The organism is Bradyrhizobium sp. SZCCHNRI3052 (assembly GCF_032484895.1).
Lineage (GTDB): Bacteria > Pseudomonadota > Alphaproteobacteria > Rhizobiales > Xanthobacteraceae > Bradyrhizobium.
Genome location: NZ_JAUETW010000001.1, coordinates 1 through 113,474, shown reverse-complemented (window position 1 = coordinate 113,474; position 113,474 = coordinate 1). Strand labels below are relative to the sequence as shown.

Annotated in this window: 107 protein-coding genes, 1 tRNA gene and 1 pseudogene; 26 read left to right on the top strand and 83 right to left on the bottom strand. The window is 64.7% G+C overall.

Translation table 11 applies throughout. From position 1 onward, the window contains the following. Window positions 1–58: 58 nt before the first annotated feature. On the bottom strand, window positions 59–355 hold the full coding sequence (locus tag QW887_RS00545) for a hypothetical protein (protein ID WP_315714548.1): 297 nt from the start codon (window positions 353–355) through the stop codon (window positions 59–61). Window positions 356–705: 350 nt separating this feature from the next. Here QW887_RS00545 and QW887_RS00540 point away from each other — a divergent pair, with 350 nt between their 5' ends. After that, on the top strand, window positions 706–2,169 hold the full coding sequence (locus QW887_RS00540) for a hypothetical protein (RefSeq protein ID WP_315714549.1): 1,464 nt from the start codon (window positions 706–708) through the stop codon (window positions 2,167–2,169). Between the two features lie 143 nt (window positions 2,170–2,312). Here the strand turns inward: QW887_RS00540 and QW887_RS00535 are convergent, their stop codons facing one another. From QW887_RS00535 to rpsL, 35 genes are all read right to left on the bottom strand, one after another. After that, a complete protein-coding gene (locus tag QW887_RS00535; protein WP_315714550.1) occupies window positions 2,313–3,650 on the bottom strand; it encodes a chloride channel protein in 1,338 nt (445 codons plus the stop codon). A gap of 21 nt (window positions 3,651–3,671) precedes the next feature. After that, window positions 3,672–3,968 (bottom strand): DUF1330 domain-containing protein, encoded by a 297-nt coding sequence (locus QW887_RS00530; protein WP_315714551.1) that lies wholly within the window; start codon window positions 3,966–3,968, stop codon window positions 3,672–3,674. An 8-nt stretch (window positions 3,969–3,976) separates the two neighbouring features. Continuing rightward, window positions 3,977–4,771 (bottom strand): SDR family oxidoreductase, encoded by a 795-nt coding sequence (locus tag QW887_RS00525; protein ID WP_316194052.1) that lies wholly within the window; start codon window positions 4,769–4,771, stop codon window positions 3,977–3,979. Window positions 4,772–4,887: 116 nt separating this feature from the next. Beyond that, window positions 4,888–5,334 (bottom strand): hypothetical protein, encoded by a 447-nt coding sequence (locus QW887_RS00520; RefSeq protein ID WP_316194051.1) that lies wholly within the window; start codon window positions 5,332–5,334, stop codon window positions 4,888–4,890. A gap of 143 nt (window positions 5,335–5,477) precedes the next feature. After that, on the bottom strand, window positions 5,478–5,891 hold the full coding sequence (gene rplQ / locus QW887_RS00515; RefSeq protein WP_315754213.1) for a 50S ribosomal protein L17: 414 nt from the start codon (window positions 5,889–5,891) through the stop codon (window positions 5,478–5,480). A gap of 162 nt (window positions 5,892–6,053) precedes the next feature. Further along, window positions 6,054–7,085 (bottom strand): DNA-directed RNA polymerase subunit alpha, encoded by a 1,032-nt coding sequence (locus tag QW887_RS00510; protein WP_315714554.1) that lies wholly within the window; start codon window positions 7,083–7,085, stop codon window positions 6,054–6,056. A gap of 112 nt (window positions 7,086–7,197) precedes the next feature. Continuing rightward, window positions 7,198–7,587 carry a 30S ribosomal protein S11 gene (gene rpsK / locus QW887_RS00505; protein WP_006611861.1) on the bottom strand — a complete coding sequence of 130 codons (390 nt, stop codon included), beginning with the start codon at window positions 7,585–7,587 and terminating at the stop codon, window positions 7,198–7,200. Between the two features lie 129 nt (window positions 7,588–7,716). Beyond that, window positions 7,717–8,085 carry a 30S ribosomal protein S13 gene (rpsM, locus tag QW887_RS00500; RefSeq protein ID WP_315714555.1) on the bottom strand — a complete coding sequence of 123 codons (369 nt, stop codon included), beginning with the start codon at window positions 8,083–8,085 and terminating at the stop codon, window positions 7,717–7,719. Between the two features lie 195 nt (window positions 8,086–8,280). After that, window positions 8,281–9,159 (bottom strand): adenylate kinase, encoded by an 879-nt coding sequence (locus tag QW887_RS00495; RefSeq protein WP_315714556.1) that lies wholly within the window; start codon window positions 9,157–9,159, stop codon window positions 8,281–8,283. 84 nt (window positions 9,160–9,243) lie between these two features. Further along, on the bottom strand, window positions 9,244–10,578 hold the full coding sequence (gene secY, locus QW887_RS00490; protein WP_315714557.1) for a preprotein translocase subunit SecY: 1,335 nt from the start codon (window positions 10,576–10,578) through the stop codon (window positions 9,244–9,246). A 156-nt stretch (window positions 10,579–10,734) separates the two neighbouring features. Next, window positions 10,735–11,220 carry a 50S ribosomal protein L15 gene (gene rplO, locus QW887_RS00485; RefSeq protein ID WP_009031841.1) on the bottom strand — a complete coding sequence of 162 codons (486 nt, stop codon included), beginning with the start codon at window positions 11,218–11,220 and terminating at the stop codon, window positions 10,735–10,737. An 11-nt stretch (window positions 11,221–11,231) separates the two neighbouring features. Further along, window positions 11,232–11,423, bottom strand: coding sequence for a 50S ribosomal protein L30 (rpmD, locus tag QW887_RS00480; protein ID WP_006611856.1), 192 nt, complete (start codon window positions 11,421–11,423; stop codon window positions 11,232–11,234). Between the two features lie 60 nt (window positions 11,424–11,483). After that, the gene (gene rpsE / locus QW887_RS00475; RefSeq protein ID WP_006611855.1) at window positions 11,484–12,056 is read right to left on the bottom strand and encodes a 30S ribosomal protein S5; all 573 of its coding nucleotides are present in this window, start codon (window positions 12,054–12,056) and stop codon (window positions 11,484–11,486) included. A gap of 48 nt (window positions 12,057–12,104) precedes the next feature. After that, window positions 12,105–12,467, bottom strand: a complete 363-nt coding sequence (gene rplR / locus QW887_RS00470; RefSeq protein WP_316194050.1) for a 50S ribosomal protein L18 — start codon at window positions 12,465–12,467, stop codon at window positions 12,105–12,107. A gap of 11 nt (window positions 12,468–12,478) precedes the next feature. Then, entirely contained in the window at window positions 12,479–13,012 is a 534-nt protein-coding gene (rplF, locus tag QW887_RS00465) for a 50S ribosomal protein L6 (protein WP_315714558.1), read from the bottom strand. 13 nt (window positions 13,013–13,025) lie between these two features. Further along, window positions 13,026–13,424 carry a 30S ribosomal protein S8 gene (gene rpsH, locus QW887_RS00460; protein WP_315714559.1) on the bottom strand — a complete coding sequence of 133 codons (399 nt, stop codon included), beginning with the start codon at window positions 13,422–13,424 and terminating at the stop codon, window positions 13,026–13,028. A 13-nt stretch (window positions 13,425–13,437) separates the two neighbouring features. Beyond that, entirely contained in the window at window positions 13,438–13,743 is a 306-nt protein-coding gene (rpsN, locus tag QW887_RS00455; RefSeq protein ID WP_315714560.1) for a 30S ribosomal protein S14, read from the bottom strand. Between the two features lie 46 nt (window positions 13,744–13,789). Beyond that, complete coding sequence (gene rplE / locus QW887_RS00450) at window positions 13,790–14,347, bottom strand: 50S ribosomal protein L5 (protein WP_172108070.1); 558 nt, start codon at window positions 14,345–14,347, stop codon at window positions 13,790–13,792. After that, window positions 14,340–14,654, bottom strand: a complete 315-nt coding sequence (gene rplX / locus QW887_RS00445) for a 50S ribosomal protein L24 (protein WP_315714561.1) — start codon at window positions 14,652–14,654, stop codon at window positions 14,340–14,342. Before rplX ends, rplE begins: the two co-directional genes overlap by 8 nt. Beyond that, window positions 14,654–15,022 (bottom strand): 50S ribosomal protein L14, encoded by a 369-nt coding sequence (gene rplN / locus QW887_RS00440; protein WP_011473865.1) that lies wholly within the window; start codon window positions 15,020–15,022, stop codon window positions 14,654–14,656. Before rplN ends, rplX begins: the two co-directional genes overlap by 1 nt. A gap of 101 nt (window positions 15,023–15,123) precedes the next feature. Further along, window positions 15,124–15,372 carry a 30S ribosomal protein S17 gene (rpsQ, locus tag QW887_RS00435; protein ID WP_212358258.1) on the bottom strand — a complete coding sequence of 83 codons (249 nt, stop codon included), beginning with the start codon at window positions 15,370–15,372 and terminating at the stop codon, window positions 15,124–15,126. A gap of 10 nt (window positions 15,373–15,382) precedes the next feature. Then, complete coding sequence (gene rpmC / locus QW887_RS00430) at window positions 15,383–15,589, bottom strand: 50S ribosomal protein L29 (protein ID WP_006611846.1); 207 nt, start codon at window positions 15,587–15,589, stop codon at window positions 15,383–15,385. 5 nt (window positions 15,590–15,594) lie between these two features. Next, on the bottom strand, window positions 15,595–16,008 hold the full coding sequence (gene rplP / locus QW887_RS00425) for a 50S ribosomal protein L16 (protein WP_008963467.1): 414 nt from the start codon (window positions 16,006–16,008) through the stop codon (window positions 15,595–15,597). 40 nt (window positions 16,009–16,048) lie between these two features. Further along, a complete protein-coding gene (gene rpsC / locus QW887_RS00420; protein WP_012045041.1) occupies window positions 16,049–16,759 on the bottom strand; it encodes a 30S ribosomal protein S3 in 711 nt (236 codons plus the stop codon). Between the two features lie 21 nt (window positions 16,760–16,780). After that, a complete protein-coding gene (gene rplV, locus QW887_RS00415) occupies window positions 16,781–17,161 on the bottom strand; it encodes a 50S ribosomal protein L22 (RefSeq protein WP_315714562.1) in 381 nt (126 codons plus the stop codon). 10 nt (window positions 17,162–17,171) lie between these two features. Further along, window positions 17,172–17,450 (bottom strand): 30S ribosomal protein S19, encoded by a 279-nt coding sequence (gene rpsS / locus QW887_RS00410; protein WP_006611842.1) that lies wholly within the window; start codon window positions 17,448–17,450, stop codon window positions 17,172–17,174. A 12-nt stretch (window positions 17,451–17,462) separates the two neighbouring features. Then, window positions 17,463–18,296: a 50S ribosomal protein L2 gene (gene rplB / locus QW887_RS00405; protein ID WP_006611841.1), complete on the bottom strand. Its 834-nt coding sequence runs from the start codon at window positions 18,294–18,296 to the stop codon at window positions 17,463–17,465. A gap of 12 nt (window positions 18,297–18,308) precedes the next feature. Further along, window positions 18,309–18,608 (bottom strand): 50S ribosomal protein L23, encoded by a 300-nt coding sequence (locus QW887_RS00400; protein WP_172108066.1) that lies wholly within the window; start codon window positions 18,606–18,608, stop codon window positions 18,309–18,311. After that, on the bottom strand, window positions 18,605–19,225 hold the full coding sequence (gene rplD, locus QW887_RS00395; RefSeq protein ID WP_315714563.1) for a 50S ribosomal protein L4: 621 nt from the start codon (window positions 19,223–19,225) through the stop codon (window positions 18,605–18,607). The genes QW887_RS00400 and rplD overlap by 4 nt, the downstream gene beginning before the upstream one ends. Continuing rightward, window positions 19,226–19,945 (bottom strand): 50S ribosomal protein L3, encoded by a 720-nt coding sequence (gene rplC / locus QW887_RS00390; RefSeq protein ID WP_006611838.1) that lies wholly within the window; start codon window positions 19,943–19,945, stop codon window positions 19,226–19,228. Between the two features lie 58 nt (window positions 19,946–20,003). After that, a complete protein-coding gene (rpsJ, locus tag QW887_RS00385) occupies window positions 20,004–20,312 on the bottom strand; it encodes a 30S ribosomal protein S10 (RefSeq protein ID WP_002712302.1) in 309 nt (102 codons plus the stop codon). 91 nt (window positions 20,313–20,403) lie between these two features. Further along, on the bottom strand, window positions 20,404–21,594 hold the full coding sequence (gene tuf, locus QW887_RS00380) for an elongation factor Tu (protein ID WP_006611837.1): 1,191 nt from the start codon (window positions 21,592–21,594) through the stop codon (window positions 20,404–20,406). 39 nt (window positions 21,595–21,633) lie between these two features. Next, complete coding sequence (gene fusA, locus QW887_RS00375; protein ID WP_315714564.1) at window positions 21,634–23,706, bottom strand: elongation factor G; 2,073 nt, start codon at window positions 23,704–23,706, stop codon at window positions 21,634–21,636. Between the two features lie 33 nt (window positions 23,707–23,739). Next, entirely contained in the window at window positions 23,740–24,210 is a 471-nt protein-coding gene (gene rpsG, locus QW887_RS00370) for a 30S ribosomal protein S7 (RefSeq protein WP_006611835.1), read from the bottom strand. Between the two features lie 30 nt (window positions 24,211–24,240). Continuing rightward, entirely contained in the window at window positions 24,241–24,612 is a 372-nt protein-coding gene (gene rpsL, locus QW887_RS00365) for a 30S ribosomal protein S12 (protein ID WP_006611834.1), read from the bottom strand. 643 nt (window positions 24,613–25,255) lie between these two features. On the opposite strand from rpsL, the gene QW887_RS00360 reads away from it, so the two are divergent. Then, the gene (locus QW887_RS00360) at window positions 25,256–26,479 is read left to right on the top strand and encodes an NAD(P)/FAD-dependent oxidoreductase (protein ID WP_316194049.1); all 1,224 of its coding nucleotides are present in this window, start codon (window positions 25,256–25,258) and stop codon (window positions 26,477–26,479) included. On the opposite strand, the gene QW887_RS00355 is transcribed toward QW887_RS00360, so the two are convergent. The 12 genes from QW887_RS00355 to QW887_RS00300 all read right to left on the bottom strand — a co-directional run bounded on the left by QW887_RS00355 (window position 26,416) and on the right by QW887_RS00300 (window position 49,250). After that, entirely contained in the window at window positions 26,416–28,488 is a 2,073-nt protein-coding gene (locus tag QW887_RS00355; protein ID WP_315714566.1) for an ABC transporter ATP-binding protein, read from the bottom strand. The genes QW887_RS00360 and QW887_RS00355 overlap by 64 nt on opposite strands. 238 nt (window positions 28,489–28,726) lie before the next feature. Continuing rightward, window positions 28,727–30,790: an FAD-dependent oxidoreductase gene (locus tag QW887_RS00350; RefSeq protein ID WP_315714567.1), complete on the bottom strand. Its 2,064-nt coding sequence runs from the start codon at window positions 30,788–30,790 to the stop codon at window positions 28,727–28,729. A gap of 338 nt (window positions 30,791–31,128) precedes the next feature. Further along, window positions 31,129–35,328 (bottom strand): DNA-directed RNA polymerase subunit beta', encoded by a 4,200-nt coding sequence (gene rpoC, locus QW887_RS00345; protein ID WP_315714568.1) that lies wholly within the window; start codon window positions 35,326–35,328, stop codon window positions 31,129–31,131. A 131-nt stretch (window positions 35,329–35,459) separates the two neighbouring features. Further along, entirely contained in the window at window positions 35,460–39,578 is a 4,119-nt protein-coding gene (rpoB, locus tag QW887_RS00340; RefSeq protein WP_315714569.1) for a DNA-directed RNA polymerase subunit beta, read from the bottom strand. Between the two features lie 549 nt (window positions 39,579–40,127). Continuing rightward, complete coding sequence (gene rplL / locus QW887_RS00335) at window positions 40,128–40,505, bottom strand: 50S ribosomal protein L7/L12 (RefSeq protein WP_172108050.1); 378 nt, start codon at window positions 40,503–40,505, stop codon at window positions 40,128–40,130. A 60-nt stretch (window positions 40,506–40,565) separates the two neighbouring features. Beyond that, on the bottom strand, window positions 40,566–41,084 hold the full coding sequence (gene rplJ, locus QW887_RS00330) for a 50S ribosomal protein L10 (RefSeq protein WP_008963452.1): 519 nt from the start codon (window positions 41,082–41,084) through the stop codon (window positions 40,566–40,568). Between the two features lie 713 nt (window positions 41,085–41,797). After that, window positions 41,798–42,445, bottom strand: a complete 648-nt coding sequence (locus QW887_RS00325; RefSeq protein ID WP_315714570.1) for an Isoquinoline 1-oxidoreductase subunit — start codon at window positions 42,443–42,445, stop codon at window positions 41,798–41,800. After that, window positions 42,442–44,622 (bottom strand): xanthine dehydrogenase family protein molybdopterin-binding subunit, encoded by a 2,181-nt coding sequence (locus QW887_RS00320; protein WP_315749611.1) that lies wholly within the window; start codon window positions 44,620–44,622, stop codon window positions 42,442–42,444. The genes QW887_RS00325 and QW887_RS00320 overlap by 4 nt, the downstream gene beginning before the upstream one ends. Before the next feature lie 2 nt (window positions 44,623–44,624). Then, window positions 44,625–45,089 (bottom strand): (2Fe-2S)-binding protein, encoded by a 465-nt coding sequence (locus QW887_RS00315; RefSeq protein WP_315714572.1) that lies wholly within the window; start codon window positions 45,087–45,089, stop codon window positions 44,625–44,627. A 164-nt stretch (window positions 45,090–45,253) separates the two neighbouring features. Beyond that, a complete protein-coding gene (locus QW887_RS00310) occupies window positions 45,254–46,204 on the bottom strand; it encodes a 2-hydroxyacid dehydrogenase (protein WP_315749610.1) in 951 nt (316 codons plus the stop codon). Between the two features lie 35 nt (window positions 46,205–46,239). Next, window positions 46,240–47,952 carry a bifunctional protein-serine/threonine kinase/phosphatase gene (locus tag QW887_RS00305; protein ID WP_315714574.1) on the bottom strand — a complete coding sequence of 571 codons (1,713 nt, stop codon included), beginning with the start codon at window positions 47,950–47,952 and terminating at the stop codon, window positions 46,240–46,242. A gap of 38 nt (window positions 47,953–47,990) precedes the next feature. Then, entirely contained in the window at window positions 47,991–49,250 is a 1,260-nt protein-coding gene (locus tag QW887_RS00300; RefSeq protein ID WP_315749608.1) for an MFS transporter, read from the bottom strand. A gap of 601 nt (window positions 49,251–49,851) precedes the next feature. Between QW887_RS00300 and nirB the strand changes: the two genes are divergently transcribed. From nirB to QW887_RS00285, 3 genes are read left to right on the top strand one after another with little or no spacing between them, the layout of a single operon-like run. Next, window positions 49,852–52,311, top strand: a complete 2,460-nt coding sequence (nirB, locus tag QW887_RS00295; RefSeq protein ID WP_315714576.1) for a nitrite reductase large subunit NirB — start codon at window positions 49,852–49,854, stop codon at window positions 52,309–52,311. Continuing rightward, window positions 52,308–52,634, top strand: coding sequence for a nitrite reductase small subunit NirD (gene nirD, locus QW887_RS00290; protein WP_315714577.1), 327 nt, complete (start codon window positions 52,308–52,310; stop codon window positions 52,632–52,634). The genes nirB and nirD overlap by 4 nt, the downstream gene beginning before the upstream one ends. A 10-nt stretch (window positions 52,635–52,644) precedes the next feature. Beyond that, on the top strand, window positions 52,645–55,329 hold the full coding sequence (locus QW887_RS00285; protein ID WP_316194048.1) for a molybdopterin-dependent oxidoreductase: 2,685 nt from the start codon (window positions 52,645–52,647) through the stop codon (window positions 55,327–55,329). 131 nt (window positions 55,330–55,460) lie between these two features. On the opposite strand, the gene rplA is transcribed toward QW887_RS00285, so the two are convergent. The 4 genes from rplA to secE all read right to left on the bottom strand — a co-directional run bounded on the left by rplA (window position 55,461) and on the right by secE (window position 57,572). After that, window positions 55,461–56,153 (bottom strand): 50S ribosomal protein L1, encoded by a 693-nt coding sequence (gene rplA / locus QW887_RS00280; protein ID WP_315714579.1) that lies wholly within the window; start codon window positions 56,151–56,153, stop codon window positions 55,461–55,463. 6 nt (window positions 56,154–56,159) lie between these two features. Further along, a complete protein-coding gene (gene rplK / locus QW887_RS00275; protein ID WP_012045056.1) occupies window positions 56,160–56,588 on the bottom strand; it encodes a 50S ribosomal protein L11 in 429 nt (142 codons plus the stop codon). 235 nt (window positions 56,589–56,823) lie between these two features. Then, window positions 56,824–57,381, bottom strand: coding sequence for a transcription termination/antitermination protein NusG (gene nusG / locus QW887_RS00270; protein WP_284423110.1), 558 nt, complete (start codon window positions 57,379–57,381; stop codon window positions 56,824–56,826). Continuing rightward, window positions 57,381–57,572, bottom strand: a complete 192-nt coding sequence (gene secE, locus QW887_RS00265; protein ID WP_006611822.1) for a preprotein translocase subunit SecE — start codon at window positions 57,570–57,572, stop codon at window positions 57,381–57,383. Before secE ends, nusG begins: the two co-directional genes overlap by 1 nt. Window positions 57,573–57,997: 425 nt before the next feature. Here secE and QW887_RS00260 point away from each other — a divergent pair, with 425 nt between their 5' ends. After that, the gene (locus tag QW887_RS00260) at window positions 57,998–59,233 is read left to right on the top strand and encodes an ABC transporter substrate-binding protein (RefSeq protein ID WP_315827327.1); all 1,236 of its coding nucleotides are present in this window, start codon (window positions 57,998–58,000) and stop codon (window positions 59,231–59,233) included. An 89-nt stretch (window positions 59,234–59,322) separates the two neighbouring features. Here QW887_RS00260 and QW887_RS00255 read toward each other — a convergent pair. Beyond that, window positions 59,323–59,398: transfer RNA gene (locus QW887_RS00255), tRNA-Trp, on the bottom strand. Between the two features lie 150 nt (window positions 59,399–59,548). Between QW887_RS00255 and QW887_RS00250 the strand changes: the two genes are divergently transcribed. Then, complete coding sequence (locus QW887_RS00250; protein ID WP_316194047.1) at window positions 59,549–60,784, top strand: serine hydrolase domain-containing protein; 1,236 nt, start codon at window positions 59,549–59,551, stop codon at window positions 60,782–60,784. A gap of 87 nt (window positions 60,785–60,871) precedes the next feature. Here the strand turns inward: QW887_RS00250 and QW887_RS00245 are convergent, their stop codons facing one another. Both QW887_RS00245 and QW887_RS00240 read right to left on the bottom strand, forming a co-directional pair. After that, a complete protein-coding gene (locus QW887_RS00245) occupies window positions 60,872–61,639 on the bottom strand; it encodes an SDR family oxidoreductase (protein ID WP_315749569.1) in 768 nt (255 codons plus the stop codon). 175 nt (window positions 61,640–61,814) lie between these two features. Then, entirely contained in the window at window positions 61,815–62,522 is a 708-nt protein-coding gene (locus tag QW887_RS00240) for a histidine phosphatase family protein (RefSeq protein WP_316194046.1), read from the bottom strand. Window positions 62,523–62,668: 146 nt separating this feature from the next. On the opposite strand from QW887_RS00240, the gene QW887_RS00235 reads away from it, so the two are divergent. Next, the gene (locus QW887_RS00235) at window positions 62,669–63,454 is read left to right on the top strand and encodes an SDR family oxidoreductase (protein WP_315827325.1); all 786 of its coding nucleotides are present in this window, start codon (window positions 62,669–62,671) and stop codon (window positions 63,452–63,454) included. Window positions 63,455–64,417: 963 nt separating this feature from the next. Here QW887_RS00235 and QW887_RS00230 read toward each other — a convergent pair. Beyond that, on the bottom strand, window positions 64,418–65,374 hold the full coding sequence (locus QW887_RS00230; protein WP_316194045.1) for an aminoglycoside phosphotransferase family protein: 957 nt from the start codon (window positions 65,372–65,374) through the stop codon (window positions 64,418–64,420). 303 nt (window positions 65,375–65,677) lie between these two features. Here QW887_RS00230 and QW887_RS00225 point away from each other — a divergent pair, with 303 nt between their 5' ends. Continuing rightward, a complete protein-coding gene (locus QW887_RS00225) occupies window positions 65,678–65,965 on the top strand; it encodes a hypothetical protein (RefSeq protein WP_316194044.1) in 288 nt (95 codons plus the stop codon). Between the two features lie 117 nt (window positions 65,966–66,082). Here the strand turns inward: QW887_RS00225 and QW887_RS00220 are convergent, their stop codons facing one another. Next, on the bottom strand, window positions 66,083–67,141 hold the full coding sequence (locus QW887_RS00220) for a phosphotransferase family protein (protein WP_315714587.1): 1,059 nt from the start codon (window positions 67,139–67,141) through the stop codon (window positions 66,083–66,085). Window positions 67,142–67,420: 279 nt separating this feature from the next. Beyond that, on the bottom strand, window positions 67,421–68,656 hold the full coding sequence (locus QW887_RS00215) for an acyl-CoA dehydrogenase family protein (RefSeq protein WP_315749560.1): 1,236 nt from the start codon (window positions 68,654–68,656) through the stop codon (window positions 67,421–67,423). Window positions 68,657–68,886: 230 nt separating this feature from the next. On the opposite strand from QW887_RS00215, the gene QW887_RS00210 reads away from it, so the two are divergent. Together QW887_RS00210 and QW887_RS00205 are read left to right on the top strand one after the other, a co-directional pair. Continuing rightward, entirely contained in the window at window positions 68,887–69,549 is a 663-nt protein-coding gene (locus tag QW887_RS00210) for a TetR/AcrR family transcriptional regulator (RefSeq protein ID WP_316164536.1), read from the top strand. Between the two features lie 51 nt (window positions 69,550–69,600). Continuing rightward, a complete protein-coding gene (locus QW887_RS00205) occupies window positions 69,601–69,840 on the top strand; it encodes a hypothetical protein (RefSeq protein ID WP_315749556.1) in 240 nt (79 codons plus the stop codon). Window positions 69,841–70,076: 236 nt separating this feature from the next. Here the strand turns inward: QW887_RS00205 and QW887_RS00200 are convergent, their stop codons facing one another. Then, window positions 70,077–71,303 carry a CaiB/BaiF CoA-transferase family protein gene (locus QW887_RS00200; protein ID WP_316192730.1) on the bottom strand — a complete coding sequence of 409 codons (1,227 nt, stop codon included), beginning with the start codon at window positions 71,301–71,303 and terminating at the stop codon, window positions 70,077–70,079. Between the two features lie 346 nt (window positions 71,304–71,649). On the opposite strand from QW887_RS00200, the gene QW887_RS00195 reads away from it, so the two are divergent. Then, window positions 71,650–72,216: a hypothetical protein gene (locus QW887_RS00195; protein ID WP_316192731.1), complete on the top strand. Its 567-nt coding sequence runs from the start codon at window positions 71,650–71,652 to the stop codon at window positions 72,214–72,216. Window positions 72,217–72,336: 120 nt separating this feature from the next. Here QW887_RS00195 and QW887_RS00190 read toward each other — a convergent pair whose 3' ends face one another. After that, window positions 72,337–73,077: an NUDIX hydrolase gene (locus QW887_RS00190; RefSeq protein ID WP_316192732.1), complete on the bottom strand. Its 741-nt coding sequence runs from the start codon at window positions 73,075–73,077 to the stop codon at window positions 72,337–72,339. Between the two features lie 106 nt (window positions 73,078–73,183). Between QW887_RS00190 and QW887_RS00185 the strand changes: the two genes are divergently transcribed. After that, window positions 73,184–74,221, top strand: a complete 1,038-nt coding sequence (locus tag QW887_RS00185; protein WP_316192733.1) for an SPFH domain-containing protein — start codon at window positions 73,184–73,186, stop codon at window positions 74,219–74,221. Continuing rightward, entirely contained in the window at window positions 74,208–75,140 is a 933-nt protein-coding gene (locus QW887_RS00180) for a sugar kinase (protein ID WP_316174007.1), read from the top strand. Before QW887_RS00185 ends, QW887_RS00180 begins: the two co-directional genes overlap by 14 nt. Before the next feature lie 105 nt (window positions 75,141–75,245). On the opposite strand, the gene QW887_RS00175 is transcribed toward QW887_RS00180, so the two are convergent. From QW887_RS00175 to QW887_RS00160, 4 genes are all read right to left on the bottom strand, one after another. Continuing rightward, entirely contained in the window at window positions 75,246–77,207 is a 1,962-nt protein-coding gene (locus QW887_RS00175; protein WP_316194043.1) for an alpha amylase C-terminal domain-containing protein, read from the bottom strand. A 20-nt stretch (window positions 77,208–77,227) separates the two neighbouring features. Further along, window positions 77,228–77,599 carry a tRNA-binding protein gene (locus QW887_RS00170; RefSeq protein WP_315714597.1) on the bottom strand — a complete coding sequence of 124 codons (372 nt, stop codon included), beginning with the start codon at window positions 77,597–77,599 and terminating at the stop codon, window positions 77,228–77,230. A 503-nt stretch (window positions 77,600–78,102) separates the two neighbouring features. Beyond that, on the bottom strand, window positions 78,103–79,095 hold the full coding sequence (locus QW887_RS00165) for an AraC family transcriptional regulator (RefSeq protein ID WP_315714598.1): 993 nt from the start codon (window positions 79,093–79,095) through the stop codon (window positions 78,103–78,105). 441 nt (window positions 79,096–79,536) lie between these two features. After that, window positions 79,537–80,529, bottom strand: coding sequence for an AraC family transcriptional regulator (locus QW887_RS00160; RefSeq protein ID WP_315714599.1), 993 nt, complete (start codon window positions 80,527–80,529; stop codon window positions 79,537–79,539). Window positions 80,530–81,191: 662 nt separating this feature from the next. Between QW887_RS00160 and QW887_RS00155 the strand changes: the two genes are divergently transcribed. Beyond that, window positions 81,192–81,566, top strand: a complete 375-nt coding sequence (locus QW887_RS00155; protein ID WP_316194041.1) for a hypothetical protein — start codon at window positions 81,192–81,194, stop codon at window positions 81,564–81,566. Window positions 81,567–82,197: 631 nt separating this feature from the next. Here QW887_RS00155 and QW887_RS00150 read toward each other — a convergent pair. The 8 genes from QW887_RS00150 to QW887_RS00115 all read right to left on the bottom strand — a co-directional run bounded on the left by QW887_RS00150 (window position 82,198) and on the right by QW887_RS00115 (window position 91,350). After that, on the bottom strand, window positions 82,198–83,172 hold the full coding sequence (locus tag QW887_RS00150) for an oligopeptide/dipeptide ABC transporter ATP-binding protein (RefSeq protein ID WP_316164524.1): 975 nt from the start codon (window positions 83,170–83,172) through the stop codon (window positions 82,198–82,200). After that, entirely contained in the window at window positions 83,169–84,158 is a 990-nt protein-coding gene (locus QW887_RS00145; protein WP_316164840.1) for an ABC transporter ATP-binding protein, read from the bottom strand. The genes QW887_RS00150 and QW887_RS00145 overlap by 4 nt, the downstream gene beginning before the upstream one ends. A gap of 34 nt (window positions 84,159–84,192) precedes the next feature. After that, window positions 84,193–85,110, bottom strand: a complete 918-nt coding sequence (locus tag QW887_RS00140; RefSeq protein ID WP_316188425.1) for an ABC transporter permease — start codon at window positions 85,108–85,110, stop codon at window positions 84,193–84,195. After that, window positions 85,107–86,048 (bottom strand): ABC transporter permease, encoded by a 942-nt coding sequence (locus QW887_RS00135; RefSeq protein WP_315714604.1) that lies wholly within the window; start codon window positions 86,046–86,048, stop codon window positions 85,107–85,109. Before QW887_RS00135 ends, QW887_RS00140 begins: the two co-directional genes overlap by 4 nt. Before the next feature lie 15 nt (window positions 86,049–86,063). Next, window positions 86,064–87,665 carry an ABC transporter substrate-binding protein gene (locus tag QW887_RS00130; protein WP_316194040.1) on the bottom strand — a complete coding sequence of 534 codons (1,602 nt, stop codon included), beginning with the start codon at window positions 87,663–87,665 and terminating at the stop codon, window positions 86,064–86,066. 228 nt (window positions 87,666–87,893) lie between these two features. Next, the gene (locus QW887_RS00125) at window positions 87,894–88,853 is read right to left on the bottom strand and encodes an N-carbamoyl-D-amino-acid hydrolase (RefSeq protein WP_316172068.1); all 960 of its coding nucleotides are present in this window, start codon (window positions 88,851–88,853) and stop codon (window positions 87,894–87,896) included. A gap of 75 nt (window positions 88,854–88,928) precedes the next feature. After that, entirely contained in the window at window positions 88,929–90,458 is a 1,530-nt protein-coding gene (locus QW887_RS00120) for an aldehyde dehydrogenase family protein (RefSeq protein ID WP_316194039.1), read from the bottom strand. Window positions 90,459–90,468: 10 nt separating this feature from the next. Then, window positions 90,469–91,350: an NAD(P)-dependent oxidoreductase gene (locus tag QW887_RS00115; protein WP_316194038.1), complete on the bottom strand. Its 882-nt coding sequence runs from the start codon at window positions 91,348–91,350 to the stop codon at window positions 90,469–90,471. Between the two features lie 108 nt (window positions 91,351–91,458). Between QW887_RS00115 and QW887_RS00110 the strand changes: the two genes are divergently transcribed. The 3 genes from QW887_RS00110 to QW887_RS00100 all read left to right on the top strand — a co-directional run bounded on the left by QW887_RS00110 (window position 91,459) and on the right by QW887_RS00100 (window position 93,602). Beyond that, on the top strand, window positions 91,459–92,415 hold the full coding sequence (locus QW887_RS00110; RefSeq protein WP_316194037.1) for a LysR family transcriptional regulator: 957 nt from the start codon (window positions 91,459–91,461) through the stop codon (window positions 92,413–92,415). 83 nt (window positions 92,416–92,498) lie between these two features. Further along, entirely contained in the window at window positions 92,499–92,822 is a 324-nt protein-coding gene (locus QW887_RS00105) for a hypothetical protein (protein WP_316164520.1), read from the top strand. Between the two features lie 126 nt (window positions 92,823–92,948). Then, window positions 92,949–93,602: a hypothetical protein gene (locus QW887_RS00100; protein ID WP_316164519.1), complete on the top strand. Its 654-nt coding sequence runs from the start codon at window positions 92,949–92,951 to the stop codon at window positions 93,600–93,602. Between the two features lie 231 nt (window positions 93,603–93,833). Here the strand turns inward: QW887_RS00100 and QW887_RS00095 are convergent. Beyond that, window positions 93,834–94,506: pseudogene (locus QW887_RS00095) on the bottom strand (transposase). Window positions 94,507–94,771: 265 nt separating this feature from the next. Continuing rightward, window positions 94,772–96,097 carry an FAD-binding oxidoreductase gene (locus QW887_RS00090; RefSeq protein WP_316164518.1) on the bottom strand — a complete coding sequence of 442 codons (1,326 nt, stop codon included), beginning with the start codon at window positions 96,095–96,097 and terminating at the stop codon, window positions 94,772–94,774. Between the two features lie 241 nt (window positions 96,098–96,338). Between QW887_RS00090 and QW887_RS00085 the strand changes: the two genes are divergently transcribed. Beyond that, window positions 96,339–96,815, top strand: coding sequence for an Lrp/AsnC family transcriptional regulator (locus tag QW887_RS00085; protein WP_008962239.1), 477 nt, complete (start codon window positions 96,339–96,341; stop codon window positions 96,813–96,815). A gap of 8 nt (window positions 96,816–96,823) precedes the next feature. On the opposite strand, the gene QW887_RS00080 is transcribed toward QW887_RS00085, so the two are convergent. The 7 genes from QW887_RS00080 to QW887_RS00050 all read right to left on the bottom strand — a co-directional run bounded on the left by QW887_RS00080 (window position 96,824) and on the right by QW887_RS00050 (window position 105,127). After that, entirely contained in the window at window positions 96,824–98,476 is a 1,653-nt protein-coding gene (locus tag QW887_RS00080) for an ABC transporter ATP-binding protein (protein ID WP_316194036.1), read from the bottom strand. After that, a complete protein-coding gene (locus QW887_RS00075) occupies window positions 98,477–99,331 on the bottom strand; it encodes an ABC transporter permease (protein ID WP_316164516.1) in 855 nt (284 codons plus the stop codon). Further along, on the bottom strand, window positions 99,328–100,278 hold the full coding sequence (locus QW887_RS00070; RefSeq protein ID WP_315714615.1) for an ABC transporter permease: 951 nt from the start codon (window positions 100,276–100,278) through the stop codon (window positions 99,328–99,330). The genes QW887_RS00075 and QW887_RS00070 overlap by 4 nt, the downstream gene beginning before the upstream one ends. Before the next feature lie 82 nt (window positions 100,279–100,360). After that, window positions 100,361–101,968 carry an ABC transporter substrate-binding protein gene (locus QW887_RS00065; RefSeq protein ID WP_316164515.1) on the bottom strand — a complete coding sequence of 536 codons (1,608 nt, stop codon included), beginning with the start codon at window positions 101,966–101,968 and terminating at the stop codon, window positions 100,361–100,363. A gap of 50 nt (window positions 101,969–102,018) precedes the next feature. Then, window positions 102,019–102,738, bottom strand: a complete 720-nt coding sequence (locus QW887_RS00060) for an HAD-IA family hydrolase (protein WP_316164514.1) — start codon at window positions 102,736–102,738, stop codon at window positions 102,019–102,021. A gap of 156 nt (window positions 102,739–102,894) precedes the next feature. Next, window positions 102,895–104,271, bottom strand: a complete 1,377-nt coding sequence (locus QW887_RS00055; RefSeq protein WP_316164513.1) for an aspartate aminotransferase family protein — start codon at window positions 104,269–104,271, stop codon at window positions 102,895–102,897. Window positions 104,272–104,284: 13 nt separating this feature from the next. Continuing rightward, complete coding sequence (locus QW887_RS00050; protein ID WP_316164512.1) at window positions 104,285–105,127, bottom strand: GNAT family N-acetyltransferase; 843 nt, start codon at window positions 105,125–105,127, stop codon at window positions 104,285–104,287. Between the two features lie 169 nt (window positions 105,128–105,296). Between QW887_RS00050 and QW887_RS00045 the strand changes: the two genes are divergently transcribed. Together QW887_RS00045 and QW887_RS00040 are read left to right on the top strand one after the other, a co-directional pair. Then, window positions 105,297–105,965 carry a haloacid dehalogenase type II gene (locus QW887_RS00045; RefSeq protein ID WP_315749518.1) on the top strand — a complete coding sequence of 223 codons (669 nt, stop codon included), beginning with the start codon at window positions 105,297–105,299 and terminating at the stop codon, window positions 105,963–105,965. A 14-nt stretch (window positions 105,966–105,979) separates the two neighbouring features. After that, on the top strand, window positions 105,980–107,254 hold the full coding sequence (locus QW887_RS00040; protein ID WP_316164511.1) for an FAD-binding oxidoreductase: 1,275 nt from the start codon (window positions 105,980–105,982) through the stop codon (window positions 107,252–107,254). Window positions 107,255–107,275: 21 nt separating this feature from the next. Here the strand turns inward: QW887_RS00040 and QW887_RS00035 are convergent, their stop codons facing one another. After that, a complete protein-coding gene (locus tag QW887_RS00035; RefSeq protein ID WP_315714622.1) occupies window positions 107,276–108,199 on the bottom strand; it encodes a glyoxylate/hydroxypyruvate reductase A in 924 nt (307 codons plus the stop codon). Between the two features lie 215 nt (window positions 108,200–108,414). Between QW887_RS00035 and QW887_RS00030 the strand changes: the two genes are divergently transcribed. Continuing rightward, window positions 108,415–109,311 carry a GNAT family N-acetyltransferase gene (locus QW887_RS00030; protein ID WP_315714623.1) on the top strand — a complete coding sequence of 299 codons (897 nt, stop codon included), beginning with the start codon at window positions 108,415–108,417 and terminating at the stop codon, window positions 109,309–109,311. A 130-nt stretch (window positions 109,312–109,441) separates the two neighbouring features. Then, window positions 109,442–109,879: a DeoR/GlpR family DNA-binding transcription regulator gene (locus tag QW887_RS00025; RefSeq protein WP_315714970.1), complete on the top strand. Its 438-nt coding sequence runs from the start codon at window positions 109,442–109,444 to the stop codon at window positions 109,877–109,879. Window positions 109,880–110,082: 203 nt separating this feature from the next. Here the strand turns inward: QW887_RS00025 and QW887_RS00020 are convergent, their stop codons facing one another. Beyond that, complete coding sequence (locus QW887_RS00020) at window positions 110,083–110,349, bottom strand: hypothetical protein (protein WP_315714624.1); 267 nt, start codon at window positions 110,347–110,349, stop codon at window positions 110,083–110,085. An 824-nt stretch (window positions 110,350–111,173) separates the two neighbouring features. Here QW887_RS00020 and QW887_RS00015 point away from each other — a divergent pair. From QW887_RS00015 to QW887_RS00005, 3 genes are all read left to right on the top strand, one after another. Further along, complete coding sequence (locus QW887_RS00015) at window positions 111,174–111,389, top strand: hypothetical protein (protein WP_315714625.1); 216 nt, start codon at window positions 111,174–111,176, stop codon at window positions 111,387–111,389. Window positions 111,390–111,521: 132 nt separating this feature from the next. Continuing rightward, a complete protein-coding gene (locus QW887_RS00010; protein WP_315714240.1) occupies window positions 111,522–112,721 on the top strand; it encodes an IS256 family transposase in 1,200 nt (399 codons plus the stop codon). 182 nt (window positions 112,722–112,903) lie between these two features. After that, entirely contained in the window at window positions 112,904–113,362 is a 459-nt protein-coding gene (locus tag QW887_RS00005; protein WP_315714626.1) for a hypothetical protein, read from the top strand. The last annotated feature ends 112 nt before the right edge of the window (window positions 113,363–113,474 follow it).

Genomic DNA, 113,474 nt, shown 5'->3' with positions numbered 1-113,474 from the left:
CGTGGTGGCAAAGCACCGCCGAAGCGGCGCTTTGCCACCAGCGAGCTGCCGTGCGCGGCTAATTGTGCTTCTTCCAGAAGATGCGCGCGCCCTGCACGGATTGCGCGACGTTGATGCGGGCACGCTCGAACGGCGTCACCACGCCGTCCGCCTTGGCCTTGTTTTCCAGCTTCTGGACGTGGATCTGACCGCGGACGAGCTGCTGCGCCTCCGGATAGGTCAGCCGTCCGCTCGCGATGCCGTTGTAGATGCGATGTGACTGGTTGTGCTGCCGCGCATCGATCAGCGGCGTGCCCGCAAGGCTTGCGCCCGACATCAACGCGAGCAGCAACGCAGCGGCCATGATGGACTTCATTTCACTCTCCTGTGGTTGCTGTCCACTGGCGTGAAGACCTCATTGTCCGCACTTCTCCAGCGAACGGCCGCCAGGATGCACGCGATCCGTGGTGTCAACCGTGCCTGCGCTCACACTGCAGCCCGTGTCGGCCGGTGAAGACGAATGCTGCCGCGAGCCGCATTCCACTGCCGCGAGGGGCGTCCGAAAAAAATTGCGGACTGAGTGAGCTGCCGGTCTTGCAAATCTCACCTTTGGGTGCATGTTCGCCGCGCACTACTTTTGAATGAATCATTTTTAACAATCATTTGCGACGCATGGCGGCGAGATTCATCGGCCCATCCCAGCGCGCACATCAATGGAGACCGGCCATGAAGACGATTCAGTGGCTCATGCTCACTTTCGCGACGACCGTCACCGCGAGCGGCCTTGCCGGCGCTCTCAACCCCGCCAGCGCTGCGCCGCCGCCGCCGGCGAAGAACTGCCCGGCCTTCGGCTGGTCGGAAGGACTGGGCAATTATCTCAAGCCGGACGCCGCCTTCCCCACCTCCGACACCAAGACCATCCCGACGCCGGACTGCAATTTCCATCAATGGTCGTGGGAAGCGTTCGTCTGGGCGACAGCGCTGGTGAAGGACTCGGGCTCCGGCGCCGCCGTGCCGCGGTTCATGACCTTGGCGACGCCCGACGAGCTGCTCGGCAACGCCGAGAATGCCGGCGCACCACGGCCGCGCCCGCTGACGCTGGCGGCCCGCGCCCAGGTCTTCCACGGCACGGCCGGCTTCACCGAAGGCGCCGGCGCCATCGTCGAAGCCGACGGCAACATGCTGGTCGCACAGAACGGCTATCCCGTCTACGCCTCGGTCCACATGAACCAGGGCTATTTCAACACGGCGCGCAAGAACCTGATCGCGACCGGCGGCTACCAGAGCCAGCCGGCGGATTCATCCTTCGCCGTGGGCGATGCGGTGTTCAAGGCGACGTGGCTGCGGCTCGACCCCGGGCAGGCACCGCCTGCGGGCGCTTATACGACCCAGGCACAGGTGCCGGTGCTGGAGAACAACGTCACCCCCGGCCTGATCACGATTCGCCCGACGCCCGGCAAGTTCGTCACGGTGACCGTGGCGCTGATCGGCTTGCACGTGGTCGGCTACACCGAGAACCACCCCGAATTCCTGTGGGGCACGTTCGAGCTGAAGAACAACTCGCCGCAGACGCCGGACAACACCTTTGCGCCATCGGCAAGCCGCTCCGATCCGAAGAGCTACACGCTCTACAAGGGCCGCACGCCGTTCTCGCAGGTCAACATCGCGGCGCTGCCCGGCGCCAACCGGCCGCAACTGCGGCTCGATCCGGCGACCCAGAAGCTGACGCCGGTGACCAACGTCGTGCTCGAGAACCAGACCGGCGGCGAGAACCAGCCCAACGGCGTCGGCAACATCTTCGCGATCACGGCGCAAGCCCAGGGCTTTCTCTCCGGCCTGAAGGGCCCGCAATCGACCTTCGCGAGCTACAGCCTCGACGGCACCGTCTGGATGCTCCCCAACTCGTACAATCTGAACAGCAACCAGACCAGCGCAGTCGGATCGGTCAATCTCGCCAATGCTACCGCCGAGACCTTCGTGCAGAACGCCGACAACACGCCGATCAAGAACGTGCTGAACTGCTTCCTGTGCCACAACCCGACGTCCTATTCGTTCCAGACACCGCCGCCGGCCAAGCTGCCGAACCGGCTGATCGCGCTAAGCCACGTGCTGTCGATCGGCTCGCCCTACGAGGTGCCGAACTCGATCTCCGGCCGGCTCTTGATGCGGCCGGATCCGTTCAGGAAGTAGGCCGACGAGCCTTGCGCGGCGGCGCCGGCAACGGGGCCGCCGGCAGCCCTTTCGAGCCGATGGCAGATCTCAGGATCTGCCATCAAGCGATTGAACCGACAGCCGTTATCGGCGCGCTCCGAACATGGTGGATGAGCGCTTGGTCAGGACGGCGCTGTGGCCTGCTTCGACTCCTGCGCGGCCTCAGCCTTGGTCTCAGCTCGGGCGACGAAGCCCTTGGCGAGAGCGTGATAGAGCCCCTCCTCGCAGATCAGACGCGAGGTGCCGTAGGCGATCAGCGAGGCCATCATCAGCGGCACCACCATGGCGTGGTTGTCGGTCATCTCGGTGACGATGACGAAGGCGGTGATCGGCGCCTGCACGACGCCGGCGAAATAGGCGACCATGCCGAGCAGCATGATCGGCGCCAGTAGCGACTGCTGGAACAGGCTGGCGACGTTGGCGCCGATCCCCGCCCCGACGGCGAGCGACGGCGCGAAGATGCCGCCAGGAATGCCGCTGATCGCAGCAAAGGTGGTGGCGAGGAATTTCAGCACGCCGAAATCGCCCGGCAGCGGCGTGCCGGTCTCCAGCGCCCCTTTCACCTGGGCATACCCGGTGCCGTAGATGGTATCGCCTGACGCCAGCCCGCACAGCGCGACGGCAAAGCCGCAGGCGAGCGCGAACGGCAGGGGGTGGCGCTTGATGAGCCGGCCGGATGCCCCGGGCAGCCCGCGCGCCATCGTGATCAGGATGCGGCTGAACAGGCCGCCGGCGGCGCCGCCCAAGACCCCGCAGACGGGCACCGCCAGCCAGTCGATGCCCTTGCCGAGCGCGATCGGCGTCGTGCCGAAATAGGCGTAGTTGCCCATCAGGGCCAGCGAGGTCAGGCCAGCGGCGATCACGGTGGCGATGACGAGGCTCGAGGTCCGTGTCTCGAAGGCACGGCTCATCTCCTCGATGCCGAACACGATGCCGGCCAGCGGCGTGTTGAAGGCGGCCGCGACCCCGGCGGCGGCGCCGGCCAGGATCAAGCCCGGCTGCCGCCGCGGCGACAGCCGGCCGAGCGCGAACATGATGGAGGCGCCGACCTGCACGGTCGGCCCCTCGCGGCCGACCGAGCCGCCGCACAGCAGCCCGAGCAGGGTCAGCAGCACCTTGCCGATGGCGATGCGGATCGACACCAGCGGGCTGCGCGCGCTCGTGTCCGTCAGGTGGCGCGCGGCGATGGCCTGCGGGATGCCGCTGCCTTGCGCGTTCGGGAAGAAGCGCTGGGTCAGATAGACCGACAGCGCGAAGCCGGCGGGCGTCACGATCAGTGAGGCGTAGCGTGATTTCGACAGCAGCCAGTTGAAGGCGAGCTGGGCCAGGTCGGCGAGCTCCGCCAGCGCCACCGCCGCCGCGCCCACCACCAGGCCGCCGGCCACGAACAGCACCCGCCGCTGCCACCGCGCCGAGGTCAGCTTGAGCCAACGCCTGCGGCGGGGGGTGATGGTCAGCATGGGCGCAACAGAGTCCGTTCTCTACGCAGGTGCAGCACCCTCGACGAAAATCAGCCGGCGGTCCAGCGCCTTCCAGCGCTCGCCCAGGGCGTCGGCGTATTCGGCCGACGCATACCATTCTCGCAGCCGGGCCATCGACGGGAACTCGACGATAATGAGGGTCTTGGCCGGCGGGCCGCCTTCGACCGTCTCGGAGGTCCCGCCGCGGACCAGATAGCGCCCGCCATATTGCGCGATCGAGTGCGCCGCGCGGGTGCGATAGCGTTCCATCGCCTCGATGTCGCGCACCTCGACCTCGGAGATGACGTAAGCCGCCATGGCCGGCCTCAGGCGATGGTGTCGAGGATGCCGCCCTCGGCGCGCAGCGCGGCGCCGTTCGTGGCGGAGGCCTGCTTGGAGGCGGCGTAGACGACCATGTTGGCGATCTCGTCGACACCGGCGAAGCGCTGCAGCAGCGAGGCCGGCCGGTGCTGCTTGACGAAAGACGAGGCCGCCTCCTCCTCCGACTGGCCGTTCTGACGGGCGAGATCCTTGACGAAGGTCTCGACGCCTTCCGACATCGTCGGTCCCGGCAGCACTGCATTGACGGTCACGCCGGTGCCGCAGGTCAGTTTGGCGAGGCCGCGGGAGACCGCGAGCTGCGCGGTCTTGGTCATGCCGTAATGGATCATCTCGGTCGGGATGTTCACCGCCGACTCCGAGGAGATGAAGATGATGCGACCCCAGTTGCGCTTCAGCATGCCCTGCATGTAGGCGCGCGCCATGCGCACGCCGGACATGACGTTGATCTCGAAGAAGCGGCTCCAGTCCTCGTCGGGAATGTCGAAGAACTCCTTCGGCTCGAAGATGCCGGCATTGTTGACGAGGATGTCGACCTCGGGCAGCGCGGTGACGATGGCGTTGCAGCCGCCGATCTGAGCGACATCGCCGGCGACGCCGCGCAGCTTGGCCGCGGGAACCGCCTGCTTCAGCTTCGCGACGGCCGCATCGACACGGGCTTGGCTGCGACCATTGACGACGACCTCCGCGCCGGACGCAGCAAGCCCCTTGGCGATGGCAAAACCGATGCCGGCGGTCGAACCGGTGACGAGCGCGGTCTTTCCCGAGAGGTCGATGTGCATGAGCAGCTCTCCGTTGTGATGGAGGAAAGGATGTGGGGCGTCGCGCGTCGACACTCAACGCGCCGCGCGCAGAGCTGATCCTCAAAATAAGACGGCGCCCGAAGGCGCCGTGGTTATCAGCTCGTGGACCCTATCAGGATAGCCGCCTCGCGCTTGCCGTTCAGGACCTGCGCCAGCTCGGTCGCGAAACGTTCGACGAGTGCATATTCGGTCAGGAAGCGGATCGAAGCGCTGTTCTGCACGTCGGCATCCGCTGTGCTCTGAACGAGCGTAGCCAGATCCGCATGCACCAGCAAATGCCCACGGAAGTCGTATGGCCTGATGACGATCCGGACGAGGCATTGCGCGAGGCCGCCTTGTCCATCGAAGTAACCGCCTTCGATCATCGGCGGCTTGTCCCACGATAGCGGATAGGAGCGCAGACCCTTCACGAAGGCATTCAGGTCGCAGCCGAACCACGCCTCGCCGCGCGCGGCAAACACTCCGGCTCTGGCCGTCGCTATGATCTTGCCGGTGCGGTCCTCATCCGCCTCGTAGACGATGTGCAATTCTGCGGCGCTCATGGGCGGCGCTCCGGTCTATGCTGTTAAAGTCACACGAGCTGCGCAGGCGAACCCGGATGTCGCTGCGCTCATCCGAGCTACAGAACCTCAAAATGAAAACGGCGCCCGAAGGCGCCGTTTTGAACGTCGGGTCGGAGCTGCGCTTACGCCGCTTCCGAGGTCTCCTGGACCGGACCCGAGTCCAGGCCCTTGGCATCGACGTCGCGGTCGACGAACTCGATCACGGCCATCGCGGCATTGTCGCCGTAGCGGAAGCCGGCCTTGATGATACGGGTGTAGCCGCCGTTGCGGTCCTTGTAGCGGGGTGCCAGGACGTCGAACAGCTTCTTGACCTGGTCGACATCGCGCATCTCGGCGATCGCCTGGCGACGCAAAGCGAGACCGCCCTTCTTGCCGAGGGTGACGAGCTTCTCGACGATCGGCCGCAGCTCCTTGGCCTTCGGCAGCGTGGTGACGATCTGCTCGTGCTTGATCAGCGCGGCGCACATGTTGGCGAACATTGCCTTGCGATGCTCGGCGGTGCGGTTGAGCTTCCGATGAACCTTGCCGTGACGCATTGTCTTAGTCCTTCATTTCTATCTGCCGCGACGGTTCGTCGGACATGTTGCTCAGGTGGGCTGCCTGCGTTCGCCCAGAAGGGCGAGTAGCGAAGGGCGAGTAGCGAATGGTGTCATCCAATTCGCCAGATCCCAATTCGCTATTCGCCACTCCCTATTCGCTCAGTAGTGATCCTCGAAGCGCTTGGCCAGTTCGTCGATGTTCTCCGGCGGCCAGCCCGGCACTTCCATGCCGAGATGCAGACCCATCTGGGCCAGCACTTCCTTGATCTCGTTCAGCGACTTGCGGCCGAAGTTCGGGGTACGCAGCATTTCCGCTTCCGACTTCTGCACAAGGTCGCCGATGTAGACGATGTTGTCGTTCTTCAGGCAGTTCGCCGAACGCACCGACAGCTCGAGCTCGTCCACCTTCTTGAGGAAGGCCGGGTTGAAGGCGAGGTCCGGGATGATCTCCTGGGCGACTTCCTTGCGCGGCTCTTCGAAGTTGACGAAGACGTTGAGCTGGTCCTGCAGGATGCGGGCGGCATAGGCCACCGCGTCCTCCGGCGTGATCGCGCCGTTGGTCTCGATCGTCATGGTCAGCTTGTCGTAGTCGAGGATCTGGCCCTCGCGGGTGTTCTCGACCTTGTAGGAGACCTTGCGGACCGGAGAGAACAGGCTGTCGACCGGGATCAGGCCGATCGGGGCGTCCTCGGGGCGGTTGCGATCGGCGGCGACGTAGCCCTTGCCGGTGGCGACCGTGAACTCCATGCGGATCTCTGCGCCCTCGTCCAGCGTGCAGAGCTGCAGGTCAGGGTTGAGCACCACGATGTCGCCGACGGTCTGGATATCGCCGGCGGTGACGGCGCCCGGGCCCTGCTTCTTCACGACCATCCGCTTCGGGCCTTCGCCCTGCATCTTGATCGCGATGTCCTTGATGTTCAGCACGATGTCGGTGACGTCCTCGCGGACACCAGCGATCGAGGAGAACTCGTGCAGCACGCCGTCGATATGCACCGACTGCACGGCGGCGCCCTGCAGCGACGACAGCAGGATGCGGCGCAGCGCATTGCCGAGCGTCTGCCCGAAACCGCGCTCCAGCGGCTCGGCAACCACGGTGGCGAAACGGGTCGCGTCGGAGCCCGGCGTGACCTGGAGCTTGTTCGGCCGAATCAATTCTTGCCAATTCTTCTGGATCGTCACTGTTTCACCCATGGGCCAGTCATGGGATCTGACTGACTGGCGTTGGAGAACCGCGCTTCAGATCGCGGCAGTCGAAATGTCTCAAAAGCACGACGAGGCGGACATGCTGTCCGCCTCTTTCAGATTAGACGCGCCGACGCTTGCGTGGGCGGCAACCATTGTGCGGGATCGTCGTCACGTCGCGGATCGAGGTGACGGTGAAACCCGCAGCCTGCAGCGCACGGAGCGCCGATTCACGGCCGGAGCCCGGGCCGGCAACCTCGACCTCGAGGGTGCGCATGCCGTGTTCCTGAGCCTTCTTGGACACGTCCTCCGCTGCGACCTGCGCGGCATACGGGGTCGACTTGCGCGATCCCTTGAACCCCATCGTGCCGGCCGACGACCAGGCAATGGTGTTGCCCTGCGCGTCGGTGATGGTGATGGTGGTGTTGTTGAACGACGAATTCACGTGAGCGACGCCGGAGGCGATGTTCTTGCGCTCACGACGGCGGACACGTGCGGCTTCCTTGGCCATATAAGTACCTTTCTCGAGATCTCAACGCCGCCGTAGTGCCAGCGGCTACACCAGAAAGGCGAATGGTGAATAGCGAGTAGCGAATAGGGATTGCCCCTACTCGCCACCCGCTATCAGCAATTCGCCAAATTACTTCTTCTTGCCGGCGATCGCCTTGGCCGGCCCCTTGCGCGTGCGCGCATTGGTGTGGGTGCGCTGGCCGCGCACCGGCAGGCCACGACGATGGCGCAGGCCGCGATAGCAGCCGAGGTCCATCAGACGCTTGATGTTGATGCCGGTCTCGCGCCGCAGGTCGCCCTCGACAACGTAGTCGCGGTCGATGATTTCGCGGATCTGCAGGACTTCCTGGTCGCTCAGCTGGTTGACGCGGCGATCCTCGGCAATCTTGACCTTGTCAATGATCTCGCCCGCGATCTTCGGGCCGATGCCATGGATATACTGGAGCGCGATCAGGACGCGCTTGTTGGTCGGGATGTTGACACCGGCAATACGGGCCACGGACTTCTCTCCTGTCACCGATCCCAGGATGGACCGGCCTTCGTTCTCGCTATCTCGGGCAGGTGTCCGCAAACGCGAACAAGACGCCCACCCCTCGATTCGTGGGGCCCGGCATCTTTGGAAAACCATCCGACTTGGATGCGGGCTTATTAATGGATTCACACGGCGGTCGTCAACCGCCCCTACAAGATTCGGTCACCTCTTGGCGCGCTTTTTTGCAGCCTTTGCAGAGGTTTTCCGGGTTCCCCGGGTCGCCTTGGCAGCGGGCTTGGGGGCCTTCTTCGCAGCCTTGGAGGCTTTCTTGGGGGCCGCTTTTGCTCCCTTTTTCGCAGTCTTTGCGGCCTTTTTTGCTGTCTTTGCGGCCTTTTTCGCCGGTGCAGGCGCCCTCGGAGCCTTTTTGGCCGATTTTGCCGGCGCGGTCTTGCCCCGAGCCTTGGCACTGCGCTTGGCCGGGTTCGCCTTTTTGGCCGCCCGGCTCCCGCTGGACTTGCCAACGGCGGCCAGGATCCGTCCGATCTCCTCGGTGACCTGCTCGATCGGCATCATGCCGTCGACGGTCGCCAGCATCCGATGGTCCGAATAATAGTGGATCAGGGGCTCGGTCTGGTCGCGGTAGCTGGCTAGGCGCTTGGTCAGGACCTCCGGCGTATCATCGGCCCGCACAGCCTCGCCGCGCGCGCGGGTCTCGGCGGCCCGGCGCTCGACGCGCTCAAGCAGCACGCCTTCATTGACCCGGAGTTCGATCACCGCGTCGAGCTTCATCTGCTTCTGCTTCAGCAGCGCATCCAGCGCCTCCGCCTGCGGCACCGTGCGCGGGAAGCCATCGAGGATGAAACCATTGGCGGCGTCCGGCTGCTCGATCCGGTCGGCAATGATGCCGACCACGACCTCGTCCGGGACAAGGCCACCCGCCGCCATGATGTCCTTGGCCTTCAGCCCGATCGGCGTCTGCGCCGCCACCGCGGCACGCAGCATGTCGCCGGTCGACAGCTGAACGATGCCATATTGCTGCACCAGGCGCTGCGCCTGCGTTCCCTTGCCCGAACCGGGCGGCCCCAGAAGAATGAGTCTCATCGAATTTCGCCCCCCGGCACACGGTGAGCGACCCTCCCGCACACCTTGTTCTTGGCTTGGTGGTTCCCGGGCCGCGATCCGCCGCTATCCGCGGCGGCGCCCCCGCAGCTTCGACTTCCTGATCAGCCCCTCATACTGATGGGCGAGCAGATAACCCTGAACCTGCGCCACGGTATCCATCGTAACGCTGACCACGATCAGAAGCGAAGTGCCACCAAAGTAGAACGGGACGGAAGCGTAGGAAATCAGAATTTCCGGGATCAGACACACGATCGCCAGATAGATGGCGCCGAGCACGGTGATCCGCGACAGCACGTAATCGATATATTCCGCGGTGCGCTCGCCCGGCCTGATGCCGGGGATGAATCCGCCATGCTTCTTCAGGTTGTCGGCGGTCTCGGTCGGGTTGAACACGATCGCGGTGTAGAAGAAGGCAAAGAACAGAATCAGCGCCAGATACAGCACCAGGAACAGCGGCCGGCCATGACCGAGCTGCGTCGTGATCCACTGGAACCACTCGGGTCCCTTGCCGGCGTTGAAATTGGCGACAGTGGTCGGCAGCAGCAGCAGCGACGAGGCAAAGATCGGCGGGATCACGCCCGAGGTGTTCAGCTTCAGCGGCAGATGCGAGGACTGGCCCTCGAACATCTTGTTGCCGACCTGGCGCTTCGGATACTGAATCAGGAGCCGGCGCTGGGCGCGCTCCACGAACACGATGAAGGCGATCACGGCGACGGCCATCACGATGACGATCAGGATCAGGCCGGTCGACAGCGCGCCCTGGCGGCCGAGCTCGAGCATGTTGGCAAGCGCCGAGGGCAGCTCGGCCACGATGCCGGACAGGATGATCAGCGAGATGCCGTTGCCGATGCCGCGCGAGGTGATCTGCTCACCGAGCCACATCAGGAACATGGTGCCGCCGGTCAGCGTGATCGCGGTGGAGAGGCGGAAGAACAGGCCGGGATCGGCGACGACGTTGCCCGCGCCTTCGAGGCCGACGGCGATGCCGTAGGACTGCACGGCAGCAAGAATCACCGTCAGATAGCGGGTGTATTGATTCAACATCTTGCGGCCAGCCTCACCCTCTTTCTTGAGGGCTTCGAGCTGGGGCGAGACGGTGGTGAGCAGCTGAATGATGATCGATGCCGAGATGTACGGCATGATATTCAGCGCGAAGATCGCCATGCGGTGGATGCCGCCGCCGGCGAACATGTTGAACATGCCGAGAATGCCGCCGGCCTGCGTGCGGAACACCGAGTCCCAGATGTTCGGGTCGATGCCCGGCAGCGGAATGTAGGTGCCGAGGCGGTAGACCAGCAGCGCGCCGAGGGTGAACCAGATGCGCTTCTTCAGCTCATCGGCCTTCGCAAGCGCGCCGAAATTGAGGTTTGCCGCCAGTTGTTCCGCTGCTGAGGCCATATCTAGCTTTCTCCCGCCGCCCTTCTTCACCGCACTGGGCCCCGCGAGGGCTCGCAGGGCTGGGCAGACGCCGGATATTATCTGGTGCGCGGGCGCGTTCTGTCCATTGCCCTGCCCTCTCCGGCATGCGCCGGCGGCAGGGCAATGACGCAGATGTTACGCCGCCTCGCCTTCGTCCTTGGCTGGCGCCAGGAGCTTGACGGTGCCGCCGGCCTTCTCGACCGCCGCAATCGCCGACTTCGAGGCGCCATGCACCTCGATGTTGATCTTGGCCTTGAGCTCGCCGCGGCCGAGCAGGCGCACGCCGTCCTTGGCGCGGCGCAGCGCACCGGACTTCACGAGGGACTCGGCGTTGATCACGCTGCCGGCGTCCAGCTTCTTGGCATCGATCGCCTGCTGGATCCGGTCGAGATTGATCTCGACGAAATCGAGCGCGAAGATGTTGTTGAAGCCGCGCTTCGGCAGACGGCGATGCATCGGCATCTGACCGCCCTCGAAGCCCTTGATGCGCACGCCGGAGCGCGCGGTCTGGCCCTTGCCGCCACGGCCCGAGGTCTTGCCCTTGCCGGAGCCGATGCCGCGGCCGACGCGCATGCGCTTCTTGCGCGCGCCGGCGTTGTCGGCGATATCGCTGAGCTTCATCGCCCTTCTCCTTACTTCTCGTCGACGATGCGGACGAGATGATGAACCTTGGTGATCATGCCGCGGACCGCCGGCGTATCCGGCAGCTCGGTCACGCGGCCGATCTTGTTGAGCTTCAACCCGATCAGCGTCTCGCGCTGCGAGTGATGCCGGCGGATCGGGCTGCCGATCTGCTCGATCTTGATCGTCTTGGCGCTAGCCATCGTGTTCACTCCGAGTTGCGCCATCCAGCGGACGGCGCGCGTTCGTTAGTCGGCCCAACCTTAGTCGGCGGCGGCTTCGGCATCGCCACCGACGCGGCGGGCCTGCAGGGTCGACACCTTGATGTTGCGGCGCGCGGCGACCGAGCGCGGGCTATCCTGGTGCTTCAGCGCGTTGAAGGTCGCGCGCACCATGTTGTACGGGTTGGACGAGCCGATCGACTTCGCCACCACGTCCTGGATGCCCAGCGTCTCGAACACGGCGCGCATCGGGCCGCCGGCGATGATGCCGGTACCGGCCGGAGCCGCACGCAGATAGACGCGACCCGCACCGTGACGACCGAAGATGTCGTGGTGCAGGGTGCGGCCCTCGCGCAGCGCAACCCGGGTCAGGTTGCGCTTGGCGGAGTCGGTCGCCTTGCGGATCGCCTCCGGAACCTCACGTGCCTTGCCGTGGCCGAACCCGACCCGGCCCTTCTGATCGCCGATCACGACGAGCGCCGCAAAGCCGAAGCGCTTACCGCCCTTCACGACCTTCGCGACTCGGTTGATGTGGACGAGCTTGTCGACGAACTCGCTGTCGCGCTCCTCGCGCTCCTTGCGATCGCGACCGCCTCGTTCCCGTTCACCTGCCATGGTGCTATCCAATCTTCTGAGGGGCTCTGACGCCCATATCCATTGATGTTAGAAGCTCAGCCCGCTCTCGCGCGCCGCGTCGGCCAGCGCCTTGACGCGCCCGTGATAGAGATAGCCGCCGCGATCGAACACGACTTCCTTGATCCCCGCCTTCACCGCGCGCTCGGCGAGCAGCTTGCCCACCGCCTTCGCCGCGTCGATGTCGGCACCGGTGTTGCCGGTCGAGCGCATCTCCTTCTCCATCGACGACGCAGAGGCGAGCGTCTCGCCCTTCTGATCGTCGATGACCTGAGCGTAGATGTGCTTCGACGAGCGGAACACCGACAGACGCGGACGGCCGCCGGCGGAGCGGCGCAGCGACAGCCTCACGCGCTGCTTGCGCCGGGCATTCGTAACCTTGGCTCTCGACATGTCCGGCTCCGTTACTTCTTCTTGCCTTCCTTGCGGAAGATGAATTCACCCGCGTACTTCACGCCCTTGCCCTTATAGGGCTCCGGCGGCCGGTAGGCGCGGATTTCAGCGGCCACCTGGCCGACGCGCTGCGGGTCGATGCCCGTGACCGTGATCTCGGTCGGCTTCGGCACCGCGATGGTGATGCCCTCCGGGATCTGGTAGACGACATCGTGGCTGTAGCCGAGCGCGAGCTGCAGGTTCTTGCCCTGCATCGCGGCGCGGTAACCGACGCCGGTGATCTCGAGCTTCTTCTCGAAGCCCTTGGTCACGCCTTCGACCAGGTTGGCGATCTGGGCGCGCGCGGTGCCGTACAGCGACCGGGCGCGCTTGGTCTCGGAACGCGGGGCAACCTTGACCTGGCCGTTCTCGAACTTCACGTCCACGTCGTCATGAACGATGAACTGAAGCTGGCCCTTCGGCCCCTTCATCTTGACGGTCTGTCCGTCGACGGAGGCCGTCACTCCGGACGGCACCGCCACAGGCTTCTTGCCAATACGTGACATGGCTCAATCCTTCTTAGAACACCGTGAAGAGAACTTCACCGCCGACATTCGCGTCACGCGCGCTGTGGTCGGCCATGATTCCCTTCGGTGTCGACAAAACAGAAATTCCGAGCCCGTTGTTCACACGCGGCAGGTTCTTCACCGAGGTGTAGACGCGGCGGCCGGGCTTGGAGACGCGCTCGATCTCGCGGATCACGGGCTCGCCGTCAAAATATTTCAGCTCGATCTCGATCTCGCTGCGGCCCGACGGATGCTCCAGCGTGGCATAGCCACGGATGTAGCCTTCGGACTTCAGCACCTCGAGCACGCTGGCGCGCATCTTCGAGCCAGGCGTCGAGACCTTCGACTTCGAGCGCATCTGCGCGTTGCGGATGCGGGTGATCAGATCGCTGATGGGATCGTGCGTTGACATGGTGCGACCCTCCTTACCAGCTCGACTTCACGAGGCCCGGAACCAGGCCCTTGGACCCGAGCTCGCGCAGCGCGATGCGGCTCAGCTTGTTCTTGCGGTAGTTCGACCGCGGCCGGCCCGTCAGCTCGCACCGGTTGCGGATGCGAGTCGCCGACGAATTGCGCGGCATCTCGGCCAGCTTCAGGGTCGCGGCAAAGCGCTCCTCCATCGGCTTGGACTTGTCGGCGATGATCGCCTTCAACCGGGCGCGCTTCGGGGCGGCGTTCTTCGCCATCCGCTTGCGCCGGTTGTTCTTCTCGATTGAACTCTTCTTTGCCATGCTTGGCTCCTGGGTATCCGCGTTTGAGAAGCTTGAAGTCAGCTGCTCACTGCCGGAACGGGAAATTGAATGCGGTCAGAAGGGCACGGGCCTCGTCGTCGGTCGTCGCGGTGGTGCACACCGTGATGTCCATGCCCCAGCTCTCCCCGGCCTTGTCGAAGTCGATCTCGGGGAAAATGATGTGCTCCTTGATGCCGAGCGAATAGTTGCCGCGGCCGTCGAAGCTCTTCGGGTTCAGGCCGCGGAAGTCGCGGACGCGCGGCAGCGCGACGTTGATCAGGCGGTCGATGAACTCGTACATCTTCGTCTTGCGCAAGGTGACCTTGCAGCCGATCGGCTGGTTCTCGCGTAGCTTGAAGGTCGCGATGGCGACGCGCGAATAGGTCACGACCGCCTTCTGGCCGGCGATCAGCGACAGGTCGGCCGCGGCGGTTTCCGCCTTCTTACGGTCGTTCACGGCCTCGCCGATACCCATGTTGAGCACGACCTTGTCGAGCCGCGGCACCTGCATGACGTTGGCGTAGCCGAACTTCTCGGTCAGCTGGCTCTTGATCGTGCGGTCGTATTCCGTGCGGAGGCGCGGGGTGTAAGCAGTCTCAGCCATCGATCTCAACTCCCGAGCTCTTGGCAACGCGGACCTTCTTGCCGTCCGCCTGAATCTTGAATCCGATGCGCGTCGGCTTGCCGTCCTTGCCGACATAAGCGACGTTCGACAGCTGGATCGGCGACTCCTTGCTGATGATGCCGCCCTCCTGGTTCTGGGTCTGCTTCTGGTGACGCTTCACCAGGTTGATGCCCCGCACCAGCGCCGTCCCCTCGTCGGGACGCACCTCGAACACCTCGCCGGTGCGACCCTTGTCGCGACCGGTCAGGACGATCACCTTGTCGCCCTTGCGGATCTTGGCAGCCATCACAGCACCTCCGGCGCAAGCGAAATGATCTTCATGTGGTTCTTGGCGCGCAGCTCGCGCGGCACCGGCCCGAAGATACGGGTGCCGACCGGCTCCGACTGGTTGTTGATCAGGACGGCCGCATTGCGGTCGAAGCGGATCACCGAGCCGTCGGCGCGGCGGATGTCCTTGCGGACGCGCACCACGACGGCTTTCATGACGTCGCCCTTCTTCACCTTGCCACGCGGAATGGCTTCCTTGATCGACACCACGATGACGTCGCCGACGGTGGCATAGCGGCGCTTCGAGCCGCCCAGCACCTTGATACACATGACACGGCGTGCGCCGGAATTATCGGCCACGTCGAGGTTGGTCTGCATCTGAATCATTGATGCACCTCGTCCTCTTCATCTGCTGCGCAGGAAAGCTGCGCCTTGTTTGATCCCGAAAGCGAAACGGGCCCTCTTCGACGAGGGCCGCGGTCCGCGCCTCAGGCGGTTTTCTTGTGCTCGCCCCGGACCACGGTCCAGCGCTTGAGCTTCGAGATCGGCTTGCTCTCCTCGATCCACACCATGTCGCCCGGCTTGAACTCGTTGTTCTCGTCGTGGGCGTGGTAGTTCTTCGAGCGGCGGATGGTCTTCTTGTAGATCGGGTGGGTGAAGCGCCGGTCGACGCGCACAACGATCGTCTTGGCCTGCTTGTCGCTGACGACGACGCCCTGAAGGGTCCGTTTCGGCATGTCGAGCCTCTTACTTCGTCTTGGCGCGCTGCTGCGCGGCGATGGTCTTGATACGGGCGATGTCGCGGCGCGCCTCGCGCAGCCGCGCGGTGTTCTCCAGCTGCCCGGTGGCACGCTGGAAGCGCAGGTTGAAGCGCTCCTTCTTCAGGTTGACGATCGCATCGTCCATCTGATCGGGGCTCATCGCGCGAATGTCGGCAATCTTCATCTCGGCCATGACCATTACTCCGCAATGCGCTCGACGAAGCGCGTCTTGATCGGCAGCTTGGCGGCCGCCAGCAGCAGCGCCTCGCGCGCGATCTGGTTGCTCACGCCGTCGATCTCGAACATCACACGACCCGGCTTGACGCGGGCCACCCACAATTCAGGCGAGCCCTTGCCGGAGCCCATGCGGACTTCAGCCGGCTTCTTCGACACCGGGAGATCCGGGAACACGCGGATCCAGACGCGGCCGGCGCGCTTCATGTGACGGGTCAAGGCACGACGGGCGGCCTCGATCTGGCGCGCGGTGACGCGATCCGGCTCCATCGCCTTCAGCCCGAACTGGCCGAAGGCCAGCGTCGCGCCCGAGGACGCAACGCCGTGAATACGGCCCTTATGCGCCTTTCGGAACTTGGTCTTCTTTGGTTGCATCATGGCTTTGAGCCCTCAAACCTGTCTTGTCGCGGCTGATCGATCAGGCCGCGTCGCGGCGCGACCGGGGCTGCGAGCTCTCGCCGCCGCCTTCGTTCATCCGCTTGTCCTGTGCCATCGGATCGTGCTCGAGGATCTCGCCCTTGAAGATCCAGACCTTCACGCCGCAAGTGCCGAAGGTGGTGAACGCGGTGGCCACACCGTAGTCGATGTCGGCGCGCAGCGTGTGCAGCGGCACCCGGCCCTCGCGATACCACTCCATGCGGGCGATTTCCGCGCCGCCCAGACGACCCGAGCAGTTGATGCGGATGCCCTCGGCACCGAGACGCATCGCCGACTGCACGGCGCGCTTCATGGCGCGGCGGAACGCGACGCGGCGCTCGAGCTGCTGGGCGATCGACTCGGCGACCAGGGTCGCATCGAGCTCCGGCTTGCGGATCTCGACGATGTTGATGACGACGTCCGACGAGGTGATGTCGGCGACGCGCTTGCGCAGCTTGTCGATGTCCGCGCCCTTCTTGCCGATCACGACGCCCGGACGTGCCGAGTGGATCGTGACGCGGCACTTCTTGTGCGGACGCTCGATCACGATGCGGGCGACGGCCGCCTGCTTGAGCTCCTTGTGCAGGATCTCGCGGATCTTGACGTCTTCATGCAGCAGCTTGCCGTACTCGGCCTTGCCAGCGAACCAGCGCGAATCCCAGGTCCGGTTGATGCCGAGACGCAGACCGATCGGATTGATCTTTTGACCCATCGTATTCTCCCAGCGCCTGCTTTAAGCGCTCGCCTCGACCTGACGCACAATGATCGTCAGCTGCGAAAACGGTTTGAAAACTCGGCCCGAACGGCCACGACCGCGCGGCGAGAAACGCTTCATCACGATTCCCTTGCCGACGAAAGCCTGCGAGACGACGAGATCGTCGACCTCGAGCTCGTGATTGTTCTCGGCATTGGCGATCGCCGATTCCAGGCACTTCTTGACGTCGACCGCAATCCGCTTGCGCGAGAACTGCAGGTCGGCGAGGGCGGCCGACGCCTTGCGGCCGCGGATCATCTGCGCCACCAGGTTCAGCTTCTGCGGGCTCACCCGAAGCATCCGGGCCACAGCCTTGGCCTCGTTTTCGGGGAGGCTCCGTTCGCGCTTTGGTTTGCTCATCGCTTAATCCTCAAGCCTTCTTGGCTTTCTTATCGCCCGAATGGCCGTGGAAGGTGCGGGTCGGCGAGAACTCGCCGAACTTGTGGCCGACCATCTCTTCGTTGATCGCCACCGGCACGTGCTTCTGGCCGTTGTAGACGCCGAACGTCAGGCCGACGAACTGCGGCAGGATGGTCGAGCGGCGGCTCCAGATCTTGATGACGTCGTGACGGCCGGACGCGCGCGCCGCATCTGCCTTCTTGAGCAGCGACGCCTCGACGAACGGGCCTTTCCAGACTGAACGAACCATGTCCGTCGTTCCTTACTTCTTCCGCTTGTGGCGGCTCAAGAGAATGAATTTATCGGTCGACTTGTTGGTGCGGGTCTTCTTGCCCTTGGTAGGCTTGCCCCACGGAGTGACCGGGTGACGACCGCCCGAGGTACGGCCTTCGCCGCCGCCGTGCGGATGGTCGATCGGGTTCATCGCGACACCGCGGTTGTGAGGCCTGCGGCCCATCCAACGCTTGCGGCCGGCCTTGCCGATCGAGGTGTTCATGTGGTCCGGGTTCGACACCGCACCGATGGTGCCGCGGCAGCGGCCGTGCACCAGGCGCTGCTCGCCCGAGTTCAGGCGGACGATCACGTAGTCCTGGTCGCGGCCGACGATCTGGGCGTAGGTGCCTGCCGAACGCGCGAGCTGGCCGCCCTTCCCGATCTTGACCTCGATGTTGTGCACGATCGTGCCGACCGGCATGTTGCCCAGCGGCATGACGTTGCCCGGCTTCACGTCGACATAGTTGCCGGCGACGATGGTGTCGCCGACCGCCAGGCGCTGCGGCGCCAGGATGTAGGCGAGCTCGCCGTCCTGATACTTGACGAGCGCGATGAAGGCGGTCCGGTTCGGATCATACTCCAGGCGCTCGACGGTCGCGGGAACGTCGACCTTGTCGCGCTTGAAGTCGACCGTGCGGTACGACTGCTTGTGACCGCCGCCGAGGAAGCGAACGGTGATGCGGCCGGTGTTGTTGCGACCGCCGCTCGACTGCTTGCCTTCGGTCAGCGCCTTGACCGGCTTGCCCTTGTAGAGGGCCGAACGATCGACCATCACCAGCTGGCGCTGGCCGGGCGTCGTGGGATTGAATGTCTTCAGTGCCATGGCAGCTCAGCCTTACAGTCCGGTGGTCACGTCGATACGGTGGCCCTCTTCGAGGGTCACGATCGCGCGCTTGCTGTCCGATTGCGAACCGAAATTGCCGCGGAACACCTTGGTCTTGCCCTTGCGGACGAGCGTGTTGACGCTCTTGACCTTGACGTCGAACAGCTTCTCGATCGCTTCCTTGATCTGCGGCTTGGTCGCCTTGGCGGCCACCTTGAACAGAACCTTGTTGTGCTCCGAGGCGAAGGTCGCCTTCTCGGTCACGACCGGCGCGATGATGATGTCGTAGTGGCGCGGATCGATGGTCTTCATTTGAAGCGCGCCTCCAGCGCATCGATCGCCGCCTTGGTCAGCACGAGCTTCTGACGGCGCAGGATGTCGTAGACGTTGATGCCCTGGATCGGCAGCACGTCCATGTTCGGAATGTTGCGGGCGGCATTGGTGAAGCCGGTATGCAGCTCGGCGCCGTCGATGATCAGGGCGTTGGTCAGGCCGAGACCCGAGAAGTGACCGATCAGCGCCTTGGTCTTCGCCGCCTCCAGGGTGGCGTTCTCCAGCACGACCAGATCACCGTCCTTGGCCTTGGCCGACAGCGCATGCTTCAGCGCCAGCGCACGGACCTTCTTCGGCAGGTCCGTCGCATGCGAGCGCACGACCGGACCGAAGGCGCGGCCGCCGCCCCGGAACTGCGGCACGCGAGCCGAGCCGTGACGAGCACCGCCGGTGCCCTTCTGCTTGTACATCTTCTTGCCGGTGCGCCAGATCTCGGCGCGGCCCTTGGCCTTGTGGGTGCCGGCCTGACGCTTGTTGAGCTGCCACTGGACGCAGCGCGCGATGATGTCCGCACGCGGCTCCAGACCGAAGATGGCGTCGGACAGCTGGACGGAGCCGGCTTCCTTGCCCTCGAGGGTGGTGACTTTCAGTTCCATTTATGCGCCCTCCTGCACGGCCGGCGCTTCGGCAGCCTGCTCACCCGCGACCTTGAACTTGCCGGGCTTCGGCGCTTCCTTCGGCAGCGGCTTCTTGACGGCGTCGCGCACCGAGATCCAGCCACCCTTGGAGCCGGGCACCGCGCCTTCCACCAGGATCAGGCCGCGCTCGACGTCCGTCTGCACCACACGCAGGTTCAGCGTGGTGATGCGATCGACGCCCATGTGACCGGGCATCTTCTTGTTCTTCCAGGTCTTGCCGGGGTCCTGACGGCCACCGGTCGAACCGATCGAACGATGCGAGATCGACACACCGTGCGTGGCGCGCAGACCGCCGAAGTTCCAGCGCTTCATGCCGCCGGCGAAGCCCTTACCGACCGAGGTGCCGGTGACGTCGACGAACTGGCCGACGACGAAATGGTCGGCCTGGATCTCGGCGCCGACCGGGATCAGCGAATCCTCGCTGACACGGAATTCGGCGAGCTTGCGCTTCGGCTCGACCTTGGCGACCGCGAACTGGCCGCGCTCCGCCTTCGGCATGTAGACCGTCTTGCGGCTGCCGCTGCCGAGCTGCAGCGCGACGTAGCCGTTCTTCTCGGTGGTGCGGTGACCGACCACCTGGCAATTGCCGAGCTTCAGCACGGTCACGGGGATATGTTCGCCGGTCTCCGTGAAGACCCGCGTCATCCCGACCTTTTGTGCGATCACTCCGGAGCGCATCGGCGTGCTTCCTGTTCTTCTCTATGTCCGCGTGAGGTGCGAACGTGAATCCAAAAACTTAGAGCTTGATCTCGACGTCGACGCCGGCGGCCAGATCGAGCTTCATGAGAGCATCGACGGTCTGCGGGGTCGGATCGACGATGTCGAGCAGGCGCTTGTGAGTGCGCATCTCGAACTGCTCGCGGCTCTTCTTGTCGACGTGCGGCGAACGGTTCACGGTGAACTTCTCGATGCGGGTCGGCAGCGGAATGGGTCCGCGAACCTGCGCGCCGGTCCGTTTCGCCGTGTTGACGATCTCGCGCGTCGACGTATCGAGGATACGATGGTCAAACGCCTTGAGACGGATGCGGATATTTTGGCCGTTCATTGCCGTATCTTTCTGTGAGTAGTGAGTGGCGAGTAGCGAACGGCGAATGGATAATCTCCATTCGCCACCCGCCATTCCCTATTCGCTGTTGTTACTCGATGATCGAGGCGACGACGCCGGCGCCGACGGTGCGGCCGCCCTCGCGGATGGCGAAGCGCAGCTTCTCCTCCATCGCGATCGGCACGATCAGGTGCACTTCCATCGCAATGTTGTCGCCCGGCATCACCATCTCGGTGCCTTCCGGCAGGTGAACGACGCCGGTCACGTCGGTCGTGCGGAAGTAGAACTGCGGCCGATAGTTGGTGAAGAACGGCGTGTGACGGCCACCCTCTTCCTTCGTGAGGATGTAGGCCTCAGCCTTGAACTTGGTGTGCGGCTTGACCGAACCCGGCTTGCACAGCACCTGGCCGCGCTCGACGTCCTCGCGCTTGGTGCCGCGGAGCAGCGCGCCGATGTTGTCACCGGCCTGGCCCTGATCGAGCAGCTTGCGGAACATTTCAACGCCGGTGACGGTGGTCTTCTGGGTCGGACGGATGCCGACGATCTCGATTTCCTCACCGACCTTGATGATGCCGCGCTCGACACGGCCGGTCACCACGGTGCCGCGGCCCGAGATCGAGAACACGTCTTCGACCGGCATCAGGAAGGGCTGGTCGATCGGACGCTCCGGCTGCGGAATGTACTCGTCGACATTGCGCATCAGCTCGAGGATGGCGTCGTGGCCGAGCTTCTTGTCCGAATCTTCCAGAGCGGCCAGCGCCGAGCCCTTGATGATCGGGATCTTGTCGCCCGGGAATTCGTACTTCGAGAGCAGCTCGCGGACCTCGAGCTCGACGAGCTCCAGCAGCTCGGGATCGTCGACCATGTCGCACTTGTTGAGGAACACGACCAGCGCCGGCACGCCGACCTGGCGGGCGAGCAGGATGTGCTCACGGGTCTGCGGCATCGGGCCGTCAGCGGCCGACACGACCAGGATCGCGCCGTCCATCTGGGCAGCGCCGGTGATCATGTTCTTCACGTAGTCGGCGTGGCCGGGGCAATCGACGTGGGCGTAGTGGCGGTTCTTGGTCTCGTACTCGACGTGCGCGGTCGAGATGGTGATGCCGCGCGCCTTCTCTTCCGGGGCCTTGTCGATCTGGTCGTAGGCAGTGAACGTCGCACCGCCCGTCTCGGCCAGGATCTTGGTGATTGCAGCCGTCAGCGAGGTCTTGCCGTGGTCGACGTGACCGATGGTGCCGATGTTGCAGTGGGGCTTGTTACGTTCAAACTTAGCTTTGGCCATTTGACTCTCCGTTCAGTCGCTAACTTGAGCTAACGACAATCAGGCAAACTTCTTCTGGACTTCGGCCGACACGTTGGCCGGCGCTTCAGCGTAGTGCGAGAACTGCATCGTGAAGGTCGCGCGCCCCTGGCTCATGGAGCGCAGGTTGTTCACGTAACCGAACATGTTCATGAGCGGCACCATCGCGTTGATGACGTTGGCATTGCCGCGCATGTCCTGGCCCTGGATCTGGCCACGACGCGAGTTCAGGTCGCCGATGACCGAGCCGGTGTAGTCTTCCGGGGTCACCACCTCGACCTTCATGATCGGCTCGAGCAGAACCGACTTGCCCTTCTGCAGCGCCTCGCGGAAAGCCGCACGAGAGGCGATTTCGAAGGCCAGCGCCGACGAGTCGACATCGTGATACTTGCCGTCGACCAGCGCCACCTTGACGTCGACCACCGGGAAGCCGGCGACGACGCCCGCGCCGAGCACGCTCTCGATGCCCTTCTCGACGCCCGGGATGTATTCCTTCGGAACCGCACCGCCGACGATCTTGGACTCGAACACGTAGCCGCCACCGGGCTCGTTCGGCTCGACCACGAGGCTCACGGCCGCGAACTGGCCGGTACCACCGGTCTGCTTCTTGTGGGTGTAGTCCACGTTGGCCGGCTTGGTGATACGCTCACGGAACGCCACCTGCGGCGCGCCGATGTTCGCATCGACCTTGTAGGTGCGCTTGAGGATGTCGACCTTGATGTCGAGATGGAGCTCGCCCATCCCCTTGAGGATGGTCTGGCCCGACTCGTGATCGGTCGACACGCGGAAGGACGGATCCTCAGCGGCCAGCTTCGCCAGCGCGACGCCGAGCTTCTCCTGGTCGGCCTTCGACTTCGGCTCGATCGCAATCTCGATGACCGGCTCCGGGAATTCCATCTTTTCCAGGATCACCTGGTTGGACGGATCGCACAGCGTGTCACCGGTGCGGGCTTCCTTGAGGCCTGCGAGGGCGACGATGTCGCCGGCATAGGCTTCCTTGATGTCCTCGCGGTTGTTCGCATGCATCAGCAGCATGCGGCCGATGCGCTCCTTCTTCTCGCGGGTCGAGTTCACCACGCCGGTGCCCGAGGTCAGGATGCCCGAATAGATGCGGCAGAACGTGATCGTGCCGACGAAGGGGTCGTCCATGATCTTGAACGCGAGCAGCGCCAGCGGCTCCTTGTCGTCCGCCTTGCGCACGACCTCGTTGCCCTTGTCGTCGGTGCCCTTGATCGCAGGCACGTCGAGCGGCGACGGCAGATAGTCGACGACGGCGTCGAGCAACGGCTGCACGCCCTTGTTCTTGAAGGCCGAGCCGCACAGCACCGGATAGAACGCGCCGGTCAGCACGGCCTTGCGGATCAGGCGCTTCAGAGTCGCCTCGTCCGGCTCCTTGCCGTCCAGGAACGCGGTGAGCGCGTCGTCGTCGAGCTCGACGGCGGCCTCCACCAGCTTCTCGCGATATTCCTTGGCCTGGTCGGCGAGATCAGCCGGGATCTCGACGTAGTCGAACTTCGCGCCGAGCGCCTCGTCGTTCCAGACGATCGCCTTCATCGTCACGAGATCGATGCAGCCCTTGAAATTGTTCTCGGCGCCGATCGGCAGCTGGATCGCAACAGGCTTCGCGCCCAGGCGATCGACGATGTCGGCCAGGCACTTGAAGAAGTCGGCACCGGTCTTGTCCATCTTGTTGGCGAAGACGATGCGCGGAACCTTGTACTTGTCGCCCTGGCGCCAGACGGTCTCGGTCTGCGGCTCGACGCCCTGGTTGGAGTCGAGAACGCACACGGCGCCGTCGAGCACCCGCAAGCTGCGCTCGACCTCGATGGTGAAGTCGACGTGGCCGGGGGTGTCGATGATGTTCAGGCGCTTGCCGTTCCAGAACGCAGTGGTCGCAGCCGAGGTGATCGTGATGCCACGCTCCTGCTCCTGCTCCATCCAGTCCATCGTCGCGGCACCTTCGTGCACTTCGCCGATCTTGTGGCTCTTGCCGGTATAATAGAGGATGCGCTCGGTCGTCGTGGTCTTGCCGGCGTCGATATGCGCCATGATGCCGAAGTTGCGATAGTCTTCGATGGCGTGTTGGCGGGGCATGGGTGTGTTCCCTGATTTCCGTTCGGGTCGCCGTTACCAGCGATAGTGCGAGAAGGCGCGGTTGGCTTCCGCCATCCGGTGCACGTCTTCACGCTTCTTCACGGCGTTACCCCGATTGTTCGAGGCGTCGAGCAGCTCCGCCGAAAGCCGCTCGGTCATCGTCTTCTCGTTGCGGTCGCGCGCGGCCGAGATCAGCCAGCGGATGCCCAGCGCCTGCCGGCGGGTCGAACGAACTTCGACCGGCACCTGGTAGGTCGCACCGCCGACGCGACGGGAGCGAACCTCGATGGTCGGCATGACGTTTTCGAGGGCCTGCTCGAACACCGTCAGCGGGCTCTGCTTGGTCTTGGCCTCGATGATGCCGAACGCGCCGTAGACGATACCTTCGGCGACCGACTTCTTGCCGGCGTACATCACCGAGTTCATGAACTTGGTGACAATGATGTTCCCGAACTTCGGATCCGGAAGCACTTCACGCTTTTCGGCTGAATGGCGACGCGACATGTGATCTTGTTCCCGCTTCTCTCGAACGTCTTACTTCGGACGCTTCGCGCCATACTTCGAACGGCGCTGCTTACGGTTCTTGACGCCCTGGGTATCCAGCACGCCGCGGAGGATGTGATAGCGCACGCCCGGCAAGTCCTTGACGCGGCCGCCGCGGATCATGACCACCGAGTGCTCCTGCAGGTTATGGCCTTCACCCGGAATGTAGCCGATCACCTCGAAGCCGTTGGTCAGGCGCACCTTGGCGACCTTACGAAGCGCCGAGTTCGGCTTCTTCGGGGTCGTGGTGTAGACGCGCGTGCAAACGCCACGCTTCTGCGGCGACTGCTGCAGCGCCGGCACCTTCTTGCGCGACTTCTGCACTTCGCGCGGATTTGCGATCAGCTGGTTGATCGTCGGCATCTTGGCCTTCACCCTTCTCAACGTTCGCACGGAGACCGCGACCGGCTTCCGCAAATTCTGTTCGAGGTTCCCCGCCTCACCGGGCCGTTTCGCGCGATCAAAACCCACGCAAAACGAAATCGCGCCAACCGTCCATCGCTGAACGGAAAGCGCTTGACGCCACAGAGGACCGCGATCACCACCAGTCAGCTTGCGCTGGCGGGCGGCCTACCGAGGTCATGCATCCGAAATTGGTCTCAGGAGAACGAGCTCGAGAGATCTAATATCGTTTTGGCATTGCCTAGCTATGATCGACAGCGTTTGAGCGGCATTCGTCGAGGGTGGTGCCCGTCCCGCCCGGTTTCGGGTGGTCTGGGTGATCCGTACCGACGCTGGCGAAGCTCACCGCCTGTCGTTGAGTGCCGGCCTTTTATAAGCGGTAAATATCCAAGTCAAGCAAAACGACGCCGCAGGACGCGCAAAGAAGCGCTTCTGGCCGCTGCGGTTTCCGGTCCCGACAGGGCCCCCGCCGTCCGAGGTATCTGCAGACCGCACAGCCCTGCGAGTGCAGGCGCCTCTCCAGCCCGGGACATGTCCAGAAACATCGAAGATAAGGCTTTTTTCGGCTTTGGCCGACAAGGATGGCGCCGCGACGAGGCGCCTGGTGACAGAATATACCGACATTGCGATCATTGGCGGCGGCCTGAGCGGCTCGATCACGGCCGCCATGCTCGGAATGGCCGGCATCCCCGCGATTCTCGTCGATCCCCACGCGGTCTCCCCGCCCGACTTTCGAATCGAGAAGATCTCCGGTGCCGAGCAGATCGGCCGATTCCGTCGCACCGGGATCGCCGACAAGGCGTTGACCCAAGCCACCCTGGCCCCGGAGAACTGGATCGCCCGATTCGGCTACGTGCTCGAACGGGCTCAGGTCCAGCAATACGGCATTCCGTATGATGCGCTCGTGACGGCGGTGCGCGACCAGATCCCAGGCGCTGTGACGCGAATCGTCGCCAAGGCCGTAGCGATCACGCCAACCGAGGATCGCCAGTCGGTCGTGCTGTCCAACGGGCAGACGATCTCCGCCCGCCTCGTCGTGCTCGCCAACGGGCTGAACGTCGGGCTGCGGCACATGCTGGGAATCACCCGCACGATCACCAGCCCCGCCCATTCGATCTCGATCGGGTTCGACCTGACGCCGGTCGGCCGTTCCGCCTTCCCATTCCCGGCCATGACCTATTTCCAGGAACGAGCCAAGGCGCGGGTGCCCTACATCACCCTGTTCCCGATCGGCGAGCGCATGCGGGCGAACCTGTTCGCCTACCGCGAGGTCGATGATCCCTGGCTTCGGGCGGTCCGCCGCAACCCGGTCGAAACGCTGGCCGCCGCCCTGCCCGGCCTGCGGCGGATCACGGGCGAGTACGCCGTGAGCGGCGAGGTGCGGGTCCGGCCCGCCGATCTCACCATCAACAGCGGGTACCGCATGCCGGGTGTCGTGCTCGTCGGCGACGCCTTCTGCACCACCTGCCCCGTCACCGGCACCGGTTCCGACAAGGTGTTCACCGATGTCGAGCGCCTCTGCAACGTCCACATTCCGCGCTGGCTGGCGACTGACGGCATGGGCGAGGCCAAGATCGCGGCCTTCTATGCGGACCCGGTCAAGACGGCCTGCGATGCGTGGTCGCTCGAGAAGGCATGGAATTTCCGATCGGTCTCGATCGGGGCCAGCCCCTATTGGCAGGCGCAACGCTGGGCGCGCTTTGCCGTCTCGCTCGGCCGCGGGGTTCGGCAGCGGCTGACGAAGACCAATGCGCCGCTCAACGTCTATTCCTCGTCATCATCCTCCTCGTCGTCGTCCTCCTCGTCATCGCTGTCGTCGTCGGCCTGATCCTGCCGGCTCGGCTGATGGCCCTGGTCATCCCAGAGCTTGCGATAGGTCCCATTCTTCGCCAAGAGCTCCGCGTGGCTGCCGCGCTCGATCGCCCGGCCGCCGGAGATGACGATGATCTCGTCCATCTCGACCACCGAGGTCAGGCGGTGGGTCGACCAGATCATGGTGCGGCCCTTGGCGACCTTGAGCAGGGTGCGGTTGATCGCGGCTTCCGTGGTCTGGTCCAGCGCCGAAGTGGCCTCGTCGAGCAGCAGCACGGACGGGTTGCGGATGATGGCGCGGGCGATCGCGATGCGCTGGCGCTGTCCACCGGACAGCGTGTCGCCGCGCTCGCCGACGATGGTATCGTATTTCTGCGGCAGGCTCATGATGTAGCGGTGGATCTCGGCCTTCTTGGCCGCCTCCTCCACCTCCGCGTCGGTGGCGCCCTCCTTGCCGAGCCGGATGTTCTCCCGCAGCGACATGTTGAACAGCATGTTGTCCTGGAACACCACGGCCATGCTGCCGCGCAGCGAATCGCGCGTCACCTTGCGGATGTCGACGCCGTCGATGGTGACGCGGCCTTCATCGGGTACGTAGAGCCGCAGGATCAGGTTGAGCAGCGTGCTCTTGCCCGAGCCCGACGGACCGACGATCGCGATCCGCTTGCCGACGTCGAGCTTGAGGCTCAGATTGTCGAGCACCGGCGTCTCGCTGCCCTCGTACTGGAAGGTCACGCGCTCGAAGGTGATGTCGTGGCTGATGCGGGGCAGATCCGGCGCGCCCGGCCGGTCGGCGCCGCGGGTCGGCTCGTCCAACAGCTCCTGCATGTGCCGGATCGCGGCCGCCGAGGAGATCGACACCGGCACGAAATGCATGACATGGGCGATGTTGTAGGACACCTCCCAGAATGCGCTCTCGAAGGTGACGAAGGTGCCGATCGTGATCTGGCCCTTGGTGGCGAGATAGGCGCCGAGAGCGAGCACGACGAGATGCAGCAGCAGCACGGAGATCGTGACGGTGCGCTCGACCATGGTCGACAGGAACATCGCATCGGCCATCTTGCGCCGCGCCGCGTCGTTGCGGAAGCTGAACCAGCCGAATACCTTGCGGTGGAGGCTGAAGGCCTTGATGACGGCTTGCGCCGCGATGTTCTCCTGGATCACGCCGAGCAGCGACGCTTCGTTCAGTTTCTGCTCGTAATTGGCCTGAACCGCCTTCGGCGTCAGGATACGCGGGCCGATCAGGGTGATCGGAAACACCAGCAGCGCGATCGCAGCGAGCTGCCAGTTCAGGAACAGCATCAGAATGATGCCCGCAATCAGCTCGAGGAACGGCAGCACAGCGCTGTTGGCGAAACTCTTCACGACGTTCTCGAACGCCGACATGTCGACCGAGAAGCGCGACAGGATCTCGCCGCGCTTGGTACGCTGGAAATAGGCGGCCGGCAGGTTCTGCACGTGATCGAACAGACGGGTGCGAACGTCCGAGATGACGCAGGCCGCGAGCCGCGCATCCCAGCGCTCGTAGAGCACGGCAATGATCGAGGTGAAGATGCCCGCAGCGGCGAGCACGCCGAGGATGCGATAGAGCGCCTCGAAATCCTCTTCGCCGAGCGCATCGTCGATCAGGAACTTGAGGCTGAGCGGCATGATGACGTTGAACAGCGTCTCGATCAGGACGCCGATCGACACGAAAGCCAGCATCTTCTTGTATCTGGCGAGCAGCGGCGAGACGAAGCCGTAGATGGTTGCAAGCGCACCTGCGGCCTCGCGGGCCGTGTAGACGACGAGATCCTCGTCGTCGTCATCATCGTCGAGGTCGAGGCCGGCCTCTTCACCGTCCTCCTCGTCATCGTCCTCATCGTCGCCGACGACGTCAGCCGTCTCTGTCGCCGACGTCTTCGCTGTTCCGGGTTTTGGAACGGCAGGCACGGCCGCCGCCGGCCCCCGCTTGTCCAAATCATCGGCAGGATCAGCTGCCGTTGCGGACGTCTGATTTCGCGGCGGTGAAGATTTGGGCGCCATTCAACGAACCGATCCTGCACGGCCAGTATGACCGTAACGGATTAAAGCGGCTCGGCTTTACCACCTGTGTCCGCCTGCCGCCAGCATTCTCGCCATACGGTGCCGCACCCGCCGCGACCAAGACGCGGCCCTGTCACGCAACCAGCACGGTCACAAGCGCCGCGGACGCAAGACAGCATCGAGATGCCGGTCAACGCCCGCGGCCCTGCCTCGAAGTGCCGGCGGCTGTGCCGCGAGCCTAGTCTTCGTCCTCGACCTTGTCGAAGAACGAATAGCGCAGGCTGTCGGCGTCGGCGTACCACTGGCCGGGCCCCTTGTTGGCCGCGAGCGTCGCTGCCCACACCTCGTCGGTGCAATCGCGGCGGTGCATGGCCAGATCGAACCCGTTGCCGAAGAACAGCTCCGACCACTCCCACCAGGTGCCGAGCTTCTTGACCCCGCGCAGCAGGTCGTAGCGGTCGACCAGCGCCGGAGCCATGTCCGAGGTGATCGAGCCGAACACGAGGCCGGTCTTGACGACGCGGTTGAGCTCGCGGATCGCGCGCGCAACCTGCTTGTCACCGAGATGGCAGAGGCTGGTCTCGAACACGAAATCGAACTCACCGGTCTTGAATGGCATATCGGTGATCGAGCCGAGCTTGTTGTATTTCCTCAGCGCCTTCGGCGTCTTGCCATGGATGTAGCGGTTGTTCTCGATGCCCCAGGCATCGATGCCGCGCTCGCGGAGCGCTCCCACCAGTTCACCGCTCGCGGAGCCGGCGACCAGGAGCTTGTAGCCTTTGCCCTTGCCGGCCCGGTTCCAAACGATCTTGATCAGGCTGGTCAGATAGTCCGGATCGGTGAACTGCGACCACGCTTCGCTGTACGGCCCCTGCCCGCGATAATTGTCGAAATAGTCACGGTCGATCTTGTCGGACAGCGGCGTTTCGGCCTGCGAGCGGGCGCGGCGCAGCCGCATCATTTCGGTCAGGATGATGTCGGTGGCGGCGTCCGACGAATCGAGCAGCCCGTTCAGGGTCGAGTCGAACAGGTAGTCCCCGACCACGACGATGCCGGGGTGCTCCTTCGGCTCAGGCCGGTGATTGGTCATGACGTCGCGTACCGGCAGACCGCCGGGCAGCGCGTTGACGGACGACAGCCAGCGGTGGATCTTGCCTTCCATGAAGTGTGCGCGCGCGTCGCCGAGCGCCGCAGGGAGCGACTTCAGCGCGGCATCGATCAGCTCCTGGTCCGAGAGGTTGGCGAAGGCGAGCGCATCCGAGCCCGCGATCAGCCAGTTGAGCACGCCGTGCTTGCCGACATCGTGGCGCGAGCCCTCGTTGTAGATGCAGCAGCCGCCGAACGCCTCCGACATGAACCAGGAGCCCGGAATCTTCTCGCCCCAGAACGGCTCGTCGAACAGGATCGAGACGCGCAGATAATGCGCGGGACGATCGAAATAGGCGATGTGCTTGACCATGGACTGGCGCAGCTTCTCGCCCTCCCAGCCGACCGTCGACAGCCAGGAATGCGGCAGGCACACCAGGACGAGATCGAACTCGCGCGTCTCCGGCCCCTTGCCGTTCATCATGTTGAGCCGGTAGCGACCCGCCTCGGTCTTGCCGATGCGGAGCACGCGATGATTGAGCTGGATGTCGGCATCGACCTCGGAGCGCAGGCACTCGATCAGTTGCTCGTTGCCGTTCTGAATCGAGTACAGGCCGATATAGTCGTCGATATCCATGACGAAGTTCTTGAGCGCATTGAGGCCGTTGGTGTTGTGGGCCTCGGTCGCGAGGTCGGAGCGCGACATCACCTTGAAGAAGCGCTTGGCCGTGGGATCCTCGACCTCCTCGTCGAGCAGCTCTTCGCAGGTCTTGTAGGCCCAGGGGTGCTCGTTATCGTGGGCGCCGACGCCCTCGTAATATTCGACCGGCGACATCACGTCGGTACAACGCTTGCGGAACGCCTCGACCGCAGCGGCCGTCTTCGGGCCGTATTTGCGGCGCAGCCCCGGCACGTCGTCGAGCAGCTCGCCGTCGAGTTGCACCTGCAGCGCATCCATCGGAATCGTCTGCAGCCCGAAATGCTGGATCAGCTCGCGCAGCGGATCAGGGCCGGTCATCGAGTAGTCGTAGATTTCTGCGACACCAGCCTCATACATCGCCGGTGCGGTATCGAACTTGCGCGTCACGATCTTGCCGCCGAGCCGGTCGGATGCCTCGTAGATCGTCACCTTGCAGAGATCGCCGAGTTTGCGCCTCAGATACCAGGCGCTCATCAGGCCACCCGGACCGCCACCAACAATCGCAAGGTCAAGCATCGAAGTTCCGCCATCTCCGGCTGTCAGCGACGTTGCCGGTCGTCCATACAGGGGTCCTGCCACCCTCGGGGCTCGATCGGCCATAGCGTAACCGGCCCGCAAAAGATTTGCGCCGGAGCAAATCGGCGCATCGCCACGGGAATCGACGGAAATCAGCTCAGCGGATCTGATGCTTCCAAAAGCGCCTCTGTCCCTGAAGGGAAGATGAACAACGGGGCAGCAGCGCGGCAACAGGAGAAGAAAATGTCAAAAAAAGGCCGGCAAACGCCGGCCTTTTCTACGCGCGATGAACGCACGGCAGACCCCGACACCGTCGGGGTCATGCCGCAACCGTCCGTTTACTCCGCCGGCGGCAGCGCGAGCGGCTGAGGCTCGGGCTGCGCCGGCACGATCGCCGCCTGCTTCTCGCGCTCGTCGAGAATCAGCTTGTCGCGCTTCAAAGCGACTTCGCGGATGCGGGCCATCGAGGCGCCGGTGCCGGCCGGGATCAGGCGTCCTACGATGACGTTCTCCTTGAGACCCTCGAGTGGATCGATCTTGCCGTTGACCGCCGCCTCGGTGAGGACGCGGGTGGTCTCCTGGAACGAGGCCGCCGAGAAGAACGACCGGGTCTGCAGGCTCGCCTTGGTGATGCCGAGCAGAACCGGAGTGCCTGTGGCCGGCTTCTTCGCCTCCTCCACGGCCTTCGCGTTCAGCAGGTCGAACTCGATCTTGTCGACCTGTTCGCCCGAGATCATGTCGGTATCGCCCTGGTCGGTGATCTCCACCTTCTGCAGCATCTGGCGGACAATCACCTCGATGTGCTTGTCGTTGATGAGCACGCCCTGCAGCCGGTAGACCTCCTGGATCTCGTTGACCAGATAGGCCGCGAGCTCCTCGATGCCCTTGATCGCCAGGATGTCGTGCGGCGCCGGGTTGCCTTCGACGATGAAGTCGCCCTTCTCGACGATGTCGCCATCCTGCAGATGGATGTGCTTGCCCTTCGGGATCAGGTACTCGCGCGGCTCCTCGGTCTTGTCGACCGGCTCGATCGAGATGCGACGCTTGTTCTTGTAGTCGCGACCGAACCGGATGGTGCCGGCGATCTCGGCGATGATCGCGGCATCCTTCGGCTTACGCGCTTCGAACAGCTCCGCCACCCGCGGCAGACCGCCGGTGATGTCGCGCGTCTTGGCGCTTTCCGTCGAGATACGCGCGAGGATGTCGCCCGGCTTCACCGTCGAGCCGACGTCGACCGACAGAATCGCGTCGACCGACAGCATGTAGCGGGCATCGCCGCCGCGGGCGAGCTTGAGCACCTTGCCGTCCTTGCCCTTGATCACGATGGCCGGACGCAGATCCGCGCCACCGCGCGTTCCACGCCAGTCGATGACCACGCGCTTGGCGATACCGGTGGACTCGTCGAGCGTTTCCGAGATCGACAGACCCTCGGTCAGATCCTCGAACCCGATCGTACCCTCGGCTTCCGTGAGGATCGGACGGGTGTAAGGGTCCCACTCGGCGATGCGCTGGCCGCGCTTGATCATGTCGCCGTCGTCGACATGCATGCGCGCGCCGTACTGGATGCGGTGCGTCGCACGCTCGGTGCCGTCGGGGTCGACGATCGTCACGACCATGTTGCGGACCATCGCGATCAGATGACCCTCGCTGTTGCGGGCGATCGCCTTGTTCTTGATGACCACCTTGCCTTCGAAGTTCGATTCCACGAAGGACTGCTCGTTCAGCTGCGCCGCACCACCGATGTGGAAAGTGCGCATCGTCAGCTGGGTGCCGGGCTCACCGATCGACTGCGCGGCGATGACGCCGACGGCCTCACCGTGGTTGACCGGCGTGCCGCGCGCCAGATCGCGGCCGTAGCACATCTTGCAGATGCCGTTGACCAGCTCGCAGGTCAGCGCCGAGCGGATCTTCACCTCCTGCACGCCAGCCTGCTGGATGGCGTCGATGTGGCTCTCCTCCATCAAGGTGCCGGCCTTGACCAGCACCGCGTTGGTCGCGGGATCGCGCACGTCGTCGCAGGGCACGCGGCCCAGGATGCGCGAGCCGAGCGAGGCCACGACCGTGCCGGCATCGACGATGGCGCGCATCTTGATGCCGAGATGGGTGCCGCAATCGTCCTGCGTGATGATGCAGTCCTGCGCGACGTCGACCAGACGACGGGTCAGGTAGCCCGAGTTCGCGGTCTTCAACGCGGTGTCCGCGAGACCCTTGCGGGCGCCGTGGGTCGAGTTGAAGTACTCGAGAACCGAGAGACCTTCCTTGAAGTTCGAGATGATCGGCGTCTCGATGATCTCACCCGACGGCTTGGCCATCAGGCCGCGCATGCCGGCGAGCTGACGCATCTGGGCCGGCGAACCGCGGGCACCGGAATGCGACATCATGTAGATCGAGTTGATGTCGGCATCCGCCCCCGTCGCCGTCTTCTTGGTGACGGAGATCTCCTTCATCATCTCCTTGGCGATCTCTTCGCTGGCCTTCGACCAGGCGTCGACGACCTTGTTGTACTTCTCGCCGTGGGTGATCAGACCGTCATTGTATTGCTGCTCGAAATCCTTCGCCAGCGTACGGGTGGTGTCGACGATCTTCCACTTGCCCGCCGGCACGACCATGTCGTCCTTGCCGAACGAAATGCCCGCCTTGAAGGCGTTGTAGAAGCCGAGCGCCATGATCCGGTCGCAGAAGATCACCGTCTCCTTCTGGCCGCAGTGACGATAGACCTGATCGATCACGCCCGAGATCTCGCGCTTGGTCATCAGCTTGTTGATGACCTCGAACGTGACGCGCGGATGCTTCGGCAGGAGATTGCCGAGCATGACGCGGCCCGCGGTGGTTTCGATCCAGCGCTTGGCGATCTTGCCGGTCTCGTCCATGCCCTCCCAGCGATACTTGATCTTGCTGTGGAGATGGATGGCCTTGGCGTGCAGCGCATGCTCGAGCTCGGCCATGTTGCCGAACGCCATGCCCTGGCCGGGCATGCCCTCGCGCATGATCGAGACGTAGTAGAGGCCGAGCACGATGTCCTGCGACGGCACGATGATCGGCTGACCGTTGGCCGGATGCAGGATGTTGTTGGTCGACATCATCAGGACGCGCGCTTCCAGCTGCGCTTCGAGCGACAGCGGAACGTGCACGGCCATCTGGTCGCCATCGAAGTCGGCGTTGAAGGCCGAGCAGACCAGCGGATGGAGCTGGATCGCCTTGCCCTCGATCAGCACCGGCTCGAACGCCTGGATGCCGAGGCGATGCAGCGTCGGCGCGCGGTTCAGGAGCACCGGATGCTCGCGGATGACCTCGTCCAGGATGTCCCAGACCTCCGGACGCTCCTTCTCGACCAGCTTCTTGGCCTGCTTGACCGTCGTCGACAGGCCCTTGGCGTCGAGCCGCGAATAGATGAACGGCTTGAACAGCTCGAGCGCCATCTTCTTCGGCAGGCCGCACTGGTGCAGGCGCAGCTCGGGACCGACCACGATGACCGAACGGCCGGAGTAGTCGACGCGCTTGCCGAGCAGGTTCTGACGGAAGCGACCCTGCTTGCCCTTGAGCATGTCGGCGAGCGACTTCAGCGGACGCTTGTTGGCGCCGGTGATGACGCGGCCGCGGCGGCCGTTGTCGAACAGCGCATCCACCGCCTCCTGAAGCATGCGCTTCTCGTTGCGGATGATGATGTCGGGCGCGCGCAGCTCCATCAGCCGCTTCAGGCGGTTGTTGCGGTTGATGACGCGGCGATAGAGGTCGTTGAGGTCGGAGGTCGCGAAACGGCCGCCGTCGAGCGGCACCAGCGGGCGGAGGTCCGGCGGGATCACCGGAACCACGGTCATGATCATCCATTCCGGCTTGTTGCCGGAGTGGCGGAACGCCTCGACGATCTTCAGGCGCTTCGCGAGCTTCTTGTGCTTGATGTCGGAGTCGGTCTCCTGCATCTCGGCACGCAGCGTCTGCTCGAGCTTCTCCAGCTCGAGGCCGCGCAAGAGCTCACGGATGGCCTCGGCGCCGATCATGGCGGTGAAGCTGTCCTGGCCGTATTCGTCCTGCGCCTTGAGGTACTCGTCCTCGGACAGCAGCTGACGGTCCTTGAGCGCGGTCAGACCCGGCTCGAGAACGACGTAGTATTCGAAGTACAGGATCCGCTCGAGATCCTTCAGCGTCATGTCGAGCAGCAGGCCGATGCGCGACGGCAGCGACTTCAGGAACCAGATGTGCGCGACGGGAGCGGCGAGCTCGATATGGCCCATGCGCTCGCGCCGGACGCGCGACAGGGTCACCTCGACCGAGCACTTCTCGCAGATGATGCCCTTGTACTTCATCCGCTTGTACTTGCCGCACAGGCACTCGTAGTCCTTGATCGGCCCGAAGATGCGGGCGCAGAACAGGCCGTCGCGCTCGGGCTTGAAGGTACGGTAGTTGATCGTTTCCGGCTTCTTGATCTCGCCGTAGGACCAGGACAGAATCTTCTCCGGAGACGCAATCGAGATCCGGATCTGGTCGAAGACCTGAGCCGGCGTCGTCGGATTGAAGAGATTCATAATTTCTTGGTTCATCGTATTCTCCTCGCGGGCCGATCGGGGGTCGGCCGCAAATTCGAAAATCTCTCAACGGGCGCCTTGTCCTGACCCGCGGGGGAAGGCGCCGGCACCCGGCCGTCCGAGACGGCCGGGCATGACCTCTTGAACTACTCGGCGGCTTCCGACGTCGGCGCCGGTCCGAGCTTGGAGTTGTGCAGGTCGACGTTGAGGCCGAGCGAGCGCATTTCCTTGACCAGCACGTTGAACGATTCCGGAATACCGGCCTCGAACGTGTCGTCGCCGCGCACGATCGCCTCGTAGACCTTGGTGCGGCCGGCGACGTCGTCCGACTTCACCGTCAGCATCTCCTGCAGCGTGTAGGCCGCGCCGTAGGCTTCGAGCGCCCACACCTCCATTTCGCCGAAACGCTGGCCGCCGAACTGGGCCTTGCCGCCCAGCGGCTGCTGGGTGACCAGCGAGTACGGGCCGATCGAACGCGCATGGATCTTGTCGTCGACCAGATGGTGCAGCTTCAGCATGTAGATGTAGCCGACCGTCACCTTGCGATCGAACGCATCGCCGGTGCGGCCGTCATAGACCGTCGACTGACCGGATGCGTCGAGGCCGGCGAGCTTCAACATCTCCTCGATGTCGGCCTCCTTGGCGCCGTCGAACACCGGCGTGGCGATCGGCACGCCGCGGCTCAGATTGTGACCAAGCTCGATCAACTCGTTGTCGTTGAGCGACTTGATGGTCTCGTCATCGCCGTAGATCCGCTTCAAGGTCTCCTTCAGCGGCTTGACGTCCTGCTTCGACAGGTAGGCATCGACCGTCTGGGCGATGCGCTTGCCGAGGCCGGCGCAGGCCCAGCCGAGATGGGTCTCGAGGATCTGCCCGACGTTCATGCGCGAGGGCACGCCGAGCGGGTTCAGCACGATGTCCGCATGGGTGCCGTCCTCGAGGAACGGCATATCCTCGATCGGCACGATCTTGGACACGACGCCCTTGTTGCCGTGACGGCCCGCCATCTTGTCGCCCGGCTGGATCTTGCGCTTCACGGCGACGAAGACCTTGACCATCTTCATCACGCCGGGCGGCAGCTCGTCGCCACGCTGCAGCTTCTCGACCTTGTCGAGGAAGCGCTGTTCCAGCCCCTTCTTCGACTCGTCGTACTGCTTCCGCATGGCCTCGATCTCGGCCATCAGCTTGTCGTTCGGCGAGGCGAACAGCCACCACTGCGACTTCGGATACTCGTCGAGCACCGCACGCGTGATCTTGGTATCCTTCTTGAAGCCCTTCGGCCCCGAGATGCCCTGGCGGCCGTCCAGCATGTCGGCGAGACGGCTGTAGACGTTGCGGTCCAGGATCGCCTGCTCGTCGTCACGGTCCTTGGCCAGACGCTCGATCTCTTCCCGCTCGATCGCCAGCGCACGCTCGTCCTTGTCGACGCCGTGACGGTTGAAGACGCGGACCTCGACGATCGTGCCCTGCACGCCCGGCGGCACCCGCAGCGAGGTGTCGCGAACGTCGGAGGCCTTCTCGCCGAAGATGGCGCGCAAGAGCTTTTCTTCCGGCGTCATCGGGCTCTCGCCCTTCGGCGTGATCTTGCCGACCAGGATGTCGCCGGCGCGCACCTCCGCGCCGATATAGACGATGCCGGCTTCGTCGAGGTTCTTCAGCGCCTCTTCCGACACGTTCGGAATGTCGCGCGTGATTTCCTCCGGACCCAGCTTGGTGTCGCGGGCCATCACCTCGAATTCCTCGATGTGGATCGAGGTGAAGACGTCCTCCTTCACGATCCGCTCGGAGAGCAGGATGGAGTCCTCGAAGTTGTAGCCGTTCCACGGCATGAACGCGACCAGCACGTTGCGGCCGAGCGCGAGCTCGCCGAGATCGGTCGACGGACCGTCAGCGATGATGTCGCCCTTCTTGACGATGTCGCCGACCTTCACCAGCGGACGCTGGTTGATGCAGGTCGACTGGTTCGAGCGCTGGTACTTCATCAGCCGGTAGATATCGACGCCCGACTTGGTCGGATCGAGATCTTCCGTGGCGCGGATGACGACGCGGGTGGCGTCGATCTGGTCGATCACGCCCGAGCGGCGCGCCGCGATCGCGGCGCCCGAGTCACGGGCAACCACGCCTTCCATGCCGGTGCCGACGAACGGCGCCTCGGCGCGAACCAGCGGCACCGCCTGGCGCTGCATGTTCGAGCCCATCAGCGCGCGGTTGGCGTCGTCGTTCTCGAGGAACGGGATCAAGGCCGCGGCAACCGAAACCAGCTGCTTCGGCGACACGTCCATGTAGTCGACCTTGTCGGGCGTCATCGGCACGACTTCGCCGGCATGACGGCAGACCACGAGGTCCTCGGTGAAGCGGCCCTTGGCATCGAGCGGCACGTTGGCCTGCGCGACGCGGTAGCGCCCCTCCTCCATGGCGGACAGATACACTACCTCGTCGGTGACGCGGCCGTCCTTGACCTTGCGGTACGGCGTCTCGACGAAGCCATACTTGTTGACGCGGGCGAACGTCGCCAGCGAATTGATCAGGCCGATGTTCGGACCTTCCGGCGTCTCGATCGGGCAGATGCGGCCGTAATGCGTCGGATGCACGTCGCGCACCTCGAAGCCGGCGCGCTCGCGCGTCAGACCGCCCGGTCCGAGCGCCGACAGGCGGCGCTTGTGGGTGATCTCCGACAGCGGGTTGGTCTGGTCCATGAACTGCGACAGCTGCGACGAGCCGAAGAACTCGCGCACCGCGGCGGCGGCCGGCTTGGCGTTGATCAGGTCCTGCGGCATCACGGTGTCGATGTCGACGCTCGACATGCGCTCCTTGATGGCGCGCTCCATGCGCAAGAGACCGATGCGGTACTGGTTCTCCATCAGCTCGCCCACCGAGCGGACGCGGCGATTGCCGAGATGGTCGATGTCGTCGATCTCGCCCTTCCCGTCGCGCAGGTCGACCAGGGTCTTGATGACCGCCAGGATGTCTTCCTTGCGCAGAGTGCGCTGGGTGTCCGGCGCATCGAGCTCGAGGCGCATGTTCATCTTGACGCGGCCGACCGCGGAGAGGTCGTAGCGCTCGGCATCGAAGAACAGCGACTGGAACATCGCCTGCGCCGAATCGAGCGTCGGCGGCTCGCCCGGACGCATCACGCGGTAGATGTCGAACAGCGCGTCCTCACGCGTCATGTTCTTGTCGGCCGACAGCGTGTTGCGGATGTAGGGGCCGACATTGACGTGGTCGATGTCGAGCAGCGGCAGGTCCTTGTAGCCCTGCTCGTTCAGCACCTTGAACAGCTTGTCGGTGATCTCCTCGCCGGCCTCGGCATAGATCTCGCCGGTCTTCGGATTGACGAGATCCTCGGCGATGTAGTTGCCGAGCAGCTCCTCGTCCGACATGCGCAGCGCCTTCAGCCCCTTCTCCTGGAGCTGGCGGGCGGCGCGAACGGTGAGCTTCTTGCCGGCCTCGAGCACGACCTTGCCGGTGTCGGCGTCGATCAGGTCGTTGACGGTCGAATAGCCGCGGAAGCGGTTGGCGTCGAACGGAACGCGCCAGCCTTCCTTGATGCGCTTGTAGATCAGCTTCTTGTAGAAGGTCGACAGGATCTGCTCGCCATCGAGACCGAGCGCGAACATCAGCGACGTCACCGGCAGCTTGCGGCGACGGTCGATGCGCGCGAACACGATGTCCTTGGCGTCGAACTCGATGTCGAGCCAGGAGCCGCGATACGGGATGACGCGGGCGGCGAACAGCAGCTTGCCCGACGAGTGGGTCTTGCCCTTGTCGTGGTCGAAGAACACGCCCGGCGAACGGTGCATCTGCGAGACGATGACGCGCTCGGTGCCGTTGACGATGAAGGTGCCGTTCATGGTCATGAGCGGAATGTCGCCCATGTACACGTCCTGCTCCTTGATGTCCTTGACCGACTTCGCGCCGGTCTCCTCGTCGATATCGAACACGATGAGGCGCAAGGTCACCTTGAGCGGCGCAGCGAAGGTCATGCCGCGCTGACGGCACTCGTCGACGTCATATTTCGGCGGCTCGAACTCGTAGCGGACGAACTCCAGCATCGAGGTGCCGGAGAAGTCGGAGATCGGGAATACCGAGCGGAACACCGCCTGCAGGCCCTCATCCGGCCGGCCACCCGTGGGCTCGTCCACCATCAGGAACTGGTCGTAGGACGCCTTCTGAACCTCGATGAGGTTCGGCATCTCCGCGACTTCCTTGATGTGTCCAAAGAACTTGCGAACGCGTTTGCGACCGGTGAATGTCTGCTGCGCCATCGTGGCCTCTCATTTCGTCGCCCGGAGGGGCGAACCTTCCGAAACAGCGGCTGCCACCGCCCCTTCGGGTTGAATTTCGATCCATTTCGAGGATCTGAGGCCCAGAGCCGGAACGGAAATGTCCCAGATCTGTTCTTCAGACCAGCAAAACGCAAAACGACGCGCGAGGCGCGAGGACGCACCCGCTCGTCACAACCATCTCGTCACGGACTGCAAAAGCCCGAAATTGCCTATCTCCCAACGGCTTACGGACGGAGACGCCACTCCACCGATCAACCGGCTTTTCGTGCTGCCGACCCAATATGGGTTGACAATAATCGAGATTCGAGAGCGAAGCCCCTAAATCTCCACACTTTTCCGTGTTCGGCCCACAACGGACGGTTCCGTTGCACGCCTTTTGCAGTGATTCCGAGCCGCGCCCAATACCCCTGCAAAACTCCTTGTCCACATGATGACCGGGCGATGTTACCACCCGGTCATCATAATCTGTCGAAAGCCCCCGGACCCGCCCATGGCAGCCCGGGGACTTCGTTCGCGCAATCGAAGCGATTACTTGAGCTCGATCTTGGCGCCGGCCTTCTCGAGCTGAGCCTTGATCTTCTCGGCCTCGTCCTTGTTGACGCCTTCCTTGACCGGCTTCGGAGCGCCCTCGACCAGGTCCTTGGCTTCCTTCAGGCCCAGGCCGGTGATGGCGCGGACTTCCTTGATGACCTCGATCTTCTTGTCGCCGGCCGAAGCCAGGACAACGGTGAACTCGGTCTTCTCTTCCGCCGGAGCGGCAGCGGCGCCACCAGCGCCCGGAGCGGCGACGGCCACGGCGGCCGCGGCGGACACGCCCCACTTCTCTTCCAGGAGCTTCGCGAGCTCAGCAGCCTCGAGAACGGTGAGGGCCGAGAGGTCGTCGACGATCTTCTGCAGGTCAGCCATTGATGTAGTCCTTTAGTGTGGTTCGGTTCGAAACCAGGTTGTGAGTGTTTGCGAAGGGCGTCAGGCCGCTTCGCCCTTTGAGGCATGAGCCTGAATGACGCGCGCGACCTTGGCCGCGGGAGCGTTGGCGAGCTGGGCCAGCTTGGTCGCCGGAGCCTGGATCAGGCCGACGAGCTTGCCGCGCAGTTCGTCCAGCGACGGCAGCGAGGCCAGAGCCTTCACGCTGTCGACATTCAGGACGGTTGAGCCCATCGAGCCGCCGAGAATGACGAACTTTTCGTTCGCCTTGGCGAATTCGATGGCAACCTTGGGCGCCGCGACAGGATCGTTCGAAGTTGCGATCACGGTCGGCCCCTTCAACAGGGGACCGATGCCGACGACGTCCGTGCCTTCAAGAGCAATTTTGGCGAGACGGTTCTTCGAGACCTTCACCGATGCGCCAGCCTGCTTCATCTGCTTGCGCAGGTTCTGCATCTGAGCCACGGTGAGGCCGGAATAGTGAGCGACGACGGCAACGCCCGTGGTCTTGAAGACCTCGTGCAGCTGCTCGACCGCCTCTTTTTTTGCCGCTCGTTCCACAGCAAGCTCTCTCCGGTTGGCGGCCTTCGCCCGAAAGCGGGACCGCCGGGTTGCACCCGCCGTCCCACCAAACCTGACCTCCGGACGGAAGAACCCGAGGACACGAAAGGCAAAACGGCGATGAATAGCCTGCCCTTCCGAAAGCCCTGAGAGCCCGCGGAGTGTCGAGGTTCGAACCAAACCTGCATGCCACCACGACAAAGGCAGTGGACATGCCGAAATCCGGTCTTCACCCGTCTATGCAGGCTGGATGATTAAGCCATTGAGGAAACTGGATTTCCGCGCCGGCGCCTGCAGTCTCGGACAGGATTCGGAGTGATCGGCGAACCGACCTCCCCTGCGGCATTCGAGAGCAGAAAGATCCTTCTTCCTTCCGAGAAATCCAAACGGATATCCTCAAAAGGAATGCTGGCTCCTCTCAACTTTCGGAATGCGCGCACAGGCGCGCCAGCAACAGCCGGCCCGCCTGGAAGCCGGTTCTTTAACGGGTCCATTGCGACTTGCCAAGACCCCAAGAGCAAAAATCGCACCAGTTGGGCCATGCCGTGGAGCCGGGTGGGAGCCCCGTCGCCCGGATGAGCGACAGCCGGCGCGCGGGACGCGCGTCGGCGATAGCGACATGCGGGGTCTCACGTGCTCTGCCGGAAACCCCGGATGTCGGCAGCGCTCATCAGGGCCACGGGGCATTGCACGCGCAGGGGCACAATCCCGCCTCAGCCCTTCGGACAGGCCGCTCCGGCGTCGGCCCAGGCCTTGATCAGCTCGCCGAACTGCTTCTGGGTTCCCGGGGCCGGGGTCCGCCCAGCTCCCGGATTCCAGCCCCAGCCGACCAGCTCATCCTCAGCCATATGGTGAATCAGCTGCGCCATGGTCTTGCCGCCGTTGCGATTTGGATCCTTGATCTGTGCGCAGATCTGGCCGAGCGACTTGCCCTGCCAAGCCATCTCGATCGGGGCCAGCTGCCACTTGGGATTACCGGGCACGCGCGCCGCGTCGAAATTGGCCTCGTGGTGGCAGGTCGTGCAGGCGAGCCCGCCGGGCGCACCCATGCCAGCCTCGCCGCGGACCACCAGCGGCTGATGCGGAATCATCCTATCGGTCTGGGTCGGCCGGTCGCCGGCCGGGTGGCAGTTCATGCATCGCGGCGACTGCAGCACCTTGCCGGCCTCTTCGAACAGCGCCACGGCGCGCTCGTCCTTGCTCTTGATCCTGGCGAAGTCCGCCACCGGCTTGAGCCCGCCGGCGACGTGCGTGGCCTCGGGCGCCGCATCGGCGCGCCGCAGTGCCGGCAGGGCTACGATCGCAACCGCAGCCAGGCTGCCAGCGAGCAGCGCCATCGTCGCCGTTCTGAACGGGCTCATGCGGTGTCTCCCGGCCGGATCGGCAGTTGGGTCGGGCGCGGCAGACCCAGCCTGGCCATGGCGTTGGCGACGGCAGGTCCCAGCGGCGGCACGCCGGGCTCGCCGACTCCCGAGGGTTTCTCGGTCGACGGCACGATCGCAACCTCGATCTGCGGCATCTCGTGGATGCGCAGCGAGCGGTAGGTGTCGAAATTGCCCGACACCGGTCGTCCCTCGTCGAGCGGCTGCTGCGCATAGAGGATGTGGCCGAGCGCAAAGCCGATGCCGCCCTCCATCTGGGCGCGGATGATGTCGGGATTGACTGCGACGCCGCAGTCGACAGCGCACCACACCTTGTGCACGACCGGTCCGTCGGCCCCCATCGACAGCTCGACCACCTGGGCGACGTAGGTGTTGAAGCTCTCGACCACGGCAACGCCGCGGGCGCGGCCCGCCTCGAGCTTGGCGCCCTTCCAGTCCGCGAGCTCGGCGACCGCCTTGAGCACACCGGCGTGACGCGGCTTGTCGGCCATCATCGCCAGTCGTCCCTCCACAGGATCCTGGCCGGCGGCTTCGAGCAACTGATCGACGAACGCCTCGACGGCGTAGCCAGTATGGGTGTGGCCGACCGAGCGCCACCACAGCACGGGCACGCCGACATCGACCTGATGCAGGTCGCAGCGGAAATTCGGCACCTGGTAAGGAATCTCGTTGGAGCCCTCATAGGCCGTCGAATCGAGGCCGTTCTTCATGGTCATCGCCTCAAACGGCGAGCCCTTCATGATCGACTGCCCGACGATCGTATCCGACCACGCCACGATCTTGCCGTCGCGGACCACACCGCGCATTCGGTGCAGGCTGAACGGTCGGTAGTAACCGCCGCGCATGTCATCCTCGCGGGTCCACACCAGCTTGACCGGACGTCCCGGCCCGATCGCCTTGGCGACCTGCGCCAGCTCCATGGCGACGTGGGTCGACTGCTGCGCCCGCCGGCCGAAGCTGCCGCCGGCGAGAATCGTCTTGAGATCGACCTTGGCGATGTCGAGCCCAAGCACCTGCGCGATCACGGCGTGATCAGGCGTCGGAAACTGGCTGCCATAGCGCGCCGAGGCGGTATCGCCCTTCCAGTGAATGAAGGCGTTGATTGGCTCCATCGGCGCATGGGCCAGATAGGGAAAGACGAACTCGGTCTCGATCAGCTTGCCGCCCTTGGCGATCTCGGCGTCAACGTCGCCCTCCTGCTTCACCAGGGCGCCCTGCTTCTTCGCACGGGCGCGAAACTCCTCCAGCAGTTGCGCCGTGCCGCGCGTCTCCGCCTTGCTGTCGTCCCAGGTGATCTTGAGAAGGTCACGTGCCGTCTTCGCCGGCCAGAACCCCTCGGCATAGACGGCTACACCGTTCGGCACCTCCTTGACGTCGACCACTCCCGACACGGCCTTGGCCGCCGACGCGTCGAACGACGCCACCGTGCCGCCGAACCGCGGCGAGCGCGCCACCAGAACGGTCAACGTCCCCGGATCCTTGATGTCGAGCGTGTACTCGGCCGAGCCGTTCGACTTCGCCACGCTGTCGAGCCGGGTCACCGCGCCTTCCTTGCCGATCAGCTTGAAGGCGGAGGGATCCTTGAGCTGCGGGTTCGCCGGCACCGGCTGCTGCATCGCCTTGGCGGCCAGCGCGCCGAAGCCGCTCTGCTTGCCGGACGGATGCTTGATGAGGCCCTTCTCGACCGTGATCTCCTCGGCCGGGACCTTCCATTCGTCGGCGGCCGCGGCCACCAGCATCGCGCGCGCGGCGGCGCCGACCTTGCGCATCTGCTCGTAGGAATTGGCGATTGCGCTGGAGCCGCCGGTACCCTGCACCCCGAACAGCAGGTTTTTGTAGAGCACCGGATTCGAGGGCGCATGATCGGCGCGCATCTGCGACCAATCGGCATCGAGCTCCTCGGCCACCAGCGTGGCCATGCCGGTGAACGGGCCCTGCCCGAACTCGATGTGCTTGCAGAGAACGGTGACAGTGTCGTCCTGGCCGATCACAAGGAACGTGTTCGGCGCGATGTTGACGGACTTCGCCGCGTCTTGCGCGTAAGCGACACCATTGCGGGCGACATAGGTGGCGAGCGCCAGCCCCGCTCCCGCCTTCAGCAGCGAGCGGCGGGACAATGTCGGAGCGGACGTGGCGGGCTTCATATGCACATTCATGATCAGCCCTCCAACGTCTTGGCTGCGGTATGGATGGCAGCGCGGATGCGCACATAGGTGGCGCAGCGGCAGATGTTGCCGTTCATCGCGAGATCGATGTCCTCATCGGTCGGCTTGGGATTAAGGCCGAGCAGCGCGACCGCGCTCATGATCTGGCCGGACTGGCAGTAGCCGCATTGGGGCACGTCGAGTGCCGCCCAGGCCTTCTGCACGGCCGCACCTTCCTTGCCGCTCAGCCCTTCGATGGTGGTGATCTCGCTCTTGCCCACCGCCGACACCGGCAGCGAGCAGGAGCGAACGCTCTGGCCGTCGAGATGCACGGTGCAGGCACCGCACTGCGCCACGCCGCATCCGTATTTGGTGCCGGTCAGCCCGGCATTGTCCCGGATCGCCCATAACAAGGGCGTATTCGGGTCGACGTCGATCTGATGCTCGCGCCCGTTGATCTTGAGGGTGAACGCCGCCATGCCGCTCTCCTGAATTGCAGGAGAGGAACTTAGAAGCGTTTGAAAATCACTCGCAATTCACAGAGGCGTGCAGTGCGTCAGAATATTTCTGCACCACGCGTGGAACTTATCTGCGGTCTGCGCGTTTGGCGTTGCGGTGCTGGGGGAGCGCCATCTGCGCTTGCCTATCCGACCCGAAACGGCAGTGGCTCCCCTGCAAAGAACGCCGTGAGATTGGCCACCACGCATTCCTGCATCGCCACGTGAGACTCGCGGGTGTTGCCGCCGATATGCGGCGTGACCACCACGTTCTGCAACGACGTCAGCCCATCCGGGGCGTACGGCTCGGTTTCGAATACGTCGAGCCCGGCGCCAGCGATGATGCCGTCCTTCAGCGCTACCAGCAGCGCCCCTTCGTCGATCACGGAGCCACGCGAGATGTTGACGACATGGCCATCGGGCCCGATCTTCTTCAGGAGATCGGCATCGACGACGTGCGTGGTCTCCGCGCCGGCGCGGACCGCGATCATCAGCACGGTGCACCATTCGGCCAAGGCATCAAGGCTTGAAAAATACTGATACGGCAGATCGTCGTGGCACGTGCGGCTGAAATAGCCGACCTCGGTCTCGAAAGCGGCGACGCGCGCGGCGATCTTGCGGCCGATTTCGCCCATCCCGTAGACGCCGACCTTGCAGCCGGACAGACCAGGCGGCGGCTTCAACAGCGGCGACGGCCGGGCCTCCACCCAGCCACCGGTGCGCACATAGGAATCCGCCGCCGTCAACCGCCGCACGCTCGCCAGCATCAGCATGAGCGCGACATCGGCGACCGCTGCAGCGTTCGCGCCGGGACTGTGGCCGACCACGATATTGCGCGCCGCGGCCGCCTTCAGGTCGACGCCATCATAACCCGTGCCGTAACAGACGATGGCCCCGAGCGCCGGCAGCCGGTCCATGTCGTCGTCCCCCAGAGGCGTGCCGCCGGCTGTGATCAAAGCCCGGATCTGCGCAACCTCCTCCGCCGGAAACACCTCGTGCGCCGGCGTGCCGCCGCTGTCGAGCAGCTCGAAGCGATCGGCGAAGCGCTGGGTCAGCGACTTCGGCAGGCGGGAATAGATCAGGACCTTCTCGGGCATCGGGATTACCTATTCGGGCGGTCGCACGTCGCCACTCAGTGTCGCGTCAGCAGGCTCAGCAGAATGATGATGATGATGAATTGAAGCGCGCAGAGCATCCTCCAGAACAACAGCGGGTTGCGGTCGTGAAGCGAGCGACGCTTGGCGATCGCCGGACCCGCCCATGACGCACCGTTCTCCAACTCGTGGGCGAATTCGATGGCATCACCGTAACGCTGTGCAGGATCGACGTTCAACGCCTTTCCGATCACGGCGTCGAGCCAGGCCGGCAGTTCCGGTCGGTAGCGTGAAATCGGCACCGGTTTGCCGAAGCGCGGGCGCGAGAACGGCTCGATCTCGCCGAACGGATAAGAGCGCGTGAACATGCGGTAGACGGTGACGCCGAGGGCGAACAGGTCGGACGCTTCGTCACCCGGCTTACCGGCGAACAGCTCCGGCGCCATGTAGCTCGGGGTCCCCGGAATATCCTCGGCCGGAAAGTCCTCGAACCGCGGCACGCGCGCGACCCCGAGATCGATCAGGCGCAAGCCGCCGTTCTCGAGCAGGATCACGTTGTCCGGCTTGATGTCGCGATGGATGATGCCGGCCCGGTGCAACGCCACCACCGCGCGCACGAGCTTGGTCGCGATCGCGGTGCCCTCCGCAAGCGACAATCGGGGCGGCCGGTTCAGACGCTGCTCGAGCGTCTCCCCCGCGTAGAATGGCATTGCCGAATAGAGCCGGGTCTGGCGCTCGACGGGAAGCTCGATGATCTCGCCGATCCAGATGCTGCGCACACGCGCAGCGACCCAGGCTTCGCGAATGAACGCCAGGCGGAACGAACCTTCGCTCGCGACGCGCGGATGCGGAAATTTCAGGACGACCTCCCTGTCACCCTGCCCCGCGTCGATCGCCTTGAACAGCCGGGAGTAGCGGCCATCGGACAGGAGTTCGCCAAGCCGGAATCCGTCGATCACGTCACCGGGCGAAGGCAGCTCGCCGATCGGCAGGGACGAGATCGAACCGGTGAGCTCGTCGCGGTCAGCGGGCGGAAGATCGACGACGTCGAGCACCAGCGCCGTCGAATTGTCATTGCTGCCGGCCGCGAGCGCGGCGGCGACGATCCCGCGCGCGGAATCGTCCGGGGGCGTGCGCTCGGCGAGGATCTCCTGAAGGCGCGAATCCGGCAGGATGCCGTGGATGCCGTCGCTGCAGATCAGAAACCGGTCGTGCTGACGCATGCCGAGCGTCGTGTAGTCGAAGCGGGCGAACTGCTCGAAACCGATGCCCCGGTTGAGGACGTGGGCAAGGTCAGCGCGGCCCGCGACATGGTCGGTCGTCAGACGCTCGAGGCGCCCTTCGCTCAGGCGGTAGACGCGAGTGTCCCCGACGTGGACGACGTGGCAGGTTCGCCGCGACAGCACCACCGCGGAGAAGGCGCAGCTCATTCCATGCAACTCGGGGTCGACGCGGCCCTGCGCATGGATCCAGCTGTTGATGGCTTCCAGCGCACGCGCGGCTCGGCTTCGCACGCCCGCCGTCTCGGGCAGAGAATGATAGGCATCGATGAAGCCGCGGACGGCGAGCTCCGCCGCCTCGCGCCCACCCTTGTGGCCGCCGACGCCGTCGGCGACGGCGGCGACGATATCGCGATCCGTCGCCCCCTGCAGGCCAAGGCGGGCGCCGACGTAATCCTCATTGTTCGGTCGCTTGCCGGTCTCGCTAGCGAAGCCGACGCGAACCTGAAGATTGCGATGCGCGCCGGCCACGCCTGAACACCTTGCCTATGGAGCGACGGCGCGTCGGGTCAGACGCGCGCGCCGGAAACGGCGCCCCACGTGGTGCGCCAACGGACCTTGACCATGGCAAGTCCGACGAAACCGAGCAATGCCAGCAAACCAAAGAACAGGAAGCCGGCCCCGAATCCGCCGGTCATTCCCTTGGCCGTGCCGAGCGCCTGGGCGAGGAAGAATCCGCCGATGCCGCCTGCGCAGCCGACGAGACCGGTCATCAGGCCGATCTCGTGGCGGAAGCGCAGCGGAATGAGCTGGAACACCGCGCCGTTGCCCATCCCGAGCGCGAGCACGCCGATCGAGAACAACAGCACCGAAATCCACGCAATGCGTGGCATGTTCATGAGCTCCCAGCCCGCCTGGGTCGGCGCAGCCGGCCCTTCCGGCATGAAGGCGATCACGACATAGGCGGCGACCACAATGCCAAACAGGATCGAGAGCGACCGGATGCCACCGATCCGGTCCGCAATGAGACCGCCCACCGGACGGAAGCCGGAGCCGAAAGCGACGATCAGCGCCACCAGCAATCCGGCCGCCACTCCGGAGACATGATACTGCACCGAGAAGTACAGCGGCAGGGCGTTGGCGAGGCCGACGAAGCCGCCGAAGGTGATGAAGTAGAAGAACATGAACCAGCGGCTGTCGGGATCGCGCAGCAGGCCGCCATAGGCCTTGAGCGAGACCGGCTTGCGTTCACCGGGCGCATCCTTCGCGGCGACGATGTAGTAGATCAGGACCACGACCATTGGGATGAGCAGCACCCCGAAAACGGCCTGCCAGCCCCAATGTTCGGCGATGGTCGGCGCGAGCAGCGTGTCGAGCACGACGCCCATGTTTCCGGCCCCTGCGATCCCCATCACGATGCCCTGATACTGCGGCGGATACCAGCGGCTGGCCTGAGGCAGCGCGACGGCGAACGAGGCGCCGCCGATGCCGAGCACGACGCCGAACAGCTCGACGGCCAGCTTGCTGGGGAGTCCGAAATAGGCAACGCAGGCGGTCGCCGTCATGACCACCAGCTGCGCGATCACGCCCGTGCGCTTGGCGCCGATGGTGTCGGCCAGAATGCCCATGGGAACACGCAGCAGCGCGCCTGCCAGCACGGGGATCGCGACCAGCGTGAACTTTTCGTTGACCGCAAGATTCATGTCGCGGGCGACATAGACGATCAGCGGTCCGAGTGCGACCCAGGCCATGAAGCTGATGTCGAAATAGAGGAAAGCAGCCAGCAGTGTCGGCCAATGACCGGCCTTCTTGAAGTCGTCGAGCTTCATGGTCTCAAACCTCGTGACGCAGGCGCGCGCGAGCAGGCTCGGCAGGAGCTGCGTAAAGGGGACAAATTGTCGGGTGAGTTGAGCGGCGGTCTCGTCGTTGAGATACGCCCGGTCCTGCCCGCCTTTCAGCAAGTTTCGCACCAACTTTGGTGATTCACGTTTTTCTCAACCCGTACCGGCGCTTGGGACTTCGAAGCCGCAGTTCTACGGATCGCTGATGCTCAACATGAACGCAGGGCCCGCCTGCACCGCGCGCACAGTGATGGCTTTTTGAGCGCCCGCCGAAGCCGACGCGATCGGTACTCGAACGGCAGGGCCTCCATCGAGGATGCACATAATCTGATCTGCCGCGGCTACTATTTGAGCGCAGGTGTCGCCAGCGGCGCGCGCAAGCGGCGGCTCAACCCTTGAATTACCGCGATTTCCGGCGACGACCCGAATGGCACGAGATTTGAATTAGTTGGCTCGCGACCGTCATTGGCGACGATCAGCTTTGCCCGCAGTTGGGCCTCCCCCAAAATTCAAACATGACCACAGCGACCGATGGGCCGATGCCCGTTCGCGTCGCCGCTGGATATCGCTGGCATTCGAAAGGCAGACCATGCTCGACAAGACGATCAAGCAGAAACTGGTGGTGATCGGCAACGGCATGGCCGGCATTCGCACGGTGGAGGCACTGCTGGAACGGGCGCCTGATCTCTACGACATCAGCGTCTTCGGCGCCGAGCCCTACGGCAACTACAACCGCATCCTGCTGTCGCCGGTGCTCGCGGGCGAGAAGACCGTCGACGACATCATGCTGAACACGGAGCAGTGGTACGAGGACAACCAGATCACCCTGCGCAAGGGCGAGACGGTCACGATGATCGACCGCCGGAGCTGCGAGGTGGTCACCGAAACTGGCGAACGCTATCCTTATGATCGGTTGCTGATCGCGACCGGCTCGAGCCCGATCGTTCTTCCGGTCCCCGGCGCCGCCCTGCCCGGCGTCATCGGCTTCCGCGACATCAAGGACGTCGAGCACATGGTCGAAGCCTCGACGCGACATCGCCACGCGGTCGTGATCGGCGGCGGCCTGCTCGGCCTCGAAGCCGCCAATGGTCTGATGAAGCGCGGCATGAAGGTCACGGTCGTGCATCTTCTCGACACGTTGATGGAGCGCCAGCTCGACCCGGTCGCCGGCGGCATGCTGCGCAAATCGCTGGAGGAGCGCGGGCTGGAGTTCAAGATGCCGGCGCAGACGCAGGCCATCCTCGGCGAAACGCACGTCACCGGCGTCCGCTTCACCGACGGCACCGAGGTCGCGGCCGATCTCGTGGTGATGGCCGTGGGCATCCGTCCCAATATCGAACTGGCAAAGAAGGCCGGGCTGTACTGCGAGCGAGGCATCGTGGTCTCCGATACGATGCAGACCTATGACGGTCGCATCTACGCCGTCGGCGAATGCGTGCAGCACCGCCGTCAGACCTATGGTCTGGTGGCGCCGCTGTTCGACCAGGCGAAGGTCTGCGCCAATCATCTGGCGATGAAGGGATTCGCCACCTATGACGGGTCAGTGGTCTCGACCAAGCTGAAAGTCACGGGCATCGACCTGTTCTCTGCCGGCGACTTCGCGCCGGGACCCGACAAGGAGGAGATCGTCCTGCAGGATGCCAATCGCGGCGTCTACAAGCGGATCATCCTGCGCGACAAGAAGATCGTGGGCACCGTGCTGTACGGCGACACCATCGACGGGCCATGGTATTTCCAGCACATGCGCGACGGCACCGATGTCTCCCACATGCGCGAACGTCTGGTGTTCGGCTCGGCGCATCTCGGCGACGGTGGCCACGGCGGACAGAACTCGGTTGCCGCCATGAGCGACGAGGCCGAAATCTGCGGCTGCAACGGAGTCTGCAAGGGCGCGATCGTCAAGGCGATCAGCGAAAAGAAGCTGTTCACGCTCGACGACGTGCGCGCCCATACCAAGGCGTCGTCCTCATGCGGCTCGTGCACCGGCCTGGTCGAGCAGGTGCTGGCGTTCACGCTCGGCGGCGACTACTCGGCGGCGCCCAAGGTGAAGCCGGTCTGCGCCTGCACCGACCACAGCCATGACGACGTCCGGCGCGTCATCATCGAACAGCAACTGAAGTCGATCCCCGCTGTCATGCGATTCATGGACTGGAAGACGCCGAACGGCTGCCATTCCTGCCGACCCGCCTTGAACTACTATCTGCTCGCGACCTGGCCCGGCGAGTATCGCGACGACCAGCAATCCCGCTTCATCAACGAGCGCGTTCACGCCAACATCCAGAAGGACGGCACCTACTCCGTGGTGCCGCGGATGTGGGGCGGCGTGACCACGCCCGGCGAATTGCGCGCGATCGCCGACGTCGCCGACAAGTTCAACATCCCGACCGTCAAGGTGACCGGCGGACAGCGTATCGATCTGCTCGGCGTCAAGAAGGAAGATTTGCCGGCGGTATGGGCCGATCTCAACGATGCGGGTATGGTCTCCGGCCACGCCTACGCCAAGGGTCTGCGCACCGTGAAGACCTGCGTCGGGTCGGAATGGTGCCGCTTCGGCACCCAGGACTCCACCGGCCTCGGCATCAAGATCGAGAAGTTCATGTGGGGATCATGGACGCCCGCGAAGGTGAAGCTCGCCGTCTCCGGTTGCCCGCGCAACTGCGCGGAATCGACCTGCAAAGATGTCGGAGTGATCTGCGTCGATTCAGGCTACGAGATCCATTTTGCGGGCGCCGCCGGCCTGCACATCAAGGGCACGGAATTCCTGACCAAGACGGCGACCGAGGACGAGGCGCTCGAGATCATCGTCGCGCTGACCCAGCTCTATCGTGAACAGGGCTGGTACCTGGAACGGATGTACAAATGGTGCGACCGCGTCGGCTTCGACAACATCCACAAGCAGGTGGTCGAGGACGTCAAGAACCGCAAGGCGCTGTTTGAACGCTTCGCCTATTCGCAGCAATTCTCGCAGAGCGATCCATGGGCGGCGCGCGCCCGTCGCGGCGTCGATCGCAACGAGTTTACGCCGATGGCCGAATTGGAGCTCGCATGACCACCTGGTTTCAAGTCGGCCCGCTCGACGACATTCCCCCGCTCGGCTCGCGCGTCGTGCGCACGCCGCGCGGCAACATCGCGGTCTTCCGCACCGATGGTGACGAGGTGTTCGCGCTGGACGATCGCTGCCCGCACAAGGCAGGCCCCTTGTCGCAGGGCATCGTCCACAACCGCCGCGTGACATGCCCGCTGCACAATTTCGTCATCGAGCTCGCGACCGGACAGGCCGTGGCACCCGACCAGGGCTGTACGCCATCCTATCCCGCGAAGGTCGAGGATGGCGTGGTGTGGTTGTCCCTGCAGCAGACGGCCGCGGCCTGAACGGTATCGCATGAGCGTCAGGACGACATGCCCCTATTGCGGCGTCGGTTGCGGCGTCGTCGCCGATCGGGACGACTCAGGGACCATCAGCGTCCGCGGCGATCCGCAGCATCCCGCCAATCTCGGCCGGCTGTGCGGCAAGGGATCGGCGCTGGCGGAGACGATCGATCTCGGGGGACGTCTGCTCGAGCCGATCGTGAACGGGCGGGCAGCCGGCTGGGATGAGGCGCTCGACCTCGTCGCGAGCCGTTTCACCGAAATCATCCGCGACCATGGACCGGATGCCGTCGCATTCTATGTTTCGGGGCAGTTGCTGACCGAGGACTATTACGTCGTCAACAAGCTCGCCAAGGGCTTCGTCGGGACCGCGAACATCGACACCAATTCGCGCCTGTGCATGGCGTCGAGCGTCGCGGGCCACAAGCGCGCATTCGGCAGCGACACCGTTCCGGGCTGCTACGAGGACCTTGAGCAGGCCGGCCTGCTGGTCCTGGTCGGCTCCAACGCTGCGTGGTGCCATCCGGTGCTGCACCAGCGCATGCTGGCGGCCAAGGAGCACAATCCCGGCTGCCGTATCGTCGTTGTCGATCCGCGGAGGACCGCGACCTGCGAAGGCGCCGACCTGCATTTGCCGCTGCGTTCCGGAAGTGACGCGGTGCTGTTCAACGGCCTGCTCGCCTATCTCGCACGCGGCGGCTATGCGGACGACGGCTTTGTCAGTGAGGTCACCAGCGGCGTTGAATCGGCGCTGCAGGCCGCCGGCCGGCAGACAGTCGCCGAGACGGCGGCGGCCTGCGGGCTGAGCGAGGGCGCGGTCGAGCTGTTCTTTTCATGGTTCGCGAAGACGGAGCGCGTTGTCACGCTCTATTCCCAGGGCGTCAATCAGTCGAGCAGCGGGGTCGACAAGGTCAATGCGATCATCAACTGCCATCTCCTGACTGGCCGTATCGGCCGTCCCGGCATGGGACCGTTCTCGCTGACCGGCCAGCCCAACGCGATGGGGGGCCGCGAGGTGGGCGGCCTGGCCAACCAGCTCGCCGCGCATCTCGAGATCGAGAATGCCGAGCACCGCGAGCTGGTGAAGCGATTCTGGCGGTCACCGGTGGTCGCGCCAAAAGCGGGGCTGAAGGCGGTCGAGATGTTCGATGCGATTGCCGATTGCCGCATCAAGGCAGTCTGGATCATGTCGACCAACCCCGTGGTCAGCCTTCCCGACGCCGATCGGGTTCGTGCCGCGCTGGATCGCTGCGCGTTCGTGGTGGCGTCCGATTGCATGCACGACACCGACACCAACCGGCATGCCGACGTCCTGTTGCCCGCGCTGGCCTGGGGCGAGAAGGACGGCACCGTGACCAATTCGGAGCGCCGGATCTCACGGCAGCGGGCGTTCCTGCCCGCACCAGGCTCGGCGCGTGCCGATTGGCGCATCATCTGCGACGTCGCGCAGCGGATGGGGTTTGCCGGTTTCGACTATGGCAGCGCCGCCGAGATCTTTCGCGAGCACGCGGCACTGTCCGGCTTCGAGAACAATGGCACGCGCGATTTCGACATCTCGGCCCTGAGCACGCTCGACGGCCGCGCCTATGAGGCGCTGGCGCCGATCCAGTGGCCCGTGACGCGGGACTTTCCGACCGGCACGGCGCGGATGTTCGAGAATCGGCAATTCTTCACCGGGGATCGCAGAGCCCGTTTCGTGGCCGTCACGCCGCGACCGGCGCGGAACGCCACCAGCCGTGACTATCCGCTGGTCCTGAACACCGGGCGCATTCGCGACCAGTGGCACACTATGACGCGGACGGGAAAATCCGCGCGGCTGCTCGCGCACGTCTTCGAGCCTTGCGCCGAATTCCACCCGGAGGATGCGCGCCTGGCCGGTCTGGAGAACGAGGCGCTGGTGCGGCTTACGAGCCCCTGGGGCAAGATGGTGGCGCGCGTCGCGATCTCGACCGAGCAGCGGCGGGGCTGCGTGTTCGTTCCGATGCATTGGAACGAGGAGTTCGCCGGCGCTGGCCGTGTCAACGCGCTGGTCAATCCCGCGACTGATCCGCTGTCGGGTCAGCCCGAGTCCAAGCATACGCCGGTGAAGGCGGAGCCCTATGCGCCGAACTGGCACGTCTTCATCCTGAGCCGGCAGGAGATCCGCCGTCCGCCATGCGAGTACTGGGTGCAGGGCAAGGTCGGAGCGTGTTTCCGGCTCGAGCTTGCCTTCGACCAGCGGCCTGCGAGTTGGCGCGAGTGGGCCGCCGAACAGCTTGGGATCGCTGGAACGGAGATCGATTGGATTGCGTATCGCGACCCGGCCGCCGGCCGGTTCCGCTACGCAGGCGTATCGGATGGCCGGCTGCAGGGCTGCGTCTTCGTCGCGCCCGACCAGCGGCTGGGATCGCGGTCGTGGCTGATCGGCCTGTTTGCCGAGCAGCGGCTGTCACCGAACGCCCGCAACGCCCTGCTCGCGGGCCAGCCATTGGCGGCCGCCGACGACATCGGTGCGGTCATCTGCTCCTGTTTCGGCATTGGTCGTAACCAGATCTCGTCGGCGATCCAGAACGGCGCAGGGAGCGTCGAGGCCGTCGGCCAACGTCTGAAGGCCGGGACCAATTGCGGCGCCTGCAAGCCCGAGATCGGCAAGCTGCTGGCGGCTGCGAGGCCCAGCATGCGATCCGAGGCCCGGACATCCGAAGGCGCCCGGGGCTGAGCCTCGTTGTGTTTGCGCCAGCCCGGCTGCAATTTTGCAGCGGGCGTGCCGCTCACTTGGGGTGCGGAAATGCGAAGGGCGGGATCGATTGCCGATCCCGCCCCACTGAATGCTGACGATGTCCGAAGGTGTTACGCGAGCAAGGTGCCCGGCTCGACCTTGACGCCCGGGCCCATGGTCGACGACACCGCGACGCGCTGGACGTAGGTGCCCTTGGCGCCGGCCGGCTTGGCCTTCACCACCGCATCCGCCAGCGCCTTGATGTTCTCGACCAGCTTGTCCTCGGCGAACGAGGCCTTGCCGACGCCGGCCTGGATGATGCCGGCCTTCTCGACGCGGAACTCGACCGAGCCGCCCTTGGCGCCCTTGACGGCGCCAGTGACGTCCATGGTTACGGTGCCGATCTTCGGATTCGGCATCATACCGCGCGGACCGAGCACCTTACCGAGACGGCCGACCAGCGGCATCATGTCGGGGGTGGCGATACAGCGGTCGAAGTCGATATTGCCGTTCTGCACCTTCTCGACCAGGTCCTCCGCGCCGACCACGTCGGCGCCGGCGGCCTTGGCTTCCTCGGCCTTCGCGCCGCGGGCGAACACGCCGACGCGGAGCGTACGGCCGGTGCCGTTCGGCAGCGTCACGACGCCACGGACCATCTGGTCGGCGTGGCGCGGATCGACGCCGAGGTTGATCGAGACCTCGATGGTCTCGTCGAACTTCGACACGGCCCGCTCCTTGATCATCTTGATCGCGTCAGCAAGCGGGTAGAGCTTGGTGCGATCGATGCCCTCGCGGGCCTTCTTCAAACGCTTTCCGAGTGCCATGGCGCCTTACCCCGCAACTTCCAGACCCATCGAGCGGGCGGAGCCCTCGACCATCTTCATGGCCGACTCGATCGAGTCGCAATTCAGGTCCTTCATCTTCTTCTCGGCGATCTCGCGCACCTGCGCCTTGGTCACCTTGCCGGCCTTGTCGCGACCCGGGGCCTTGGAGCCCGACTGGATTTTGGCGGCCTGCTTGAGGAAGTAGGACATCGGCGGGGTCTTCATCTCGAAGGTGAAGGACCGGTCCGCATAGATGGTGATGACCACCGGGATCGGGGTGTTCTTCTCTTCCTTCTGGGTCTGGGCGTTGAACGCCTTGCAGAACTCCATGATGTTGAGACCGCGCTGACCGAGCGCCGGACCGATCGGCGGCGACGGATTGGCCGCGCCGGCCGGAACCTGAAGCTTCAGGTAACCGGTTACTTTCTTTGCCATTATGACTCTCCAATGCGTTCGCGATTCTGCCTGATGCGAACGCAACGCCTTGGGGCGACAAAACCCGTCAGGCGAGGTTTGGGACCGTGGTCCGGCGCGCTTGGCCCGGCTGGCAAAGCCGGTCACGCCTCCCACGAACGAAATCGCCCCCCGTTCGGGGAGCGAAGCGCGCCCGATACACGAGATCGGACGAAAAGGAAAGCCCGGGACGCCGAGAGAGCCGGCAGCCCGGCCCTTAACCGACGATCTTCTCGACCTGGTTGAATTCCAGTTCGACCGGCGTCGCACGGCCGAAGATCGACACCGCGACCTTGACGCGCGAGCGGGCCTCGTCGATTTCCTCGACCACGCCGGAGAACGAGGCGAACGGGCCGTCGGCAACGCGGACGTTCTCGCCGATCTCGAACGACACCGAGGATTTCGGCCGCTCCACGCCTTCCTGCATCTGGTTCAGGATGCGCATCGCCTCGCCTTCGGAGATCGGCATCGGCTTGTTCTCGGCGCCGAGGAAGCCGGTCACCTTGGGCGTGTTCTTGATCAGGTGGAACGCCTCGTCGGTCAGCTTCATCTTCACCAGCACGTAGCCGGGGAAGAACTTGCGCTCGGCGTCGATCTTGCGGCCGCGGCGCACCTCGGTGACCTTCTCGATCGGCACCAGCACCTGCTCGAACAGGTCCTCGAGATTGCGCTGCTTGGCCTGCTCGCGGATCGACTCCGCGACCTTCTTCTCGAAGTTCGAATAGGCGTGGACGATGTACCAGCGCTTGTCGGAGCTTTGCGTTGCGGTTGCCATCAGTGGATGCCCAGCACGAGGGTGATGAGATAACGGATGATCTGATCGGCGGCGAAGAAGAACACCGAGGCCAGCGCCACCATCACGAACACCATGATCGTGGTGATGGTGACCTCGCGACGGCTCGGCCACGAGACCTTGGCGGTCTCCGAGCGCACTTCCTGCAGGAATTTGAACGGGCTGGTAGCCATCGTCAGGGGTCCGCGTCCGTCATCGGACGATTGAAGAGTTGACTGGGAAAACCGAACAGCCGTCCTTGGCCCACCCTCTTGTCGGAGAGATGAGCCGAATCCACGGGCTCGCTTGTTCGGGGAGTGAAAAGCCGCGCCGGATATCCGCTTTTGTCGCGGGCCGGCTGCAGGTTGCCAAGATATCTACTGTCCGGCGGGCCAAAGGTCAAGATATGGGCATGCCGGGCGTCGGCGGTCATTCCCGTGGCAGGCCCCCGCCAGGCTCGCAACAACGCGGTTTTTCGTGCCGCGGCAAGCCATTTCCGCACCACGGCAGGTTGAGCAGTTGCCGCGACGAAATGCCCGCGGTGGAGCGGCTCCTGCTCTTGCCGGGCCTGCGGCGCCCGCTCATTCTCGTCCGCACAAGAACAATCCGGAGGAAACCCATGACCTTTGCCCCGCGCAAGGGACGGACGCGCCTTGCCGCCGTCAGCCTTGCTGCTCTCGGTCTTGCCGCTCTCGCCCTCACCGCCATCCCGGCCCGGGCACAAGCCCCGCTCAAGATCGGCGTGCTCAGCGACTTCTCGTCGGTCTATTCGGACATCGGCGGCCAGGGCAATCTCGAGGCGACCAAGCTCGCGGTCGAGGCGTTCGGCGGCAGCATGTTCGGCAAGCCGATCGAGGTGATCAGCGCCGATCCGCAGAACAAGGCCGACATCGCCGCCGCGATCGTGCGCAAATGGTACGAGAACGAGGCCGTCGACATGGTGATCGACATGCCGACCTCGGCCACCGCGCTGGCCGGCATGGAGATGTCGAAGCAGTTCGAGAAGCTGATGATCGTGACGGATGCCGCGAGCTCCGACATCACCGGCAAGTCCTGCTCGCCCTACACCGTGCACTGGACCTACGACACTTATGGAAACGCGCACACGGTCGGCAGCGCGATCGTCAAGAACGGTGGCAATACCTGGTTCTTCATCACCGCCGACTATCTGTTCGGCCATTCGATCGAACGCGACACCGGCGACGTCGTGCGCGCCGCCGGCGGCACGGTGGTCGGCAGCGCCCGGCATCCTCTCAACAACCAGGACTTCTCGTCCTTCCTGCTGCAGGCGCAGGCCAGTAAGGCCAAGATCATCGGCATGGCCAACGGCGGTGGCGACACCATCAACACCATCAAGCAGGCCGCCGAATTCGGCATCGTCGCCGGCGGCCAGAACCTCGCCGGCATCGTGATGTTCATCTCCGACATCCACAGCCTCGGCCTGAAGCTGGCGCAGGGCCTGATCATCACCGAGGCCTATTACTGGGACCTCAACGACCGCACCCGCGCCTTCGGCAAGAAGTTCTTCGAGCGCATGAAGCGGATGCCGACCATGAACCAGGCCGCGACCTACAGCGCCACCCTGCACTATCTCAATGCCGTCAAGGCCGCCGGCACCCGCGACACCAAGCCGGTGCTCGCGAAGATGCGCGAGACCCCGGTGCGCGACGCCTTCACCGACAACGGCATCCTGCGCGAGGATGGCCGCATGGTGCACTCGATGTTCCTGTTCGAGGTGAAGAAGCCCGAAGAGTCGAAGGGCCCGTGGGACTATTACAAGGTGCTGGCGGAGGTGCCCGGCGACCAGGTGTTCCGGCCGCTGAAGGACGGAAACTGCCCTTATGTGAAACAATAAGGGGTCGCCGAAATGCATTCGGGGCTCGCGCGCTGCGGGCCCCGACCTCACCTGTCTCGTCGATTTTTGGCTTAAGTGCTTGATCTCGCTGGCAGGAGTGGAGAGGCTCGAACTCCCAACCCCCGGTTTTGGAGACCGGTGCTCTACCAATTGAGCTACACTCCTAGCGAGCCGGGACAGTGTCGCCGGCTCGCGCGCTTTGAAGCATAGACCTCCCCCCGAATGCAAGGGTGCAATGGGGCAAATCGACTGGTCAGACCACAACTTCCGCGCCAGACTTGATGCAAACCGACAACAGGACTTCAGGGAGAGCCCATGACCCCACCGACTGCCGCATCCAGCGCGCACCTTTCCGCGCTCCGCTCGTTGACGCCGCCGCTGCCGGATGACCGCCCCGAGGCGCTGGGCCTGTCCCAGGCGCGGCTGCAGCGAGCTTCGGATGCGTTCAAGCGCGAGGCCGACAAGGGAACCATCCCCGGAGCCACCCTGCTGGTCGGCCGCCGCGGCCGGATCGCCTGGTTCGACGCCATCGGCCGGCAAGCGCCCGACGCCGACACGCCGATGCGGCCGGATTCGATCTTCCGCATCTTCTCGATGACCAAGCCGATCGTCTCGCTCGGGATCATGATGCTGGTCGAGGACGGCGAGCTGTTGCTGTCCGATCCGGTCGCCAAGTTCATCCCGAAATTCGGCGAGCAGAAAGTGGGCGTCGAGACCGGAGGCAAGCTGGAGCTGGTCCCGGTCGCCCAGCCGATGACGGTCCAGGACCTGCTGCGCCACACCTCGGGCTTGGCGTATGAGCACACCGGCACCGGGCCGGTGCACCAGCTCTACCAGCAATCTCGGGTGCGCAGCCGCAAGATCACCAATGCCGAGCACGCGGCCATCGTCGCCGGCCTGCCGCTGATCTGCCAGCCGGGCGCCGAGTTCAACTATAGCCGCTCGACCGACATCCTCGGGCGCATCATCGAGGTCGTCTCGGGCCAGACGCTCGGCCCCTTCCTTTCCGAGCGCATCCTCGAGCCGCTCGGCATGAAGGAGACCGGCTTCTCCACCGCCGAGGCGAATGCTGGCCGGCTGGCCGAGCCGTTCGCCCAGGACCCGTGGACCGGCGAGGCGGTCAACCTGTTCAAGATGACCGAGCAGCCGCTGATGGAATCCGGCGGCGGCGGGTTGGTGGCGACCACGATGGACTACGCCCGGTTCTGCGCGATGCTGCTCGGCAAGGGCAGCCTCGACGGCACCCGGCTGGTCGGCCGCAAGACGCTGGAGCTGATGGCGTCGGACCACCTCGGTCCCCATGTGAAGACGCAGGGCACGCTGCTGTCGCCCGGTCACGGCTTCGGCCTCGGCTTCGCCGTGCGTCGCGAGGCTGGCATCGCCCCCTTCCCCGGCTCGCCCGGCACCTTCTTCTGGAGCGGCATCGCCGGCACGTTCTTCTGGATCGATCCGAAGGAGGAGCTGTTCTGCGTGTTCATGGCGCAGGCCCCCGGACAACGCGACTATCTGCGCACGCTGGTGCGCGACGTGGTGTACGCGGCGGTGGAATGAGGGCGGCGCGCAGCAAATGCTGTCGTCCCGGCGGACGACAGTTGAGAGTGTGGCGGCATCATCGCGCACCACACCCGTATGTCCCCCTCAACTGATCGTCGCGCCGCCGTCGATCACCATGGTCTGGCCGGTCATGAAGTCGCCCGCGGCGGAGCCCAGGAAGACCGCGGCGCCGGCGATCTCGTCGGGGATGCCGATGCGGAGCAGCGGCGAGCGCGCGGTCGAGGCCTTGAGGTTCTCCGGATTGTCCCACAGCGCTTTGGCGAAATCGGTCTTGATCAGGCCGGGCGCGATGCAGTTCACGCGCACATTGTGCGGGCCGTATTCGCAGGCGAGGTTGCGCGCGAGCTGCATGTCGGCAGCCTTGGAGATCGCGTAGGCACCGAGGATGGTCGAGCCCTTCAGGCCGCCGATCGACGACACGATGATGATCGAGCCGTCCTTGCGCGCGATCATCTGCGGCACGACCATGCTGATCAGCCAGTTGTTGGCGACGATGTTGTTGTCGAGGATCTTGCGGAACTGATCGTCGGAGATGCCGGCGAGCGGCCCGTAGTAAGGATTCGACGCCGCGTTGCAGACCAGCACGTCGATCTTGCCGTAGATGCGGTTGGCCTCGTCGACGAGGTTCTGCAGGTTCTCCTTGCTGGAGATGTTGGCGGCGACTGCCGCCGCCGTGCCTGCACCGAAGCGGTCATTGATCTCGCGCGCCACCTGGTCGCAGACATCGGCCTTGCGCGAGGAGATCACCACCTTGGCGCCGTGCTCGGCCATGCGCTCGGCAATGGCGAGCCCGATGCCACGCGTGGATCCGGTGATGACGGCGACCTTGCCGGTCATGTCGAACAGGGTCATGGGGAGTTCCTCCTACTTATTTGGCTGTTGTCGGTTTCGAAATTGGCACGGCGACGTCCACGAGACTTTTCCGCGGTGCCAGTGACTGCGCCCTCTCCCACAAGGGAAGAGGGTGCACTGCCCGTTTGGCGGGCGAGATTTTTGAACGACGCGCATAGCAACTCACTATCTCGTTTCACGCCAGCTTGCTCGTCGTCACCTCCGGCCCGGCCGGCTGGTGCATCGCGCGGTGCGCGGCGTCCGCGATCCAGGGCTGCTGATTGACCATCGGCAGCCGCCATGTACTCGTCTCGCCGGCCACGATGTGGTCGAGCCGGGTCACCGAGCAATTGTCGATGTCGAAGGCGAGCCCCTTCTCGACCAGGCCGCCGAGCGCCAGGCCAACAGCCGCCTTGATGGTGCCGCCATGGCCGACGGCGATGACGTCGCGGCCGGCTTCCGAAACCGTGATGCGCGCAATCGCCGCCGTCACGCGGGTGTACAGATCCATGTAGCTCTCGCCGCCCGGCGCCGGCTCATCGATGTCGGCGAACCAGTGGCTGCCCGCGGGACGGCTGGCCAGGAACGCGGCGCGGTTCATGCCCTGCCATTGCCCGAGATGCTGCTCGGCAAGAGCGGCCTCCCTGATCATTGCTGCGGGACGCGGGAATCCGGCGGCCCAGATCGCCTCCGCCGTCTGATGCGTGCGCATCAGATTGCTCGCATACCACACCGCGCTGCGCGGCAGGATTTTCGCGACCGCCTCGAACACCTCGCGATCGGAGGTATCGCAGGCGATGTCCGACTGGCCGTAGATGTTGCCGCCGTCGCTGCGCACCGGCGCGTGACGCACCCACCACCAGCGCGTGGTGACGACAGAAGGTTTCGTTCCATCAGCCGACATCGCTCAAACCCTTCCCTCCGCTCGTCTCCCGCTGTACGTGAAGGCCCAGATCGTCTCAAGCCGCTTGGCGATCTCAGCACGTTTGAAACGGCGTTTGAATTCCGTTGCGCGGCACGCAACTGATCACAATTGAAGCAGGAGGAAACATGGGCCGCCTCGAAGGCAAATCCGTCATCATCACCGGCGCCGGCAGCGGCATCGGCCGCGCCGCATCCTTGATGTTCACGAAAGAAGGCGCGCGACTGATCGCGGTCGATCGCAGCGAGGCCGTCAAGGAGACGGTCGAGATGGTCAAGCAGCAGGGCGGCATTGCCGAAGCCGTGCTCGCCGACGCCGGCTCCGAGGCCGATGTCTCGGGCTTCATCGACCGCGCCGTGGCGACCTACGGCAAGCTCGACGTGATCTGGGCCAATGCCGGCATCTCCGGCGGCTTGATCCCGATCGCCGAGCAGACCGTCGAGCACTGGCAGGAGATCCTGCGCATCAACCTGATCGGCCCGTTCCTCGCGGTGAAATACGCGATGCCGCACATGGTGCGGCAACAGCGCGGCGCGATCGTCTGCACGGCCTCCGTCGCGGGCCTGAAATCCGGCGCCTCGGGCCATCCCTACGCGGCGAGCAAGGCCGGCGTCATCAGCCTGGTGCAGACCACGGCGTACTCCCTCTCCGGCACCGGCGTGCGGATCAACGCGGTGTGTCCCGGCCTGATCGAGACCGGCATGACCAAGCCGATCTTCGACGGCGCCAAGGAGCGCGGCACCGAGGGCAAGATCGGCCAGCTCAATCCGCTGAAGCGCGCCGGCCAGCCGCATGAGATCGCCGCCATGGCCCTGTTCCTCGCCAGCGACGAGGCCTCCTACGTCAACGGCCAGGCTTTCCCGGTCGACGGCGGCCTCACGGCGTCGATGCCGTACGCGGGGAAGCCGATCTAGCGCTGTCTCCCCTCGCACTGGTGTCGACATCGCCTCTCCTCTGTCATCCGTCATGGCCGGGCCTGTCCCGGCCATCCACGTCGGTCGGCACGCGAGGAGCGACGTGGATGCCCGGGCCTTCGCCGCGCCGAAGCGGCTTCGGCCGCGCAGGCGGGACAAGCCCGGGCATGACGAGCTTGGGACTGCCGGCATCGCGCCCCACAAATCGCTCGCTGTCGAACTCATCGACATGCGTGAGCGATCTCGCGACGCCCCCGCGCCCGAGTGATCCTGAATTTCACCGCCCTTCCATCGAAGGGCGCAGGGAAGGCCAGGCGTCGGCTGACGCCTGCGGCCCGCCTGCGTAAAAAAATGCAGGCGGCAGGTACCACAGGTGCAGCCGGAAAACGCCCGGCCTTCCCTGCGCGATGGTCTTCACGCTTATACGCAGTCTGCCTGGTGCGCCGGGCTTTCTGGCCACCATTGCCCGCGCGGCGCGCGAGCGCCGTCGCGACGTAGCACCAGCATCGGGGTGCCAGCACGCTGCGACTTCACGTCCGCGCCATGCCGTTCGTCCGCGCATCCCTCCGGACACGCTGCAACATGATCGCGGCCACCGCTCCCCGCCCCGCGTGTCGTGACGATCGCGCGCAACGCCCCTTCGGTGGGACGGGATGAGCGCATCAGATCACAAATTCCGAAAAAGCGAAAGCAAAATCTTTTAGCCTTCCGGACTGGACGAGACCATCACATTGACCGCGCTCGCGAACTTTCTTCATCGGCGACGATGATTGCAGTCATAACCGCAGCCTGCGCGGGGCCGACAACGCCACGCTCGCACATGCCGATTTGCCCGACGGGCAAGCGTTGGCCGAACGGACCTGGATCACGATGCGCTTCCAAGGAAACGCATCATGATCTCATCTCTTTTTGTTTGAGCATGATCCTTTCGGAAAACCGGTTTCCACTTTTCCGGATCATGCTCTAGCCGCTCACAAGGCGGTCGAGGTCCTCGATGAGCGGCGCGAGCTTTTCGGCCGCCCCAAACTGCCGATACCAGCACCACAGCTCCAGCGAGAACAGCAGACGATAGATCGCGAGCGTCGGCTCGATCTTCGTTCGGCTCATCGAACCATAGCCGCCCAGAAACGCCTCGCGCTGCTCCGGCGAGAGATAGTAGATCGCCTTGGCGACATCCTTGAGCGGGTCGCCGGCCAGCGCGCCCTCGAAATCGACCACACCGGTGAGCTCGACCCGGCCCCCGGTGACGCGCGCAAGCACGTTCCCGGGATGAAGATCATTGTGACACAGCACCGGCGCGCCGCAGGCGGCGAACAGATCACTCGCGTCGGCCACCTGGCGCGCGATGCGCGCGGCGAGATCAGCCGGCCCGCCGCGGCTGCGGAATTCGCCCAGTTTGCGTTCGAACTGGGAGGTGAGATAGCTACGATTGTCGGCATGGCCCGACATGATGCCGTCGGCGCCGATGTAGCCAAACGCATCCATCGCAATGTCGTGAAAGGCACGCGACAATCGACCGACCTGCTCGAAAGCCTCACGCCGCTCCGGCGCGGACAGCGCTTGTTCGAGAGGACCGAGCGGATCGCCGTCGAGCCGGCTCATGACCACGTAGTCCAGGCCGATCAGCTCGCGCGAGGCGTCCGCCGCGCGCAGCCGCGGCGCCGGCACCGGCAGGCGGTCCCGGACCAGATCGAGCAGGCGCGCCTCCTTGCGCATCTTCCAGCTCATGCTGTCAGGATAGATCTTCAGCACCAGCGACGGCTGGCCGCCTTGCAGAGCCAGCGCATACACGGCACTGATCTCCCCACCATGCAACAGCGACACCGAAGCGACCCGCGCGTCGATCTCCGCGCGCGCAAGCATCGCATCGGCGGTTGCGGGATCGACCTCGAGATCCGGGCGAATCGAAACCGGCGACATGGCAGCAAAGCTCCGCTCGCGGGACCTTCTTGCGAGATGGCCTGCGACGACCGTTTCCTAACTGCGCGCGCCCGTCGTGGTCAAGCTCCCGGCAGTCAGGTCAATGCGCCGCGCGGACCAACCCGTGTCGATGGAGCGTGGCGGCAAGACCATCGCGTCGCCATGAGCCACGCTCGGGTTCAAGCATGCCCCCCTAATGACCGGCGATTTTTTACGCCCACGTCCTCGAACCCCCTTCTCCGAGCCGCCGTCGAACCTCGCAAGCGGACCATTCCGGCCTCGCCGAAACGAAGGATGGTTAACATGTCGAGACTATCGAAACTCACGCTGCTCACCCTGATGGCCGCCACGGCGGCTGGCTCGCTGGTGACGAACGCAAGCGCCCGTGAATTCCAGTGGCCGGGCTGTGAACTCGTCTCCTGGACAGCCTGCGGCACCGAGGTCCAGGTGCAGCAAGCCATGCGCCGTCAGAGCCGCGACACCTCGCCGATCTACATGAAGCAGACCGATCCGCGCTACAGCGGCGCGATGACCACGGCCGGTGGCGGCGGTGGAGGTGGTGGCGGAGGCGGAGGCGGCGGTGGGCGGTGATTGGCCCTAGCCGGCGCGCGGAATTGGTAGCCCGGATGGGCGGAAACGACATCCGGGTTCATCGCCGCAGCGCGTGTGACCCCGGATGTCGCTTCGCTCATCCGGGGCTACAGGAGACTACACCGCCCCCGCCTTCTGCGCATAGGACCAGGCCTGCTTGGTCATGGGCACCATGCGCTTGACCGACTCGATCGCCTTGTCGTTGGCGGCGGTGCCGTCGCGGATGCGGCCGATGATGCCCTGCAGGATGCCGGCGAGCCGGAACAGATTGTAGGCGAAGTACCAGTTGAGATCGGGCAGCTCGGTGCCGGTGACCCCACGATAGATCTCCGCCGCTTCTTCCATGGTCGGGATGTTCAGCGCTTTCAGGTCGACGCCGTCGAGGCCCGGCATGATCCACTGCATCAGCAAATAGGTGAAGTCCGCCATGGGATCACCAAGCGTCGACAGTTCCCAGTCGAGCACCGCGATGACGCGCGGCTCGGTCGCGTGGAAGATCATGTTGTCGAGCCGGTAGTCGCCATGCACGATCGAGACGCGCTGCTGCGCCGGCAAGGTGCGCGGCAGCCACTCGATCAGCTTCTCCATTTCCGGCAGATGCTCGGTCTCGGAGGCGCGATATTGCTTGGTCCAGCGGTCGACCTGGCGGGCAAAGTAGTTGCCGGGCTTGCCGAAGTCGGCAAGGCCGATCGCCGCCGGATCATAGCTGTGCAGCCTGGCCAAGGTTTCGATCTTGCTGGTGAAGATCGCGCGCCGCTCGGGCGCTGCGACATGCGGCAGGGTCGGATCCCAGAACACCCGGCCCTCCTCCATCGACATGATGTAGAAGGCAGCGCCGATGACGCTGTCGTCGTTGCACAGCGCATAGGCCTTGGCGACCGGAAAGCCCTGCTTGCCGAGTGCGGCGATGACGCGGAATTCGCGATCGACTGCGTGCGCCGACGGCAGCAGCTTGCCGAACGGCTTTCGCCTGAGCACGTAGGAACGCGCCGGCGTGTTCAGACGATAGGTCGGGTTCGACTGGCCGCCCTTGAACTGCAGCACGGTCAGCGGGCCCTGATAGCCTTCGACATGCTCGGCCATCCAGGCCGCGAGCTTGGCCTCGTCGAAACGATGCCGCTCCTCGACCGGCTTGGTGCCGGAGAATTCTTCGTCCTTCTTGACGCCGTCGGCCACGACGAGGCTCCCTTCTCACGTGTTCGTCATTCCGGGGCAGCCCGCAGGCTGAACCCGGAATCTCTATCTTGGCGGACCCATCTCTGGATTCCGGGTTCGACGCTGCGCGTCGCCCCGGAATGACGCAAGTGGTGCGTCACCGCTCGGCATTAGAATTCGTAGGGTGGGCAAAGCGAAGCGTGCCCACCATGTTGCTTTGAACTCGAAAGTGGGTGGGCACGCATCCGCCCCCGCGCTCTGCGCGGCGACGGACGCTTTGCCCACCCTAGAAGTCGACGCTCAATGCCGCGGCTCGTTGGCGTATTTCTTCATCTCGAGCCGGGCAATGGCGCGGTTGTGCACCTCGTCCGGGCCGTCGGCAAGACGGAGCGTGCGGATGTTGGCGTAGTCCTTGGCGAGACCCGCATCATCCGACACGCCGGCGCCGCCGAACGCCTGGATGGCATCGTCGATGATCTTCAGCGCCATGTTGGGGGCGGCGACCTTGATCATCGCGATCTCGCCCTGGGCGGTCTTGTTGCCGACCTTGTCCATCATGTCGGCCGCCTTGAGGCACAATAGCCGGCACATCTCGATGTTGGTGCGGGCCTCACCGATGCGCTGCTCCCACACCGAATGCTCGATGATCTTCTTGCCGAACGCCTGGCGCGTCATCAGCCGGCGCACCATCTTCTCCAGCGACTCCTCGGCCTTGCCGATGGTGCGCATGCAGTGATGGATGCGGCCCGGACCGAGACGGCCCTGCGCGATCTCGAAGCCGCGGCCCTCGCCGAGCAGGATGTTTTCCGCAGGAACGCGGACGTTCTCGAGCAGCACCTGGGCATGGCCGTGCGGCGCGTCGTCGAAGCCGAACACCGGCAGCATCTTCTCGACCTTGATGCCGGGGGTGTCGAGCGGCACCAGGATCTGCGACTGCTGCTGATGCTTGGCGGCCGATGGATCGGTCTTGCCCATCAGGATCGCGATCTTGCAGCGGGGATCGCCGACGCCCGACGACCACCATTTGCGGCCGTTGATGACGTAATGATCGCCGTCACGCACGATCCGCGTCTCGATGTTGGTAGCATCCGACGAGGCCACCGCCGGCTCCGTCATCAGGAAGGCCGAGCGGATCTCGCCGTCCATCAGCGGGCGCAGCCATTTGCGCTTCTGCTCCTTGGTGCCGTAGCGGATGAACACTTCCATGTTGCCGGTGTCGGGCGCCGAGCAGTTGAACACCTCGGACGCCCAGGAGATGCGGCCCATTTCCTCGGACAGCAGCGCATATTCGAGATTGGTGAGGCCGGCGCCGCGGAACTCGTCGTCCTCATGCGGCGACGGCGGCATGAACATGTTCCAGAGGCCTTCCGCCTTTGCCTTGGCCTTGAGGTCCTCCAGGATCGGGATCACCTTCCAGCGGTCGCCCTCGGCGTCCTGCTGCTTGTAGATCGGCACCGCCGGGCGGACATGCTTGGTCATGAAGCTGCGCACGCGCTCCAGCCATTCCTGCTGCTTCGCCGACATCGTGAAGTCCATGGGACTCTCCTTGGGTGTTTCCTCTGAAACTTTGGCCGCAGTGTCGGCCCGCCCACGGCGTCCGTGCAAGTGTGATCTTGCGCGACACGACCGCGCGAACCGTCGCTGCAGCGCCGAAATGTCGCCCCACGGAAGAACCGTGATTGACATTGCGGCCGTCTCAAACAATAGTTTCATACAATTGTTTGAAACGCAACTCCCACCCCGCTTCATCGTTCGGGAGGACGAGCATGGCGACCGACCAGACCCGGACTGCGATCCTGATCGCCGCCGAGCGGCTCTATGCCGAACGCGGCTTCTCCGACGTGACCTTGCGCGACATCGTGGCGGAGGCGAACGTCAATCTCGCCGCGGTGAACTATCATTTCGGCTCCAAGGACGAGCTGATCGCCGAACTGTTCGTGACCCGCTCGATCGCGCTCAACCGCGAGCGCCTGCGCGAATTGCGTGAAGCCGAGGATGCGGGCGGCGGTCGCGCCGACATCTCCGACATCCTGCGCGCCCTCGTGGGCCCGATCCTGCGCGGCTGCCTTGGCCCTGAGAACCAACGCTCGGCGGTGGCGCAGTTCATGATCCGCGCCTCGATCGAATCGGTGCCGCCAATTCGCCGCATCAAGACCAAGGAAATCGACCATTTGCGCAAATTCGCCGGCGCAATGCAGCGCGCCCTGCCCGACAGCTCCGAGGTCGATCTGTTCTGGGGCCTGCATTTTGCGCTCGCCATGGCGCATCACACCATCCGCGAGAGCGAGCGCCTCACCAAGCTCTCCGACGGCCGATGCGACCTCGACGATGTCGAGGATGTGATCGCGCGGGTGGTGCGCGGCGCCGTGCTCGGCTTGACCACGCGCGATCAGGCGGCAAAGTCGAAGGCCAGGATTGCAGCGCGCTGAGCGCCGATCGCCACAGATGACGTCGCCACCAATGACAATGGAACTCGCCCGATGACGGTCCGTTCGCGATTGATCCTGGCCGCTGCGGCCAGTGCGCTCGCCATGATGATGGCGAGCGAGCCGGCGCTGGCGCGCGGCGCCGCCGCCAGCATCATGAACTCGCCCGGCTATCAGCGCCGCTTGCAGGAATCCCGGCAGCAGCTCGGCACGCCGCCGCCTGCCCCATACGTGGCAGAGCCGCGCTATCACCGCCCCAAATCGAAGCGGCATAGGCATCACCGCACGCGATAGCCGCGCGTCCGCCTGCTCCATTCCCGCTGTCATTCCGGGGCATTCGCGCGCAAGATGGCGAAGCCATCTTGAAACAGCGCGAATGAGCCCGGAATCCATAACCACGAACAGCAGTCGTTCGGAGACAGCGGCCACGTCCAGCTCGCTCTACCATGACCGCTTGTGGCTATGGATTCCGGGCTCGCGCTTACGCGCGCCCCGGAATGACAAACGGAGAGAGCGGGGATCCGGAGGAGCTACACCACGCCCTGCTGCTTCAGCGCCGCGATCTTCGCCGCGTCGTAGCCGAGCCCCGACAGCACGTCCTGCGTATGCTCGCCGAGCAGCGGCGGCGCGCGATACTCGGTGATCGGGGTACCGGAGAAGGTCAGCGCGTTGCGGATCAGGGACAGATGCGGCTCGAACGGGTGTTCGACCTTCACCTCCATGCCGCGCGAGCGGACATGCGGATCGGCGAACACGTGCGCAAAATCGTTGACCGGCCCGCACGGCACGCCCGCCTTCTCCAGCTCCTCCAGCCAATGCGTCACCGAGTTCTTCAGGAACAGGCCGGCGAAGATCGCCATGATCTCCTTGCCGTTGACGACGCGGTCGTTGTTCTTGAGGAATTTGGGATCGGTCGCGAGCTCCGGCGCCCCTAACACCGCGCAGGTGCGCGCGAACTGCGCGTCGTTGCCGACCACCAGCATCAATTCGCCGTCGGTGCAGCGGAACACGCCGGCCGGCATGCCGCCATTGCCCCAGGTGCCGCGGCGCGGCGGCGACTTGCCGTTGATCAGGAAGATCTGGGCATAGTGCGACAGCGAGGCGATCACGGTGTCGAACAGGCAGACGTCGATGTGCTGGCCGCCGCCGCCATTGACGTCGCGGTGATACAGCGCGGAGAGGATGCCGATCGAGGTGTTCATGCCGGTCATGTAGTCGACGATCGAGGGACCGACCTTCATCGGCCCCGCCCCCGGTTCGCCGTCCATGTGGCCGGTCACGCTCATCAGCCCGCCCATGGCCTGGAAGATCGCATCGTAGCCCGCCCGCGGTGCATACGGCCCGGTCTGGCCGAAGCCGGTGACCGAGCAATAGATCACCTCGGGATTGACGGCGCGGATCGCCTCATAGTCCAGGCCATAGCGCTTGAGATCGCCGACCTTGTAGTTCTCCATGAACACGTCGCAGTCCTTGGCGAGCGCGCGGATGATCTCCTGCCCCTCCGGCGAGGCGATGTTGACCGTGACGGACTTCTTGTTGCGGTTGGCGCAGATGTAGAAGGAATTGTTGTTGTTGGCCTTGCCATCGGGGTCCCTGAGGTAGGGCGGACCGAACGCGCGCGCATCGTCGCCGGTGCCGGGCCGCTCGATCTTGATCACCTCGGCGCCGAGATCGGCCAGCATCTGCGCGGACAGCGGTCCGGCCAGCACGCGGGTCAGATCGAGAATCTTGATGCCAGAAAGCGGCAGGGCCGACATGGAGTTCCTCCGGGAGCTTTATTCCTTGTGGCGGACATCCCGAGCGAGAGCCCCGCCTGTCACCCGCGGATACACCATTTCCCGCGCCGGAGCACTGCGCTGGCGGCATGCCGCCTTGCCGCGGACCGTCGCCCGGATGCGCGCAGCGATATCCGGGGTCTCCACCCGCGCTCGTGCCGAACCCGGATGTCGCTGCGCTCATCCGGGCTACGCAGCCATGCTGACTTTCTTGCTTCGTTTTGTGTGCAGCCTGCGGCGGGACACATCCAGAAACACGGAACAAGGAGCTGTTAAGCGTTCCGGTCGCACCTGGGCGCAGGTTTGATGTCGCACCCCGGAGCACGCCATGACGTCGATCTCTGCATCCTCCATGAGCGGATATTCGCCGCTCGACCTGCTCAAGCAGGAACTCACCAAGGAAGTCTCGGCCGGCAAGGTCAGCTCCGCCGACCAGACTGCGCTGTCCTCGGCGCTCGACGACATCGATTCCGCATTGCAGAGCGGCAGCTCGTCGTCATCGTCGAGCTCCAGCGCGCCGCCGTCGCCCAAGGAGATGCAGTCGAAGATCGACGATCTCATCCAGAGTGAGGTCGACAGCGGCAAGCTGACCTCGGACCAGGCGACCGAGCTGAAGAACGTATTTGCCAACGCCTTCTCCGGCGGTCCGGGCGGCGCAGGTGGCGCCGGCGGTCCGCCGCCGGCCCCGCCGAGCGATGAGTCCAGCACCGACACCACGTCGAGCACCTCCTCCTCGTCGTCTTCATCGTCCTCATCCCAGGTCGAGGAGCTGTTGAAGAAGCTGCTCGAGGCGCTGCAGAGCTCGAACAGCAGCACGACCTCCTCGTACAGCGCCAGCGGCACCAGCTCGTCGAGCTCGACCAGCAAGTCGCTGGTGGTGGATTTCTCGGCCTGACCGGCGAGAGATGGAGCCGTTTGGCCCGGATGAGCGCAGCGACATCCGGGTTCTCCGAGACTCCGCGTGAGACCCGCATGTTGCTTCGCTCATGCGGGGCTGGAAGAGGCGACCACGCCGTCAATCCGGCGCGTTGAACGTTCTGGCGAAATACACCGGCGCCGCCGCCGCCTTCAGCCGATAGAGCTGCGCCGGACGGTTCGGCCCCTTGCGCATCTTGGCGATCGGCTCGATCAGGTCGGCCGAGAGCATGCGGGTGCGAAAGGCGCTCTTTTCCAGCGGACGATCGAGCACGATCTCGTAAGTCCGCTGCAGCTCGGGCAGTGTGAACTCCTCCGGCATCAGATAGGCCGGCAGCGAGGTGTACTCGACCTTGTTGCGCAGCCGCTGCACGGCGGCCTGCAGGATCTCGGCATGATCGAACGCGAGATTCGGCTTCACGCTCATGCCCACGAGCGGAAACCATTGCGCATCGGCCGCGAGCGCGGCCTCCGCCGCTGACGCCGGGATCAGCGCAAAATACGCGTGCGTCGCCGACCAGCCGCGCGGATCACGGTGCGCACTGCCCCAGCTGCCGAGCTGCTCCAGATAGGTGCTGATCACGCCGGTCTTCTCGGCAAGCTTGCGCCGCGCGCAGGCTTCGAGATCGCGATCCTTGTCGACATCGACGAAGCCGCCCGGGAGCGCAAACGCGTCCGGGAACGGCTCTCCCTCGCCGTGGCCGCGCCGCACCAGCAGCACGTGCAGCGCCTCCAGCCGGATCGTGAAGATGACGATGTCCACCGTGGTCAGCGGCCGCGGAAAATCCAGTCCGCCCGCTCTCGCAGCCGCTCCGCCGCCCTGCCCCTGCCGTGCTGCCATACCGTCCGCCCCCGAATTTGTCCCTTGACACTAGCATACTTAGTTGTACTGTCCAACTTACTAAGTTGGCGTGACACACTTATCCATTGAACGTCAGGAGGCCGCCATGTTCGGCTTACGCTTCATCAAGGCCCAACCCACCACCTATCTCCTCAAGTACCGCGCCGGCAGCGTGGTCGAGGAAGGTGCCGGGCTCTCCACCTTCTATTACGGGCCCGCCACTTCCCTGGTCGCGATCCCCATCGGCAGCCGCGACGCCGCCTTCATCTTCCAGCAGATCGCCCGCGACTTTCAGACGCTGACGATCCAGGGCCAGGTGACCTACCGCATCGGCGAGCCGAGGAAGGCGGCGGCGATGCTCAACTTCACGCTCAAGCGCGACGGCAAGACCTACGAGTCCGATGACTCGGAGGAGCTGCCGCAGCGCGTGCTCGGCGCGGTCGAGGTGCTGGCGCAGCAGGCGGTCAAGGACATGACCCTGAAAGAGGCGTTGCGTGCCTCCGACCGCATCGCCGAGACGATTGCGGCCGGATTGAAGCGGCGCGCCGACATCGAGGCGCTGGGCCTGGAAATCCTTGGCGTCGCCGTGCGCGCGGTGAAGCCGACGCCGGAGACCGCCAAGGCGCTGGAGGCCGAGGCGCGCGAGGCGATCCTGAGGACCGCGGACGAAGCCATCTTCGCGCGGCGCAATTTCGCCGTCGAGCGCGAGCGGGCGATCCGGGAGAGCGAGCTCGACACGGAGATCGCGGTCGAGCAGAAGAAGCGCTCGATCCGCGAGACGCAGATGGATGCGGAGGCCAGCGTCGCCGCGAAGAAGAACGAGCTGCGCGAGGCCGGCATGGTCGCCGATATCGGGCTGGAGGCCAAGCGGAAGGATTTCGTGTCGCTGAATGCGGCGAACACCCGCACTTTGGCGGATGCCGAAGCCTATCGCGTCGGCGCGCTGATGAAGATCTTCGAGGGCGTCGACACCCGCGTGATCCAGGCGCTCGCCGCCACCGGCATGCAACCCGGCCAGTTGATCGCGCAGGCGTTCTCGGGCCTCGCCGAAAAGGCCGAGAAGATCGGGCAGCTGAACGTCTCGCCGGAGCTCCTGAACAGCCTGATGCAGAAGCCCGCGGAGGCCGCCCGTGTCCGGCAATGACCGCAAGGTGGTGCTGGTTGTCAGGAGAACGCGGCTCGAGGAGCTGATCACCAGATTCCTCACCGCGGACCAGGCCCGCTTCTATGTCGAGCATCTCGGCGCCGACTTCTCCGACTACGAACGCGAGCACGCGGCCTACCAGGCCGCGCGCTTGACCAGCGTCCAGACACTGGAGCGCTGGGGCCGCTACCAGATCGTCGACCGCGGCTTCCTGCCGAACTTCATCTTCGGCCCCGCCGACATCGTCGCGGCGCTCGGCCCCGACGGGCTCGTCGCCAACACCATGAAATATCTCGACGGCCAGCCGCTGCTCGGCCTGAACCCGGACGCGGCCCGGCATGACGGCGTGCTGCTGCCGTTCGCGCCGGCCGATCTCGCGAACCTGCTGCCGGAGGTTGCTGCCGACCGGCGCGCGGCCAAGACGGTGACCATGGCGCGCGCGAGCCTCGCCGACGGCCAGGTGCTCCATGCGGTCAACGACCTCTTCATCGGCGCGCGCACGCATGTCTCGGCCCGCTACGAGATCGCGACCCGCGAGCATCAGGAGCGGCAGTCCTCCAGCGGCCTGATCGTCGCGACCGGACTCGGCTCGACTGCGTGGTTCAAGAGCATCGTCACCGGCGCGCTGGCGATCGCCGGCAACTTCGGCAGCCCCACGACGGGCGGCGACTACACCGCCCTGCCCTGGGACGCCCGGAGCTTGCGCTTTGCCGTGCGCGAGCCGTTCCCGAGCAAGACGTCACAGACATCCCTGGTCTGCGGAGGGCTGAACGGCGCCGAAACACTGCGCCTGCGCTCGCTGATGCCCGAGAACGGCGTCATTTTCTCCGACGGCATCGAGGCGGATCACCTCGATTTCAATGCGGGGACGGAAGCGGTGATCGGGATCGCGGAGCGCCAGGGGCGGTTGATCGTGTAGCCACACGGCGACGCTCGTAGGCCGGATGAGCGCAGCGACATCCGGGATCATCGCAACAGTCGTGGGACCGCGGATATCGCTGCGCTCATCCGGGCTACGCGTCCGTCACTCCCTCGCGAACACCAGCACGCCATTCGCCGGAATCGTCACGTCAGCCGAGCTGCGCTGGCCGTGCAGCGGCGGGCCGCCTGCGGTGACCGAGCCATTGTTACCAACCACATCCGGATTGACCCAGTTGTCATAGACGTCGCTGTTGAATACCTCCTTCCACTGCCCCGCTGCCGGAAAGCCGATCGCATAGTCGCGCCATGGCGTCTCGCTGAGGCTGACGATCACCATCACGTCGTCGCCCTGGCCGTCCCAGCGGTGGAAGGCGAGCACGCGGTTGCCGTCATGGACGTGGACGATGGCGCATCCCTCCGCGGTCAGCGCCGGATGGGTGCGGCGGATCGCGATCAACTCGCGCGTGAAGCGCATCGCATCAGCGGTGATCTTGTCCTCGCCGTCGAGCAGCGCCCATTGGATGGTCGTGTCCAGGCTCGGCGTGTCGCTCCACGGCCGGTCCTCGAACAGCTCCTGGCCCATGAACAGCATCGGGACGCCGGGCGCGGTCAGCAGCAGGCTGGTGGCGACGCGGCTGCGGCTGCGCGCGTACCAGCAACGGCTGTCGACGGGATCGGCGAGACGCGAGATGCGCGGCTCGCGGCCGGCATAGACGATGTCGTGGTTCTCGATCGAGTTGACGGCGCGCCAGCGCTTGTCGAGGCTGAGATCGGCGATCGCCGCGGCGATCGGCTGCATCGGGACGACGGCGCCCGCGCCGCCGGCAGCGCTCGCGACGGCGCCGCGCACCGCGAGCCGCAATCCGTCGCTCCAGGTCGCATCGAAGCCGGCGCCGCCATGCGCGATGTCCCTCACCACCCACGGGTTCACCGGCCAGTATTCCGCGATCTGGATCGCATCCGGCTTCTCCGCGCGCAGCGCTTCGGTGAGCTGCTGGCAGGTCGCCCAGCCGCCGAAGCGGTCCATCACGCTGACCTCGTCGAAACGCAGGCCGTCGGCGTGATACTCGCGATAGAACATCACGGCGTTGTCGACGAGATACCGCCGCACGTCGGCGTTCCAGTAGGCGAACACCTGGCCGCCCGCCCAGCCCTGATCGGTGAAATACAGGCTGCGATTGGGATCGCCATAGGCCTGACGGTCGAAGAACCAGATGCTGCTCTCGTCAAAACCGCCGCCGGCGTGGTTGTAGACGACGTCGAACAGCACGGCGATGCCATGGACATGACAGACGTCGATCAGCGCGCGGAGCTGGTCGTCGCAGTGACGCACCACGCCGATATCGGCGTAAGGTGTCGCGCCGGCTGCGACGAGGATCTCGTTGGTGCGTTTGAAGTAGGCCGCGAGATGCGCGTCTTCTGCCTCCCCGTACTCGGTCTCCGGGCTGAACAGGTCGGTGCCGTTGTAACCCATGCTGAACATGGTCGGGAATTCCTGCACCGGCAGCAGCTCGATCGCGTTGACGCCGAGCTTCGCCAGATGCGGCACTCGCTCGATCACGTCGAAGAAGCAGCCGTCGGGATTGCCCGCCTTCATGTCGAAGGTGCCGACATGGAGCTGATAGATCACGAGCTCGTTGTTGGGCGGCGGCGTGTAGTCGGTGTCGTGCCAGGGAAAAGCGTGCGGATTGCGCAGCACCGAATGCGCCTGCGGAAACGGCGGATCGACCGTAAGCAGCCGTGCATGCGGATCGCGCTTGTAGCCGGAGCTGCCTTCACCCTCGACGAAGTACATATAGGCGTCGCCGTCCTTCAGAGACGGCACGAAGATCGCCCAATGGCCGTTGCCGATCGGCGCCAGCCGGCAGCTCGCGTCCTGCGCCCAGTCGTTGAACGGGCCGGAGACGTAGACCGCCTTGGCATGCGGCGCGAACACGCGGAAGGTGGCGCCGCCGGTCACCAGGGTGCCGCCCATGGGAGCCTGGAGAAGATGCATCTGCCTGAGCGAAATCCTGAGGCCTTCGGGGAACGGCGGCAGCGTAACAGGTTCGAGCAGCATATCCATGGCGGTCGGCTCTCCGCGCGTCAGAACAGCCGCGCGCCGTTCGGCACGCGCTTGTCGGGCTGGAACAGCACGACGTTGCCCTGTTCATCGGGAAAGCCGAGCGTCAGCACCTCGGACATGAACTTGCCGATCTGGCGCGGCGGGAAGTTGACGACGCCGGCCACCTGGCGGCCGACCAGGGTGGCCGGATCGTAGAGCGTGGCGATCTGGGCGCTGGAGCGCCTGGTGCCGATGCCGGGCCCGAAATCGATGGTCAGCTTCAGCGACGGTTTGCGCGCCTCCGGATAGGGCTCGGCCGCGACGATGGTGCCGATGCGGATGTCGACGGCCAGGAACTGGTCGAAGCTGATCCCTGCCGCCACCGGCGCTGTGGGATCATGGGCAAGATGCATGGCGGCCTCATCGAATGCGCGACCGCGCGGGAAGGCTAGCGGTGCCGACGCGGTCTGGGTCGGAATCTTTAATCGCCATAAGGGCTCCTGACAATGCACGCGCCCGGCGACGGCACGGCATATGGACGATTGGCTGTATTGGTGTGGCAGGCCGGTCGCAGCCTGCGGAGCCTTCAATCGCAGGCCAGGCAAGCGGGGGTGCAGCTGCCCCCCATCGCCGAGCGGGAGGTGCGTGAATCGCCATGGCATGTCGCTAGCGGCGAATGGCCGCGTGCACGCCTTGACCCGCCCTGCAGCATGTCCGCCGCCGAGCGCATGACTATGACACGTCGCCCGTAATGTCGCAGTTCGGTCGCTTTGCCTCCAGACCCAGCACGGTGGCCCAGCCTGGCTGCGAATACTGGACATCATCAGCAAGCTTCGCCGGGCACAACCTGCCCACCGCGCGTTGCTGGCCCCGGCGCTCTTTGGAATGGTCCTGCCCGGCGCCTCTGTCAGGCGAGCTAGGCGGCTCGCCGCCCGCGCGACAGAGTGTCGGATGGAAGCTCACCGAACATCTCGCGATAGTCTCTTGCGAAGTGTCCGAGATTTCCGAAGCCGCAATTGAAGGCGACTGCAGAGACGGAGGTGCGCTGATCTGCCCCCGAGAGCATCTGTTTTGCCTGTCGCAATCGCACCGTTTTTGCAAACGTCGTCGGAGAGTATCCGCGGCTTTTTTTAAACGCCGCATACAGCGCGCGGATGCTGACGCCTGTCTGCGATGCCAGCTCCTCGATCGTGATGGCGCGCCCACAAGAGGCCTCGATATACTCTTCGGTCAGCCGAACGATCCGCGGCGCGACGTCCTTTTCGTCTCTCTCCAACAGCTCGCTGAAATTGTGGCGGTGAGCCGACAGGAAGGAAACGATGAGAGCCTGCTCCAGTTCGGCCAGCACCGCGCGTGGCAGCTCTGTAGCCGTCGCATCCAGCTGATGAGCGAGGAACATCGTCAGATCGCGCAAAACCAGAGCGTTCGGCTGCACCGCAGCCGCCATGGGATCAAACCTGAGGACGCCAGCCGGCTTTGCGCCCAGGAGCGTCGTCAACGACCTTTCCAGCGCCCCCGTACTTATTCGAAGAATGAGCTGCGCATAACCTGGCTCGAACACAATCCTGATCGGTTCACCCGGCGGAATTATACAGGCCTGCCGCTCAGTTATCGCGATCGCCGTGCGATTTAGAACGGTCAAAGCTCTGCCTTTGAGGCCAATTTGCAGGCGCGCGAAGTCGCCCTCCGGGAACTTAACGACCGACGTTCCCCCGTCATATGAACAAAAGCCAAGGCCGATATTCGCAAGCCGAAGGTAGTTGCCCACCCCCAGGAAGCCATCTGGCTTGGTGACTGTGAAGCCAGTTGCCCCGTAGACGGTACGCAACGCGTGCTCCATCGCCTCCGGATCGTCTGTACGAATGACGGGAGCGCGGCTCAGCAGGCTTACGGATTGATCTAGGTTCATCGGAAGATGGTACCTCGGTTTGACCGAACTGATACTCCGGGAAAACACCGGTCAGCGGCGAGGTGTCGCAGTTCCATCTTCTTCATCGACGCGCTTCAATTTCCTTCCAGATTACTACTTGGCCTCATCTCATGAGGTCTGCGCTGGACGATGCGGCAACCCTCCCGCCTACCCCCGAGAGAATATCCGCCATGAAGTTGAAGCTCGCTACGCGTATATCCAGCAGCGACGTCAGGTGAACGTGACCCGAACAAGTTGAAAAGCGCGGCGCTTTCTACGAGACGAGAATATTCGAAAGACCTGACCCGCTTCTTGGCGCCTCGCCGCAGTCGGACGGCGTCATCATGATTGGCTCTCAGCTTGAGTTGGCGACCCGCGCTTTGCTTCGCCGCTGCCCAAGCGCTATTGGGACTGGCCTGACCGACGCTTCTGTAAGGCGAGCTAGGCGGCTCGTCGCGAGCGCAACAGAGTTTCGGATGGAAGCTCACCGAACATCTCGCGATAGTCTCTTGCGAAGTGTCCGAGATTTCCGAAGCCGCAATTGTAGGCGACTGCAGAGACGGAGGTGCGCTGATCTGCCCCCGAGAGCATCTGCTTTGCCCGTCGCAATCGCACCGTTTTCGCAAACGCCATCGGCGAGTATCCGCGGCTCTTCTTGAACGCAGTATAGAGCGCGCGGATGCTGACGCCTGTCTGCGACGCCAGCGCCTCGATCGTGATGGCGCGGTCCCAAGAGGCCTCGATATACTCCTCGGCCAGCCGGACGATCCGCGGCACGACATCCTTTTCGGCTCTCTCCAACAGCTCGCTGAAATTGTGGCGGTGAGCCGACAGGAAGGAAACGATGAGAGCCTGCTCCAGTTCGGCCAGCACCGCGCGCGGCAGCTCTGTCGCCGTCGCATCCAGCTGATGAGCGAGGAACATCGCCAGATCGCGCAAGACCAGAGCGTTCGGCTGCACCGCAGCCGCTATGGGATCAAACTTGAGGACACCGGCTGGCTTTGCACCGAGCAGCGTCGTCAATGTCTGCTCCAACGCCCTCGCGCTTATTCGAAGAATGAGCTGCTCATAACCTGGCTCGAACACAATCCTGTTGGGTTCGCCAGGCGCAACTATGCAGGACTGCCGCTCGGTTATCGCGATCGCCGTGCGATTCAGAACGGTCAAAGCGCTGCCTTTGAGGCCAATTTGCAGCCGCGCGTAGTCGCTTTCCGGGAACTTGACGACCGCCCTCGCCCCGCCATAGGCACAAAAGCCAAGGCCGATATTCGCAAGCTGAAGGTAGTTGCCCACCCCCTGGAAGCCATCTGCCTTGGTGACTGCGAAGCCAGTTGCCCCGTAGACCGTACGCAACGCGTGCTCCATCGCCTCCGGATCGTCCGTACGAATGACGGGAGCCCGGCTCAATAGGCTCACGGATCGGTCCAAGTTCATCGGTCTGTCCTCGCTCACGGCTCGCTTGAATACTGAAGAGTACGTCCTCCGGACTGATCCAAGTCAACTCCGCGAAACTCCCGTCACGCGGGAGGCGGCCAGGCGCCGCAGCTCGATCATGTTCCCGACTTCTCACATGTTAACTTGAGCAGGTAACTGGCTAGTGTTGCGGCTAATTCTGAGCAACGTTTGCAGAGTTTGGACTTGAGAATAACTTCAAAATCGCCGCGCGACGCGCTTCAATCTCGTTGAGATGAGCAGGCAGCAGGTTCTGTAGAGTGCGACCGGAAGAGAGGAGATGAACGTGGCGGCACGGGAACCGGCATCCCGGCGAAGTGGAACTCATGAGTTCCGTGCTGGACGAGGCGGTGATCCCCTGCCCAAGGCCGGGCAAAACTCCACCACGAAATCAAGACTCGCTAAGCGCATCCTCGCAGCGACAGACAGGGTTGAACGTGACCGAGCGAGCCGAGACCCGCGGCACTTTTGGGAGACGATAATGTTCGGAACACCAACACACCTAACCGGCGACGCTCGGCGCTTGAGATTCTCGATCTTGCGAAGCAGGTCACCGAAGCGATGAACTTATGCCCTTGTCACAACGCGAACCTGGCAACGTCCACACGCCTGTCGATATGAGGCGAGATGAAGTGAGTCCAATCATGCTTATCAAGACGGTCACGTTGCATTCTCTTAGTTATCTTGTAGGCATTACCAGTTCAGTGGCGGTGCACCAGGTCATCCCCTCGCCGGGCACAGCGAGCGTCTTCCAGTCTGGCACGGCTGCAATAGGTCATCAGCAGGTCGCCAATCGCTCGACCAAGAGCGATAAGTTGCCAATCAGGCAGGCAAAGCGTCAACTCAACGTGCCAAGTTTCAATTTCGGAACCAACTGTAAACCGCCGATTGATGTCCGTGGGCGCTGCTTTGCAGACGCCGGAGGGACCCGCAAGGTCGCGCTGTCCGCTCGCGGCCCCCTTCGCGGCACACCGATTGTTTTGAACCAAATTGGTCCTGATGCGACAGATCTCGTGTAGTGGTGGTGCAGGCAAAATGACCGATATTCGAGGCGGCGACCTGTCCAATCATTCGGTATTGAAATCGCTAAGCAGAATCCGCACAGCAAAGCTACACCTCGATCGGCCGACGTCGTACCAATCGACAGAGGCCGCCCTGCTGTCGCAGATCGCGCTTTGCGACGTTCTATTGGACGAAATTCAATCGGTCGCCCGCAGCCTGAAGCGGGCGAGGCCGTGCCCCGGTGAGCCGACGCCTGGTCGCAACCGGGCGCGGCTGCGGTACCATTCCTCAAGACATGATCTGCAGCGACGACGCGCGGCGCAGCGATGCCGTATGCCGTCGAAGTTTCGTTCGGTCGCCACCTAGCCCGGACGAGCGCAGCAACATCCGGGTTCGCCGACACGGCACGCAAGACCGCTGGCGCCGACGCGCGTCCCGCGCGCCGGCTGTCGCTCATGCGGGCTACGCGCTGCACCCATATCCGCGCGAGAAACGCACCATCTCTCCTCCCTCATTGCGAGCTGCGCTCGCAATGAGGATTGGCGCGGCAGTCTCGTGCGTCAAGCTGTCATTCGCACCGGGCGCAGTGGGCAGGTCGCTTCGCGGCTTTCGCCGCGTAGCGCCTTTGCCCACCCTACGCTACTACAACTACGCATTCTCCAGATGGCACGCCACCCACTGGTCCTCGCCCTTCAGACGCAGCTCGGGCGCCTCCATTCGGCAGCGGTCGAATGCGAGAGGGCAGCGGGTGTTGAAGCGGCAGCCCTTGGGCGGGTTGACGGGGCTGGGAACGTCGCCCTTGAGAATGATCGGGGTGCGCTCGGCGCCGGGTTCGGGAATTGGGACGGCTGAGAGAAGCGCCCTGGTGTAGGGATGGCCGGGAGACGCAAAGATCTGCCGTCTGGGGGCGAGCTCGACGATGCGGCCGAGATACATCACGGCGACGCGGTGCGTCATGTGCTCGACGATGGCGAGATCGTGGCTGATGAACAGCAGCGCGAGGCCGAATTCGCGCTGCAGGTCCTGCAGGAGGTTGACGATCTGCGCCTTGACGGAGACGTCGAGCGCGGAGACCGCCTCGTCGCAGACGATCACGTCGGGCTTGGCGGCGAGCGCCCGCGCAATGCCGATGCGCTGGCGCTGGCCGCCGGAGAATTCGTGCGGGCGGCGGTTCACGGCGTCGCGCGGCAGCCGGACGATCTCCATCAGCTCGGCAATGCGCGCATCGCGCTCGGCCGCAGTCTTGGCGAGGCCGAAATTGTTGATCGGCTCGGCCAGGATGTCGCGGATCCGCATCCGCGGGTTGAGGCTGGAGAACGGGTCCTGGAACACGACCTGAACGCGGCGGCGCATGTCGCGCAGGCTGCCCGGGCCGAGATCGTCGATCCGCGTGCCGTCGAGCACGATCTGGCCGGCCGTGATGTCGAACAGGCGCAGGATGGCGCGGCCGACGGTGGACTTGCCGCAGCCGGATTCGCCGACCAGCGACAACGTCTCGCCGCGCGCGATCTCGAACGACACGCCGTCGACGGCGTGCACCCGGCTCTTGGCTCGCCCAAACAGGCCGCTGCGGATCGGGAAATGCTTCTTGAGGTCGTTGACCTGGAGCAGCGGCATGGTCATGCGGCGGCCTGCTCCTTGGCAGCGAAATGGCAGGCGGCGATGTGATGCTTGGCCTTCTGCTCCAGCCCCGGCGCATATTGGCGGCAGACGTCGGTGGCAAGCGCGCAGCGGCCGGCGAACACGCAGCCCTCGATGCGCTGCTTGAGGTCCGGCACCTGGCCGGGAATTTCCGCGAGACGCCTGGTTTCGCCCGACAGCGACGAGCCGAGCTTGGGCAGCGCGCCGAGCAGGCCCTGAGTGTAGGGATGGCGGGGCGAGCGGAACAGCTCCCTGACCGGCGCTTCCTCGACCTTGCGGCCGGCATACATCACCATCACGCGCTCGGCGACCTCGGCGACGACGCCGAGATCATGGGTGATCAGGACGATGGCTGCACCGACGCGCTGCTTCAATTCCAGCATCAGCTTGAGGATCTGCGCCTGGATGGTGACGTCGAGCGCTGTGGTCGGCTCGTCCGCAATCAGGAGCTTCGGGTTGCAGGCCAGCGCCATCGCGATCATCACGCGCTGGCGCATGCCGCCGGACAGCTGGTGCGGATATTCGCGCACGCGGCGCGCCGGCTCGGGGATGCCGACCAGCGTCAGCATCTCCACCGCGCGCGCTTCCGCCTGCGCCTGGTCGAGCCCCTGATGCAGCCGCAGGGTCTCGCCGATCTGGCGGCCGACCGTCAGCACCGGGTTGAGGCTCGTCATCGGCTCCTGGAAGATCATCGAGATGTCGTTGCCGCGGAGCTGACGCATCTCGCGGTCGGGGAGCTTAAGAATGTCCCTGCCCTCGAGCTTGATCGAGCCCGCGATCTTGCCCGGCGGCTCCGGGATCAGCCGCATCATCGACATTGACGTCACCGACTTGCCGCAGCCGGATTCGCCGACGATGGCGAGCGTCTCGCCGGGGTTGACGTGGAAGGAGACGCCATCGACGGCACGGTTGATGCCGGTCGGCGTGCGGAAATGGACCTGGAGATTCTCGACCTCGAGCAGCGGCATCATTTGAGCTCCCGGCGATCTCTGACTGCGCTGCTCATGGGCTCTTCGCCATGCGCGGGTCGAGCGCGTCGCGGAGGCCGTCGCCGACAAGGTTGACGGCGAGCACGGTCACCGAGAGGAACGCGGCGGGGAAGAACACGATGAAGGGCTTGACCTGCCACAGCGCGCGGCCTTCGGCCATGATGTTGCCCCAGGACGGGATGGTCGGCGGCGTGCCGGCGCCGATGAAGGACAGGATCGCCTCGGTGATCATCGCGCTGGCGCAGATGTAGGTCGCCTGCACCAGCATCGGCGCCATGGTGTTGGGCAGGATGTGGCGCAGGATCACCATCGGCGTGCGCGTGCCCGAGGCGACCGCGCCATCGACATAGGGCTGCTCTCGCAAGCTCAGGACGACACCGCGCACCAGCCGCGCCACGCGCGGGATCTCGGCAATGGTGATGGCGAGGATGACGTTGCCGACGCTGCCACGCGTCAGCGCCATCAGCGCCACCGCGAGCAGGATCGGCGGTATCGACATCAGCCCGTCCATGCAGCGCATCAGGACGCCATCGGCCCAGCGCAGGAAGCCGGCGACAAGACCGATGGTGAGGCCGATCAGGGAGGCGCCGAGCGCCACCGCGAGGCCGACCGTCAGCGAGACGCGGGTGCCATAGAGCACGCGGGAATAAATGTCGCGGCCGAGCGCATCGGTGCCGAACCAGAAATCCGCCGACGGCAGCCGCGTGCGCTTGGCCGGCGCGATCGCGGTGGGATCGACGGTGAAGAGGAATGGCGCGAACACGCCGATGATGACGAGCAGCAGCAGGAGCGCGCCGCCGATCGCAACCGTCGGATGGTTGCGCAGGAAGCCGATGGCGCCGCGCCGGATCTTCGGCGCGACCATCAGGTCGGGCAGAACAGGCGCGAGAACGAGGCCTGGCGGCGGCGATGTGGAGGTCGTGGCGGTCAATAGCGGATCCTCGGGTCGACCAGGGTGTAGGTGACGTCGATCAGGAGATTGACGAGCACGTAGACGAAGCTGAACAAGAGCACGATGCCCTGGATGACCGGATAGTCACGGCGCAGGATGGCATCGATGGTGAGCCGGCCGAGGCCCGGAATGGCGAACACGCTCTCGGTGACGACGGCGCCGCCGATCAGGAGCGCGATGCCGATGCCGACGACGGTGACGATCGGCACCGCGGCATTCTTCAGCGCATGAATGAACAGGATGCCGCCCTGCCCCAGGCCCTTGGCGCGCGCGGTGCGGATGTAGTCCTGCTGCAGCACCTCGAGCATCGCGGCGCGGGTGATGCGCGCGATCAGCGCGATGTAGACGCAGCCGAGCGCGACCGCCGGCAGGATCAGGTTCTGCAGCCACGGCCAGAACCCTTGGGCCAGCGGCGTATAGCCCTGCACCGGAAGCCAATCGAACTTCAGCGCGAAGACGTAGGCCAGGATGTAGCCGACCACGAACACCGGGACCGAGAACCCGAACACGGCGAACGCCATGATGATCCGATCGATCCAGGTGCCCGCCTTCCAGGCCGCGATGACACCGAGCGGCACGGCGATGATGATCGTGAGGACCAGGGTGACCATCATCAGCGACAGCGTCGGCTCGATACGCTGGGCAATCAATGCCGACACCGGCAGGTTGGTGAAGATCGAGGTGCCCAGATCGAAGTGCAGCAGGCGCCAAACCCAGCTACCGAACTGGACCAGGAATGGCTGGTCCAGTCCGAGATTGGCTCTGATACGCTCGACGTCGGCCGGGCTCGCCTGGTCGCCTGCGATCACAACGGCCGGATCACCCGGCGCGATGTAGAGCAGGCTGAAGACGAACAGCGCGACGATCGCCATCACCGGCAGCGTCGACAGGACTCGGCGGAGCGCATAGGTGAGCATGGGAGGTCTTTCGCCCTATGCGGTCTTCGACACGCCCCAGAACAAGGGGATCGGCCCCTTGGTCACGCCCGAGACGTTCTTGCGCCAAGCGGTATAGCCGAGGAAGAACCCGGTGGGCGCGAACACGACGTCGTCGATCGCCGCCTTGTTGATGCGCGCGGCGACCGCCTTCTCCTCGTCGAGCGACTTGGCGGCGAACCAGTTGGTGATTTCCTTCTCCACCGGCTCGCTGGTCGGCCAGCCGAACCAGGCCTTGTCGCCATTGGCCCGCAGCGCGGTGTAGGCGGCCGGGTTGATGCAGTCGGCACCTGCGTGCCAGGTGTGGAACATGTGCCAGCCGCCTTGCGAAGGCGGCGTCTTCTGCGCGCGGCGGGCGCCGACGGTGCCCCAATCGGTGGCGACGAAGTCGACGGTCATGCCGAGCTTCTTGAGGAGATCGGCGGTAACGTCGCCGAATGCCTTGGTGATCGGCTGGTCCTGCGCGACGACGCAGGTGATCGGCTCACCCTTATAGCCGGCCTCCTCAAGCAGCTTCTTGGCCGCCGCGAAATCGCGTTTGCCTTTGAGGATGTCGCCGCCCGCCTCGGTATAGAGCGGCGTGTCCGGCGTGAAGAAGCCGGGCAGCGGCTTCCACAGCGCGTTGTCGTCGCCGACCAGCGCGCGCATATAATCTTCCTGGCTCATCGCCATGAGGATCGCCTGGCGCGCCTTCACGTTGTTGAACGGCGCATGCAGGTGGTTCATGCGGAACGAGCCGACATTGCCGAGGGGATCGCCGATGTCGACGCCGATGTTCTTGTTGCCCTTCAGCACCGGCACGAGATCGGTGATCGGGTTCTCCCACCAGTCGACCTCACCGTTCTGCAGCGCGGCAGCCGCGGTCGCAGGATCCGGCATGATCACCCATTCGACGCGATCGACCAGCACCTGCTTGCCGCCGGCGAGCCACACCGGCTTCTCCTGGCGCGGCACGTAGTCGGTGAACTTCTCGAACACGGCCTTGGCGCCCGGCACCCACTCGCCCTTGGCGAATTTGAACGGGCCAGAGCCGACATATTCCGACATCTGCTTGAACGGGTCGGTCTGCGCAATGCGCTCGGGCATGATGAAGGCGCAGGGCGCATTGCCCTTGCCGAGCGCGAACAGCATCTTCGGATAGGGCTGCTTCAACACCCATTTGAAGGTCTTGTCGTCGACGGCCGTCAGTTCGTTCTGCAGCGCCTTCAGCATCAGGCCCATCGGATCGCGCGCCGACCAGCGCGTGAGGCTGGCGACGACGTCCTTGGCGAGCACCGGCTCGCCGTCATGGAATTTCAGTCCCGGGCGCAGCTTGAAGGTCCAGGTCAGGCCGTCGTCGGACACCTGCTCGGATTCCACCATCTGGCGCTGCGGCACGAACTGGTCGTCGATGCCGTACAGCGTGTCCCACACCATCGCGGCCGCGTTGCGCACGACATATTGCGTGCCCCAGATCGGATCGAAATTGGCGAGATTGGCCTGTGGCACAAAACGCAAGGTGCGTGCGGCAGCGCCTTGTGCGATCGCCGGCGCCGCAATCCCCGTCAGCGCCAGACCACCCGCGCCCGCCAATCCCTTCAATACCGTCCTGCGATCCATGTTCTCTCCTGATGCAACACGCCAAGTTCAATTGCCGAATTTGTAAGCAAGGCCCATGCCATGCACGTGGAGTGCATTCATTTGAACGCAAATGAGGCACGGGGCGCAAGCATTTGCGTAGCCCGGGCGAGCGCAGCGACTCCGGGTTCTCCGGCACAGTTCATGCGAACCCGCATGTCGCTTTCGCTCATGCGGGCTACGGAAAGTGCCGTGCAGCAACATCGTGCGTCACGCCTGCTTTGTGACGGGCGAGCCGTCGGCCATCAGCGTCTCGCCCTTGCGCTCGACGATCATGCCGTAAGCCTGCGGCTGGCGATGGACGTCGAAGTTGAACACCGTCTGCTTGTAGGATCTGCACAAATCGAGGTCACAGCGCGCCAGCGCGATCTCATCGCCCTTGGTGGCACAGGCCGCGACGATCTCGCCGGAGGGTGCGATGATGCAGCTGCCGGCGATGTGGTCGATGCCCTCCTCGATGCCCCCCTTGGCGACGCCGATGACCCAGGTGCCGTTCTGATAGGCACCGGACTGCATCACGAGGCGGTTGTGGAACAGCGAGAGATCGTCATGCTCCGGCGCGGGCGGATTGTGCACCGGCGTGTTGTAGCCGATCAGCACCATCTCGACGCCCTGCAGTCCCATCACGCGATAGGTCTCCGGCCAGCGGCGGTCGTTGCAGATCGCCATGCCGATGACGCCACCGAAGGCGCTGGAGACGCCGAAGCGCTTGCCGGGCTCGAAATAGCGCTTCTCCAGGTGCTGGAACTTGCGCCACGGCTCGTGCTCGGCATGTCCCGGCAGATGCACCTTGCGGTATTTCGAGACGATCGCGCCGGTCTTGTCGACGAGAATGGCGGTATTGTAGCGGTGCACGATGCCGCCCTCGAGCGCCAGCTCGGCATAGCCCAGGCAGAAGCCGATGCGCAGCTCCTTCGCGAGCGCGAACAAGGCCTGCGTTTCCGGCCCCGGCATCTCGCGCTCGAAATAGAGGTCGATCTCGGCCTGATCGGCCATGTACCAGCGCGGGAAGAACGTCGTCAGCGCGAGCTCGGGATAAACGATCAGGTCGCAGCCATTGGCGTGCGCCTGCCGCATCAACGCCATCAGTCGCGCAACCACCGCGGTCCGTGTTTCGCTCTTGGCAATCGGGCCGAGCTGACCAATGGCGACGTTGACGAAGCGCGGCATGTTTCCGTTCCTTATTTCGGAACTAAGTGGTCGTTCCGTGGCGCGCAGCTCTTGCACCGATCATGCCATGCCCGCTCAGTCGCGCAAGCCCGGCGCGTAGCCGAACGCCACGGCCGGCTCGGCCGCGGTCTCGACCCACACGCTCTTCACCTGCGTGTATTCGTACAGCGCCTCGATGCCGGAGGAGCGGCCATGGCCGCTGTTGTTGTAGCCGCCGAACGGCGAGGCGACGTTGATGGTCTTGTAGGCGTTGATCCAGAACGTCCCGGCCTTGACCTGTGCTGCGACGCGATGCGCGCGCGCGACATCCCTGGTCCACACCGCGCCCGCGAGGCCGAACTCGCTGTCATTGGCGATCGCGATCGCCTCCGCCTCGGTGTCGAAGCGGATCGCGGCGACGACCGGACCAAACACCTCCTTGCGCGCGATACCCATGGCGTTGGTGACGTTCTTGAGCACGGTCGGCTTGACGAAATATCCGCCGTCCTGCGCCACGCCATTTGCGCCAGCGGCGATCTCCGCCCCCTCCGCCGCGCCTTCCCGGATCAACGACAGCACGTGATCATATTGCCTGGCGTTGTTGATCGGACCGATCTCGGTGTCCGCCGACAGCGGATCGCCGCATCTGATCTTCACTGCACCTTTTGCAACCAGATCGACGAAGCGGTCATAGACCGCGCTCTGCACCAGCAGCCTGGAGCCGGCGACGCAGCTCTGTCCGGCGCCGCCGAAGATCGCGGCCTGCGCGCCGACGGCGGCGCGTTCGAGATCGGCATCGGCGAACACGATGTTGGCGGACTTGCCGCCGAGCTCGAGCACCGACGGCAACAGCCTGCGCGCCGCAGCCTCGCCGATCAGCCGCCCGGTCGGTACCGACCCGACGAACACCACCTTCCTGACCGCAGGCTGCGCCAGCGCCGCCTGCCCCGTGGTGTGGCCGAAACCGGCGAGCACGTTGACGACGCCCTTCGGCAAGCCCGTGCGTTCGGCGATGCCTGCCAGCGCCAGCGAGGTCAGCGGCGTCAGCTCCGAGGGCTTGAGCAGCACGGCGTTGCCCATGCTGATCGCTGGCGCGATCTGCCAGCCCGCGGTGAAGATCGGCGCATTCCACGGCGTGATCTGCAGCACCACGCCCATCGGCTCGCGACGCGTGTAGTTGAGATGGCTTGAGGGCACCGGGATGACGTCGCCGTGGAATTTGTCGGCCCAGCCGGCATAGTACTCGAACATCTCCGCGACCTTGGCGACCTCGCCCCTGGTGTCGCGGATCGGCTTGCCGGCGGACAGCGCTTCCAGATGCGCCAGCGGCTCGGCCGCGGCGAGGATCGCCCGCGCCACCGCCTGCATCACGCGGCCGCGGCCCGCGGCGGTCAGCTTCACCCATTCCGCCTGCCCCGCCCCCGCAGCAGCAGCCGCCTTGGCCGCCACGTCGGCACCGGCATCGGCATAGGTGAACAGCAATCTGCCGGTGGCGGGATCATTCACCGAGACCGTCGCGCCATCGCCGACGATCAGGTCACCGCCGACATGGGAGCCAACGGCCTCCAAGTCAGGCCAGAACGGCAGCGTGGCGGCGCGCAGGCGGGGATCGATGAAATGGGTCATGGCGGCACGCTCACGGCTTCGCCATCGGACCGAGCTGTAGCTCGACGATGCGGTTGAAATCATCAGTGTCGGCGATGCTGGCGGCGCTGTCCGCCCAGATGCGCGCGGTGTCGGTGGCCATCGGCAGCGACAGTCCGAGCTCCCCGATGAGCTGCGCCGCGAGCCTGACGTCCTTGCGCATCAGCTGCATGGTGAAACCGGAATCGAAGGCGCCGTTGAGAATCCAGTTGGGCACGTTGACGAGCGTGACGCCGGAGCGGCCGGAGCCGGCATTGAGCCCTTCGAGCAGCCGCACTGCATCAACGCCCGCCGCATCGGCGATGCGTAGCGCCTCCGCGGCGGTCAGCAGATGCGCGGCGCAGAGCAGATTGTTGACGATCTTGGCGACGTTGCCGGCGCCGACGCCGCCGACATGGACGCGCTTGGCGCTCACGCGCTCCAGCACCGGCAGCACGCGCGCGAGATCATCGCCGTCGGCGCCGATCACCATCGTCATGGTGCCGGTCGCCGCGCCCTTCGGCCCGCCGCTGACCGGCGCATCGACGAAGCCCATGCCGCGCGCCTTGAGAAGGGCTGCGAGCCGGCGCGAGGTCTCGGGATGCGAGGTCGAGGTGTCGACGATGACGACGCCGGCCCTGGCATGCGCGAGGATGCCGCCGGCGCCTTCCACGACATCGGCGACGATGCCGGCGGTCGGCAGCGACAGGATCACGATGTCGGCGGCGGCGATCACGCTGCCGATGCCGTCGACAACCACAATGCCCTCGGCCGCCAGCGCCGCGCGCGTCGCGGCCAGCGTGTCGTAGCCCGTGACGGCAAAGCCCGCGCCCTTCAGCGTCAGCGCGATGCCGCGCCCCATGTTGCCAAGTCCGATGATGCCGATCGCGGTCACGTGGCCTCCTGCCCAGATTTGCCTCGCCAGCGTAGCCGCACGATTCCGGGGCAGACATCAGCGCCGCCCGCCGCTAGTGTTGACCTCAGGTCAACAGCTTCCAAAGCCATGTCCGCCCTGCTCGATCACCACCGCCTGCACTATCTGCACGAGGCGATCCGCCTCGGCTCGGTGCGCGCCGCCGCCGAAGCGCTCGACGTCAACGCGTCGGTGATCAGCCGGCAGATCGCGCTCCTGGAAAAGGAGCTCGGCCTCACTTTGCTCGAGCGCCTCAGCCGCGGCATCCGCGCCACCGCGGCCGGCGCGCTGCTGGTCGAGCGCTTCCGGCAATGGCAGGCCGACCAGGCCGACACCGTCGCCAAGCTGCGCGAATTGCAGGGGCTCAAACGCGGCCATGTCGACATCGTGCTCGGCGAGGGTTTCGTCAGCGACCTGATGTCCGGCCCGCTCGGCCGGTTCTGGCAACGCCATCCCGACCTCACCATGGCGTTCGATCTGGCCGGCACCAACGAGGTCGTCAATGCCGTCGCCGAGGATCGCCATCACATCGGCCTGGTGTTCAACCCATCAGCCGATCCGCGCATCCGGATCGCGACCGCGAGCCGGCAGCCGCTCTGCGCGATCATGCCGCCGGATCATGCGCTCGCGCGGCTCGGCCGTCCCTTGCGCTTGCGCGAGCTCGCCGATCACCCCCTCGGACTGATGCATCCGAGCTACGGCACGCGTCAGATCGTGGCAATGGCGGAGGCCGCCGAGCGCATCGCCCTGTCGCCGAAGCTCACCACCAGCTCCATCAACGTGCTCCGCCACTTCGTCAGGAGCGGCCTCGGCCTGACGCTCCTGCCGGCCTTCGCGATCGCCGCCGATCTTGCCGACGGCTCCCTCGCCGCCGTGCCGGTGGACAACCGCCTGCTGGCCTCGAGCGAAGCCTGCGTCATCACCCGGCGCGGCCGCGAGCTGCCGCATGCCGCCAGCCATCTGCTGCGCTTTCTCAGCGGCCAGATGCGGGCGTTCCGGGTCGGCGGAGCCGCCGGCAAGACCAGGACGCGCGGCGCCGGACGTTGATCCGCACAGATCATCACGGATCGTTTTCCGTTGCGCTCGCGCGTGGGTTGCGATTGGATATTGTAATTTAGAGAATCGACTTCATGCGCCACGCTCTCGCGATCGCGTTCGGCCTGTGGGCGGCGACAGCAGCTCAGGCCGAGACCTGCCAGCTCATCGGCAACCAGATCCTGTGCGACGACGGGACGTCGGGACAGCGGATCGGCAACAACACCTATTGGAGCGACGGCTCCTCGTCCCAGCAGATCGGGCGCTTCACCTACAACAACGACGGCAGCAGCTCGCAGCAGATCGGCAACCACACCTACTACAGCGATGGCACGTCGTCGCACACGGTCGGAAGCACGACCTATTTCAGTGATGGCAGGACGTGCCGGCGGATGGTTAATCGCGTCTCGTGCGACTAGGCGATTCGGCCAATGTGACCGCCGCTGCAACGGCTTCTCGGAGCTGGAAATCTTCGAAATATAGGGAATTGAACCCTTGCATCGGGGCATGGCGGCTCCGGTCGACGGTCGTTCAACTGGCGTTTCATGAAGGTGGCCATCATGGAGTTTCGCTTTTCTTCAACGATCGAAGACGAGGTCTCCCACGTCCGCTTCCAACTTGGAAATCTCGAATTCTTTCGCGCCGAAAAATATGATGTGACCTGGCCAGATGCGCTCAAAGCGGAGATCGCGCAGGGTATAGCTCGGTTTTCAGATGAGAGACTGCGCGACGCGATCGTGCGTCACGACTTGCCGGGCGCCAGTCTGGAGCGCGTCGTGCAGTCATGGCGGCGGGTGGAGGATCGATTTGCTTCCGATTTCGTTGCGCAGCTTACGCGTCAGTTGCCAAAGGTCGTGCGCGTCCATGTCACCAAGTTTGGTCCGGGCGGGTCGCACAATGGCGCATCGATGGCGCCGCGATTAGTCGTAAGCTATCCGGAAATGAAGGGATTGGATTTCAACAGCGTTCTCGTCCATGAGTTCATCGAAGTCTTGCTTTGGAGAAAGTTCCGCAGCGAAGAAGCCAGACTGGGAAATAGAGCCGCTCATGCCATCAAGGAGGCTGTCGTCGACAGGTTCTGCTCCTGCGACAACCTGAAACCCGTCGTTGGGAGCTACAGAAAACAAGCGAGCTATTCCCAGCTGCCTCCGGATTGGGAAGAGTGGCTACCAGCTAAAGGGCTGACGTGGAGTCAGTAGCGACCAGGCCAAATCGAATGCGGCGTCATGCTGGCTGGCGTTGATGCTGCGGTGATGACGGCTGGCAAGCAGGAGGTCACAGTTCGGGCCGCCAAACAGTCAACCACCCGACGAATTCACTTTACGACCAAACCTTGACCGAAAATCCGGCGCGATGAACTTTTGAGGCGAGCCGGGTTTCGTTTGCTACCAAAACATCAGACTCGTCCGCAGTGACCTTGCCCCCAAGTTTTATCCAGATCTGAGTTCGTTCGGGCGGTTTGATGTGCCCATCTGGGCGGTCGTAGCGGCGGGAGCTGGCGCGGAGCTCTCGGCATAGCGCAGCGCCAGATCCCGACGCGGATTGCAGGTGGCGGCGAACTCGGATGGCGTCTTCCATCCGAGCTGGGAGTGCGGCCGAGCGTCGTTATAGTCGGTCCGCCAGCATCGGAGCGCGACGCGGGCCTGAGCAAGCGAGGTGAACAGCGTCTCGTTCAGCAGTTCATCCCGCAGGCGACCGTTGAAGCTCTCGATGAAGGCGTTCTGCATGGGTTTGCCCGGCGCGATGTAGTGCCAGGCGACACGGCTCTGATCGGTCCATGTCAGGATGGCATTGCTCGTGAGCTCGCTGCCGTTGTCGCTCACCACCATCTTGGGCTTGCCGCGCTCGGCGCCCAGCCGGTCCAGCTCCCGGGCGACCGGGGCGCCCGAGAGTGAAGTGTCGGCCACCAGCGCCATTCTCGTCCTCCAGCGTCTTCAGCCGCTTGGCCTCCGAGACGTCCATTCCGCCGAACTTGGCCTTCCACTTGTAGATGCTCGCGTCGCTCACGCCATGCTTGCGGCAGAGATCGGCGACCGGAACGCCAGCCTCGTGCTCCTTCAAAATCCCAATGATCTGTTCTTCCGTAAAGCGGCCGCGCTTCATGCTCTGGTCCTCGTTGGGCCAGAACGAACTTCAAACTGGATTAAGCCCCAGGGGCATGGTCAGCGAATACCAACAAAATCAGAGAGTTGAGAACTCGTTTGGGGGAAAAGGCATCATTGTTCTGCAACGCCTTCCAAGAGCAGGCCCCAAACGGACTGGACGAAGTCAGCCGCAGACCGAAGGGCCGCCGAGCGGCGAACCGGTGAATTCGGCGAACCGAACGGTCTGGCGCAGTCGGGGGCTTGACGTCCCGGAGACGTAACCTTCAGAAGTCTGCGACCGCCTTGGACTCATGCCGGGCGAAACGCGCGGGCGCGTAGGGCCTGGGATCGACGATCGGTTTGGCGGAGGTCACGAGATCGGCGATGAGATGGCCCGCACCTGGCCCGATGCCGAAGCCGTGGCCACTGAAGCCGGCGGCGACGATCAGGCCGGGCAGCGCGGCGAGCTCGCCGATCGCAGGCACGCCGTCGGGCGTGGAATCGATGTAGCTCGCCCACGCCGCCGTGACGCGGCTCTGCTTCAAGGCCGGCAGCAGCTCGACCGCGCGCGCCTGGGTCAGGCGGATGGTGGCCTGGTCCGGCCGGGGATCGAGGATGCGGGTCAGCTCCATCGGCGTCGGCGCGTCGAGCCGCCAGCGGCCGACCGTCTCGTGGCCGGCGCGTAGGCCTTCGAGCCCGCCGGGCAGCAGGCTGCGCCAGCGCCTGGCGAACATCGGCAGGAAGTGCGACGCGAAGCGCAGCTGCTGAAGTGTAGGATCGACGCGGCCGCGGCCGCTGATCGCGAGCGTATGGCCGCCGTCGCCGCGCCGAGTGATCGAGACGGCGGCGGTGTGCAGCGCCGGGGGCAGCGGCTCCGCCGACGGCGACAGAGCGAGCGCCGAGGCGCGGATCGAGGCCATCGGCAGTGCGACACCGAGCTGATGGCAGAACGACGAAGCCCAGGCGCCGGCGGCGAGCACCGCGACCGGCGTGCGGATGGTGCCGCGCTCGGTGATCACGGCCGACAGCCGGCCGCCGCTGGTCTCGACGCCGCGCACGGCGCACATCTGGTGCACCGAGCCGCCCTGCTTGAGGATCGCGCGCGCCACCGCGGGCGCGGCATCGGCGGGACTGGCGGTGCCGTCGGTCGGCGAGAACACGCCGCCCTTCCAGCTGCGCCCGGTGGCCGCGCCGCGCGCGGTGGCCTGGCGGCTGTCGAGCATATGCGTGGTGACGCCGGCGGTCCTGGCGAACTCGCCCCAGCGCGCCCAGCCGGCGAGCTCCGCCTCGTCATTGCTGAGATAGAACAGCCCGCAGCGCGAGAAGCCGGTCGCCTCGCCGCTCTCGGCCGCAAAGCGCTCCCACAGATCGAGGCTCAGCGTCGCCATCGGCAGCTCGCGCGCATCACGGTTCTGCTGCCGGCACCAGCCCCAATTGCGGCTGGACTGCTCGGCGCCGATGCGGCCCTTCTCGATCAGCGCCACCGCGAGCCCGCGCCGCGCGAGGTAATAGGCCGTGAACACGCCGACGATGCCGCCGCCGATGACCACGGCATCTGCACGCGCGGGCAGCGTTGGCGATGTCTCGACGAGCACCAGCGGTGCGGGCATGCGGTCTCTCCGGCTGTGGGCTGGCTCAGCCTAGAGTGGCAGCCGGCCGTTCGGGCGCCGGATTCGTGGTCCGAACGGCATATCATTCTGCCCGTCTGCACATCGCCGGCGTATTGTTTTGCATCGCATAATCCCGGCGGATACGGCCCCATTCTTGCTTTACGGAAGTTTCGATGGCTCAGCGGCAGAATTTTCTGCTGTAATGGGGACCGGACGCGGCGTCACACGGGACCACGGCTTCATGAAGCTCGATCGCATCGACATCAAGATCCTGCACGAACTGCAGAAGAACGGCCGCGTCACCAATGTGGAGCTGGCCGAGCTGGTCAACCTGTCGCCGAGCCCCTGCCTGATGCGGGTGAAGAAGCTGCAGGCGGAAGGCTATATCGAGGGCTACTCGGCGCAGATCTGCGTCTCCAAGCTCGGCCAGACGCTGACCGTGTTCACCGAGGTCACCCTGAAGAACCACCGGCAGATCGACTTCGCCCGCTTTCTTGCCGCGGTGGAGAAGATCGACCAGTTGATCGAGTGCCACCTCGTCTCCGGCGGTTACGACTACATGATGAAGTTCGTCACCGCGGGGATCGGCGAGTACCAGACCATCATGGAGCGGCTGACCGACATGGACATCGGCATCGAGAAATATTTCAGCTTCGTCGTGCTGAAGTCGCCGATCGTCAAACCCTATCTGCCGCTGACCAGCCTGTTCCAGATGTAGCCGCGCGGTCAGCGCTGGCAGTATTCGCGGACCTGCTCGGGATCCTGGCGGAGATTGTCGAGCCAGGCGGGATCGAGCTTCGGCACCGACGACAGCAGCAGCTGCGTATAGGGATGCTCGGGCCGCGCCATGGCCTCGGGCGTAATCTGCTCGATCTTGCGTCCCCGATACATCACGACGATGTCGTCGCAGATCGCCTCGACCACCGACAGATCGTGGCTGATGAAGACATAAGCGAGATCGAGCTCGCGCTGTAGCTCCTTGAGCAGATCGATGACCGCCGCGGCGACGACGGTGTCGAGCGCGGAGGTGATCTCGTCGCAGATGATGAGCTTGGGATCGGCGGCCAGCGCGCGGGCGAAGTTGACGCGCTGCTTCTGTCCACCCGAGAGCTCGCCCGGACGGCGCAGCCGCAAGCTCTGGGGCAGCTTCACCATGTCGAGCAGCTGATCGATGCGGGCGCTGCGGTGCTGGCGCGGCATGCCGTGATAGAATGTCAGCGGCCGCCCCAGAATGTCCTCGACCGTATGCGCCGGGTTCAGCGCCGTGTCGGCATGCTGGAACACGATCTGCACCTGGCGGAGCTGGTCCGCATCGCGGCTGCGCGCGCTGCGCCCGAGCTCGCGGCCGTCGAACACGACGCCGCCCGCAAACGGCGGAAGGATGCCAGCGATGGCGCGGGCGAGCGTCGACTTGCCGCAGCCGGATTCGCCGATGATGCCGAGATTGCGTCCGCGCGCGACACGCAGGCTGACGTTCTCGACGGCCACGATCGCGGGCAGGCCGTCCGAGCGCAGCGGACCGTAGCCGACCGACACCTCGTGCACTTCGAGCAATGCCTCGGCCGCCACGGACGCCTCCGCTCGCGGTTCATGATGCGGCGCGATGGCGGCGAGCAGCTGGCGCGTATAGGGGTGCTGCGCGCGCTCGAGAATGTCGGCGGTCGTCCCGCTCTCCTGCACCTCGCCATTGCGCAGCACGACGATGCGGTCGGCGATCTGGGCGACGACGGCGAGATCATGCGACACGTAGATGCCGGCGATGCGATGCGCCGAGATCACCGACTTGAACGCGCGCAGCACCTCGACCTGGGTGGTGACGTCGAGCGCCGTGGTCGGCTCGTCGAAGATCAGCACCTTCGGGCTCGCGATCAGCGCCATCGCCGCGGCGAGCCGCTGCAGCTGGCCGCCGGACACCTGGTGCGGATAGCGCTCGCCGATCGTGTCGGGGTTGGGCAGCGACAGCGCACGGAACAGCGCCGCGGCCTTGCTGCGTGCCTCCTCCACCGGCATCACGCCGTGGATGCGCACGACCTCGATCACCTGATCCATGATGCGGATTGCCGGATTGAACGCCGCGGCGGCGCTCTGCGGCACATAGGCGATCTTGGCGCCGCGCACGGCCGCCTTGTCCTTCTCCGAGAGTGTCACCATGTCGACGCCATCGACCGTGACCGAGCCGCCGACGATCTGGCAGCCGGCCCGGGCATAGCCCATCAGGCTCATCGCGATGGTGGTCTTGCCGGAGCCGCTCTCGCCGATCAGCGCGACGATCTCGCCTTCGGCGATGTCGAGATCGACGCCCCTGATGATCTCGATGGTGCGGCCGGAATCGGTGGTCGCCTCGACGCGAAGATCGCGGATCTGCACCAGGCTCGTCATCTACGACGCCTCCCGGTCGCGGATCTTGGTCGGCAGATTGTCGATCAGGAGATTGACGGCGATGGTGAGGCTTGCGATCGCCAGCGACGGGGAGATCACGGCCGGCGCGGCATAGGGCAGCCCGCCGATGTTCTCGCGCACCAGCGCGCCCCAATCCGCATAAGGCGGCCGCACGCCCAGGCCGAGAAAGGACATTCCGGACAGCAGCAGCACGATGAACACGAAGCGCAGGCCAAGATCGACCAGCACCGGGCCGATGATGTTGGGCAGGATCTCGGCGCGGATCAAATAGAACAGGCTCTCGCCGCGGATCCGAGCCACCGTGACGAAATCCATGGTGTTGATGTTGACCGCGAGCGCGCGGGCGAAGCGGTAGGCGCCGGGAATGTAGATCACCGCCATGGTCACGATCAGCACCGGGATCGACGAGCCGACCGCGGCGACGACGACGAGGCTGAACAGCTTGCTCGGAATCGAGCTCAACGCGTCGAGCAGCCGGCTCAGCACCATGTCGACGACCCCGCCGGTGATCGCCGCAATCATGCCGAGCGTGACGCCCGACACGCCGGCGATGATCACGGAGGCCACCGAAATGCCGAGCGTATAGCGCGCGCCCATCAGGATGCGCGAGGTCATGTCGCGTCCGAGATAGTCGGAGCCCAGCCACAGCTCGCGGCTCATGGGGCCGAAATAATCGGTGTCGACGATGTCGCCGATCGGATGCGGAATGATGGAGGGCGCGACGAACGCCACGACGATCCAGAACGCCACGATCAGCGCCCCGGCAACCCCGACAGCGTTGATGCGGTAACCGAAGCGCGGGGTTCGCGAGGCGGATTTCGCGGCGCTCGTCATCGCAGCCTCGGATTGGACAGGATGGCGATGATGTCGGCCGTGGTGGTCAGCAGCAGGAAGCCGAAGCAGAAGATGATGGCGCAGCTCTGGATCAGCGGCAGGTCGCGGGTCGACACCGCGTCGACCATCAGCTTGGCGATGCCGGGATAGTTGAAGACGGTCTCGATGATGATGACGCCACCCAGGAGATAGGACAATGACAAGGCCACCGCATTCACGATCGGGCCCAGCGCATTGGGCAGCGCATGGCGGAGCACCAGACGGCCGCGCGAGGCGCCCTTCAAGAGCGCCATCTCGACATAGGGCGTGTTCAAGGTCTCGATCACGGCCGCCCGGCTCATCCGGATCATCTGCGCCGAGATCACTATGGTTAGCGTCACGACCGGCATCGCATAGGCGCGGGCGAAATCAGAGGCGGTGCGGATCTCGCTGATGAAGGACACCGCCGGCAGCCAATTAAGATAGACAGCGAACAAAAGCACAGCGAGGGTCGCGATCATGAACTCCGGCACCGACACGATGCCGATGACGGCGATGGTCAGACAGCGATCATACAGCGTGTTGCGCAGCATCGCCGCGGTGATGCCGAGCGTCAGCGCCAGCGGTACCGCGACGGTCGCGGTGAGGCCGGCGAGCTTGAGGGTGTTGACGAGGCGCCCGCCGATCAGCTTCGCGACTGGCATGTTGTTGGCATATGACACGCCGAGATCGCCCTGCACGACGCCGGCCAGCCAGCGCAGGAAACGGAAAATGGCGGGATCATCGAGATGCATCGCCTTGCGCAGCCCCTCGACCGCCTCGGGGGTCGCGGCCTGGCCGAGCAGGATGGTCGCGGTGTCGCCCGGCAGCATCGCGGTGGCGAAGAAGACGGCGAATGAGACAATGATCGCGGTGACCAGCGCGATCGCCAGCCGGGCCAGGATGAGGGATGCGATCCGATGTTTCAAACTTTGGGTCCGCGGGCCTGATCAGATCATGGTCATCGCGGCGCCGACCCGAGTGACCGGCGCCACGCGACTCAGACAACATTCACGAATCGAGCCAGACATATTCGGCGAAGGCATATCCCATCATGCCGCCGAGCGGGCTCGGCTCCAAGCCCTTCAGTCTCGACGAGGTGGCATCGATATTGGAGATGTAGGCCGGAATGATGGTGCCCGCCTCCTCCGCGATCATCGCCTGCATCTCGGCATACATCTGCTTGCGCTTGGCCTGGTCGAGCAGGCCGCGCGCCTCGAGCATCATCTTGTCGAACTTCTCGGACTTGAAGCGGCTCTCGTTCCACGGCGCCTCGGAGGCATAGAGCAGCGAGAACAGGATGTCCGGCGTCGGGCGCGGATTGATGTTGCCAAAATGGACCGGCGCCTTCAGCCAGTAATTGTCCCAATAGCCGTCCGAGGGAACGCGCTGCACGTCCAGCGTCAGGCCGATCGCCGCCGCCGAGGCCTGGATCACCATGGCCATCTCGATCGCCGAGTTCGCCGCTTCCGAGGTCACGACCGGGATCGACGTGCCGAGCACGCCGGCCTTCTGGAACAGCGATTTCGCCTTGTCCGGATCGAACGGCTTGGGCTTGAGGTCGGGGTTGTGGAAGAAATTCGCCGGAGAAACCGGCTGGTCGTTGCCGACGACGCCGAAGCCACGCAGCACCGACTTGACGATCTGCTCGCGGTTGACGAGGTGCTTCATGCCATCGATGAAGTCCTTCTTGTTGCCCGGCGCCATGTCGAGGCGAATGTTGAGGTCAGTGTAGTTGCCGGTCGTCGATTTCGACAGAGCAATCCCCTCCTTGCCCTCGATCAGCCGGAGCGAGCGCGGGTTGATGCTGGCGGCGAGCTGGATGTCGCCCGACAGCAGCGCGTTGACACGCGCATTCTCCTCGGTGATCGCGATGAACTCGATCTGATCGAGATAGGGGCCGTCCTTGAAATAGTTCTTGTTGCGCACGCCGATGGAGCGGACGCCCGGCTCGAAGGCCTCGCGGACAAACGCGCCGGTGCCGTTGCCCTTGGAGAAATCGGTGGTGCCGTCGGCGACGATCATGAAGTGATGCAGCGCCAGGATCATCGGCAGGTCGGCGTTGGGGCTCGCCAGCGTGATCTCGACGGTGGTCTTGTCGACCGCCTTGAAGCCGGTCATCTGCGCCGCGATCTTGGCGACCTTGGAGCCTGTCGCCTTGTCGAGATGCCGCTTCAGCGAGAACACGACGTCGTCGGCCGTCAGCGGCTTGCCGTCGTGGAAGGTGACGCCCTTCTTGAGCTTCACGGTCCAGGTCTGCGCATCCTGGGACTCGACGGATTCGGCGAGCTCCATCTGCGCCGCGCCGCTCTTATCGAGCGTGGTGAGCCGATTGTAGAACGAGCAGCAGCGCACATAGTCGGTCGAGAAGGACGCCTTGGCCGGATCGAGCGTGTCGGCCGTCGAGGTGGACCAGCCCGCGGCCTTGATCGCGCCGCCCTTCTTCGGCGTGGCCGCGAATGCGCGCTCGACGCGACCGAGGATGGTGCTGCCGGAAGCGAGCGCGACGCCATTGGCGAGCATCATCTTCAGGAGATCCCGGCGCGAGGCGCCGCGCCGGATTGCCGCCTCGACCAGCACATCGTCACTCGGAGTCCAGTTGGCGATCCCTTTGCTCATGTCATCCGTCCCCTGTTCGATCCGGCAGAATGAAAATCGTCAGTCGCACATCATTTGGCAGGCACCTGGTCCACCGCGTCGACCAGCTCGGCCATCGAATGGAAGTGGAAATCCGGCTTGGTGAAGGACGCCGGCGCGATGGTGCCGCCATAGCCCTGCTTGTCGTGGCGCCGCTCGATCCAGCAATTGATGACGCCGAGCTGCCGGGAGATGCCGATGTCGTGATACTGGCTCTGCGCCACATGCAGGATCTGTGACGCCGAGCCGCCGTCACGTTCGATGAAATCGAACACCTGAGTGAAGAAGGCGGGATCCGGCTTCTCCGTCCCGGTGTCGTCGACCGTGAAGCTCGCGTAGAACGGCGAGCCCAGCTCGCGCTCGAAATGATCCAGTGCCCAGCGCCGCGCATTGGTCATCGCGATCAGCTTGTAGCGCCGGGCGAGACGCGCCATGGCGGCGGCGCTGTCCGGGAAGGCCTTCCAGCGTGCGGCGGAGTCGCGGAAGCGCTCGCCGAGCGTGGTCTGCCTGGGCAGATCGAGTTGTGGTGCGATGATGTCATAGACCCGGACGAGATCATCCGGAAAGCGGTCGGCGTCCGCCGCGTAGCGTGCCGCGCGGTACAGGCTCAGCGCCTGCTCACCGTCGATTGCCTTGTTTGCTTCCGCCGCGATCTCGCCGAGGCTCGAGACGATCCCGCTTTCGAAGTCGATCAGCGTGCCGACCACGTCGAAGGTCAGGTACCTGAATTGAGCAAGATCGAGCTTGGTCATTCTGTGAGGCCCTTCCGCGTCATCGGTCCTAGTGTGAAGCCGGGTTCCGGCGAAAACTTCCGAATTGCGAGGACCCGACGGCAGAAAATTGCGAATAGGAGGAGCCGCCGACATATCGGCCCTGCTGCACACGCACCGATATGCCCGTGCCCACCTTCACGCCATGGCCTCGCGGACGTCCGGATCGGCCAGGGTCTGATCCAGCGTCCGTGCGGTGCGTTCGAGGATGGCATCGATGTCCGCGTCGCTGCAGCACAGCGGCGGCGCGTAGCCGAGCACCCCTGTCGGGAAGGCACGGATGACGAGGCCGTTGGCCCAGGCGCGATCGAAGATGCGGCGCGACGGCTCGGCGCTCGCCGGCAGCGGCGTCTTCTTCTCCTTGTCGGTCACGAGCTCGATGGCCGCCAGCAGGCCACGGCCGCGTACCTCGCCCACCAACGGATGGTCCTGCAGCGCGCGCAGGCCCGCGATCAGCCGCGCACCCGCCCGCCGGCCATTCTCCAGCAAGCCATTCTCATAGAGATCAAGCACGGCAAGGCCGACCGCCGCGCTCACCGGATGCGCCGAATAGGTATAGCCGTGCCCCACGGCCGAAGAACCTGCGCCATCGGCAATAACGCCATAGACATGATCGGACATCAGCACCGCGCCCATTGGGACGTAGCCGGAGGTCAGACCCTTCGCGACGGTCATGAAGTCCGGGACGATGTCGTCATCTGTGCAGGCGAACAGCGGTCCGGTACGACCGAAGCCGGTGATCACCTCGTCGGCGACGAACAGGATGCCGTGCTGCCGGCAGCGCTCGCGCATCGCCTTCATCCAGCCGTCCGGCGGCACCAGCACGCCGCCCGAGCCCTGGATCGGCTCGGCATAGAACGCGGCCACCCGTTCGGGACCGCCGACCTCGGCAATCTTGGCTTCGAGGGCCGCGAGCGAGGCCGCGATGACGGCATCGGGATCGCTGCCAACGGGGTTGCGGTACGAATAGTGCGACGGGATCTTGTGCTGCCAGTTCAGTGGCACGCCGAAATTGGCGTGGAAGGCCGGCAGCGCCGTGAGTCCTGCACCGACCGTCGACGAGCCGTGATAGCCCTGCTGCAGCGTGATGAACTGATCGCGCTGCGGCTGCCCCCTCGCGTGCCAATAGTAATGGATGAAGCGGACCGTGCTGTCGACGGCGTCCGAGCCGCCAAGCGTGAAATAGACGTGGTTGAGATCACCCGGCGCGCGCTCGGCGAGCGCGGCCGCGAGCCGGATGGCCGGCTCCGAGGCGAGGCTGAAATAGCCGGTGGCATAAGGCAGCTCGCGCATCTGCCGCGCCGCCGCCTCGACGATGCTCTCATAGCCATAGCCGGCATTGACGCACCACAGCCCGGCGAAGCCGTCGACCAGTTGATGGCCCGAGGCATCGGTCACGATCGCACCCTTGGCGGATTTCAGGACCCGCGCGCCGGCGGCCTCGTGTCCGCGATAGGACGCGACCGGATGCACCAGATGGGCGCGATCGAGCTCGATGAGCGAGTTGCTGAGCATGATGATCTCCGGTTCAGCCGAACGCCTGGCTGGCCAAGGCAAACGATGTCGGGGCGCGCCGCCTCGTGTGACCAGCGGCCGGCCTAAGCATGACGATGCCGCCGCCGACATGATCGAGGCCCAAGCCGCCCAGCCATGGTGCGAGTCCCGTCTCGCTGCCGGTGTCGACGCGGATGAACTTGCCCTGTCGCCCAGCGAGGAAATGCGCGACGAGCGACTTGGCGTCCTCGCTACTGAAAGCGACCACGGGGCCAATCACGAGACCGCGGCCGAAGTGACGCAGCGCGGCGAACCCTGCCGCGCGGCCCTGACGCTCCAACACCGCGAACTCTCCGATGGATGCGATATGGGCTATCAGGTCGCGGCGATCCGCGCCAAAGGCCGCGATGTCGAGTGCCGTGATGACGGCGATGTCGTCGGGCGTGGCCGCACGCACGGCGTCGGGCTGTGCGACAGCTTCCGCGAGATGTCCCTGATGCTGCACGATCTCACCGCTGCGGTGGAAGCCGAGCTTCTCATAGAGCAGCAGTCCATCTTCTGTCGCGACGAGCTGCAACCGCCGCTCACCGGCCAGCGCCATCGCCTGCTGCATCAGGCACCGTCCGAGTCCCTTCCCCCGCTCCGCCTCGTCGACAATGACCATGTTGATGGTCCCGGCATCCTGGCCATACGGCGTCATCAGCACGGTGCCGATCACGCGACCGTCCGCCGCGACCGCCACGCAGCCCTTGCTCAGCGCAAGCGCCATCTGCCAGTCCTCGCGACGATGCGGCCAGCGGACCTGCTGCGACAGCCGCGTCGCTGCATCCAGGTGCTCCCCGCTGAAAGCTCTGAAGCTCGCGGCGTCGGACGTCATGTCATGCACTCCCATCTGCACCGGAGTCTGGGCGAGCGGCCCCCGGCAGATCGTCTGAAGGCGATGATGCCGACAACATCTTCCGCCGCCGAACCGGGGCAAAGCCGCATCTTATGCTGGCGGGGCGGCCTATCATCGGACGTCGAGACCACGACCGGCATGAGGATCCATGAGCCGCTTTCGCCCGAAATACGTGACCTTCGACTGCCACGGCACGCTGATCAATTTCGAGATGGCCGAGGCCGCACGCGATCTCTACAGCGCACAGCTCTCCGAGTCGGCGATGACGGAGTTCGTGAAGGTCTTCTCGGCCTACCGCCTCGATGAAGTCCTCGGCGCGTGGAAGCCCTATGCCGAGGTCGTCAGCAACGCCCTGGCGCGCAGCTGCCGCAAGATCGGCATCCCCTTCAAGCCCGAGGATGCCGAGATGGTGTATCAGCGCGTGCCGACCTGGGGTCCACATCCGGACGTACCGGCGGGTCTCGCCAAGGTGGCCAAGGAGATCCCGCTGGTCATCCTCTCCAACGCCATGAACGTGCAGATCCCCTCGAACGTCGTCAGGCTCGGCGCGCCGTTCCATGCCGTGTTCACGGCGGAACAGGCGCAGGCCTACAAACCGCGGATGCGCGCCTTCGAATACATGTTCGACATGCTCGGCTGCGGCCCCGAGGACATCACGCACTGCTCCTCCTCATTCCGCTACGACCTGATGACCGCGCACGATCTCGGCATCACCAACAAGGTCTGGGTCAACCGCGGCCACGAGCCGGCCAATCCCTATTACGGCTACACCGAGATCAAGACCATTTCCGAGCTGCCCGGCGTGTTCGGCCTGTAAGCAGAGTGCCCGCGATGAAATATGTCTCCTACTGGCGCGACACGGCGACCGCATTTTCCGGCGGCCATAGCGGGCCCGTGGAGGGGCATTACGACGTCGCGGTGATCGGCGGCGGCTTCACCGGGCTCGGCGCGGCACTGCAGCTCGCCAAGGCCGGCGCCAAGGTGATCGTGCTCGAAGCCGATCAGGTCGGCTCGGGCGCGTCGGGACGCAATGGCGGGCATCTCAACAACGGGCTGGCGCACAGCTATCCGGCCGCGAAGGCCGAGCTCGGCACCCAGCGCGCGATCGCGCTCTACAAAGCGTTCGACGAGTCGATCGACACGCTCGAGCGCCTGATCGCGGAAGAAGACATCGCTTGCGGTTTCCGCCGCTCCGGCAAGCTCAAGCTGGCGTCCAAGCCTGGCCATTTCGCGGGGATCGCAACGAACTTCGAAGCGATCCACCGCGAGGTCGATCCCGACACGGCGCTGCTCTCGCCGGCCGAGCTGAAATCCGAGATCGGCTCGCCCTTTCACGGCGGCATGCTGTTCAAGAAGAGCGCGATGATGCACATGGGCTGCTTCGCCGCGGGCCTCGCCTCTGCCGCGAGCCGCCGCGGCGCCGTCATTGTCGAGCAAGCCGCCGTCACTGAACGGGTGCAGGACACCAAGCACTTTCGCCTCACCACGGCCAAGGGGACGGTGAGCGCCGAGCAGGTGCTGCTCGCCACCGGCGCCACCACGCCGGCGAGCTTCAGCTATTTCCGCCGCCGCATCATTGCCGTCGGCAGCTTCATCATCGCGACGCGGCCGCTGACGGAGGCCGAGGCGGCCTCGGTGCTGCCGGGCCACCGCACCTACGTCACCTCCATGAACATCGGCAACTACTTCCGCCTGTCGCCGGACAATCGCCTGATCTTCGGCGGCCGCGCGCGCTTCTCGGCGACATCGGATCAGCAGTCCGATGCGAGGAGCGGCGCGATCCTGCGCGCGGCGATGGAGCGGATGTTCCCGCAGCTTGCCGGCATCGACATCGACTATTGCTGGGGCGGCCTCGTCGACATGACCGCCGACCGTTATCCGCGCGCCGGTCGCCAGGGCGGGCTGTGGTACGCGATGGGCTATTCGGGTCACGGCGCGCAGCTCTCGACCCATCTCGGCATGATCATGGCCGATGCGATGCTCGGCCGGCCCGACCGCAATCCGATGAAGGACGCCGGCTGGCCGGTCGTGCCAGGCCATTACGGCAAGCCCTGGTTCCTGCCGTTCGTCGGCGCGTATTACAAGACCCTGGACTGGATCCGCTGAGCCGTGACGGCGCGACCGCGATCAGTAGCCGCGGCTGCGGTCGACGAGGCCAACCAGATCGAGCCCGGCGCGGTGTCGCTTGATGTTCGCGGCGACCGCGAGCGCCGCTGTTTCCGGCTGCGTGACGCTGGCGACATGCGGCGTGATCAGGACGCGCGGATGCCGCCACAACGGGTGATCCGTCGGCAGCGGCTCGGGATCGGTCACATCAAGCACGGCGCCCGCGAGATGCCCGGAGTCAAGTGCTCCGAGCAACGCCGCCTGGTCGAGCTGCGCGCCGCGGCCGGTCTGCACCAGCGAAGCACCTCGCGGGAGCTTGGCGAGCAGTTCGGCATTGAGCAGGCCGCGCGTCTCCTCCGTCAGCGGCAGCAGGCAGACCAAGATGTCTGTCACCGCGAGCATCGCATCGAGGCCGTCGGCGCCATGGTACGTAGTCACGCCGTCGATCGCGTGCCGGCTGCGGCTCCAGCCCGAGAGCGGAAAGCCGAACGGCTTGAGCCGCTCCAGCACCGCCCGGCCGAGCAGCCCGAGGCCGAGCACGCCGATGCGCCGCACATGTGCCTGCGGCTGCGGGATAGCGCGCCAGAGCTGCTGCCGCTGATGATCGAGATAGACGGTCCAATTCCGGTGCAGCGCCAGCACGGCCAGCGTCACGTATTCCTGCATCATCCTGACGATGCCGTCCTCGACCATGCGGACGATCTTGACGCTCGCCGGCACCGACGCGGCGTTGAACTGATCGATGCCGGCGCCGATCGAGAACAGGATCTCGATATTGCGATAGGCGCCGAGGTCCGGCGGCACCAGCCAGGTAATCATGTAGCGGACTTCATCGGCATCGACCTGCGCCGGATTGATTTCGAACGGAAGATCCGGAATCTCACGCGCAAGCACCTCGCGAAAGATCGCGCCGCGCGTGGCATCGGAGTTGAACAACAAGGTCATGCGGTCATCCCAGCGGCCGATCTGGCTCGTCGCGCCTCCGATCATGGCGGTCGCGGCCTGCGTTACGTGCCGAATACAGGGCAGGATTGAGAAGAATGTTGCGAAGTTCGCCCGCAGACGCCTCAATATGCGGAGGTGACGACAGCATGCTCGCTCTCGACCTCATCGAGGCTGGGTGACGCGTGGCGGGCGGAACGAAGACAGGGACAGCGTGCATGGACAATCCGGACGTGGAATCGCGAATCGCCGACGTGTTCGAGATGCGCCTCGCCGACATCGACAGGGTCGACCTCGCGCAGTTGCTCGCCTTGTCGATCGCCGTCCAATGGCCCCATCGGGCGGAGGATTGGCAATTCATGCGCAGCATCGGCCGCGGCGTCGTCGCGCTCGATGAGATCGGTCGGGCCCTCGGATCCGCCATGTGGTTTCCCTACAGCGACGGCTTTGCTGCGGTTGGGATGGTCATCACCTCGCCGCGGCTGCAGGCCCTTGGCACCGGGCAATGGCTGATGCATCGGGTGATGGCCGAATGCGGCGGTCGGACGCTGCGCCTCAACGCCACGCGCGCCGCCTATCGCCTCTACCGATCTCTCGATTTCAAGCGTGAGCAGACTCTGTTTCAGTGTCAAGGTGAGGCGATTGCCTCGGACGCGGCGCCGGCCGAAGCGGGAAATATTCGCGTGCTGATGGAGGCAGACCTGCCGGCGCTGATCGAACTCGACGCGGCTGCTTATGGCGTCCGGCGAGCCGGGCTGATGACCGGACTGTTTCACCAGTCGCGCAGCTTTGGGCTGTTTCGCGCGGGGCGGCTGGAGACGTTCGCGATGTGCCGGCGGTTCGGACGCGGACATGTCGCGGGGCCGGTGGTCGCATCCTGCGACAGCGACGCGATCGCCGTGTTGGCGCCGCACGTGGCAGCTCACGAAGGCCAGTTCCTCAGGCTCGACACTCATCGAGCGACAGGAGAGTTCCGCGACTTTCTCGCGCGGTCGGGGCTCGCTCTCTTCGATGCCGTCACCACGATGTCGCTGCGGAACGACGTGAAGGGTGCCTTCCTGCGCGGCAACGACCAACCGAAGATCTACGGCGTCGTCAGTCAGGCCTTCGGCTAGCCCCTGCGTCCCGGAACAGAGCGCGGACCAAGCCCTCAGTCTCCAACTATCAAAACTGCGGAGCCCTCCCGATCTGTCGCCGGCGGCACCCTTGCTACACTGATCCGTTTCCTCGCTATGATTCGCTACACTGCGTTCGACGATGTCCCTCTCAGTGATCTGCTATTCGATGAACGTGGCGGCGCTGGCGACGCGACGTCCTGCCACGCAGCTGATGCTGATGGGCGGGCTCTATCATCCCTCGTCGCAATCCTTCTCATCGGAGGAAGGCCTGTCCTATTTGCGCAAGCTCGGCATCAACAAGGCCTTCATCTCGGCGGGCGGCGTACATGCGAATAGGGGCGCGAGCTGCTCGAACTTTCATGAGACGGCGGTCAAGCAGGCGGCCATCGCAACGGCGATCGAAAGCATTCTGGTCGCCGATGCGAGCAAGCTCGACAGCCTGAAGCCGGCCTTCTTCGCCGACCTCCATGCGTTTTCCAGGATCATCATTGGCGGGGCCGTATCGCGTGAGCACCGCAAGCCGTTCAAGCATCTCCCGGTCGAGTATGTAACCAGGACCGACTGAGGAAGCCGCTTCGCGCCCTGCAAATTGGCGCGCTTCTGAGGTCGCCGCGACCGAGACGCGTGGGGCGGGGCGGGGTTCGCGGTGTAGCGGCACGCCATCGCCATGCGCAACTGAGATACATGGTCAATGACGGCCCCGTCGCCATGTATCCGGCGCAAACGCTTTCCGCCAGGCGCTGCGGGCTGCTTAAGGGGAACGACTGCTCAAGCGGTCGCGAGGCGCGCCTTACCAACTCGCAAATTTGAAAAGATGCCTCCAAAGAACTGCTGGTTATTGGGAAGCATTTCCACGGTGCAGAAAATCGGTGCCATAAAATTGCGCCCGAGATCGCCGACACGAGGATCGGGTTGACGGTCTTCTGAGTTTTGCGCGGCGTCTACGTCGATATCGATCGCGGACTTTACAGTTTCAAGCATAACTCCGACTTTTAACTTCGGCGGATGGCTCGTCGTGACTTCCGGAATACTCATGGTGGACAAAAGCCGACCATCCACGTTTTGGATGGGCTGTTTGCCGGCGATGCTTGGCCATAAAACACCAGCGCGCGCAAATATTACATCATGGTACGGCTACCCGGACTGCAATCGCGGATCGGGCTGAAGGAACGCACAAAATCGCTCGAGAAGGACGGTGTCCGAGCTCAATTGAGGCCGACCGAACCCAATTGGGTACGGCTATCGAGCGAATTTACTGGTACGCCTGAGCCGCTCGGCTCTTCATCGAAGCGGCGTGTAAGGCAAGCGGCTTGCCGTTGCCCTTCCCCCTATCGAACCGCCTTGCCTTAAAGGGCGATGCCTCCGAACGCGGCCGCACCAGTTTCGCACCAGAAACGAACTGAACAAACCGCGACAGGCGCTATCAACATTGGGCAAAAATGCTGCAAAATCAATAAACCTATTCAATCTCCTCCCGCTCATAACGGTCTGGTTACAGGTTCGACCTTTGGTGAACAAGCAACAATAAATTCGGCAGCCAAACGGCACCCCCCCGCGGGGCTCTTGCTGAAGGTTCTGCAAATTCGGCAGGGTGAAAATCGACAAGATTGCCGAATGCGAAAAATGTCGGTGATCCTTCCTTTTTGCTTGCCGCAGCATCCAATTGTACGATGTGCCTTCGACGACTATTTTGCTTAGGCATCGCAAATTGCAGTATTTCCAGATGAACAAGTCCTCCGACCTGCTTTGATTGGCGGGTACGCGAAGACCACAGACTGAAGCCCGCAAATTGCCCTTGTAGATGAGTCCAGAAGAAGCGAATCTACGGGTGGCGCGCGTGGCGGACCGGCGGCAAGGCCTTGGCAGCGTCGCCTCCCAATGCGGTCGGAACGCTCGATTGGATGTTTGCCGAATACCGCTCTGATCGCCGCTACGCCAAGCTCGATCCTAAGTCCAAGCGTAATCACGAGGTCGGATTCAAGCTTGTCGGCGGCTACGTCCTGAAAGATGGCAAGCGACTGGGCGAGAAGCGCCTCACCGCAATCGATACGGTCGTGTCCCCGGAGGTGGTGTAGCTCGGTGGAGCAAAGCCGCCCGGACGCGCGCTCCCAAATAGCGCCGTAGCGGGCGGGCGGCTTTGCGGTGGTCACCGGCAGTTCTCCGGTAGGATCGGGTTGCGACACGCCAACGCAACCGAGGAACCACCGATGACCGAAGACATGATGAACCTGCGCACGCTGGTAGAGAAGACCCCGGACGCCGATCTGCTGCGCGAGATGATCGGCTTTGCGGCCCAGCGCCTGATGGAGCTGGAGGTCGAGAGCCAGACCGGGGCTGCCTATGGCGAGAAGAGCCCCGAACGTCTGGCCCAGCGCAATGGCTACCGCGACCGGATCTGGGAGACCCGCGCCGGTGCGGTGGAGCTGCGCATCCCAAAGCTGCGCAAGGGCTCCTATTTCCCCGGCTTCCTGGAGCCGCGGCGCATGGCCGAGAAGGCGCTCACCGCCGTGGTTCAGGAGGCTTACGTTCAGGGCGTCTCGACCCGTTCGGTCGACGATCTGGTGCAGGCGATGGGCATGACCGGCATCTCCAAGAGCCAGGTCAGTCGGTTGTGCGGCGAGATCGACGACAAAGTGAAGGCCTTCCTCGGCCGTCCAATCGAGGGTGACTGGCCCTATCTTTGGATCGACGCCACCTATGTGAAGGTGCGCCAGCAGGGGCGCATCGTCTCCGTCGCGGTGATCGTTGCAGTCGGCGTCAACAGCGACGGCCGGCGCGAGGTTCTCGGCATGGACATCGGGCCGTCCGAGGCCGAGACGTTCTGGACCGCCTTCCTGCGCAAGCTGGCCCGCCGCGGCTTGCGCGGCGTCAAGCTGGTGGTGTCCGACGCCCACGAGGGCATCAAGGCCACCGTGACCAAGGTGCTCAACGCCAGCTGGCAACGCTGCCGCGTCCACTTCATGCGGAACGTGCTGGCTCATGCCGGCAAGAGCGGACGGCGCGTGGTCTCCGCCTTCATCGCCACGGCCTTTGCCCAGGACGATGCCGAGGCCGCTCGCACCCAATGGCGCAAGGTCGCCGATCAGCTCCGTCCCAAGCTGCCCAAGCTTGCCGGCTTCCTCGACGAGGCCGAGACCGACGTGCTTGCCTACATGACGTTCCCGCCGCAGCATCGGACCAAGTTGCACTCCACCAATCCGATCGAACGCCTCAACGGCGAGATCAAACGGCGCACCGAGGTGGTCGGCATCTTCCCCAATGAGGACGCTATCGTCCGCCTCATCGGAGCTGTCCTGCTCGAACAGAACGATGAATGGGCGGTCCAACGCGCCCGCTACATGACGCTGGAAACCATCGCGCCATTGAGCGATGATCCGAACGTCAGCCTCACGGCTATCGCCAGCTGACAGGCCCGGCTCCAGCCGGCGAACGCGGTGGGCCGCCAGCTACACCACGCTTGGGGACACGATCATCGATACGGCACTGACCGACGACCGCTGCCCTGATCGGCTGGGAATGGCTCCAGCGCGAGACAGACGTCTTTGCGACTTTCGACGTGTCGCATTAACGCCCGAAAGGGCGCCCGAGTATGGTCCGCATCATCGATGAGAAGACTAGGCAGAAGGACTGGATACCGCTGTTCGACGATACAGGTGCACCGGTTTATCCCGAGTTGATGGCGGAGCTCGACGCCATCAAACGCGACCGCATCGGCGGCCTAATGCTGTGCCGGGATTGGGGCGAGCGCGGACCATGGCCGACATGGCCGAAGCCGGATCAGCCGGATTTCACGCACGTGAGCCGCAAGGTCAAAGAAGTCATCCGTGCTGCTGGCCTTCGCGATGAATTGTCGTTCACATCGTTCCGGCATGGCGGCTTTACTGAAGGTGGCGACGCCGAACTGACTGACCGCGAGATGCTGGCACAGGGCCGGCACACGACGGTGAAGGTGCTGCCAAAGTACACCAAGCGCACGACGCGGCAGATCGTCAACGGCGCCAAAAAGCGGTGGGCAGCTCGAACAAAGGAAGGACATTTGTCCGAATGAGCATCAGCCTGCTTGTCCGAATGGAAAGCTGACGGCGGATCGTGTCCCCAAGCGTGGTGTAGCTGGCGGCCCACCGCGTTCGCCGGCTGGAGCCGGGCCTGTCAGCTGGCGA

What these genes read in the sequence shown, in the direction of transcription:
- QW887_RS00545 (WP_315714548.1), bottom strand. Translation starts at nt 355, where the DNA reads ATGAAGTCCATCATGGCCGCTGCGTTGCTGCTCGCGTTGATGTCGGGC.
- QW887_RS00540 (WP_315714549.1), top strand. Translation starts at nt 706, where the DNA reads ATGAAGACGATTCAGTGGCTCATGCTCACTTTCGCGACGACCGTCACC.
- QW887_RS00535 (WP_315714550.1), bottom strand. Translation starts at nt 3,650, where the DNA reads ATGCTGACCATCACCCCCCGCCGCAGGCGTTGGCTCAAGCTGACCTCG.
- QW887_RS00530 (WP_315714551.1), bottom strand. Translation starts at nt 3,968, where the DNA reads ATGGCGGCTTACGTCATCTCCGAGGTCGAGGTGCGCGACATCGAGGCG.
- QW887_RS00525 (WP_316194052.1), bottom strand. Translation starts at nt 4,771, where the DNA reads ATGCACATCGACCTCTCGGGAAAGACCGCGCTCGTCACCGGTTCGACC.
- QW887_RS00520 (WP_316194051.1), bottom strand. Translation starts at nt 5,334, where the DNA reads ATGAGCGCCGCAGAATTGCACATCGTCTACGAGGCGGATGAGGACCGC.
- rplQ (WP_315754213.1), bottom strand. Translation starts at nt 5,891, where the DNA reads ATGCGTCACGGCAAGGTTCATCGGAAGCTCAACCGCACCGCCGAGCAT.
- QW887_RS00510 (WP_315714554.1), bottom strand. Translation starts at nt 7,085, where the DNA reads ATGGGTGAAACAGTGACGATCCAGAAGAATTGGCAAGAATTGATTCGG.
- rpsK (WP_006611861.1), bottom strand. Translation starts at nt 7,587, where the DNA reads ATGGCCAAGGAAGCCGCACGTGTCCGCCGTCGTGAGCGCAAGAACATC.
- QW887_RS00495 (WP_315714556.1), bottom strand. Translation starts at nt 9,159, where the DNA reads ATGAGACTCATTCTTCTGGGGCCGCCCGGTTCGGGCAAGGGAACGCAG.
- secY (WP_315714557.1), bottom strand. Translation starts at nt 10,578, where the DNA reads ATGGCCTCAGCAGCGGAACAACTGGCGGCAAACCTCAATTTCGGCGCG.
- rplO (WP_009031841.1), bottom strand. Translation starts at nt 11,220, where the DNA reads ATGAAGCTCAGCGATATCGCCGACAACGCCGGCGCGCGCAAGAAGCGC.
- rpmD (WP_006611856.1), bottom strand. Translation starts at nt 11,423, where the DNA reads ATGGCTAGCGCCAAGACGATCAAGATCGAGCAGATCGGCAGCCCGATC.
- rpsE (WP_006611855.1), bottom strand. Translation starts at nt 12,056, where the DNA reads ATGGCAGGTGAACGGGAACGAGGCGGTCGCGATCGCAAGGAGCGCGAG.
- rplR (WP_316194050.1), bottom strand. Translation starts at nt 12,467, where the DNA reads ATGTCGAGAGCCAAGGTTACGAATGCCCGGCGCAAGCAGCGCGTGAGG.
- rplF (WP_315714558.1), bottom strand. Translation starts at nt 13,012, where the DNA reads ATGTCACGTATTGGCAAGAAGCCTGTGGCGGTGCCGTCCGGAGTGACG.
- rpsH (WP_315714559.1), bottom strand. Translation starts at nt 13,424, where the DNA reads ATGTCAACGCACGATCCCATCAGCGATCTGATCACCCGCATCCGCAAC.
- rpsN (WP_315714560.1), bottom strand. Translation starts at nt 13,743, where the DNA reads ATGGCAAAGAAGAGTTCAATCGAGAAGAACAACCGGCGCAAGCGGATG.
- rplE (WP_172108070.1), bottom strand. Translation starts at nt 14,347, where the DNA reads ATGGCTGAGACTGCTTACACCCCGCGCCTCCGCACGGAATACGACCGC.
- rplX (WP_315714561.1), bottom strand. Translation starts at nt 14,654, where the DNA reads ATGGCTGCCAAGATCCGCAAGGGCGACAAGGTGATCGTCCTGACCGGT.
- rplN (WP_011473865.1), bottom strand. Translation starts at nt 15,022, where the DNA reads ATGATTCAGATGCAGACCAACCTCGACGTGGCCGATAATTCCGGCGCA.
- rpsQ (WP_212358258.1), bottom strand. Translation starts at nt 15,372, where the DNA reads ATGCCGAAACGGACCCTTCAGGGCGTCGTCGTCAGCGACAAGCAGGCC.
- rpmC (WP_006611846.1), bottom strand. Translation starts at nt 15,589, where the DNA reads ATGGCCGAGATGAAGATTGCCGACATTCGCGCGATGAGCCCCGATCAG.
- rplP (WP_008963467.1), bottom strand. Translation starts at nt 16,008, where the DNA reads ATGATGCAACCAAAGAAGACCAAGTTCCGAAAGGCGCATAAGGGCCGT.
- rpsC (WP_012045041.1), bottom strand. Translation starts at nt 16,759, where the DNA reads ATGGGTCAAAAGATCAATCCGATCGGTCTGCGTCTCGGCATCAACCGG.
- rplV (WP_315714562.1), bottom strand. Translation starts at nt 17,161, where the DNA reads ATGAGCAAACCAAAGCGCGAACGGAGCCTCCCCGAAAACGAGGCCAAG.
- rpsS (WP_006611842.1), bottom strand. Translation starts at nt 17,450, where the DNA reads ATGGTTCGTTCAGTCTGGAAAGGCCCGTTCGTCGAGGCGTCGCTGCTC.
- rplB (WP_006611841.1), bottom strand. Translation starts at nt 18,296, where the DNA reads ATGGCACTGAAGACATTCAATCCCACGACGCCCGGCCAGCGCCAGCTG.
- QW887_RS00400 (WP_172108066.1), bottom strand. Translation starts at nt 18,608, where the DNA reads ATGAAGACCATCGATCCGCGCCACTACGACATCATCATCGCGCCGGTC.
- rplD (WP_315714563.1), bottom strand. Translation starts at nt 19,225, where the DNA reads ATGGAACTGAAAGTCACCACCCTCGAGGGCAAGGAAGCCGGCTCCGTC.
- rplC (WP_006611838.1), bottom strand. Translation starts at nt 19,945, where the DNA reads ATGCGCTCCGGAGTGATCGCACAAAAGGTCGGGATGACGCGGGTCTTC.
- rpsJ (WP_002712302.1), bottom strand. Translation starts at nt 20,312, where the DNA reads ATGAACGGCCAAAATATCCGCATCCGTCTCAAGGCGTTTGACCATCGT.
- tuf (WP_006611837.1), bottom strand. Translation starts at nt 21,594, where the DNA reads ATGGCCAAAGCTAAGTTTGAACGTAACAAGCCCCACTGCAACATCGGC.
- fusA (WP_315714564.1), bottom strand. Translation starts at nt 23,706, where the DNA reads ATGCCCCGCCAACACGCCATCGAAGACTATCGCAACTTCGGCATCATG.
- rpsG (WP_006611835.1), bottom strand. Translation starts at nt 24,210, where the DNA reads ATGTCGCGTCGCCATTCAGCCGAAAAGCGTGAAGTGCTTCCGGATCCG.
- rpsL (WP_006611834.1), bottom strand. Translation starts at nt 24,612, where the DNA reads ATGCCGACGATCAACCAGCTGATCGCAAATCCGCGCGAAGTGCAGAAG.
- QW887_RS00355 (WP_315714566.1), bottom strand. Translation starts at nt 28,488, where the DNA reads ATGGCGCCCAAATCTTCACCGCCGCGAAATCAGACGTCCGCAACGGCA.
- QW887_RS00350 (WP_315714567.1), bottom strand. Translation starts at nt 30,790, where the DNA reads ATGCTTGACCTTGCGATTGTTGGTGGCGGTCCGGGTGGCCTGATGAGC.
- rpoC (WP_315714568.1), bottom strand. Translation starts at nt 35,328, where the DNA reads ATGAACCAAGAAATTATGAATCTCTTCAATCCGACGACGCCGGCTCAG.
- rpoB (WP_315714569.1), bottom strand. Translation starts at nt 39,578, where the DNA reads ATGGCGCAGCAGACATTCACCGGTCGCAAACGCGTTCGCAAGTTCTTT.
- rplL (WP_172108050.1), bottom strand. Translation starts at nt 40,505, where the DNA reads ATGGCTGACCTGCAGAAGATCGTCGACGACCTCTCGGCCCTCACCGTT.
- QW887_RS00325 (WP_315714570.1), bottom strand. Translation starts at nt 42,445, where the DNA reads ATGAGCCCGTTCAGAACGGCGACGATGGCGCTGCTCGCTGGCAGCCTG.
- QW887_RS00320 (WP_315749611.1), bottom strand. Translation starts at nt 44,622, where the DNA reads ATGAATGTGCATATGAAGCCCGCCACGTCCGCTCCGACATTGTCCCGC.
- QW887_RS00315 (WP_315714572.1), bottom strand. Translation starts at nt 45,089, where the DNA reads ATGGCGGCGTTCACCCTCAAGATCAACGGGCGCGAGCATCAGATCGAC.
- QW887_RS00310 (WP_315749610.1), bottom strand. Translation starts at nt 46,204, where the DNA reads ATGCCCGAGAAGGTCCTGATCTATTCCCGCCTGCCGAAGTCGCTGACC.
- QW887_RS00300 (WP_315749608.1), bottom strand. Translation starts at nt 49,250, where the DNA reads ATGAAGCTCGACGACTTCAAGAAGGCCGGTCATTGGCCGACACTGCTG.
- nirB (WP_315714576.1), top strand. Translation starts at nt 49,852, where the DNA reads ATGCTCGACAAGACGATCAAGCAGAAACTGGTGGTGATCGGCAACGGC.
- nirD (WP_315714577.1), top strand. Translation starts at nt 52,308, where the DNA reads ATGACCACCTGGTTTCAAGTCGGCCCGCTCGACGACATTCCCCCGCTC.
- QW887_RS00285 (WP_316194048.1), top strand. Translation starts at nt 52,645, where the DNA reads ATGAGCGTCAGGACGACATGCCCCTATTGCGGCGTCGGTTGCGGCGTC.
- rplA (WP_315714579.1), bottom strand. Translation starts at nt 56,153, where the DNA reads ATGGCACTCGGAAAGCGTTTGAAGAAGGCCCGCGAGGGCATCGATCGC.
- rplK (WP_012045056.1), bottom strand. Translation starts at nt 56,588, where the DNA reads ATGGCAAAGAAAGTAACCGGTTACCTGAAGCTTCAGGTTCCGGCCGGC.
- nusG (WP_284423110.1), bottom strand. Translation starts at nt 57,381, where the DNA reads ATGGCAACCGCAACGCAAAGCTCCGACAAGCGCTGGTACATCGTCCAC.
- secE (WP_006611822.1), bottom strand. Translation starts at nt 57,572, where the DNA reads ATGGCTACCAGCCCGTTCAAATTCCTGCAGGAAGTGCGCTCGGAGACC.
- QW887_RS00260 (WP_315827327.1), top strand. Translation starts at nt 57,998, where the DNA reads ATGACCTTTGCCCCGCGCAAGGGACGGACGCGCCTTGCCGCCGTCAGC.
- QW887_RS00250 (WP_316194047.1), top strand. Translation starts at nt 59,549, where the DNA reads ATGACCCCACCGACTGCCGCATCCAGCGCGCACCTTTCCGCGCTCCGC.
- QW887_RS00245 (WP_315749569.1), bottom strand. Translation starts at nt 61,639, where the DNA reads ATGACCCTGTTCGACATGACCGGCAAGGTCGCCGTCATCACCGGATCC.
- QW887_RS00240 (WP_316194046.1), bottom strand. Translation starts at nt 62,522, where the DNA reads ATGTCGGCTGATGGAACGAAACCTTCTGTCGTCACCACGCGCTGGTGG.
- QW887_RS00235 (WP_315827325.1), top strand. Translation starts at nt 62,669, where the DNA reads ATGGGCCGCCTCGAAGGCAAATCCGTCATCATCACCGGCGCCGGCAGC.
- QW887_RS00230 (WP_316194045.1), bottom strand. Translation starts at nt 65,374, where the DNA reads ATGTCGCCGGTTTCGATTCGCCCGGATCTCGAGGTCGATCCCGCAACC.
- QW887_RS00225 (WP_316194044.1), top strand. Translation starts at nt 65,678, where the DNA reads ATGTCGAGACTATCGAAACTCACGCTGCTCACCCTGATGGCCGCCACG.
- QW887_RS00215 (WP_315749560.1), bottom strand. Translation starts at nt 68,656, where the DNA reads ATGGACTTCACGATGTCGGCGAAGCAGCAGGAATGGCTGGAGCGCGTG.
- QW887_RS00210 (WP_316164536.1), top strand. Translation starts at nt 68,887, where the DNA reads ATGGCGACCGACCAGACCCGGACTGCGATCCTGATCGCCGCCGAGCGG.
- QW887_RS00205 (WP_315749556.1), top strand. Translation starts at nt 69,601, where the DNA reads ATGACGGTCCGTTCGCGATTGATCCTGGCCGCTGCGGCCAGTGCGCTC.
- QW887_RS00200 (WP_316192730.1), bottom strand. Translation starts at nt 71,303, where the DNA reads ATGTCGGCCCTGCCGCTTTCTGGCATCAAGATTCTCGATCTGACCCGC.
- QW887_RS00195 (WP_316192731.1), top strand. Translation starts at nt 71,650, where the DNA reads ATGACGTCGATCTCTGCATCCTCCATGAGCGGATATTCGCCGCTCGAC.
- QW887_RS00190 (WP_316192732.1), bottom strand. Translation starts at nt 73,077, where the DNA reads ATGGCAGCACGGCAGGGGCAGGGCGGCGGAGCGGCTGCGAGAGCGGGC.
- QW887_RS00185 (WP_316192733.1), top strand. Translation starts at nt 73,184, where the DNA reads ATGTTCGGCTTACGCTTCATCAAGGCCCAACCCACCACCTATCTCCTC.
- QW887_RS00175 (WP_316194043.1), bottom strand. Translation starts at nt 77,207, where the DNA reads ATGGATATGCTGCTCGAACCTGTTACGCTGCCGCCGTTCCCCGAAGGC.
- QW887_RS00170 (WP_315714597.1), bottom strand. Translation starts at nt 77,599, where the DNA reads ATGCATCTTGCCCATGATCCCACAGCGCCGGTGGCGGCAGGGATCAGC.
- QW887_RS00165 (WP_315714598.1), bottom strand. Translation starts at nt 79,095, where the DNA reads ATGAACCTAGATCAATCCGTAAGCCTGCTGAGCCGCGCTCCCGTCATT.
- QW887_RS00160 (WP_315714599.1), bottom strand. Translation starts at nt 80,529, where the DNA reads ATGAACTTGGACCGATCCGTGAGCCTATTGAGCCGGGCTCCCGTCATT.
- QW887_RS00155 (WP_316194041.1), top strand. Translation starts at nt 81,192, where the DNA reads ATGCTTATCAAGACGGTCACGTTGCATTCTCTTAGTTATCTTGTAGGC.
- QW887_RS00150 (WP_316164524.1), bottom strand. Translation starts at nt 83,172, where the DNA reads ATGACCATGCCGCTGCTCCAGGTCAACGACCTCAAGAAGCATTTCCCG.
- QW887_RS00145 (WP_316164840.1), bottom strand. Translation starts at nt 84,158, where the DNA reads ATGCCGCTGCTCGAGGTCGAGAATCTCCAGGTCCATTTCCGCACGCCG.
- QW887_RS00135 (WP_315714604.1), bottom strand. Translation starts at nt 86,048, where the DNA reads ATGCTCACCTATGCGCTCCGCCGAGTCCTGTCGACGCTGCCGGTGATG.
- QW887_RS00130 (WP_316194040.1), bottom strand. Translation starts at nt 87,665, where the DNA reads ATGGATCGCAGGACGGTATTGAAGGGATTGGCGGGCGCGGGTGGTCTG.
- QW887_RS00125 (WP_316172068.1), bottom strand. Translation starts at nt 88,853, where the DNA reads ATGCCGCGCTTCGTCAACGTCGCCATTGGTCAGCTCGGCCCGATTGCC.
- QW887_RS00120 (WP_316194039.1), bottom strand. Translation starts at nt 90,458, where the DNA reads ATGACCCATTTCATCGATCCCCGCCTGCGCGCCGCCACGCTGCCGTTC.
- QW887_RS00110 (WP_316194037.1), top strand. Translation starts at nt 91,459, where the DNA reads ATGTCCGCCCTGCTCGATCACCACCGCCTGCACTATCTGCACGAGGCG.
- QW887_RS00105 (WP_316164520.1), top strand. Translation starts at nt 92,499, where the DNA reads ATGCGCCACGCTCTCGCGATCGCGTTCGGCCTGTGGGCGGCGACAGCA.
- QW887_RS00100 (WP_316164519.1), top strand. Translation starts at nt 92,949, where the DNA reads ATGAAGGTGGCCATCATGGAGTTTCGCTTTTCTTCAACGATCGAAGAC.
- QW887_RS00090 (WP_316164518.1), bottom strand. Translation starts at nt 96,097, where the DNA reads ATGCCCGCACCGCTGGTGCTCGTCGAGACATCGCCAACGCTGCCCGCG.
- QW887_RS00085 (WP_008962239.1), top strand. Translation starts at nt 96,339, where the DNA reads ATGAAGCTCGATCGCATCGACATCAAGATCCTGCACGAACTGCAGAAG.
- QW887_RS00080 (WP_316194036.1), bottom strand. Translation starts at nt 98,476, where the DNA reads ATGACGAGCCTGGTGCAGATCCGCGATCTTCGCGTCGAGGCGACCACC.
- QW887_RS00075 (WP_316164516.1), bottom strand. Translation starts at nt 99,331, where the DNA reads ATGACGAGCGCCGCGAAATCCGCCTCGCGAACCCCGCGCTTCGGTTAC.
- QW887_RS00065 (WP_316164515.1), bottom strand. Translation starts at nt 101,968, where the DNA reads ATGAGCAAAGGGATCGCCAACTGGACTCCGAGTGACGATGTGCTGGTC.
- QW887_RS00060 (WP_316164514.1), bottom strand. Translation starts at nt 102,738, where the DNA reads ATGACCAAGCTCGATCTTGCTCAATTCAGGTACCTGACCTTCGACGTG.
- QW887_RS00055 (WP_316164513.1), bottom strand. Translation starts at nt 104,271, where the DNA reads ATGCTCAGCAACTCGCTCATCGAGCTCGATCGCGCCCATCTGGTGCAT.
- QW887_RS00050 (WP_316164512.1), bottom strand. Translation starts at nt 105,127, where the DNA reads ATGACGTCCGACGCCGCGAGCTTCAGAGCTTTCAGCGGGGAGCACCTG.
- QW887_RS00045 (WP_315749518.1), top strand. Translation starts at nt 105,297, where the DNA reads ATGAGCCGCTTTCGCCCGAAATACGTGACCTTCGACTGCCACGGCACG.
- QW887_RS00040 (WP_316164511.1), top strand. Translation starts at nt 105,980, where the DNA reads ATGAAATATGTCTCCTACTGGCGCGACACGGCGACCGCATTTTCCGGC.
- QW887_RS00035 (WP_315714622.1), bottom strand. Translation starts at nt 108,199, where the DNA reads ATGACCTTGTTGTTCAACTCCGATGCCACGCGCGGCGCGATCTTTCGC.
- QW887_RS00030 (WP_315714623.1), top strand. Translation starts at nt 108,415, where the DNA reads ATGGACAATCCGGACGTGGAATCGCGAATCGCCGACGTGTTCGAGATG.
- QW887_RS00020 (WP_315714624.1), bottom strand. Translation starts at nt 110,349, where the DNA reads ATGAGTATTCCGGAAGTCACGACGAGCCATCCGCCGAAGTTAAAAGTC.
- QW887_RS00010 (WP_315714240.1), top strand. Translation starts at nt 111,522, where the DNA reads ATGACCGAAGACATGATGAACCTGCGCACGCTGGTAGAGAAGACCCCG.
- QW887_RS00005 (WP_315714626.1), top strand. Translation starts at nt 112,904, where the DNA reads ATGGTCCGCATCATCGATGAGAAGACTAGGCAGAAGGACTGGATACCG.